The organism is Pseudomonas helleri (assembly GCF_045830615.1).
Classification (GTDB): Bacteria; Pseudomonadota; Gammaproteobacteria; order Pseudomonadales; family Pseudomonadaceae; genus Aquipseudomonas; species Aquipseudomonas helleri.
The window spans coordinates 4,922,756-5,038,098 of record NZ_CP174501.1; the positions used below are offsets into that span (position 1 = coordinate 4,922,756).

94 protein-coding genes, 2 tRNA genes and 2 pseudogenes (2 of these 98 running past the window's edge) are annotated in these 115,343 nt (G+C 59.6%); 52 read left to right on the top strand and 46 right to left on the bottom strand.

Features of this window, described 5'->3' with window-relative positions:
* Positions 1 to 4,990: the 5' portion of a dermonecrotic toxin domain-containing protein gene (locus tag ACJJU9_RS22205; RefSeq protein WP_407729548.1), read on the bottom strand. It extends 266 nt beyond the left edge of the window; only the first 4,990 of its 5,256 coding nucleotides appear in the window; it begins with the start codon at positions 4,988 to 4,990; the stop codon falls past the left edge of the window.
* A gap of 168 nt (positions 4,991 to 5,158) precedes the next feature.
* On the opposite strand from ACJJU9_RS22205, the gene cbiE reads away from it, so the two are divergent.
* The 13 genes from cbiE (at position 5,159) to ACJJU9_RS22270 (ending at position 18,913) form a co-directional block, all read left to right on the top strand.
* Positions 5,159 to 6,370: a precorrin-6y C5,15-methyltransferase (decarboxylating) subunit CbiE gene (gene cbiE, locus ACJJU9_RS22210; RefSeq protein ID WP_407729549.1), complete on the top strand. Its 1,212-nt coding sequence runs from the start codon at positions 5,159 to 5,161 to the stop codon at positions 6,368 to 6,370.
* Positions 6,363 to 7,460, top strand: a complete 1,098-nt coding sequence (locus ACJJU9_RS22215; protein WP_048366525.1) for a cobalt-precorrin-5B (C(1))-methyltransferase — start codon at positions 6,363 to 6,365, stop codon at positions 7,458 to 7,460. Before cbiE ends, ACJJU9_RS22215 begins: the two co-directional genes overlap by 8 nt.
* On the top strand, positions 7,457 to 8,176 hold the full coding sequence (locus ACJJU9_RS22220; RefSeq protein ID WP_407729550.1) for a cobalt-precorrin-6A reductase: 720 nt from the start codon (positions 7,457 to 7,459) through the stop codon (positions 8,174 to 8,176). The genes ACJJU9_RS22215 and ACJJU9_RS22220 overlap by 4 nt, the downstream gene beginning before the upstream one ends.
* 139 nt (positions 8,177 to 8,315) lie before the next feature.
* A complete protein-coding gene (locus tag ACJJU9_RS22225; protein ID WP_153331949.1) occupies positions 8,316 to 8,639 on the top strand; it encodes a DNA-binding protein in 324 nt (107 codons plus the stop codon).
* A gap of 95 nt (positions 8,640 to 8,734) precedes the next feature.
* Entirely contained in the window at positions 8,735 to 9,133 is a 399-nt protein-coding gene (locus tag ACJJU9_RS22230) for a DUF2946 domain-containing protein (RefSeq protein WP_153375847.1), read from the top strand.
* A 47-nt stretch (positions 9,134 to 9,180) separates the two neighbouring features.
* Entirely contained in the window at positions 9,181 to 9,675 is a 495-nt protein-coding gene (locus ACJJU9_RS22235) for a copper chaperone PCu(A)C (RefSeq protein ID WP_407729551.1), read from the top strand.
* 48 nt (positions 9,676 to 9,723) lie between these two features.
* The gene (locus tag ACJJU9_RS22240; protein ID WP_048366529.1) at positions 9,724 to 10,104 is read left to right on the top strand and encodes a DUF2946 domain-containing protein; all 381 of its coding nucleotides are present in this window, start codon (positions 9,724 to 9,726) and stop codon (positions 10,102 to 10,104) included.
* A 100-nt stretch (positions 10,105 to 10,204) separates the two neighbouring features.
* Positions 10,205 to 12,295: a TonB-dependent copper receptor gene (locus ACJJU9_RS22245; protein WP_407729552.1), complete on the top strand. Its 2,091-nt coding sequence runs from the start codon at positions 10,205 to 10,207 to the stop codon at positions 12,293 to 12,295.
* Between the two features lie 110 nt (positions 12,296 to 12,405).
* Positions 12,406 to 13,782, top strand: a complete 1,377-nt coding sequence (locus ACJJU9_RS22250) for a PepSY domain-containing protein (RefSeq protein ID WP_048366531.1) — start codon at positions 12,406 to 12,408, stop codon at positions 13,780 to 13,782.
* A 165-nt stretch (positions 13,783 to 13,947) separates the two neighbouring features.
* Complete coding sequence (locus ACJJU9_RS22255) at positions 13,948 to 16,074, top strand: TonB-dependent receptor (RefSeq protein ID WP_407729553.1); 2,127 nt, start codon at positions 13,948 to 13,950, stop codon at positions 16,072 to 16,074.
* 96 nt (positions 16,075 to 16,170) lie between these two features.
* Positions 16,171 to 16,959, top strand: a complete 789-nt coding sequence (locus tag ACJJU9_RS22260) for an ABC transporter ATP-binding protein (protein ID WP_048366533.1) — start codon at positions 16,171 to 16,173, stop codon at positions 16,957 to 16,959.
* A complete protein-coding gene (locus tag ACJJU9_RS22265) occupies positions 16,956 to 17,906 on the top strand; it encodes an ABC transporter substrate-binding protein (protein ID WP_353231101.1) in 951 nt (316 codons plus the stop codon). The genes ACJJU9_RS22260 and ACJJU9_RS22265 overlap by 4 nt, the downstream gene beginning before the upstream one ends.
* Complete coding sequence (locus ACJJU9_RS22270) at positions 17,903 to 18,913, top strand: iron ABC transporter permease (protein ID WP_123751196.1); 1,011 nt, start codon at positions 17,903 to 17,905, stop codon at positions 18,911 to 18,913. Before ACJJU9_RS22265 ends, ACJJU9_RS22270 begins: the two co-directional genes overlap by 4 nt.
* On the opposite strand, the gene ACJJU9_RS22275 is transcribed toward ACJJU9_RS22270, so the two are convergent.
* The gene (locus ACJJU9_RS22275; protein ID WP_407729554.1) at positions 18,910 to 22,416 is read right to left on the bottom strand and encodes a DUF4329 domain-containing protein; all 3,507 of its coding nucleotides are present in this window, start codon (positions 22,414 to 22,416) and stop codon (positions 18,910 to 18,912) included. The two genes, ACJJU9_RS22270 and ACJJU9_RS22275, sit on opposite strands and share 4 nt — an antisense overlap.
* 292 nt (positions 22,417 to 22,708) lie before the next feature.
* Between ACJJU9_RS22275 and urtA the strand changes: the two genes are divergently transcribed.
* The 12 genes from urtA to ACJJU9_RS22335 all read left to right on the top strand — a co-directional run bounded on the left by urtA (position 22,709) and on the right by ACJJU9_RS22335 (position 34,088).
* Positions 22,709 to 23,974 (top strand): urea ABC transporter substrate-binding protein, encoded by a 1,266-nt coding sequence (gene urtA / locus ACJJU9_RS22280; RefSeq protein ID WP_123751193.1) that lies wholly within the window; start codon positions 22,709 to 22,711, stop codon positions 23,972 to 23,974.
* 103 nt (positions 23,975 to 24,077) lie between these two features.
* Positions 24,078 to 25,580: an urea ABC transporter permease subunit UrtB gene (gene urtB, locus ACJJU9_RS22285; protein ID WP_407729555.1), complete on the top strand. Its 1,503-nt coding sequence runs from the start codon at positions 24,078 to 24,080 to the stop codon at positions 25,578 to 25,580.
* Positions 25,580 to 26,659 carry an urea ABC transporter permease subunit UrtC gene (gene urtC / locus ACJJU9_RS22290; RefSeq protein WP_048366538.1) on the top strand — a complete coding sequence of 360 codons (1,080 nt, stop codon included), beginning with the start codon at positions 25,580 to 25,582 and terminating at the stop codon, positions 26,657 to 26,659. Before urtB ends, urtC begins: the two co-directional genes overlap by 1 nt.
* Positions 26,656 to 27,501 carry an urea ABC transporter ATP-binding protein UrtD gene (urtD, locus tag ACJJU9_RS22295; protein ID WP_185059657.1) on the top strand — a complete coding sequence of 282 codons (846 nt, stop codon included), beginning with the start codon at positions 26,656 to 26,658 and terminating at the stop codon, positions 27,499 to 27,501. The genes urtC and urtD overlap by 4 nt, the downstream gene beginning before the upstream one ends.
* A 101-nt stretch (positions 27,502 to 27,602) precedes the next feature.
* On the top strand, positions 27,603 to 28,301 hold the full coding sequence (gene urtE / locus ACJJU9_RS22300) for an urea ABC transporter ATP-binding subunit UrtE (RefSeq protein ID WP_407729556.1): 699 nt from the start codon (positions 27,603 to 27,605) through the stop codon (positions 28,299 to 28,301).
* A gap of 33 nt (positions 28,302 to 28,334) precedes the next feature.
* On the top strand, positions 28,335 to 29,174 hold the full coding sequence (locus ACJJU9_RS22305; protein ID WP_153331959.1) for an urease accessory protein UreD: 840 nt from the start codon (positions 28,335 to 28,337) through the stop codon (positions 29,172 to 29,174).
* A gap of 112 nt (positions 29,175 to 29,286) precedes the next feature.
* Positions 29,287 to 29,589, top strand: a complete 303-nt coding sequence (ureA, locus tag ACJJU9_RS22310; protein ID WP_048366542.1) for an urease subunit gamma — start codon at positions 29,287 to 29,289, stop codon at positions 29,587 to 29,589.
* Positions 29,590 to 29,597: 8 nt separating this feature from the next.
* Positions 29,598 to 30,131, top strand: coding sequence for an N-acetyltransferase family protein (locus ACJJU9_RS22315; protein ID WP_407729557.1), 534 nt, complete (start codon positions 29,598 to 29,600; stop codon positions 30,129 to 30,131).
* The gene (locus ACJJU9_RS22320) at positions 30,128 to 30,661 is read left to right on the top strand and encodes an N-acetyltransferase (RefSeq protein WP_153331961.1); all 534 of its coding nucleotides are present in this window, start codon (positions 30,128 to 30,130) and stop codon (positions 30,659 to 30,661) included. The genes ACJJU9_RS22315 and ACJJU9_RS22320 overlap by 4 nt, the downstream gene beginning before the upstream one ends.
* Positions 30,658 to 30,966, top strand: coding sequence for an urease subunit beta (locus ACJJU9_RS22325; RefSeq protein WP_048366545.1), 309 nt, complete (start codon positions 30,658 to 30,660; stop codon positions 30,964 to 30,966). The genes ACJJU9_RS22320 and ACJJU9_RS22325 overlap by 4 nt, the downstream gene beginning before the upstream one ends.
* Before the next feature lie 112 nt (positions 30,967 to 31,078).
* A complete protein-coding gene (gene ureC, locus ACJJU9_RS22330) occupies positions 31,079 to 32,779 on the top strand; it encodes an urease subunit alpha (protein ID WP_407729558.1) in 1,701 nt (566 codons plus the stop codon).
* A gap of 178 nt (positions 32,780 to 32,957) precedes the next feature.
* Entirely contained in the window at positions 32,958 to 34,088 is a 1,131-nt protein-coding gene (locus tag ACJJU9_RS22335) for an ATP-binding protein (RefSeq protein WP_407729559.1), read from the top strand.
* Between the two features lie 20 nt (positions 34,089 to 34,108).
* Here the strand turns inward: ACJJU9_RS22335 and ACJJU9_RS22340 are convergent, their stop codons facing one another.
* The 4 genes from ACJJU9_RS22340 to cbpA all read right to left on the bottom strand — a co-directional run bounded on the left by ACJJU9_RS22340 (position 34,109) and on the right by cbpA (position 45,710).
* Positions 34,109 to 39,409, bottom strand: coding sequence for a dermonecrotic toxin domain-containing protein (locus tag ACJJU9_RS22340; RefSeq protein ID WP_407729560.1), 5,301 nt, complete (start codon positions 39,407 to 39,409; stop codon positions 34,109 to 34,111).
* A gap of 143 nt (positions 39,410 to 39,552) precedes the next feature.
* Positions 39,553 to 44,385, bottom strand: coding sequence for a dermonecrotic toxin domain-containing protein (locus ACJJU9_RS22345; protein ID WP_407729561.1), 4,833 nt, complete (start codon positions 44,383 to 44,385; stop codon positions 39,553 to 39,555).
* Positions 44,386 to 44,490: 105 nt separating this feature from the next.
* Entirely contained in the window at positions 44,491 to 44,796 is a 306-nt protein-coding gene (locus ACJJU9_RS22350) for a chaperone modulator CbpM (protein WP_048366550.1), read from the bottom strand.
* Positions 44,797 to 44,798: 2 nt separating this feature from the next.
* On the bottom strand, positions 44,799 to 45,710 hold the full coding sequence (cbpA, locus tag ACJJU9_RS22355) for a curved DNA-binding protein (RefSeq protein ID WP_048385322.1): 912 nt from the start codon (positions 45,708 to 45,710) through the stop codon (positions 44,799 to 44,801).
* A 279-nt stretch (positions 45,711 to 45,989) separates the two neighbouring features.
* Here cbpA and ACJJU9_RS22360 point away from each other — a divergent pair, with 279 nt between their 5' ends.
* Positions 45,990 to 47,255, top strand: a complete 1,266-nt coding sequence (locus tag ACJJU9_RS22360; protein ID WP_262123820.1) for an Hsp70 family protein — start codon at positions 45,990 to 45,992, stop codon at positions 47,253 to 47,255.
* Between the two features lie 88 nt (positions 47,256 to 47,343).
* Here ACJJU9_RS22360 and ACJJU9_RS22365 read toward each other — a convergent pair whose 3' ends face one another.
* The 3 genes from ACJJU9_RS22365 to ACJJU9_RS22375 all read right to left on the bottom strand — a co-directional run bounded on the left by ACJJU9_RS22365 (position 47,344) and on the right by ACJJU9_RS22375 (position 49,690).
* A complete protein-coding gene (locus tag ACJJU9_RS22365; RefSeq protein WP_048366553.1) occupies positions 47,344 to 48,354 on the bottom strand; it encodes an AI-2E family transporter in 1,011 nt (336 codons plus the stop codon).
* Positions 48,355 to 48,531: 177 nt separating this feature from the next.
* The gene (locus ACJJU9_RS22370; protein ID WP_048366554.1) at positions 48,532 to 48,819 is read right to left on the bottom strand and encodes a PsiF family protein; all 288 of its coding nucleotides are present in this window, start codon (positions 48,817 to 48,819) and stop codon (positions 48,532 to 48,534) included.
* Positions 48,820 to 48,904: 85 nt separating this feature from the next.
* Positions 48,905 to 49,690, bottom strand: a complete 786-nt coding sequence (locus ACJJU9_RS22375) for a helix-turn-helix domain-containing protein (RefSeq protein WP_048385320.1) — start codon at positions 49,688 to 49,690, stop codon at positions 48,905 to 48,907.
* Between the two features lie 97 nt (positions 49,691 to 49,787).
* Here ACJJU9_RS22375 and ACJJU9_RS22380 point away from each other — a divergent pair, with 97 nt between their 5' ends.
* Together ACJJU9_RS22380 and ACJJU9_RS22385 are read left to right on the top strand one after the other, a co-directional pair.
* A complete protein-coding gene (locus tag ACJJU9_RS22380; RefSeq protein WP_048366556.1) occupies positions 49,788 to 50,681 on the top strand; it encodes a DMT family transporter in 894 nt (297 codons plus the stop codon).
* Between the two features lie 86 nt (positions 50,682 to 50,767).
* On the top strand, positions 50,768 to 51,298 hold the full coding sequence (locus ACJJU9_RS22385) for a bacterioferritin (protein WP_048366557.1): 531 nt from the start codon (positions 50,768 to 50,770) through the stop codon (positions 51,296 to 51,298).
* 283 nt (positions 51,299 to 51,581) lie between these two features.
* On the opposite strand, the gene ACJJU9_RS22390 is transcribed toward ACJJU9_RS22385, so the two are convergent.
* Positions 51,582 to 53,648, bottom strand: coding sequence for an AsmA family protein (locus tag ACJJU9_RS22390; RefSeq protein WP_153374310.1), 2,067 nt, complete (start codon positions 53,646 to 53,648; stop codon positions 51,582 to 51,584).
* A gap of 293 nt (positions 53,649 to 53,941) precedes the next feature.
* Here ACJJU9_RS22390 and ACJJU9_RS22395 point away from each other — a divergent pair, with 293 nt between their 5' ends.
* The 6 genes from ACJJU9_RS22395 (at position 53,942) to ACJJU9_RS22420 (ending at position 58,248) form a co-directional block, all read left to right on the top strand.
* Positions 53,942 to 54,214 (top strand): hypothetical protein, encoded by a 273-nt coding sequence (locus tag ACJJU9_RS22395; protein ID WP_048385314.1) that lies wholly within the window; start codon positions 53,942 to 53,944, stop codon positions 54,212 to 54,214.
* Positions 54,215 to 54,392: 178 nt separating this feature from the next.
* Positions 54,393 to 55,025, top strand: coding sequence for a TetR family transcriptional regulator (locus tag ACJJU9_RS22400; RefSeq protein ID WP_048366560.1), 633 nt, complete (start codon positions 54,393 to 54,395; stop codon positions 55,023 to 55,025).
* 159 nt (positions 55,026 to 55,184) lie between these two features.
* On the top strand, positions 55,185 to 55,685 hold the full coding sequence (gene ureE, locus ACJJU9_RS22405; protein WP_048366561.1) for an urease accessory protein UreE: 501 nt from the start codon (positions 55,185 to 55,187) through the stop codon (positions 55,683 to 55,685).
* Positions 55,682 to 56,356: an urease accessory protein UreF gene (locus tag ACJJU9_RS22410; RefSeq protein ID WP_407729562.1), complete on the top strand. Its 675-nt coding sequence runs from the start codon at positions 55,682 to 55,684 to the stop codon at positions 56,354 to 56,356. Before ureE ends, ACJJU9_RS22410 begins: the two co-directional genes overlap by 4 nt.
* Before the next feature lie 9 nt (positions 56,357 to 56,365).
* Positions 56,366 to 56,977: an urease accessory protein UreG gene (gene ureG, locus ACJJU9_RS22415; protein WP_153328463.1), complete on the top strand. Its 612-nt coding sequence runs from the start codon at positions 56,366 to 56,368 to the stop codon at positions 56,975 to 56,977.
* Positions 56,978 to 57,111: 134 nt separating this feature from the next.
* A complete protein-coding gene (locus ACJJU9_RS22420) occupies positions 57,112 to 58,248 on the top strand; it encodes an AGE family epimerase/isomerase (protein WP_407729563.1) in 1,137 nt (378 codons plus the stop codon).
* Positions 58,249 to 58,334: 86 nt separating this feature from the next.
* Here ACJJU9_RS22420 and ACJJU9_RS22425 read toward each other — a convergent pair whose 3' ends face one another.
* The 9 genes from ACJJU9_RS22425 to ACJJU9_RS22465 form a co-directional block, all read right to left on the bottom strand.
* Positions 58,335 to 59,240, bottom strand: a complete 906-nt coding sequence (locus ACJJU9_RS22425) for a cation diffusion facilitator family transporter (RefSeq protein WP_048366565.1) — start codon at positions 59,238 to 59,240, stop codon at positions 58,335 to 58,337.
* A gap of 68 nt (positions 59,241 to 59,308) precedes the next feature.
* A complete protein-coding gene (locus ACJJU9_RS22430; protein ID WP_153331846.1) occupies positions 59,309 to 60,076 on the bottom strand; it encodes an SDR family oxidoreductase in 768 nt (255 codons plus the stop codon).
* 742 nt (positions 60,077 to 60,818) lie between these two features.
* Positions 60,819 to 61,535, bottom strand: coding sequence for an ABC transporter ATP-binding protein (locus ACJJU9_RS22435; RefSeq protein ID WP_048366567.1), 717 nt, complete (start codon positions 61,533 to 61,535; stop codon positions 60,819 to 60,821).
* Positions 61,532 to 62,407 carry an ATP-binding cassette domain-containing protein gene (locus tag ACJJU9_RS22440; RefSeq protein ID WP_048385402.1) on the bottom strand — a complete coding sequence of 292 codons (876 nt, stop codon included), beginning with the start codon at positions 62,405 to 62,407 and terminating at the stop codon, positions 61,532 to 61,534. Before ACJJU9_RS22440 ends, ACJJU9_RS22435 begins: the two co-directional genes overlap by 4 nt.
* Before the next feature lie 11 nt (positions 62,408 to 62,418).
* Positions 62,419 to 63,702, bottom strand: a complete 1,284-nt coding sequence (gene livM, locus ACJJU9_RS22445) for a high-affinity branched-chain amino acid ABC transporter permease LivM (RefSeq protein ID WP_048366568.1) — start codon at positions 63,700 to 63,702, stop codon at positions 62,419 to 62,421.
* Between the two features lie 2 nt (positions 63,703 to 63,704).
* Complete coding sequence (locus ACJJU9_RS22450) at positions 63,705 to 64,619, bottom strand: ABC transporter permease subunit (RefSeq protein ID WP_048366569.1); 915 nt, start codon at positions 64,617 to 64,619, stop codon at positions 63,705 to 63,707.
* Between the two features lie 218 nt (positions 64,620 to 64,837).
* The gene (locus tag ACJJU9_RS22455; RefSeq protein WP_048366570.1) at positions 64,838 to 65,974 is read right to left on the bottom strand and encodes a branched-chain amino acid ABC transporter substrate-binding protein; all 1,137 of its coding nucleotides are present in this window, start codon (positions 65,972 to 65,974) and stop codon (positions 64,838 to 64,840) included.
* Between the two features lie 362 nt (positions 65,975 to 66,336).
* Positions 66,337 to 67,620: an NAD(P)/FAD-dependent oxidoreductase gene (locus ACJJU9_RS22460; RefSeq protein ID WP_407729564.1), complete on the bottom strand. Its 1,284-nt coding sequence runs from the start codon at positions 67,618 to 67,620 to the stop codon at positions 66,337 to 66,339.
* A gap of 149 nt (positions 67,621 to 67,769) precedes the next feature.
* Positions 67,770 to 69,260, bottom strand: a complete 1,491-nt coding sequence (locus ACJJU9_RS22465; RefSeq protein WP_407729565.1) for an aldehyde dehydrogenase family protein — start codon at positions 69,258 to 69,260, stop codon at positions 67,770 to 67,772.
* A 152-nt stretch (positions 69,261 to 69,412) separates the two neighbouring features.
* Between ACJJU9_RS22465 and ACJJU9_RS22470 the strand changes: the two genes are divergently transcribed.
* From ACJJU9_RS22470 to ACJJU9_RS22485, 4 genes are all read left to right on the top strand, one after another.
* Entirely contained in the window at positions 69,413 to 70,309 is an 897-nt protein-coding gene (locus ACJJU9_RS22470) for a LysR family transcriptional regulator (protein WP_123751172.1), read from the top strand.
* Between the two features lie 177 nt (positions 70,310 to 70,486).
* Positions 70,487 to 71,701 carry a nicotinate phosphoribosyltransferase gene (pncB, locus tag ACJJU9_RS22475; RefSeq protein WP_153331859.1) on the top strand — a complete coding sequence of 405 codons (1,215 nt, stop codon included), beginning with the start codon at positions 70,487 to 70,489 and terminating at the stop codon, positions 71,699 to 71,701.
* A 3-nt stretch (positions 71,702 to 71,704) separates the two neighbouring features.
* A complete protein-coding gene (nadE, locus tag ACJJU9_RS22480) occupies positions 71,705 to 72,532 on the top strand; it encodes an ammonia-dependent NAD(+) synthetase (protein ID WP_048385297.1) in 828 nt (275 codons plus the stop codon).
* Between the two features lie 140 nt (positions 72,533 to 72,672).
* Positions 72,673 to 73,110 (top strand): DUF4440 domain-containing protein, encoded by a 438-nt coding sequence (locus ACJJU9_RS22485; RefSeq protein WP_048366576.1) that lies wholly within the window; start codon positions 72,673 to 72,675, stop codon positions 73,108 to 73,110.
* A gap of 12 nt (positions 73,111 to 73,122) precedes the next feature.
* On the opposite strand, the gene ACJJU9_RS22490 is transcribed toward ACJJU9_RS22485, so the two are convergent.
* Positions 73,123 to 74,322, bottom strand: a complete 1,200-nt coding sequence (locus ACJJU9_RS22490) for an N-acetylmuramoyl-L-alanine amidase (protein WP_407729566.1) — start codon at positions 74,320 to 74,322, stop codon at positions 73,123 to 73,125.
* A 223-nt stretch (positions 74,323 to 74,545) separates the two neighbouring features.
* Between ACJJU9_RS22490 and ACJJU9_RS22495 the strand changes: the two genes are divergently transcribed.
* Positions 74,546 to 75,568: a DUF1338 domain-containing protein gene (locus ACJJU9_RS22495; protein ID WP_407729567.1), complete on the top strand. Its 1,023-nt coding sequence runs from the start codon at positions 74,546 to 74,548 to the stop codon at positions 75,566 to 75,568.
* 61 nt (positions 75,569 to 75,629) lie between these two features.
* Here the strand turns inward: ACJJU9_RS22495 and azu are convergent, their stop codons facing one another.
* A complete protein-coding gene (gene azu, locus ACJJU9_RS22500; RefSeq protein ID WP_048366579.1) occupies positions 75,630 to 76,076 on the bottom strand; it encodes an azurin in 447 nt (148 codons plus the stop codon).
* A gap of 308 nt (positions 76,077 to 76,384) precedes the next feature.
* Between azu and ACJJU9_RS22505 the strand changes: the two genes are divergently transcribed.
* Complete coding sequence (locus ACJJU9_RS22505) at positions 76,385 to 76,579, top strand: hypothetical protein (RefSeq protein WP_407729568.1); 195 nt, start codon at positions 76,385 to 76,387, stop codon at positions 76,577 to 76,579.
* Positions 76,580 to 76,718: 139 nt separating this feature from the next.
* Here ACJJU9_RS22505 and ACJJU9_RS22510 read toward each other — a convergent pair whose 3' ends face one another.
* The 8 genes from ACJJU9_RS22510 to rnr form a co-directional block, all read right to left on the bottom strand.
* Positions 76,719 to 79,025, bottom strand: coding sequence for a YgiQ family radical SAM protein (locus ACJJU9_RS22510; protein WP_123751166.1), 2,307 nt, complete (start codon positions 79,023 to 79,025; stop codon positions 76,719 to 76,721).
* Positions 79,026 to 79,198: 173 nt separating this feature from the next.
* Positions 79,199 to 80,593, bottom strand: coding sequence for a replicative DNA helicase (gene dnaB, locus ACJJU9_RS22515; RefSeq protein WP_048366583.1), 1,395 nt, complete (start codon positions 80,591 to 80,593; stop codon positions 79,199 to 79,201).
* A gap of 122 nt (positions 80,594 to 80,715) precedes the next feature.
* Entirely contained in the window at positions 80,716 to 81,162 is a 447-nt protein-coding gene (gene rplI / locus ACJJU9_RS22520) for a 50S ribosomal protein L9 (protein ID WP_048366584.1), read from the bottom strand.
* A gap of 19 nt (positions 81,163 to 81,181) precedes the next feature.
* Positions 81,182 to 82,078: a hypothetical protein gene (locus ACJJU9_RS22525; RefSeq protein WP_048366585.1), complete on the bottom strand. Its 897-nt coding sequence runs from the start codon at positions 82,076 to 82,078 to the stop codon at positions 81,182 to 81,184.
* A gap of 36 nt (positions 82,079 to 82,114) precedes the next feature.
* On the bottom strand, positions 82,115 to 82,345 hold the full coding sequence (rpsR, locus tag ACJJU9_RS22530) for a 30S ribosomal protein S18 (RefSeq protein ID WP_003171373.1): 231 nt from the start codon (positions 82,343 to 82,345) through the stop codon (positions 82,115 to 82,117).
* Positions 82,346 to 82,373: 28 nt separating this feature from the next.
* The gene (rpsF, locus tag ACJJU9_RS22535) at positions 82,374 to 82,799 is read right to left on the bottom strand and encodes a 30S ribosomal protein S6 (RefSeq protein WP_003439045.1); all 426 of its coding nucleotides are present in this window, start codon (positions 82,797 to 82,799) and stop codon (positions 82,374 to 82,376) included.
* A gap of 277 nt (positions 82,800 to 83,076) precedes the next feature.
* Positions 83,077 to 83,844 (bottom strand): 23S rRNA (guanosine(2251)-2'-O)-methyltransferase RlmB, encoded by a 768-nt coding sequence (gene rlmB, locus ACJJU9_RS22540; protein ID WP_048366586.1) that lies wholly within the window; start codon positions 83,842 to 83,844, stop codon positions 83,077 to 83,079.
* Positions 83,841 to 86,504 (bottom strand): ribonuclease R, encoded by a 2,664-nt coding sequence (gene rnr, locus ACJJU9_RS22545; RefSeq protein ID WP_048385283.1) that lies wholly within the window; start codon positions 86,502 to 86,504, stop codon positions 83,841 to 83,843. The genes rlmB and rnr overlap by 4 nt, the downstream gene beginning before the upstream one ends.
* Positions 86,505 to 86,727: 223 nt before the next feature.
* Between rnr and ACJJU9_RS22550 the strand changes: the two genes are divergently transcribed.
* The 7 genes from ACJJU9_RS22550 to ACJJU9_RS22580 all read left to right on the top strand — a co-directional run bounded on the left by ACJJU9_RS22550 (position 86,728) and on the right by ACJJU9_RS22580 (position 92,163).
* A tRNA-Leu gene (locus ACJJU9_RS22550) sits at positions 86,728 to 86,814 on the top strand.
* Between the two features lie 175 nt (positions 86,815 to 86,989).
* Positions 86,990 to 87,076, top strand: a tRNA-Leu gene (locus tag ACJJU9_RS22555).
* A gap of 229 nt (positions 87,077 to 87,305) precedes the next feature.
* On the top strand, positions 87,306 to 87,971 hold the full coding sequence (locus tag ACJJU9_RS22560) for an outer membrane protein (RefSeq protein WP_153392762.1): 666 nt from the start codon (positions 87,306 to 87,308) through the stop codon (positions 87,969 to 87,971).
* A gap of 144 nt (positions 87,972 to 88,115) precedes the next feature.
* On the top strand, positions 88,116 to 89,138 hold the full coding sequence (locus tag ACJJU9_RS22565; protein WP_153333279.1) for an iron ABC transporter substrate-binding protein: 1,023 nt from the start codon (positions 88,116 to 88,118) through the stop codon (positions 89,136 to 89,138).
* A complete protein-coding gene (locus ACJJU9_RS22570) occupies positions 89,138 to 90,691 on the top strand; it encodes an iron ABC transporter permease (protein ID WP_048366592.1) in 1,554 nt (517 codons plus the stop codon). Before ACJJU9_RS22565 ends, ACJJU9_RS22570 begins: the two co-directional genes overlap by 1 nt.
* 461 nt (positions 90,692 to 91,152) lie before the next feature.
* Positions 91,153 to 91,410 (top strand): DUF3077 domain-containing protein, encoded by a 258-nt coding sequence (locus ACJJU9_RS22575; protein ID WP_407729569.1) that lies wholly within the window; start codon positions 91,153 to 91,155, stop codon positions 91,408 to 91,410.
* Between the two features lie 495 nt (positions 91,411 to 91,905).
* Positions 91,906 to 92,163 (top strand): DUF3077 domain-containing protein, encoded by a 258-nt coding sequence (locus tag ACJJU9_RS22580; protein ID WP_282363767.1) that lies wholly within the window; start codon positions 91,906 to 91,908, stop codon positions 92,161 to 92,163.
* A 186-nt stretch (positions 92,164 to 92,349) separates the two neighbouring features.
* Here ACJJU9_RS22580 and ACJJU9_RS22585 read toward each other — a convergent pair.
* The 13 genes and pseudogenes from ACJJU9_RS22585 to ACJJU9_RS22645 form a co-directional block, all read right to left on the bottom strand.
* Positions 92,350 to 92,859 (bottom strand): annotated as a pseudogene (locus ACJJU9_RS22585) (methyl-accepting chemotaxis protein); the annotation flags it as partial.
* Positions 92,860 to 93,255: 396 nt separating this feature from the next.
* A pseudogene (locus ACJJU9_RS22590) lies at positions 93,256 to 93,999 on the bottom strand (methyl-accepting chemotaxis protein); the annotation flags it as partial.
* A 417-nt stretch (positions 94,000 to 94,416) separates the two neighbouring features.
* On the bottom strand, positions 94,417 to 95,706 hold the full coding sequence (locus tag ACJJU9_RS22595; RefSeq protein ID WP_048366595.1) for an adenylosuccinate synthase: 1,290 nt from the start codon (positions 95,704 to 95,706) through the stop codon (positions 94,417 to 94,419).
* A 54-nt stretch (positions 95,707 to 95,760) separates the two neighbouring features.
* Positions 95,761 to 96,948 carry an ATP phosphoribosyltransferase regulatory subunit gene (locus tag ACJJU9_RS22600; RefSeq protein ID WP_048385271.1) on the bottom strand — a complete coding sequence of 396 codons (1,188 nt, stop codon included), beginning with the start codon at positions 96,946 to 96,948 and terminating at the stop codon, positions 95,761 to 95,763.
* Positions 96,949 to 97,292: 344 nt separating this feature from the next.
* Positions 97,293 to 98,165, bottom strand: a complete 873-nt coding sequence (hflC, locus tag ACJJU9_RS22605) for a protease modulator HflC (protein ID WP_048366597.1) — start codon at positions 98,163 to 98,165, stop codon at positions 97,293 to 97,295.
* Positions 98,165 to 99,349 carry an FtsH protease activity modulator HflK gene (hflK, locus tag ACJJU9_RS22610; RefSeq protein WP_407729570.1) on the bottom strand — a complete coding sequence of 395 codons (1,185 nt, stop codon included), beginning with the start codon at positions 99,347 to 99,349 and terminating at the stop codon, positions 98,165 to 98,167. Before hflK ends, hflC begins: the two co-directional genes overlap by 1 nt.
* A gap of 96 nt (positions 99,350 to 99,445) precedes the next feature.
* Positions 99,446 to 100,747, bottom strand: coding sequence for a ribosome rescue GTPase HflX (gene hflX / locus ACJJU9_RS22615; protein WP_407729571.1), 1,302 nt, complete (start codon positions 100,745 to 100,747; stop codon positions 99,446 to 99,448).
* Positions 100,748 to 100,759: 12 nt separating this feature from the next.
* Positions 100,760 to 101,020, bottom strand: a complete 261-nt coding sequence (gene hfq, locus ACJJU9_RS22620; RefSeq protein WP_048366600.1) for an RNA chaperone Hfq — start codon at positions 101,018 to 101,020, stop codon at positions 100,760 to 100,762.
* A gap of 90 nt (positions 101,021 to 101,110) precedes the next feature.
* A complete protein-coding gene (miaA, locus tag ACJJU9_RS22625; RefSeq protein ID WP_048366601.1) occupies positions 101,111 to 102,091 on the bottom strand; it encodes a tRNA (adenosine(37)-N6)-dimethylallyltransferase MiaA in 981 nt (326 codons plus the stop codon).
* A complete protein-coding gene (gene mutL, locus ACJJU9_RS22630; protein ID WP_407729572.1) occupies positions 102,091 to 104,001 on the bottom strand; it encodes a DNA mismatch repair endonuclease MutL in 1,911 nt (636 codons plus the stop codon). Before mutL ends, miaA begins: the two co-directional genes overlap by 1 nt.
* On the bottom strand, positions 103,998 to 105,440 hold the full coding sequence (locus ACJJU9_RS22635; RefSeq protein WP_206540839.1) for an N-acetylmuramoyl-L-alanine amidase: 1,443 nt from the start codon (positions 105,438 to 105,440) through the stop codon (positions 103,998 to 104,000). Before ACJJU9_RS22635 ends, mutL begins: the two co-directional genes overlap by 4 nt.
* 2 nt (positions 105,441 to 105,442) lie before the next feature.
* Entirely contained in the window at positions 105,443 to 105,913 is a 471-nt protein-coding gene (gene tsaE / locus ACJJU9_RS22640) for a tRNA (adenosine(37)-N6)-threonylcarbamoyltransferase complex ATPase subunit type 1 TsaE (RefSeq protein ID WP_407729573.1), read from the bottom strand.
* The gene (locus tag ACJJU9_RS22645; protein ID WP_407729574.1) at positions 105,901 to 106,761 is read right to left on the bottom strand and encodes an NAD(P)H-hydrate dehydratase; all 861 of its coding nucleotides are present in this window, start codon (positions 106,759 to 106,761) and stop codon (positions 105,901 to 105,903) included. The genes tsaE and ACJJU9_RS22645 overlap by 13 nt, the downstream gene beginning before the upstream one ends.
* Before the next feature lie 62 nt (positions 106,762 to 106,823).
* On the opposite strand from ACJJU9_RS22645, the gene queG reads away from it, so the two are divergent.
* Positions 106,824 to 107,897 (top strand): tRNA epoxyqueuosine(34) reductase QueG, encoded by a 1,074-nt coding sequence (gene queG / locus ACJJU9_RS22650; RefSeq protein ID WP_048385263.1) that lies wholly within the window; start codon positions 106,824 to 106,826, stop codon positions 107,895 to 107,897.
* Between the two features lie 148 nt (positions 107,898 to 108,045).
* Here the strand turns inward: queG and ACJJU9_RS22655 are convergent, their stop codons facing one another.
* Together ACJJU9_RS22655 and orn are read right to left on the bottom strand one after the other, a co-directional pair.
* Positions 108,046 to 108,657, bottom strand: coding sequence for a trimeric intracellular cation channel family protein (locus ACJJU9_RS22655; protein WP_407729575.1), 612 nt, complete (start codon positions 108,655 to 108,657; stop codon positions 108,046 to 108,048).
* Between the two features lie 131 nt (positions 108,658 to 108,788).
* Positions 108,789 to 109,331 (bottom strand): oligoribonuclease, encoded by a 543-nt coding sequence (orn, locus tag ACJJU9_RS22660; protein ID WP_048385261.1) that lies wholly within the window; start codon positions 109,329 to 109,331, stop codon positions 108,789 to 108,791.
* A gap of 104 nt (positions 109,332 to 109,435) precedes the next feature.
* Here orn and rsgA point away from each other — a divergent pair, with 104 nt between their 5' ends.
* Positions 109,436 to 110,467 carry a small ribosomal subunit biogenesis GTPase RsgA gene (gene rsgA / locus ACJJU9_RS22665; RefSeq protein WP_123751152.1) on the top strand — a complete coding sequence of 344 codons (1,032 nt, stop codon included), beginning with the start codon at positions 109,436 to 109,438 and terminating at the stop codon, positions 110,465 to 110,467.
* 60 nt (positions 110,468 to 110,527) lie between these two features.
* Here rsgA and motB read toward each other — a convergent pair whose 3' ends face one another.
* Both motB and motA read right to left on the bottom strand, forming a co-directional pair.
* Positions 110,528 to 111,517 carry a flagellar motor protein MotB gene (gene motB / locus ACJJU9_RS22670; protein WP_407729576.1) on the bottom strand — a complete coding sequence of 330 codons (990 nt, stop codon included), beginning with the start codon at positions 111,515 to 111,517 and terminating at the stop codon, positions 110,528 to 110,530.
* A gap of 3 nt (positions 111,518 to 111,520) precedes the next feature.
* Positions 111,521 to 112,372 (bottom strand): flagellar motor stator protein MotA, encoded by an 852-nt coding sequence (motA, locus tag ACJJU9_RS22675; RefSeq protein ID WP_048366610.1) that lies wholly within the window; start codon positions 112,370 to 112,372, stop codon positions 111,521 to 111,523.
* A 166-nt stretch (positions 112,373 to 112,538) separates the two neighbouring features.
* On the opposite strand from motA, the gene ACJJU9_RS22680 reads away from it, so the two are divergent.
* The 3 genes in view from ACJJU9_RS22680 to asd are tightly spaced (at most 42 nt apart) and all read left to right on the top strand, a layout consistent with a single transcriptional unit that may run on beyond the window.
* Positions 112,539 to 114,077 carry an HDOD domain-containing protein gene (locus ACJJU9_RS22680; RefSeq protein WP_407729577.1) on the top strand — a complete coding sequence of 513 codons (1,539 nt, stop codon included), beginning with the start codon at positions 112,539 to 112,541 and terminating at the stop codon, positions 114,075 to 114,077.
* Positions 114,078 to 114,119: 42 nt separating this feature from the next.
* A complete protein-coding gene (locus ACJJU9_RS22685; protein WP_407729578.1) occupies positions 114,120 to 114,947 on the top strand; it encodes a rhodanese-like domain-containing protein in 828 nt (275 codons plus the stop codon).
* 9 nt (positions 114,948 to 114,956) lie between these two features.
* Positions 114,957 to 115,343: the 5' portion of an archaetidylserine decarboxylase gene (asd, locus tag ACJJU9_RS22690; RefSeq protein ID WP_048385252.1), read on the top strand. Its footprint extends 465 nt past the window's final position; only the first 387 of its 852 coding nucleotides appear in the window; it begins with the start codon at positions 114,957 to 114,959; its stop codon lies off the right edge, out of view.

Genomic DNA, 115,343 nt, shown 5'->3' on the forward strand with positions numbered 1-115,343 from the left:
GGCACTCCTGAATAATTTGGTTAAACGCTTTGAGCTGATTGCCAAACTCGGTGGTGTCGTCCAACAGATCGTCGTAAGGAAAACCGGGGTTCAGGTAGTTGATGTCTTCGGTGTTTAACACCCCATGACTGACTTCGTGCAGCAGAAAAGACGCGCGGTAATGCGCATTGACGGCAAACGGCGGGTCGGTGGGTTTGAGGTACGGATGGCTCAAGGCTTGAGGCGTGTCGAACAGCGTGGTGAAAAAACGCTCACTCAGGAACACGCGTTTGTCGGTGTCCCAGCGATGAATCCAGGCCACCGCCTTGTCGTTGAAACGCGAGCGGCACACCACATAGTGGCGGGAAGTCAGTGGCGACAAGTCAGGGTGCAGAAACCGCGTCAACATCGGTTCTATGGTGAGATTCAGCCGATCCAGCAGGTGCGGTTCAAGGCTGGGCACATCAAAAAACTCTTTGATCAACTCGCGATGCGCGGCATTGCCGGCACCGGGTTCGTTCAATGTGTGCAGGGCATTCTGGCAACGCTCCAGGTAGGTGATGGCTTGCGCATGGGCGTCGCGGATGGCCAGGGCTTTATCCGGGAACTGACGCTGGATACTGCCCATGCCCGTTGCCTGGATCTCATGGGTGATGCGGTCGGCCAACGCCGCCGTGGTCGACATGACCGGCCCGCCACCGAGCAGCGGCTCATTGGGATCCAGCTCCCAGAGCTTGCGCGCATTGAGCTTAATCAGCGGGCCATCACGCCCCGCTCCAACATCTATGCGCCAGCGATCGCGCCAGGCCTGTACCCGGAACAGGCAGCCATCCAGATGCACATAGTGCAACTTCGTCTGTGGGTGGCTGAACAATTGCGTCTGCGGCTCTGTGCGCAAATCCAGCAACGTCACATCATGCACCTGAAAGGGTTCCAGCCCGGCGCGTTGCTGTGCTGTCAGGCGAACCGGTTCGACGACTGGTTCAACTGGCGCATGGCTGGCCGATGACGGGCGTGACACGCCATAACCACTGGCACACAGCGAGAGCATGGTTGCGAACTCGGCCACGGATTCGCCCCAATCCCCTTTTTTTGCGGCTTCGACTCCTTGCGACAACCAGCCCAGTGACTGCCAGACCACCAACGGAATATTGAGCCTGGCGGGCAGGAACATCAGTGCGCTGGTGATAACAAGCGACATCAAATACTTGAACGCCTCCCAGTCTGCCTGCGCAGTGGTTTCAGTTTGCGCCGCAGCCATTGTTAGCAACGCTTCGTAGTTGTCTTTGTACATCACCCTGAAGAGATTGCCGGCAATCGGGGTTTTGGCCAGAGTCGGCGGCAAGGCCTTGAGCAACAGCCAGTTCAGCGAGGAATCCCCATAACGCGCCAGATGCGGCTCGACAAAGCCGCCATGGTCATAAACTTTGCGGGTATAGGGCGCGATGCGTTGCAGTATGTCGGCCTGAAGCTCTGTATTGACGCCCAGATCCGCGAGCAAAGCCGCGTCATCAGCGTAGGCCTTGAAGGTAAAGCGCTCGCTGTAGGTGATCCAGAGAACTTGCGGGCCTGACTGCGGTTCTACCGGGCCGATGATATAGACGCCCCTGACTCGATCCGGGTCGGCGCCGGGCTCTTCGATCAATTCAAAGGGCCGCACGGTGATGTACACCTGGTCCAGAGCCTCACGCGCCGCGCCGTCAGGCATGCTGATGACATGGCAAATGTAGCGGTAGGCGGTTTCAAACTCCGGGTCCTGCAGTTTTTGTCGCATGGCCTGCTCCAGCATCTGCACGGCCAGTTGCTCGGCAAACTGCTGCTGACGCAGGGCAACGCCCTCCCGGCCAGGCGCCAGCATGGTTTCTATAAGGTCCTGATAATGTGTGCCAAGGTCCAGTTCCCGCACCAAGCGGCGTACATAGAGCGCATTCAAAGCGACGGGCAGCGCGCCGCCCTCCCGCAACCGCACAAACATCACACCCTGGTTAATGCGATGCAGGCCGTTCAAGGCGAACTGAGTGAGTGACTGCACACTGTGCGTGGTCGCAGCAGGTAGAAATGATGGCGTGCTGCCGACCGGCACGGGGCCCGCGAGGTACGTGTCGATAGCAATTTCAATAGCCTCGGGGTTGAGGTTGGCGCCCGGAAAATCCAGATCCAGACGCGCCGTCAGCAATGCATTGGAATACACCGACAGTTGCGGGATGTAGTGCAGATAACTTTGCACGGCCTCTGTGCTGTGCTGATAACGTTGCAAAACGTCGGCATAGGCCTTCTGATCAGCGGCGCTGGCAGACTTCAACCACTCAGGCAGCGAAGCCTTGAACCATTGCAGGCGCGCCATTTCACTGACACGCGCCACTTGCACGCCTGCCCTGCCAGCCATCAGCAGGCTCTTGAAACTGTTTTCAAAGCCCTGCGCCGAAAGGGGTGTTTTCAGGGCAAGGCTGCACACATGTCGGGTATCGGCCAGCAACTGGTTGATCACCGTGTTCTGGCTCTGACGAGCGAAGTCCTCCTCAAAGCGCTCGAAGTAAAACCAGCCATTTTGCCCGGCCGGTTGCCATTGTGGCGTGCCCTCCAGATAACTGATAACCCGCGCCTGATCTGAGGCATTCACATGCGTCAGTAGCCCCCAACGCAAGCCCTTGTCCATCAGGCGGGCTTCGAGCATGGCCTTGCACGCATCCACTGAGGCAAAACCTTCAAAGCCCAAAGTCGGGCTCCAGAACACGGCACGCCCTGCAGCGTCTGACTCCAGGCCGCCACGCTGGGTAAACAGCAAGCAGTTGGTGATGTCCAGCGCGCTTGCAACCCCTTCGAACGACGCGGTCAGCGCAAACACATCCGGCACAAATTGATCCAGCGCCGGGCGCTGATCACTGATCGGGTAAGCCAATACCACGCCAAGCACAGCCCTATCAGTGGCTTGAAGATGGTTTTCCAGACTCAGCAGGCGCAACTCTGCCCGCAACATGACCATTCTTAAGGTGCTGAGCCTGTCTACCAGCGCATCCGGACTCTGCGCTGGATGCGGGGCGTGAAAAAACGCCCACTGGCGCTGCACCATGAGTTGCACAAATGACGGCGACGCTTGTTCCAGCAGCGTCAGCAGCTTGGTTGCGGCCAATCGCCGGGTCGGTTTGAGCTCCCCGTTAGCTAACGGCTGCATGAAGACTTGAATCAGATCCGGGTTCTGCGGCAACGGCTGATAACCTGTCACCCGCTCCAGCAGCGCCTCGACCAGCGACAGTGAGCGAACGGGTACAACGCCCGGCTGCGGCGCTTGATCAAACACTTGAACCACAAGCCGGTGCACATCCGAGGGAGCATGCCCATGGGAAACCAGCAGCGTTTGCAGGCGAGCCTTTGCAGTCGTCTTCGCAGTGGGCCAATCGCGTAACAGCTCATCCACCTGGGCTTCTAGTCTGGGCAGCTTCACACTCAACAGATCAGCCTGGCCACTCTTGCTGCGCGGGGTGAGGGTCAACTCATGAGCATGAGGCATGAAGCGGCTGCTCCAGCGCTCCGGTGGGCTCAGTGCCAAGAGCCCCCGATCAATCAGATCGCGTACATCCAGCGCATGATCGACCCCCGCCAGGGCAATACGCCGGGCTTTGAACTCCTTCAACAAGAAGTCGACATCGCTGGCCTGCTTCTTGTGAATGGCCTGCACACAAAAGCCGAATACATCCGCGTCAATGTTTTCGACACTCAGGCGCAGCTCCTGCATACCAGCGAGCAACGCTTGCTGGTCCAGCGCGGCATAACGGGCAATGGAGTCATACAAGGCGGGGGCTCTCAACGGCGACAATATCGCGTCTTTAAGCCGGGCACGTGTTTCAAACTGCTGGAGGCCTTCAGCCCCGCCAAATAAAAAAACGGGTGAATTCAGCCCTGGAAAAAAGATGCAGAACACACCGGACAAGCCGACCTCGCCCTTGTCGGGGTCAAACACAGCCAACCGCGCAACCTGTGCCTGCACGTCCTTATAGGTGCCTGAAAGCACGTGCTGCAACTGAGCAAATTGCGCTACCGTCACCTTCTGCTCATGCAGGGCTTGCACCGTCTGGAGATAAAACATATCGGCCTGGCGGGCAACACAATAGTCATACAGCGCACGTCGCGGCAGCGACGCTGGCTGCCATGTACGGTTTAACGAACGCTGCATGCTGCCTGCCAAATCATCGGTGGCCTGCTTCAGTGCACGCTCAAAGCCTTGCTCTATTTCGCTGTGACTGAGTGATGCTATCGCCGCTGGCAGGCCCAGGTATTCACGACGGTGGTGGGCGGCAAAGCCTCCTTGCAGGAAGTAATCCAGCGCTATCGTACTCAGGCTCGCGGTAGTTACATCGCCCTCAATCAACGCACTGCTCCCCAACCGAGTGCTGCGTACCTGAAGCTTCAAGACTTCAAAATGAGGTCCGCGAAATTGGTTATTCACCGCGTAAGACACGTTGCCATCAAGCACCGAACGAAGTGTCGGCAGCCCCACAAGCGCTTGCAGCGTTTGCTCCTGACAACCGCGCAAAAAGCTCTCTATGGCCTGGCTGACACCGGCCATGACAGATCCCGACACTTGCCGTGTGACCAGCGACAAATAGCCTGCTTGGGTTAAATAGGGACGTACTTCAACAGGACAAAATCGCAGCAGCTCGTCGCTTTTTTGGGGGCTGTCCAACTGCAGCTGCAATGCCGTGCGCAACGCGCTTTTGGTGGCGAAGCGCTCAAACCTGCCGAGCGCGGTGAATAAAAACACAGCCGACGCCGGCGCCATGTCCAGCCTGAGGATCAGCCCGGCAACCCAGTGCACCGGGCGGTAATGATCGCGGGACACAATCGGGTAAAACGCATAAACCGCTCTGGCGCCAGTTTCGTCTTGAAGCAGCGAGCCCAGCCGCTCCTTTTCGTCGGCATTGATGATGCCCTTGGTCTGGGCGAGGTCGAGGCTTTTGAGGTACGTGTCGTGCAGCGCTTGCGGCGCATAAAAAGGCAAAGAAGGGGTGCTCATGGTTCAGCTCGCAATAGGGATAGGCATATCCCTGAACGCTACGCCGCACACAGCGTTGCAAGGCACTACTTAGTTAGGGGGCCAAGGCGCGCTATCATGCGGCCTGTATCCGCAGGCCTTTTGCCCTGATCCCGGATGAACGAACCGGTGTTTGAAATGAGGATTGGCATGTCGCCCTGGCTAACAGTTGTGGGAATCGGTGAAGACGGCTTCAGCGGTCTGGGCAAAAATGCGCGCCGGGCCTTGCTAAATGCTGCTCAAGTGTTTGGCGGCCAGCGTCAGCTCGATCTGCTACCCGCGTGCATCCGCGCTGAGCGCCTGACGTGGCCGAGCCCGTTTTCGCTGGCGCCGGTGCTGGCATTGCGCGGCCAGCCAGTGTGTGTGCTGGCCAGTGGTGACCCGATGCTGTTCGGCGTAGGCGCTAGCCTGGCACGCGTGGTTGAAAACGCCGAGATGCACGTGCTGCCCTCGCCCTCCTCTTTCTCATTGGCGGCCGCACGTTTGGGCTGGGCCTTACAAGACGTGACCACGCTGTCAGTGGTCGCCCGTCCGGTGGCTGCGCTCAATGCTCACTTGCACAGCGGCGCACGCCTGCTGGTGCTGAGCAATGACGGCAGCAGCCCGGCCACCGTTGCGGCGCTGTTGCGCGAACGCGGTTTTGGCCCGAGTCGCATCAGTGTTCTGGAGCACCTGGGTGGCCCGGCCGAACGCCGCGTTGAAGCCAGCGTTGACGAATGGAACGACCCGCCCGTCGCGGCCCTGAACCTGATTGCCATTGAATGCATCGCCTCGCCCAATGCGCAGCTGTTGTCCCGCGTCGGCGGCTTGCCGGACAGCGCCTTCCAGCACGACGGCCAACTGACCAAACGCGATGTGCGCGCCATCACCCTCGCCCGCCTCGCGCCCTTGCCGGGGCAACTGTTGTGGGACGTGGGCGCAGGCAGCGGCTCGATTGGTATTGAATGGATGCGCACCTACCCGAGCTGCCGGGCCCTGGCCATCGAGGCAGACAGCGGCCGTCAGCAACTGATCGAACACAACCGTGACGCGCTGGGCGTGCCGGGCCTGCAGCTAATTCGAGGCAAGGCTCCGCAGGCACTGGAAAGCCTGGAGCGTCCGGACGCGATTTTTATCGGCGGCGGCGTCACCCGCGAGGGTGTGCTCGACACCTGCTGGCAACAGCTCAAGCCCGGCGGGCGACTGGTGGCCAATGCCGTCACCCTGCAAAGCGAAACATTGCTGATGAGCTGGCGCGAACGCCATGGCGGCGAGCTGACGCGGGTTCACGTCGCCCAGGTCCAACCGCTGGGCGACTTTGATACGTGGCGCCAAGCGCTGCCAATAACCTTGCTAGAGATGACCAAACCCTTTGATGCGTGACGAAACCGCCGAACAACCCGCGCCCCTGCGCAGCGGCCTGACCACCGGCAGTTGCGCCACGGCCACCAGCCTGGCCGCCGCTCGGCTTTTGCTCAGCGGCGTCAGCCATGACGCCGTGGAAATCACCCTGCCCAAAGGCAAAGTGGTGACCATGCGTTTGGAGTTCTGCCGCACGCAGGCCGATGGCGCCGAAGCCGGCACCCTCAAGGATGCAGGCGACGACCCGGACGTGACCCACGGCGCGCTGCTGTACTCACGCGTTCGCCTGCTGCCTGATGCCGGCATCGTATTCGTCGCAGGCCAGGGCGTTGGCACGGTCACCCGCCCCGGTCTGGTGCTGCCCGTGGGCGAACCGGCGATCAACCCGGTGCCGCGCAAAATGATCACCGATCACCTGCAGCAACTGGCCGCCGAACACCACTATCACGGTGGCTTTGAAGTGACCGTCAACGTCCAGGACGGCGAATCGCTGGCCCTCAAGACCATGAACCCACGCTTGGGGATTCTCGGCGGCCTGTCGATTCTGGGCACCAGCGGCATCGTCCGGCCGTTTTCCTGTGCCGCGTACATCGCCTCGATCCACCAGGGTATCGACGTCGCCAAGACCAACGGCTACCTGCACATCGCCGCCTGCACCGGCAATGCCAGCGAAGACACCATGCGCCGCGTGTATAACCTGCCGGAGATTGCGCTGATCGAAATGGGCGACTTCGTGGGCGCGGTCCTCAAGCACCTGCGCAAAGTCCCTGTGGATAAGTTAAGCCTCTGCGGCGGCTTCGGAAAAATCAGCAAACTGGCCGCAGGCCATATGGATTTGCACAGCCGTCATTCCAGCATCGACTTGCCGCAACTGGCCGAATGGGCGGCTGCCATTGGCGCTGACCCCACGCTGCAAGAGGCCATCCGCCAGGCCAACACCAGCCAGCAAGCCCTGGCCATGTGCAGCGCGCAAGGCATCGCCCTGGGTGATGCGGTGTGCCAGCACGCGCTGGACTTCGCCCGCAGCGTGGTGCCGGCGTCGGTGCAGGTAGAAGTGTTTGCCATTGACCGCCAAGGCGCCGTTGTCGGCCATGCCGGAGGGTTTGCATGAAACGTATTTTATTGCTCGGCGGCGTGACCGAAGCACTGGCCATTGCCCGCACCCTGGGCCCGCAACACGTTTACAGCCTGGCCGGTGTCGGCCGCGTGCCCACCGATTTGCGCTGCGAAGTGCGGGTGGGCGGCTACGGCGGCGCTGAGGGGTTGGCCCACTACATGGGCGAACAGGGCATCGACCTGCTGCTGGACGCCACCCACCCTTACGCCGCGCAAATCAGCCAGAACGCCGCCCGCGCAGCCGCCCTCAGCGGCGTCCCGTGCTGGGCGCTGCGTCGCCCGGCGTGGGCGCCTCAAGCAGGCGATGACTGGCGCGAAGTGGCGAATTGGGCCGAACTGGTCCAGGCCCTCAAACCCTTCCAGCGCCCGCTGTTCACACTGGGCCGCGAGCCACTGGAACATCTGGACGAAATCCCGCAACAGCAGTACTGGACCTTGCGCGCCCTCGATGTGTACCCCGGCAATGAGCGCTGTGACGTCATCGGCGCCCGCGGCCCCTTCCGGATCGAAGAAGAACGCACACTGTTTGAGCAACGCCGCATCGACGTCCTGATCAGCAAAAACAGCGGCAGCAGCGCCACCGAACCCAAGCTCGAAGTCGCCCGCGAACGCGGAGTGCCGGTGTTGATTCTCAAGCGGCCAGTGTTGCCGCAAGTAGATAGGCAGTTTGAGACCGTCGATACGTTATTGCAGGCTTTACAACGAGTGTAGGAGCTGCCGCAGGCTGCGATCTTTTGATCTGCAACCGCCAAAAGATCGCAGCCTGCGGCAGCTCCTACAGGTTTCTGGCAGTTTTTCATCATTGCCACAAAAGCCGTAAACAAGCGACACAAGACACGAGGTAATTCCAATGGCTCTCACAAAAAGCTTCAAACAAACGATTGCTGAGCGAGCCGAACGCGAACCTGCTTTTGCTCAAGCACTGCTCGATGAGGCCGCAACGCTTTTTTTGAATGGCGAACCTGAAATGGCCCGAGTCATTCTTCGCGACCTGGTGAATGCTACGGTCGGATTTGAAAGCCTGGCCAAAGAAACAGCCAAACCAAGCAAAAGCTTGCATCGCATGCTTTCAGTCAGCGGCAACCCTAGCATGGATAATCTGGCCGCTATATTTTCGGTCATGCGCAGTAACCTTGGCGTTGAAATAGAAGTGCACGCAGTACCAGCACATTGATTAACGCGACATTTCGCCACACACACGGCCTTTTTACTTACGCAGGCCATTCAGGCTAAATAGCCGCCTTGATCTCTTCACTCATGGAATGTGTCATGTCCCGACAACGGTTTGCATTTGCCTGGATCGCCTGCTTCGCAGTGCTGTTCAACATGCTCGCCATGTCGATGGGCGGGGCCATGGCGTCCACTGGCAGCGAGCCGGCCGAGCAGGTGATGTGGAGCAGTTTCTGCACCTCCACGGGCACCCAGATGGTGGCCGTGTCGCTGGGCAAGTTCGACACCGCCGACAGCCACAAAGACGATCACTCAAACATGCAGCATTGCTGGTGCTGCTCTGGCTCGGCGCCGCTGGTGGCGCTGCCCGCGCATATCCCCACGCTGTATTTCGCTGCGATTGAACGGGGCCACAGTCAGCTCCCCGATCACCTCAAACGGCCCACCCCGCGCCAGCAATGGCCGAGCCTTAACCCCCGCGCTTCCCCTCTGGTCTGATTCGTCCTCGCAACCTTTTTGCGCCTGAATCATTTCGGAGAATGACCATGTTGAACCTGTCACTGTTCAAGCACGCCGTTATTGCGGCGGCTTTGTTGTTGCCTGCCTGTTTTGCCAACGCCCACGAATACAAAAGCGGTGATCTGCAAATCACTCATCCGTGGTCGCAAGAGCTGCCACCCAACGCGCCCACCGTGGCCGCGTACTTTGTGATCCATAACACCGGCAGCACCGCCGACCGCCTGCTCAGCACCGACACCCCGATTGCCGGGGGCGCCGAGCTGCACCAGCACGTGATGCAAGGCGACATGATGCGCATGCAGCCAGTGACCGACGTCGTCGTTGCCCCCGGTGGCACGGTGACCTTCGGGCCGATGGCGTACCACGTGATGCTGGTCGACATTAAAGATCGCAGCCTGCTGCAAGACGGCAAACGCTTCCCGCTGACCCTGCACTTCGAGAAAGCCGGTGACATACCGGTTGAAGTCTCGGTGCAAAAACAGCCCCCTGAAGACAACATGGAACACATGCACGCTCACTAACGACCCCGGTTTTTGAGCCCCATGCGCGCCCCTCGCGCCAGGCACTCCATGTCGCAGATTCGCGGCAGTTGGCTGAGCCTGTTTGCCATGCTGATGATTTTTATCGGCCCGCTGATTTCCCAAGCGGTGCCGATGAATCATCACGGCTCCATGTCGATGCCAATGTCCATGGAGATGGGCATGGACATGTCGGCGCACGGCGAACACGCCGGGCATCACGCGCCGTCTGCCGAGCACCATGCACTGTGGGAAAAATGCGGTTACTGCACGCTGTTGTTCAGTTGCCCGGCGCTGCCGCACACCGCTGACATCACCCTGTTCGACTCGCTGCGCCCCAAAAGTTATCTGGCACAGCCCACACGGCTGGGGCATGCGCAACAACCGATCTTCCCCGGCGCCCGCGCGCGGGCGCCTCCGGCATTCGTTTAAGCACGTTCACAACATCCTCTACCTGGCCGACCTGCAGGCGCTGCTTTAGACAGCCGCAGGGCGTCGGCCGTGTTGTTTTCGCTTGAATACTGGAATGCCTATGTCCCGCTTTACTGCTGCCTCCCGTTTGCCTCACGCCCACACGGTGTTGCCCTTTGCCCTGAGCACACTGTGCTGCGCGTTGCTGGCACCCGCCGCCCTGGCCGCCGAGACACTTGACGAGCACGCCACACACGCCAATGAAATCAGCCCGCTGGTGATTACCGCCATCGCCCCCAGTTCGCCGCTGACCATCGTTACCAACCCCAAAGACCCGCGCCAGCCAGTGCCCGCCAGCGATGGCGGGGATTATTTAAAGACCATCCCGGGCTTTGCCCTGATCCGCAATGGCGGCACCAACGGCGAGCCGATCTTGCGCGGCATGTTCGGTTCGCGGCTCAACATCCTCACCAACGGCGGCCAGATGATCGGCGCCTGCCCCGGCCGCATGGACACGCCAACCTCCTACATCGCCCCCGAAACCTACGACAAACTCACCGTCATCAAAGGCCCGCAAAGCGTGCAGTGGGGGCCGGGTTCATCAGCAGGCACGGTGCTGTTTGAACGCGAGCCCGAGCATTTTGGCGAGCTGGGGTCGCGCATTAACGCCAGCGTTCTGGCAGGCTCCAACGGGCGTTTCGACAAAACCCTCGATGCCGCCGTCGGGGGCACGCAGGGCTACCTGCGGGTCGTCGGCAACACCGCCCACTCCGACGACTACAAAGACGGTGACGGCCACACCGTGCCGTCGCGCTACGACAAATGGAACGGCGACGTCGCCCTCGGCTGGACCCCGGACGCCGACACCCTGCTCGAACTCACCGCTGGCAAGGGCGATGGCGAAGCCCGCTCGGCCGGACGTGGCATGGACGGCAGCCAGTACAAGCGCGAAAGCCTCGGCCTGCGCTTTGAAAAGTCCAACATCGGCGACGTGCTCGACAAGCTCGAAGCGCAGGTCTACTACAACTACGCCGACCACGTGATGGACAACTACACCCTGCGCACCCCGTCCGGCACCGGCATGATGGCCGGGCCCATGGGCGTTAACGTTGACCGGCGCACCCTCGGCGCACGCATCAAGGCCACCTGGCGCTGGGCCGATGTGCAGTTGATCAGCGGCATCGACGCGCAAACCAACGAACACCGCACCCGCTCCGGCATGGGCATCGACACCTACAAAGCGCAGAACTGGACCAAGGACGCCGATTTCCACAACTACGGCGCTTTTGCCGAGTTGACCTGGTACGCCGCCGAGCGCGATCGCGTGATCACCGGCGCCCGTCTGGACCGCGCCTCGGCCAAGGATTTCCGGGCCCGGCTAGGCTCGGGGATGATGAGCAAGCCCAACCCGACCCGGGACAACACCCGCGCCGACACCCTGCCCAGCGGCTTTGTACGTTATGAACATGACATGGCCAACAGCCCGACCACGGTGTACGCAGGCTTGGGCCATGTGCAGCGCTTCCCGGACTACTGGGAACTGTTTTCGCCCAACTCCGGCCCGGCCGGTTCGGTGAACGCCTTCGACGCCATCAAACCTGAGAAAACCACCCAGCTCGACGTCGGCCTGCAATACAAAACACAGGACCTCGAAGCCTGGGTGTCGGCCTATGCCGGGGTGATTCACGACTACATCCTGTTCGACTACACGCAAACCAGCTCCCAGGCGCAAAACATCAACGCCCGCATCATGGGCGGCGAATTGGGCGCCGCGTATCAACTGACCGAACACTGGAAGGCCGACGCGACCCTGGCCTACGCCTGGGGCAAAAACACCACGGACGGTAAAGCTCTACCGCAAATGCCGCCGCTGGACACCCGCCTCGGCCTGACCTACAGCGAAGACGACTGGAGCGCTGGCGCCCTGTGGCGTGTGGTTGCACGCCAAGACCGCATCGACCGCAACGCGGGCAACGTGGTCGGCAAGGACTACGGCAAGAGCGCCGGCTTTGGCGTGTTCTCGTTGAACGGCGCGTACCGCATCAACAAAAACCTCAAGGTCAGCGCCGGGGTCGACAACCTGCTGGATAAAACCTACAGCGAGCACCTGAACATGGCGGGCAACGCCGGGTTTGGCTACCCGTCAAACGACCCGACCGCGATCAACGAACCAGGCCGCACGCTCTGGACCAAGGTTGATGTGAGTTTCTAACAGCACCTTCCCCTGTAGGAGCGAGCTCGTCTCGCGATCTTTTAAAAATCCAAAGATCGCGAGGCAAGCTCGCTCCTACACCTGATGAATTCTTTGCGGAGCCGCTCCTGATGAGCCAACCCACACCGTCGTTCTACAACCTGGCCTGGCGCTGGCATTTCTATGCCGGGCTGTTTGTCGCGCCGTTCATGATTCTGCTGGCCCTGACCGGGATTATTTACCTGTTCAAACCCCAGCTCGACCCTTTGCTCTACGACCACCTGATCAACGTCAGCCCCGGCCATCACCGCCTCAGTGCCGACGATCAGCTTCAGCGCGTGCAGGCCACTTATCCACAGGGCCATATCAGCCAGTACCTGCCGCCGATCAACCCTGAGCGCAGCGCGCAATTTGTGCTCAGCAACGCCGGGCGCCAGCTCAATGTGTTTATCAACCCGTACAGCGGCGAAGTGCTGGGCGAGCAGGATGCCAAGCTCAACCTGCAAGCTGTGGCCCGCGCCCTGCACGGCGAGTTGATGATCGGCACCCTCGGCGACCGGCTGGTGGAACTCGCCGCTGGCTGGGGCGTGGTGCTGGTGGTGTCCGGCCTGTACCTGTGGTGGCCGCGCGGGCAATCTGCGGCGGGAATCTTGTGGCCGCGCTTGAGCCGTCGCGGCCGGGTCTTGTGGCGCGACCTGCATGCCGTTACCGGGTTCTGGGGCGCAGCCTTGCTGTTGTTCATGCTGATCAGCGGTATGACCTGGACCGGTTTTTGGGGCAAGCAATACGCCGACCTCTGGAACCAGTTCCCCGCCGCCATGTGGAACAACGTGCCTCAATCAGACGTTGAAGCCCGCACCCTGAACAGCGCCGCCCGCCAGACCGTGCCCTGGGCCATGGAAAACACACCGATGCCGGTGTCTGGCGCGCACGCCGAGCACATGGCCCACGGCGCTCACACGTCTGGCCCGGCGGCGCCCGGCATCACCTTGCAACAGGTGGTCGACACCGCCAGCACGCGCAAGGTCGAACCCGGCTACAGCATCACCCTGCCCACCACGGCACAAGGCGTGTTTACCATTGCGGTGTTCGCTGACGACCCGCGCAACGACGCCACCCTGCATGTCGATCAATACACCGGTGAAGTACTGGCCGATGTGCGTTGGCAGCATTACAGCAACGTCGCCCGCGCCACGGAAATGGGCGTGATGCTGCACGAAGGTAAGCTGTTCGGCTCGCTGAACCAGATCGCGATTCTGCTGATCTGCCTGATGATCCTGCTAAGTTCGACCAGCGGCCTGGTGATCTGGTGGAAACGCCGCCCCAAAGGCGGGCTGGGCGTACCGCCGCTGCGCCATGACCTGCCGACCTGGAAAACCGGGGTGGTGATCATCCTCGCCCTGGCGGTGGCGTTCCCCTTGGTCGGCGCCTCGTTGATTGGCGTCTGGCTGCTGGACCGTTTACTGCTGCTCGTGCGCTCAAAGCCTCAACATGAGCGCGCTTCATAGTGAGGATGAAACATCCGAGATGCGCGATCCAGAGATATGTGGATACTGGCACGCCAGTATCACGCGAGAAATTGTTGTTACTGTGTAACAAAACAATTTAAGCTCGATCACCCGCCGCCAGGAGGCAGCGGGCACACCTCCAGAAAAAAGCGACTCACTGCCCTAATGAACAAGTACCTGCTTTCCAGCCTTTGCCTGCTGGTGGTTAACAGCGCCCACGCGGATGACACCGCGCCGTCCCTGATGCTGCCTGCCGCCACTATCACCGCCCCTGAAATCGATGCCGAAAGCATCGACCTCAAGACCGCCACCACCGCCGGTTCGCGCCTGAACCTCAGCAGCCTCGAAACCCCGGCCAGCGTCGAAAGCCTGACCGGCGCGCAGATCCGCGCCCGTGGCGACAGCAGCGTGCAGGACGCCGTAACCCGCACCACCGGCATCAGTTTCACCGGCTCGCCGGGCAACGGCGGTTCGGCGTACTCGGCGCGCGGTTTTGTCGGTGAAGGCTCGGTCATGCAGCTGTACGACGGCACGCGCATGTACAGCGGCGCGGGCACCGTGACCTTCCCGGTGGACGACTGGTCGGTTGAGCGCATCGACGTGCTGCGCGGCCCGGCGTCGGTGTTGTATGGCGAAGGCGCGACCGGGGCGGTGATCAACGTGATCCCGAAAAAACCGTTCAGCGGCGAGATCGAAAACCACATCCGCGTCGGCTACGGCTCCTACGATCGCCAACAGCAGGCACTGGACAGCGGCGGCTCGCTGACCGACACCCTGAGCTACCGGTTGAACATCAACCACACCCAGAGCAATGGCTGGATCGACCACGGCGACTCTGAAAACACCTTTATCAGCGCGGCCCTGCGCTGGCAGGCCACGGATGATCTGGCGTTCACCCTGAGCCACGACTACGGCGACCAGGAGCCGCAAAACGACTTTGGCGTGCCGTTGATCAATGGCCGTTATCACAAGGGCCTGCGCGACAAGAACTACAACGTCAGTGACGCCAAGCTGCACTACAACGATCAGTGGACGCGCCTGAACAGCGAATGGCGGATCAACGACAACCTGACCGCCACCAACGAACTGTATTACCTCAAGGCCCAGCGCCGTTGGCAGAACGCCGAAAACCACGCCTGGGACGAAGCCAGCCAAACCCTGCTGCGCGGCGGCTATTTCAGCATCAAGCATGAGCAGGAACAGGTCGGCGACCGCCAGACCTTCGCGCTCAGCCATGACCTGTTCGGTCTCAAGAGCAAAACCCTGGTGGGCATGGACTACAACCGTATCCACTTCAATTTGCACAGCAACTCGCCGTACCACGACGTGGACGCAGACGGCCAGCCGATCGACCTGTACCACCCGGACCGCGGCCAATGGCAAAGTGCTTCGCCTTACCGCGACCAGTTCACCACCACCACGCAGCAGTTTTCGCTGTTCGCCGAAAACCGCACCGAGCTGACCGATCAGTTGTCGCTGGTGACCGGCGTGCGCCGCGACATGGTGCACCTGGACCGCGATGACTTCTCGGTGGACAACCTCACCACTCGCTCGGACCGCAGCCTGTCGGCCAACAGCTGGAAAGTCGGCCTGGTGTACGAACTGACCCCGGACACCTCGGTTTACGCGCAACAAGCCACCAGCGTCGATGGCGTCGGCGGTTTGATCAGCCTGAGCCAGAACCAGCAAAACTTTGGCCTGGCCCATGCGCGCCAGACCGAAGTCGGCTTCAAGCAACTGTTCTGGGACCAGCGCGGCGAGTGGACACTGGCGGCGTATCACATCGTCAAAAAGGATTTGCTGACCACTGACCCGGACAACTTCACCCGCAAGTTGCAAGTGGGCGAACAGTCCTCCAAAGGCCTGGAAGCCAGCCTTGATCTGCAACTGCCATACCGCTGGCAGCTTCAGGCCAACGCCGCCATTGTCCGTGCGCAATACGACAAATTCGATCAGGGCGGCGTGTCGCTCAAAGGCAACCGCCCCGCCGAAGTACCGCGCCGTACCGCCAACCTGTGGTTGAGCAAAGCCGTAACCGACGACGTGAACGCGGGCGCCGGTGTGCGCTATGTCGACGCGCGTTACGCAGACCTGGCTAACACCGCCGTGCTGCCGAGCTACACCGTGGTGGATGCCACCGTGAGCTGGAAAGCCCTGCCAAAAACCACCCTGGGGCTGCGCGTAAACAATTTGTTCAACCGCCAATACGCCTTAAGCCAATACAATGACGGCCAACAATGGATCATGGGTGAACCGCGTTCGGTCTTCGTTACGGCGGATTACACCTTCTAAGCACATCTAACCCCCTGTAGGAGCGAGCTTGCCTCGCGATCTTTTGATCTTTTAAAAGATCAAAAGATCGCTCCTACAGGATTGACCGGTAAATGCATGACTCAGCTCACCCTCACCAAACTCGCCTGGACGCCCTTGGGCCACGGCCATTGTCATCACCAGTTCAAGCTGCGTGATGCCAACCTGCACGTCGCGGCCGGTGAGTTTGTGGGGCTGATCGGGCCCAACGGCAGCGGTAAAACCAGCCTGTTGCGCTGTGCTTATCGCTTCAGCAAGCCCGAAGCGGGCGAGGTTCATCTCGGCCCGCACAACCTGTGGCAACAGTCGCCACGCTGGTGCGCCCAGCGCATCGCCGTGGTGCTGCAAGAATTCCCGGACGCCTTTGGCCTGACCGTTGATGAAGTGGTCGCCATGGGCCGTACCCCGCACAAAGGCCTGTTTGACGGCGACACCCAGGCCGACCGCGAACTGGCCAGAGACGCCCTCGAATCCGTCGGCCTGCAAGGCTTTGAAGACCACGCCTTCGCCACCCTCTCGGGCGGCGAAAAACAGCGTGTGATCCTGGCCCGCGCCCTGACCCAGCAACCCGACCTGCTGATCCTCGACGAGCCGACCAACCACCTCGACCCGCGCTATCAGCTGGAGCTGCTGCAACGGGTCAAGCGCCTGAACATCGGCACCCTGGCCAGCATCCACGACCTGAATCTGGCGGCGGCTTTTTGTGATCGGTTGTACGTGATCAACCACGGCAAGATCATCGCCAGCGGCACGCCGCGCGAGGTGTTGACCGTTGAATTATTACGCAACGTTTTCGGCGTGGACGCGCTGGTCGACGACCATCCACTGTCCGGCTACCCCCGCATTACCTGGATAACCCAACCATGAAGCTGATCCGTCTCGCCCTGTGCCTGGCTGCTGTATTCGGCGCACAACTGGCCCAGGCCGACGCCACGACCTACCCGCTGACGATTAAAAGCTGCAACCGTGACGTGACCTTCACGCAAGCGCCCAAACACGCAGTCAGCCACGACATCAACATGACCCAAATGATGCTCGCCCTGGGCCTCAAGCCGCGCATGGCCGGGTACAGCGGCATCAGTGGCTGGAAGTCGGTCACGCCCGAGATGAAGGCCATTCTCGATGGCCTGCCCGAGCTGGCCAGCAAGTACCCGTCGGTTGAAACCCTGCTCAATGCCAATGTTGATTTCTTCTTCGCCGGGTGGGATTACGGCATGCGCGTGGGTGGTGACCTCACGCCGCACACCCTCACCCCGCTGGGCATCAACGTGTATGAGCTGACCGAGTCGTGCGCGTTTGTGATGAAGCGCCCTCCAGCCAGCATGGAAGACACCTACAACGACTTGCGCAACCTCGGCAAAATCTTCGACGTGCAAGACCGTGCCAACGCATTGATCGCGCAGATGCAGGCCAAAATCGCCGACGTGCAAAAGTCTCTTCCGGCGTCAAAACCCCGGGTGTTTCTGTATGACAGCGGCGAAGACCGCGCCATGACCTCCGGCAAGCTGGGCATCCCCCACGCCTTGATTGAAGCCGCGGGTGGCGATGACATCCTCAGCGACATCGACGCCAGCTGGACCCGCGTTAACTGGGAAACCGTGGTCGAGCGCAACCCAGAGGTCATCGTGATCGTCGACTACAGCGAAGTCACCGCCGAGCAAAAACAGCGCTTTCTCGAAACCAACCCGGCCCTGCAATCGGTGGACGCCATCAAGCACAAACGCTTTATCGTCATCCCCTACGTGCAAGCCACGCCGGGCATCGACAACGTGCTGGCCATCGAAACCCTGGCCAAAGGGTTTCACCCACAATGATGTCTAACCGCTACGCCCTGTTACTGATCAGCCTTGGCGCACTGCTGCTGGTGTCATGCGTGGTGTCGCTGGGCTTTGGCCCGGCGCGGGTGCCGGTCGACGTGGTGTGGCACATTGTATTGAACAAAGTGTTTGGCCTCGGCGAGGTGAGCTGGAGTGCTGGCCAGGAGCACATCGTGTGGCTGATCCGCGTGCCGCGCATGCTGCTCGGCGCCTTGGTAGGGGCGGGCCTGGCGTTGATCGGGGCGGTGTTGCAAGCCGTGACCCGCAACCCGCTGGCTGATCCGCACTTGCTCGGCGTCACCAGCGGCGCGACCTTGGGCGCTGTGATTGTGGTGCTGCACGTGGGCGAAATCGTCGGCCTGCTGACCTTGCCCATTGCCGCCTTTATCGGCGCCCTGCTGAGCATGTTGTTGGTACTGGCCATCGCCAGCCGTCAGGGGCGCCTGGATAGCGACCGCCTGCTGCTGTGCGGCGTGGCCGTGTCGTTCGTGATGATGGCGGTGGCCAACACCTTGCTGTTTTTGGGCGACCATCGCGCCAGTTCTGCTGTGCTGTTCTGGATGCTCGGGGGCCTCGGGCTGGCCCGCTGGGAACTGCTGGCCGTGCCCAGCGCCGTGGTGGTGCTGGGGCTGTTTTTGCTGCTGGGCATGGCCCGCCCGCTGAACGCCCTGATGGCTGGCGAGCAAACCGCCGTCACCCTCGGCCTGAATGCGCGCAATGTACGGCTCAAGGTGTTCTTGATCGCCTCGCTGATGACCGGCGTACTGGTGGCCATCAGTGGTTCCATCGGCTTTGTCGGCCTGATGATCCCGCATATAGCCCGCCGTCTGGTGGGCGCTGAACACCGGCGTTTACTGCCGGTGTCGGCGCTGCTGGGCAGCGTGTTTCTGGTCTGGGTCGACGTCGCCGCCCGCACCCTGATCGCCCCCGAAGACCTGCCCATCGGCGTGGCCACAGCGGCCATCGGCGGGTTGTTCTTTATTGGCTTGATGCGCAAGCGTTAAAGCTCATCACGCAGCACCCCCGGCTTGGGCGTCACGGTGGGTTGCAGGGGGCTGGGCGTCGTCCACTCAAAGCCGCCTTCGGGTTCAAGTTCAAAGTACGGGTCGCGGTATAGACCGAGAGCAGGCCATGTCGGGCTGGTGACCAGCACACGCAGTTGCCCGGCCTTGGCCATTTCAGTGAGCATTTGCCGGGAGGTTTTGGGCAACGATGTCGGCTGGGCGTTCTCGACAAAATAGCCCGCCTCGGTGCGTTCAAACGCTTTTTTCGGCCCGCACATCTGGACTTCCCGGGCTTCATCCCCCGCCGAGTACAACAGCAGGGCAGCGTCATTAGTCGACACGTACACATGGACCTCGTAGCGCTCGTCACCGGCGCGATTGGCCAATTGCTCTATGGCCACCGACGCATAGCAAAGGTCCACGGGCCAAGGCATGTTCTGCACACGCTTTTTATCCGCCTCACTCAGCGCAGTGACGTGCCTGACATCACGCGCAACCTGCAGGCGCCGTACCGAATAACCGGCGGGTAAAATCGGTCGCAACGGATCTTCACTGGTCTTGTGCCGATGGCTGATTACGATCAGCTCGGCGGCATTGGCCTGCAGGCCGTTGCTCACCTCTGGCTGCAGCGCCACCCAACTGTCGCTACTCGGGTTGTGCAACGTCGCCCCCATGGTATTGAGGGTGTGAGGGCGTTTAAGTTGCCGATGCACAGCCCGCGCGGCGTCATCGGGGTGTGCATACACAGGGCCCAACGCCACAACCCGCGGATGATTTTGCTCCGCCAGCAGCTCTCTGACACTGGGCTTCCACGTCGCCAACACCGGACCAAGGTTGACCCACACGCCACAGGTTTTGATCACGGTCAATTCGCCACTCTGCGCCACCTCGCGGGCGTAGGTCACAGCGGTCTGCGCCAGGGTGGTCAGTTGCTCCATCATCCAGTTACCGGAATCGCGGAAAATTCCGGCCGTAATCAAACTTGAAATAGTGCCCGGCAAGTAGCGCAACAACGCCCCTGTTGCTGGCGCGAGGTACAGCGCCGGGTTCAGCTTCTGGGGATAGGCTTGATCGTCAAGGGTCGAGAGCGTGACCAGCGCAGTGGCTATGTCACGTGGCGAGATGAGCGCTTGATAAACAGCATCAGCCAGCAGGACAGCTGGCACTTGCGGGCCCGCAAGGTACATCGCGCAGACGCTAAAGCCTTCGGGCCACTGGTAACGCTGGGTCATGGCGTCGTAAGGAAAGACTTTGCTCAGACTCAAATACGTATCGGTATGCGGTTGCGTCGCAACATAGGCTTCACCTTGAGTGCTTTTCAATACAAAGCCGTACTGCACCTCTTTGCGTGCTCCTAGCTGAGCGCGGGCATATCGAACGGCATCCTGCTCTTGGGTAAAAATCGGGCTGCACGCAGGTATTCGCACAGCCTCATTTAAGCTATCGCCTGCCAGTGGCAACATCGACCGGGTAGCCACCACCCCCGGCGCGCCCCAACAGGCGCTGCCCTTGAGTACTTCCAGTGCGCCGGTGGCGGCTATACCGGAAATAAACTGGCTGGGTTTGAGCTTGTTAGCCCTCAAGCGTTGCTGAATCGAATTCTTGCGTACGTTCCACAGGTCTGCCGGAAGGGGCGTTAGCTGACTGAGCATGCGCAGCTCATCCTTCGATCCGCTGGGGGAATATTTGAGCAATGCGCCGTCTTGCGTCGAAAAAAAGCGAGTCTTGATCGAGCCTCGGTCGGTAATGGCTGCGCCGACCTCATGAGGCTCCAGCATATTTCGGTATAACTGTTCTTCTTGCGCTGAACGCCACAGTTGCAAAGGCCAGACGTGATGGGTGTGATACATCGCCACCGGGGTGCAGCCAGGCGGGGCAAATGACTGAACTTCAGGGGGTATCACGGTGTTGATATCAAAGGTTTCAGTGCTGACCGCCAAAGGCTCGCTGGCGACAAAGCGTTGGTCGGCGCGTTGATAGATAACACCGCCGAAGACTTTTTTGTCCCGCCCCGCTATGCGGGCATGGACATACAACGCGGCATCATCGGCACTGATAAAACACGGGCTCAAAATCCGCCGCGCAAAGTGCTTATAGGGCTGCCATTGCTGAGTGACACGCCCCGTACGGCTCCATAAATCGCTGGTGTACAACACACTCAACTCACCGGCAGCAGCCATGTCCGTGACATAGACCCATGATTTATAAAACCCCAGGCGCAGGTCGCCAGCGATCCTGATCCAGCCCCGATTATTTGTGGGGCTCAGAAACTGCTGTTCCGCCACCGAAAACGTAGACACGTACTCCAGAACGGCGCCATCTCGGACCAAAATGTATAAAGGTATCGCCCTGGTACTCTCAGTATCCTTGAGCTGGCTCACAGAACGTGCCGCCGTGATACCTGTCGCCATGAACATTGGGTCAATAAAGTGTTTGAAGACTGTGGATTCGTCTGCCGGCAAGCTGCTCTGCGGCCGATGTTGATTCTCGCCACAATAAACACCGACGATTTCAAACCCTTGCGGCAACACAACGTCACCTTGCGCGGTCGTAGAAAACACCAATGCCCTGGAAAAGACTGAAGTCGAGAGCGAAGGATCGGCTGATGCTTGCAACCCTATAGTCTCAGCGGTCAGAGGCTTGGGCTCAGTGGCGATAAACATCCCTGAAACCTTATTTTCAAGCACAAATCCATAATGGCTTTCGACCACGCGCTCAGTGCGATTGCGCACATAGTTGAGCAACGCTTTCAACGAGGAGGCGACAGGGCTGAAAGCCGGTCGCAGCATCGCACTGGGGATAACATCAAGGGTATTACCCGGTTTGTAGAGCTTGAAAGTGCTGTCTATCCTGCCCACTTTCCAGCCCCACACTTCAGAAGACTGGATCACACTTAATGTGCCCGCCTTGGCGGTTGCCTGAACCTCCCCTTCAACCGAATCGAAGGTCAGCCTTTGCGCTTGCGCATCCTTAAAAAAACGAGTCGCCAACGCCGCTTCAAACGCTGACCCGCTGGCCTCGTACTTCAGAAGCACACCGTTGACTGAAGACAAATAGTGCACGGGACTAAAGTAGGCGTTGAAATGGTTCAAACCAATATCAACCGTCGAAAAAAACTGCACCGCCGTATTGATTTCAGCGTAGCTCCAACCAGGCAGCCCACTTTTAAAGATCTCGTAATTATTGGGGTGCGAATGATAGAGGGCGTAGCAGGTATACCCCGGCGGATGAATAAACATGCCTTCAGCATTACTTGAAACCACAAGACCTGGGTCGAAGTTGTTAGTTTTCCCCCTCACAGGCCGGGTTGCAAAATATCGCCCTTGGGCGTCCTTTAAAATCATGCCGCCATATTCACCGGCGCGCTGATCGCCAATCAATTCATGGGCAAAGCGCGCTGCGTCGTCCGGCTCTATAAAAGCAGGGCTTAGTTCAGGCAGTTCGACATAGTTATTTCGCAGCTGCCGTTTGTAGCGGCCCGCAGGGTTTTCCAAATCAGTCATGGCATTCATCCTTGATTAAAGTGATCGGGTAAATTCGCAATCACTCCAATCATTCGCCTGAAGGCCTGTTATGGGGTGGTAATTAATTATTGGTCGACCCGTGTCGGCACCAAAGCCGGGCATCGCCGTGCACGCAGCCCATCAACAGGCCCCGTCATGGTGCGCAGATCTTTGCACCCATGCCCCAAAACCCTGCACTAGACGCCCTGCACCACTTCGGCACAGACCTTGCAAAAACCCTCCCAGTGTTCGTATCGACCCTTAAAACAACGAGACATCTGGAGATCGGCCCATGAAGCGTCGTAGCTTGATCAAAGCGTTCACCCTCTCGGCATCCATTGCCGCCATGGGTCTGACCTGGACGGTGCAAGCCGCCGAAACCATCAAGGTGGGGATTCTGCATTCGCTGTCCGGGACCATGGCGATCTCTGAAACCTCGCTCAAAGACATGGCCTTGATGACCATCGACGAGATCAACGCCAAGGGCGGGGTGAACGGCAAGATGCTCGAACCGGTGGTGGTCGACCCGGCTTCCAACTGGCCGCTGTTTGCCGAAAAGGGTCGCCAGTTGCTGACTCAGGACAAAGTTGCGGTGGTGTTCGGTTGCTGGACCTCGGTGTCCCGTAAATCGGTACTGCCGGTGTTTGAAGAACTCAACGGCCTGCTGTTCTACCCGGTGCAATACGAAGGCGAAGAAATGTCGCCCAACGTGTTCTACACCGGTGCAGCGCCTAACCAGCAAGCCATCCCGGCGGTTGAGTATTTGATGAGCGAAGACGGCGGCAGCGCCAAGCGCTTCGTGCTGCTGGGCACCGACTACGTGTACCCGCGCACCACCAACAAAATCCTGCGTGCGTTCCTGCATTCCAAAGGCGTAGCCGACAAGGACATCCAGGAGGTCTACACGCCATTTGGTCACAGCGATTACCAGACCATCGTGTCCAACATCAAAAAGTTCTCGGCAGGTGGCAAGACCGCGGTGATCTCCACCGTGAACGGCGACTCCAACGTGCCGTTCTATAAAGAGCTGGCCAACCAGGGGCTGAAAGCCACTGACGTGCCGGTGATTGCGTTCTCGGTGGGCGAAGAAGAACTGCGTGGCATCGACACCAAGCCGCTGGTGGGCAACCTCGCCGCCTGGAACTACTTCGAGTCGGTGGATAACCCGGTCAACAAGAAGTTTGTCGACGACTGGAAAGCCTACGCCAAAGCCCACAACTTGCCGGGCGCTGACAAAGCCGTGACCAACGATCCGATGGAAGCCACCTACGTGGGCATTCATATGTGGGCGCAGGCGGCTGAAAAAGCCAAGTCCACCGATGTCGACAAAGTCCGCGAGGCCATGGCCGGCCAGACCTTCGCCGCGCCGTCGGGTTACACCCTGACCATGGACAAGACCAACCACCACCTGCACAAGCCGGTGATGATCGGTGAGATCCAGGATGACGGCCAGTTCAACGTGGTATGGCAAACCCCAGAACCCATCCGCGCCCAGCCATGGAGCCCGTTCATTCCTGGCAACGACAAAAAACCGGACGCCCCGGTGAAAAGTAACTAACCCCCGTAATTCCCTGTAGGAGCGAGCTTGCCTCGCGATCTTTTGATCTGCCTGAAAGATCGCGAGACAAGCTCGCTCCTACAGATTGCGCAAGGCTAAAACTATGCCCACTGCCCTTTTTCGTTTTATCTGCGCACTCTTGGTGTTACTGCCACTGGGCGCTTACGCCGATGACGCCAGCGACTTCGCGGCGGCCAATAATTCAGTGCAGGCCCAACTCCTCGAAAGCTGGGCGGCGCAGCCCACCCCCGCCCGTGTTGAACTGATCAACAGCCTGCAACAGGGGCAAGTCACCGTCGACGGCCAGGTCAAAACCTTGCGCCTGAACAACCGTCTGCGCGGGCTGGTTGAGACCGCTCTGGCCAGCCACCAACTGCTGGCCGCCGACCCGAAACTGCGGCTGAGCGCCGCCCAGCAACTGCAAAAATCCGCCAAACCGGCGCAGCTTAAATTCCTCGACCAGCAACTGGCAGAAGAAACCGACCACGATGTGCACACGGCCTTGAGCCTGGCGCTGGCCAATCTGCAACTGGTCGATCCGGACCCCGCCGTACGCTTGAGCGCCGTGCGTTTGCTCGGTGAAACCGGCGAACCGCTGGCCCGCACCCGCCTTGAAAACCTGCTGCAACCGGACGTCGAAACCAACGCCTCGGTGCGCACCGCCGCCGAAACCAGCCTGGCCCAGGTCAAACGCAAACTGCTGATCGGCGACCTGCTCGGCCAAGCCTTTAGCGGCTTGTCGCTGGGCTCAATTCTGCTGCTCGCGGCCCTCGGCCTGGCCATCACCTTCGGCTTGCTGGGGGTGATCAACATGGCCCACGGCGAAATGCTGATGCTCGGCGCCTACTCGACCTACTGCGTGCAACTGCTGTTTCAACGCTTCGCCCCCGGCGCCATCGAGTTCTACCCGTTGCTGGCCCTGCCGGTGGCGTTTTTCGTCACCGCCGCCATCGGCATGGTGCTGGAGCGCACCATCATTCGCCACCTTTATGGCCGCCCGCTGGAAACCCTGCTGGCGACGTGGGGCATCAGCCTGATCCTGATCCAGCTGGTGCGCGTGCTGTTCGGCGCACAAAACGTCGAAGTGGCCAACCCGGCCTGGCTTTCGGGCGGGATTCAAGTGCTGCCCAACCTGGTGCTGCCGTACAACCGTCTGGTGATTATCGTCTTCGCCCTGGCTGTGGTCTTCCTGACCTGGCTGCTGCTGAACAAAACCCGCCTGGGCCTCAACGTGCGCGCTGTCACCCAGAACCGCAACATGGCCGCCTGCTGCGGCGTACCGACCGGGCGCGTGGACATGCTCGCCTTCGGCCTGGGCTCGGGCATTGCCGGGCTCGGTGGCGTGGCCCTGAGCCAGATCGGCAACGTCGGCCCGGACCTGGGCCAGGGCTACATCATCGACTCGTTTCTGGTGGTGGTGCTGGGCGGCGTCGGCCAACTGGCGGGCACCGTGTACGCGGCCTTCGGGCTGGGCATCGCGAACAAGATTCTTGAACCACAGATCGGCGCCGTGCTCGGCAAAATCCTGATCCTGGGGCTGATCATTCTGTTTATCCAGAAGCGCCCGCAAGGTCTCTTCGCGCTTAAAGGACGGGTGATCGACTGATGAATCAGCCTCTGATGCTTACCGCCACACAAAAAGCCGGGCCCACCGTGACCGCACTGGTCGGCGGCCTGATCCTGCTGGTGCTGCTGGCCATGCCGCTGCTCTCGCTATTGCCCGCCGACAGCCCGTTCCAGGTCTCGGCCTACACCCTGACACTGGTGGGCAAGATCCTCTGCTACGCCATCGTTGCCCTGGCGCTGGATCTTGTCTGGGGTTATGCCGGGCTGCTGTCGCTGGGTCATGGCTTGTTCTTTGCCCTGGGCGGCTATGCCATGGGCATGTACCTGATGCGCCAGGCCTCGGGTGACGCGTTGCCAGACTTCATGACCTTTTTGTCGTGGACTGAATTGCCGTGGTACTGGGTCGGCACCGAGCACTTCTGGTGGGCGATGTGCCTGGTGGTGCTGGCGCCCGGTTTATTGGCTCTGGTGTTTGGTTTTTTCGCCTTCCGCTCGCGGATCAAAGGCGTGTACTTCTCGATCATGACCCAAGCGTTGACCTTTGCCGGGATGCTGTTGTTTTTCCGCAACGAAACCGGCTTTGGCGGCAACAACGGCTTCACCAATTTCCGCAGCATCCTGGGCTTTGGCATCACTGAGCCCGGCACCCGAGCGGTGCTGTTTCTGGCCACGGTGCTGTTGCTGGTAGCCAGCCTGTTTGTCGGCTGGCGCCTGGCCCGCAGCAAATTTGGCCGGGTACTGACTGCGCTGCGCGACGCCGAAAACCGCCTGATGTTCTGCGGCTACGACCCACGGGGTTTCAAGCTGTTCGTCTGGGTACTGAGCGCGGTGCTGTGCGGCCTGGCCGGGGCGTTGTATGTGCCGCAAGTGGGCATCATCAACCCCGGTGAAATGTCGCCGACCAACTCCATCGAAGCCGCCGTGTGGGTCGCCCTGGGCGGGCGCGGCACCCTGATCGGGCCGCTGCTCGGCGCGGGCGTGGTCAACGGCATGAAGAGCTGGTTCACCGTGGCCTTCCCCGAATACTGGCTGTTCTTCCTCGGCGCGCTGTTTATCGTCGTCACGCTGTACCTGCCCAAGGGCATCATCGGCCTGTTGAAGAAACGGGGTGAACAATGAGGAACGTCATGCTCGAACCTGTACTCGACCCCAACAAGGACTCAGGCAGCGGCCGCGACGCCATCGGCTTGGGCCACACTGCTGGCAAGGGCCTGAACACCCGCCACGGCACCATCCTGACGCTCGAAGACATCAGCGTCAGCTTCGATGGCTTCAAGGCCCTGAACAACCTCAACCTGTACATCGGCGTGGGTGAACTGCGCTGCATCATCGGCCCCAACGGTGCCGGTAAAACCACGATGATGGACGTCATCACCGGCAAGACCCGGCCCACCGAAGGCCAGGCCTGGTTTGGGGAAACCCTGGACCTGCGGCAAATGAGCGAAGTGCAGATTGCCCAGGCCGGGATTGGCCGCAAGTTCCAAAAGCCCACGGTGTTTGAAGCATTGAGCGTGTTCGAAAACCTCGAACTGGCGCAGAAAACCGACAAATCAGTGTGGGCCAGCCTGCGCGCCACCCTCAGCGGCGAGCAGAAAGACCGCATTGCCGAGGTGCTCGAAACCATTCGCTTGAGCAGCTCGGCGCAGCGTCAGGCCGGGTTGCTGTCCCACGGCCAGAAGCAGTTCCTGGAGATCGGCATGCTGCTGATGCAAGACCCGCAGTTGTTGCTGCTGGACGAGCCGGTGGCAGGCATGACTGACGCCGAAACCGAGTTCACCGCCGAACTGTTCAAAAGCCTCGCAGGCAAACACTCGCTGATGGTGGTAGAGCACGACATGGGCTTTGTCGGCGCCATCGCCGACCACGTCACCGTCTTGCACCAGGGCAGCGTACTGGCCGAAGGCTCGCTGGAGCAGGTGCAGGCGGATGAACGGGTGATTGAGGTGTATCTGGGTCGTTAGATCAAATCCCCCTGTAGGAGCGAGCTTGTCTCGCGATCTTTTAGAAGATCAAAAGATCGCGAGACAAGCTCGCTCCTACAAAGGAATGAAGGAATCTGAACATGCTTCAAGTCGAAAAGCTGCACCAGTACTACGGCGGCAGCCACATCCTGCGCGGCCTGTCGTTTGAGGTCAAAGTGGGCGAAGTCACCTGCCTGCTGGGACGCAATGGTGTGGGCAAAACTACACTGCTCAAGTGCCTGATGGGCTTGCTGCCGGTCAAACAAGGCAGCGTGCAGTGGGAAGGCAAGACCATCACCACGCTCAAACCCCACCAGCGTGTGCACGCCGGTATTGCCTACGTGCCCCAGGGTCGCGAGATTTTCGGGCGCCTCACCGTTGAAGAAAACCTGCTGATGGGCCTGTCGCGCTTTCCCGGCTCCGAAGCCCGTGAAGTGCCTGCGTTTATCTACGAGCTGTTCCCGGTGTTGCTGCAAATGAAGCATCGGCGTGGCGGCGACCTCTCCGGTGGCCAGCAGCAACAACTGGCGATTGGCCGGGCGTTGGCCAGCCGCCCACGGCTGCTGATTCTCGACGAGCCCACCGAAGGCATTCAGCCCTCGGTGATCAAAGAGATCGGCGCAGTAATCAAAATGCTCGCGGCACGCGGCGACATGGCGATTTTGCTGGTGGAGCAGTTCTACGACTTTGCCGAAGAACTGGCCGACCAGTACCTGGTGATGTCGCGGGGCGAAATCGTTCAGCAAGGCCGAGGTGAAAATATGCAAACAGAAGGTGTGCGCGGGCTGGTGACGATTTAATCTGTCACTCTTTCCGGGTAAAAAGTCCTACATATGAACGTGCCTGCCAACACCGCGCTGTTCACCCCCAGCTGGCACGCCGAGCTGGCGCTGGGCTATGGGCGTTTTGGCGACAGTACGCGCCCGACCCTGCGCCGCCACCTCGGCCCGCTGCGGGTGCAAAAGCACCTGTACGCCGAAGGCCCCGAAGTGTGCCAGCACATCATCGTCCACCCGCCCGGCGGGATTGCAGGCGGTGACCGGCTGGACATCAGCGCCAGCGTCGGGCCCGATGCCTGGGCGCAACTCACCAGCCCCGGCGCAGCCAAGTGGTACCGCGCCGCGGGCCCGGCCTTCCAGAGCGTCGAACTCAACGTGGCCGCAGGCGCGACCCTCGAATGGCTGCCACAAGAAACCATCGTGTTCAGCGCGGCCCAGGCCGACATCAGCACGCGCATTGAGCTTGAGGGCGATGCCCGGCTGTTTTACTGGGACATGGTGGCGCTGGGCCGTATGGCCAGTGGCGAGCGGTTTGAGCGCGGGCATTTTCAGTCGCACCTGGATATTCGACGCGACGGTCAATTGCTCTGGCATGAGCGCCAGCGCATCGTCGGTGATGACGGGCTGCTGGACTCCCCCATCGGCCTGGACGGCAACCCGGTGTTTGCCACGTTATTGGTGACCGGTGAGATCAGCGCTGAACTGCTGGAAACCTGTCGCAGCCTGCCGAACCCGGTGCGCGGGGATTTGACCCAGTTACCGGGTTTGCTGGTGGCCCGCTGCCTGGCCACCGAAGCCTTGCAGGCGCGGGGCTGGCTAATTGAATTATGGCGCTTGCTGCGCCCGGCACTGCTGGGCCGCGAGGCGCTTGCACCACGAATTTGGAGCACTTGATGCACTCTCTGTAGGAGCGAGCTTGCCTCGCGATCTTTTGAGCGTTTAAAAGATCGCGAGGCAAGCTCGCTCCTACAGTCCCTATTTTTCTGATTTAAACACGGACTCCACCATGGACCTGACCCCACGCGAAAAAGACAAGATGCTGATCTTCACCGCCGGCCTGTTGGCTGAGCGTCGACTGGCCCGGGGGGTGAAACTCAATTACCCGGAAACCATCGCCTATATCTCTGCCGCCCTGCTCGAAGGCGCCCGCGATGGCCGCACCGTAGCCGAACTGATGCACTACGGCACCACCCTGCTGTCGCGTGAACAGGTGATGGAAGGCATCCCGGAAATGATCCCGGACATTCAGGTTGAAGCCACCTTCCCTGACGGCACCAAGCTGGTCACCGTCCACCAACCCATCGCCTGAGGCTGCCCATGTCTTACGTTATTCGTGATGCCGTCCCGGCCGACCTGCCGGCGATTCGCGAGATTTACAACGATGCGGTGCTCAACACCCTGGCGATCTGGAACGAGCAAACCGTCGACCTCGACAACCGCCAGCAGTGGTTCAACGCCCGCCAGGCCCAGGGGTATCCGATTTTGGTGATCGTCGACGATGCCGATATTGCCTTGGGCTATGCCTCGTTTGGTGACTGGCGGCCCTTTGAAGGCTTTCGCCACACCGTCGAGCATTCGGTGTACGTGCACCCCGACCAGCGCGGCAAAAAACTGGGGCCCAAGCTGCTCGCCGCACTGATTGAACGCGCCCGAGGCTGCGGCAAGCACGTGATGGTGGCGGCCATCGAAGGCGGTAATGCGGCCTCGATTCATGTGCATAAACAACTGGGTTTCGTCACCAGCGGGCGCATGCCGCAAGTCGGGATCAAATTCGGCAACTGGCTCGACCTGACCTTTATGCAACTGATGCTCAACCCCGGCGCACTACCACCACAGGAGCGTGGGCAATGATCACCGAACAACCGATTCAAGTCACCGCGGCCACGTTCGCGCAGTACCGCGAAGGCTTGATCGAGCTGCTGGTCGACGCCGTAAAGCACGGGGCTTCGGTCGGCTTTATGGGCGACTTTGACCTGGCCCAGGCCAATCGTTACTTCGACGATGTGCACACCCAACTGGCACAGGGCAACCTGCTGCTATGGGTGCTGGTCGAGGATCAGCGCGTGCTGGCCAGCGTGCAATTGGCGCTGTGCCAACGGGCCAACGGCCTCAACCGCGCCGAAGTGCAAAAGCTGCTAGTGCTCAACGAAGCGCGCCGCCGTGGTCTGGGCCAAGTGCTGATCCATGCGCTGGAGCAAGGCGCACGCGAGCAAAAACGCGGCCTGCTGCACCTGGATACCGAGGCCGGTTCACCCGCCGAAAACTTCTACAGCGCGCTGGGCTACACCCGTGTCGGCGAACTGCCCAACTATTGTCAAAACCCTAACGGCACCTACGCGCCGACAGCCATCTACTACAAAACCTTGAGTGAACCGCAATGATTCCAGGCGAATACCGGATTGAAGCGGGCGAGATCGAACTCAACGTCGGTCGCCGCACCCACACCCTCAGCGTGTCCAACCGTGGCGACCGGCCGATTCAGGTGGGCTCGCACTATCACTTTTTCGAGACCAACGACGCGCTGATGTTTGATCGCGGCGACAGCCGTGGCATGCGCCTCAATATTCCGGCGGGCACAGCGGTGCGCTTTGAGCCCGGGCAAACCCGCGAAGTGGAACTGGTGGAACTGGCCGGGCTGCGTCGCGTGTTCGGCTTTGCCGGGCGTGTGATGGGCAATCTGGATTAACCGCTCTTCCCCTGCGTAGGAGCGAGCTTGCCTCGCGATCTTTTGATCTTCCAAAAGATCGCGAGGCAAGCTCGCTCCTACAGGTTCGGTCTAACTGTCTTAGGAACGTGCAATGAAAATATCCCGCCAGGCTTATGCCGATATGTTCGGTCCTACTGTGGGTGACAAGGTTCGCTTGGCCGACACCGAGTTGTGGATCGAGGTCGAGCAGGATTTCACCACCTACGGTGAAGAAGTAAAGTTCGGCGGCGGCAAGGTGATTCGTGACGGCATGGGCCAGAGCCAGTTGCTCGCCGCCGAGGTGGTCGACACGCTGATCACCAACGCGCTGATCATCGATCACTGGGGCATCGTCAAAGCCGATGTGGGCCTTAAAGACGGCCGTATCCACAGCATCGGCAAAGCCGGTAACCCGGACATCCAGCCCAACGTGACCATCGCCATCGGCGCCAGCACCGAGGTCATTGCCGGTGAGGGCATGATCCTCACCGCAGGCGGCATCGACACGCACATCCACTTCATCTGCCCCCAGCAAATCGATGAAGCGCTCAACAGCGGCGTGACCACCATGATCGGCGGCGGCACCGGTCCCGCTACCGGTTCCAACGCCACCACCTGCACCTCCGGGCCGTGGCACATGGCGCGCATGCTGCAAGCCGCCGACGCGTTCCCGATCAATATGGGTTTTACCGGCAAGGGCAACGCCAGCCTGCCGCAGCCGTTGATCGAGCAGGTCGAGGCCGGCGCCATCGGCCTCAAGCTGCACGAAGACTGGGGCACCACGCCCGCCTCCATCGACAACTGCCTGAGCGTGGCCGACCTGTACGACGTGCAGGTGGCGATTCACAGCGACACGCTGAACGAGTCCGGCTTTGTTGAAACCACTCTGGCCGCGTTCAAGGGCCGCACCATTCACACCTACCACACCGAAGGTGCAGGCGGCGGGCATGCTCCCGACATCATCAAGGCCTGCGGTTTCACCAACGTGCTGCCCAGTTCGACCAACCCGACCCGGCCGTTTACCCGCAACACCATCGACGAACACCTCGACATGCTCATGGTCTGCCATCACCTGGACCCGAGCATTGCCGAAGACGTGGCCTTCGCTGAAAGCCGTATCCGCCGTGAAACCATCGCCGCCGAAGACATTCTTCACGACCTGGGCGCGTTCTCGATGATCAGCTCTGACAGCCAGGCCATGGGCCGGGTGGGCGAGGTGATTACGCGCACCTGGCAAACCGCCGACAAGATGAAGAAACAACGCGGCCCGTTGCCGGAAGACACGCCCGGCAACGACAACTTCCGCGCCAAACGCTACATCGCCAAGTACACCATCAACCCGGCCATCACCCACGGCATCAGCCATGAAGTGGGCTCGATTGAAGTGGGTAAATGGGCCGATCTGGTGCTGTGGCGCCCGGCGTTTTTCGGGGTCAAACCCACGTTGATTCTTAAAGGTGGGGCCATTGCCTCAAGCCTGATGGGCGACGCCAACGGCTCGATCCCAACCCCGCAGCCGGTTCATTACCGCCCCATGTTCGCCAGCTACGGCGGCTCGCGGCATGCCACCAGCCTGACCTTTATCAGTCAGGCCGCGGCCGACGCCGGGGTCCCGGAAAAACTCGGACTGAAAAAGCAGATTGGCGTGGTCAAAGGCTGTCGCGATGTGCAAAAAACCGACCTGATCCACAACGGCTACCTGCCCCACATCGATGTTGACCCGCAGACCTATCAGGTCAAGGCTGACGGCGTGTTGTTGTGGTGCGAGCCCGCCGACGTGCTACCGATGGCGCAGCGGTACTTTTTGTTCTGACAACCGGCTGCACTGAACAAAGCTGCACGCGATCGGACCCTCGCGTGCAGCCCTCAGTGATGCCGTCGGGGGCTTGATTTTTTGCCGCTCGGGACCAAGTTGGATGAAGGACGTTGTATGAAGGCGTACTATGCGTCACCTTTTTATGACTACCGCTCTCGCAGCAAGGTGTACGGCCATGCGCCTATCCCAGTTCATCGTGGAAAATGTTGATCGTATCGTCGATGAATGGGAGCAGTTCGCCGCCACCATTACCCCAGCCGCCGAAACGATGGACAGCGCAGCCCTGCGTGACCACGCCAAAGCCATTTTGCTGGCGGCTTCACGCGACATGGTCACGGCACAAACCGCCAGCGAACAACAAGCCAAGGCTGAGGGCGAAGGCCCGGCAAAAACCCCAAGCCTGGACCACGCTTCTGCCAGCCACGGTGAATTGCGCCACGCCGTAGGGTTTGACCTGGTGCAGATGACCTCAGAGTTTCGCCACCTGCGTGCTTGTGTCATTCGTCTGTGGGTAAAAAACGTCGAAAGCCCGGATCAGAACCACCTTCACGACATGATTCGCTTTAACGAGGCGATTGATGAAGCGCTGGCTGAATCCACGGCGGCCTATGCCGAGCAGGTCAATCGCTCGCGGGACATCTTCCTGGCCATTTTGGGCCACGATCTGCGCGCGCCCTTACAGGCAGTCAGCTTTTCCACCGAAATGCTCCAACGCAAAGCCAAACTGGATGACCAGGCGCTGACATACGTGGCCGCGATCAAAAATGGCACCCACTACATGGGGACGATGATCAGTGACTTGTTGCAGTTTGTGCGCAGCCGGCTGGGCAGCGGAATGCCCATAGAAAGGCGCTTGATGAATTTGGCTGACGCTTGCCAGAGAGCCCTTGAAGAAGCCAGCGCAGGTCAGCCCATTTGCACACCGACCCTGCACGTAGAGGGCGACGTTGAAGGTTTGTGGGACCCGAGCCGCATCGGGCAACTGTTACAAAATCTGATTGGTAACGCCCTGCAACATGGTGCCAGGCAGGGCGAAATCAACTTGAGTGTCGTGGGGAGCAGTGACGCCGTCAGGCTGTGCGTACACAACCTGGGCATTCCGATTGCTAAAGATGCACTGGGCTCTTTATTTGACCCGCTGGTGCGCAGCCCAAGCGAAGACGCCACATTACCCGGCGCGACCACCAGCTTGGGGCTGGGTTTGTTTATCGTTAAAGAAGTGGTCGACGCGCACCACGGCGAAATTACCGTGACCTCGACGCTAGACCAGGGCACGACATTTACCGTGGTGCTACCGAAGGCCTGAACGCCCCCCGGCTGCAAGGCTCAGGTGGCTTTACGGCCTGCGACCTTATCGGTCAGTGACTTCATTAAGGCGTCTTTCTCGTCCAGGAATGACTGGGTCATGGCGTCGTATTCAAGGTCGGTCATGGCACGACCATAGACAACATCCGCGGGTGCAATGCCCAAATGACGGGCCGCGGCATCGATGGATTTTCGCAACGCACGTTGTGCCAGCGCCGGCAATGGATCCGTGAGCCCCAAGGTCTTTTGATCACTCTGGTATTCAAATAGAGCCAAAGCCTTTTCATCCAGCGCCGCGAATCGGGCGCTGTTGGTACGCTCGATAAACTCGCGCCAGAACGGGATTTTAATCATCTGGTTACGCAATCCCTCCCCCTCTTCCAGCGCCAGCACTTGGCTGTACGCAGCGTCAAGCATGGCGGGGGTCACGTCGGGCTCGGCGAAGAACATTTCCAACTGCCAAGGCAGGTCCAGACGCTTGGCCAGCAAGGTGGTGTAGGCGAGATGGATCTCCACCTCGTCGATCGTTTTCAACCGATTGCCTTGAGCATCAAACTGGGGAATAACAAGGTCCTGCGCATCGTATTTTGGAAATGGGCGACCTTGCGCCCCTAACTCACGCACTCTCGCCCGGGCAATCCGGCTCAGTTGATCCAGACGAGCCCGACCACGCGCCAGATTAAACAATTCGAGCTTGCTCAGGGCCAGATCGATGGGTTCCAGGCGCAATGCCTCATACAGCAACACTTCGACCCCCATGGCGTTAAACACCTGCAGCCCGGCGTCCGTACAGGTAATAGGCGCATTGGCCATGGTGAACAGCTTTTCGCGCACGGCCACACTTTCATCCATGACTTCGAGCATCTGCCAGACCCGGGTTTCCATGTTGCGCTTAAAGTCATCAGGCCTGTTGCGCAGGTCATCCCCTTGCCGGGCCAGCTCATTGAAAAACGGTTCCGAGCCGTGCGCCTGTTCTAAACGGTCCCAAAGCGCCTGCTTCTCAGCCTTGTCTTTGACACCCGGCCCGCGGGTCCATTGGCGTCGCCCCTGCACGCCTGAAGGTGGGTTGATGCGTTCGGGGTCTATGCCGACAGAGGTTTTGTAGGCGTTGTATTTCTCCAGCACGGCATCTGAAACTCGATGGCGGCTCAACCGGGTTCTGGCCAATGTTCTGGCCTGATCAGAACCCGGCTCAACATCGGGAATGCTGGTCAGTTCATTGGCGGTAAGGTTCAAGCTGAATGTCTCGGGCCTTGGCTGATCAAACAACCCGGTCGGCCAGTTGCGCTGCTCGCATTGAGAAAGCTCGAGAACCTCCAGGGCAGACATGCGGCTGATGTCCGGAGCTAACCCTAACGGATTAAGCGAAAGCCCCAAACGTTCCAGCAGGGTCAATTCCCTCAAGGCGGCGATGCCGCTCTCTGTCAGTTGTACAGTGCCTTCAGTCAGGACCAGAAACGCCAGGTTGCGCATGGAGCCCAACGCCTCAGGCAGACGCGTCAGTCGATTTTTATCAGCTTGCAACGAGCGTATGCGCTCAAAATTTGACAGAAAACCATCGATCGAATCAGTCACACCGGTCCCATTGAGATTGATATCCCGGACATGATCAAAGTTGGCCTCCAGCGGTGGCAGCGTGCCGAGTACCTCACCCAGCCCTGGCACGTCTTCAAAATTGATGCTGAACCCCAACTCGCGGCCCGCTTCACGTACCGCCAGATGACTGGCCTTCTGCCAGACAGCGGTGAGTGTCTTGCGGATGTGCTGACGGAGACGAATCACCTGACCCTGTTCCCGTGTCAACCGTGGGGGCAGCGGCTGATCGTTGATCGGCGAACGGATCCATTGATTCAGGCTGGCATCCATCTGCCGGAACTCCTGCTCAAGCAGGCTGATTTTCTCTTCGGTGACCTCCCGGTGCACACGCTGGAACTCCAGGAAGTCGGTGTAAATGTCAGGGCTGGCCGGGTCCCAGCGGTGCTGCACGGTCTTCTCCGGGTACAGCGCCCTGAAGCGCTCTTTAAGCGCCTGAAGCTTGAGGTGGGCCGCTGCCTCGCCAACACCCCGACCACTCAACGGGTAGCCTGAACGCTTGGGCGACAGCCGAACTGGCGACTTGAAAAACGGTAATTCGTCGGGCGGTATTTTCAGCAATTGACGCAAGCGTGATCGTGTAATGGCATGCTCGCGTATCAATACTTTTAGCGCCTCTCCCTGACCGGTATGCGGCAAACCAATTGAGGTGCGGTGCGCATCCGGCAACGCGTACTGCAAGCTGGCAATAAAATCATCCTGCCCGTGCAAAGACTGCCCCTGTGAGTCGAATGTCTCGTAACGGCCATCGGCATCCCTGACCAACACTTTTCGCTGGCTGGCGTTTTCGGCGCCGTACTGGCTTCGCAGCGTGCCGTCGCGGTTGCCATCACGTACTTCAAGGCGCAAGTCATGCTTCCAGCCAGGCAGTGCCTCCAAAGAGTTCATCACCAACATCTCAGTATCGGCAGTGACCATCTCATCCAGGTAAAGCCCCAGATACGCCTGTTCAATGCGCATCGCGCGCTGGACGTGCAAGGCGTTGAGTCCGAGCTTCATCGGGATTTTGCCTTGCTGTAACACCGCTTTCTCAGCCAGTGACGCGTCAGCCAGCAAGCCGCGAATGCGCGTCGTGGTTAACCGCGGATAAGCCCGCTGAATCAACCTCAGCGCTGCGGCATCGGGGTCATTCTCAGGGATGACATCATTGAAGATGCTCTCAAACAAACGCCCGGCGTTATCTGAGGCGTGCGTGGCCAGTTTTTCCCTGAGCATCTGAACACGCTCCTGCTCCTCAAAAGGCACCGATTCGCCCAGCAACTGCTCAAGTTCGGAGCGCGAGAAGCGGTCGACCACCCGCTCGGGCAACTTTCCACTCATCAGCTCAACGTCGCTTATTTTTATGACGTCTGCTCCGGTGGCCTGAGCATTGCCAAACCGTTTGGCGGTCGTGAGCGGGCTCGCGGCCTCATACACCTCAAACGCGACGTTCTGTGGCCAGCGTGGTAATTCGAGGGTAAAGGTCACGGCAAAGGTGCACGTCTCGCGCGGCATTCGCCCGGCCAGGATGTGCGGGCCGACACCGCGAGCCTTGGAGTTGGCGGCATAGCGTTTGAGCGTGTCTTTGAGCGCGGCGGGAATGGGCTCGTTGTCAACGTACATACGCCGCAGATCATCAAAGGACACATCGCTAATGCGCAGCGCCTGCCTGAATTCAGCGTCGCTGAACCCCTCTGTCACAGTGCCCAGGCGCTGCCTGAGGGTCTCGTCACTCCAGGTCAGGGGCTGCTCGGTTTCATTCACCCAGACACCCTCGCCGTTGTGCCGGAACACCGGTTGATACGCGTCGCTGCGCGTGGGGTGCTGAGTCCGGTACTCACCGGTGACGGGGTCCGTGTTGAGTTCATAGTGTTTGCCTTCGTGGGGCAGGACCTCTTGCTCCCCGACCACGTGCAGACCTGCTTCATTGGCCCGCGAACTCGGCGGGACACCTTGTGAGCGCTCATAGGGTGCAAGCTCGGGTTTCCACAAGCGCGTCTTGCCGCCGAACAGCGTGATGGTTTTGAGTTTTTGAATGACCGGGCTCACCGTGTAATGGGCAACCACAGCTCCCGCAGCAGCAATAGCGAGATTTTCAATGACATCCGAGAAATGCGCCCAGGCGGACCGTACATCCCCCGCAGACCAATCAACGATGCCCTCTATGGTTTCGTGCAACAGTTGAACGGCCATGACCGACAGCATGACCAGCCCCAGCTCCGGCACGACGAATGACACCGTATTGAGCACCAGCGTAAACAAGTTGAAGTAGTGCGACGTGCGCCGGATCAGGTAGGCGGTATCGGCATCTTCAGTAGAAATAGCCAGGCATCGCCCATCCGCGAGGCTTTTCTTGATCATGACCTCCAATAAGTGTTGCCACAGATCCGGCTGGTACCACTCATCGCGAGGGTTCAGCGGTACCACGCCGACGTAAACCGGGGGCACAGCCAACAGTACCCGTGCCGTGTAGTCAGGCAGGTCCACTGGCGACTTGTCCCTGATACTCGACCCCGTCCCCGCTCCGCCTGGCGGCATGTGCGACGTGTATGTATGCAGGTCCACTGGCGAGTTAGCCCAATGGGGCCAGCGACCGTCCTCCGTCACCCTGCCGCCAGGCAGCGCCAAGGGCTGCACGGGTGCGTGGGTCAACGGCCCGGTCAGGCGGTTGTAATACTCCGGATGCTTGTTCTGGTCGATGAACTGGCTCAGAAACCGCTGATAAGCTGTGAGTTCAGAGCTTCTGGGTACTGTCAGGCGTTCGGGCGTCAGTTTTTTCGTCAAGTCGGCCTGAAAGGCATCATGTGAGGAGTAGTACTTGAGCGGATGATACGGGTCACCAGGGATCCAGACGATGATCCACGACGCGGGAAAGTATTTGATCCGCGGCTCAAACACCACACAGCCCCTGAGGGTCATATCCCACAAACGGACAGATCGGTACCAGACCTGCTTCCCTTCGATTCTCGCCGGCTGAGGTCCCGATATGACCACCAACAGCATCTTGAAATGCTCAACGGTGATATCACCCTTGAGCATGGCCACATAGGCATCGGCCATAAGCGCCGATTTATGGTGATCCATAAAGTGTGATTGCAGCAGGGACTGATAAATCTCGCTTTTTGAATCAAGAAAAGTCTTCAAGTAGGTCTGGTACAACGTGCCCAGGTCCAGAGATCGGCACAGCTGGACAAACGCCTGAATCGAGAGGAGCGTGACATACGGTTTGAAATGCCCTTGCTCATCGGGGCGCGAGATGAAGCCGGAGTCATCGGTGAAATGCCCCTCGCCGGTTTCGACCTCTTCAAAGTTGTGCAGCGCGGCCTGCAGCAATGACAGTGTGCGAACGCTAAAGGCCTCGGAAACGCCAAAATCGTCATTCTCAACAGTGCTGTAAAGCCGTAGATACACCTCGTTAACGTCCATCGTATGACCGATGTCTTTCAACGCGACCTCAAGCAGCGGCCTGGCAAAATCTGTGAGGGGCAGGATCTTGCCCATGGTTTTGTCGAGCTTGCCCTGCGCCTTGATCCGGGCCACGACCAGTTTTTGCAGCTCGACTCGCTGTTCGGCAGTCACCTTGGAGTACCACTGCACCGCCTCGGGATTGGCACCATTGAGCGCCTTGCGTCGAGCGGGTGAGAGGGTAATCAGGTGGTCTGGAATAGATTTTTTGATGAATTCATCGTGCTTGCCTTTGACAGCGACAGGCGGATTATCAGAAGGCTGGGGTGTTGGAGAATCGGGCATCGGGATTAACTGGATGACTGGAATGAGTCATCAGGTTATCCAGTGGCAGCGGCGCTCAAGGGCTATCTATATATGGACTGGCGAGTAAAAAAACCAAAAGCGCGGGTCAGTGCGCGCCTTGGGTTCGAGACACGTGTTACGCGTTAAAACGGGTGGTCTGCCATTTCCTGGCGGGTCAGTTCTTTGAGCAACTCTCTTTGTGCCGCGTTATGGGCTGACCTGATCACTTCCTGGCTGCTTTGGAAGAGCTCATCGGAGAGTGCGCGCTCGCCAAATTCCAATTGATCGCACTGGCTGATGTACGTATTGCGCACTTGGGTAAAGCGGTCGCGGTATTTGCTTTTCAAGAATGTCACCCAGAAGTCCCGACTGGCGATGAAGTCCAGTAATTCGCTACCCGAGGCTTCGTCGCGCAACACTGCCCGGCGAATGCTCTCAAGCCCCGATGCCGGAACAGAAGGCAAGCTCTCAAACGCCTCGGCACTGGGTTGCGCCGGTAATTGCAGGAGCTTGGCCAGCGCGATGCGCAATACCAGACGCAGGTCTTGCAATTGCACGACGTCCTGAGCACCCATGCCGTCCAAAAAGCGGTAAGCCAACCGTTCATTTTGCAAATGCTGGGCCCAGCCTTCCACCTGATCCAGGCGAAATACACTGCGCGCCAAGCGCAACAGCGCATGCTCATTGCCCGACTGATCGGCCGCAGCCTTCGCCTGCGCAACCGACGTCAATAGCTCAAAGTCACTGAAGGTCAACGCACTCGACTCCGCACTGGTTGACCCTATGCGGATACGCGCGATCAGCGTCTCTCGCAATTCGTTGCTCTCCCCCAGTGCTTGCAAGACAGCACAGGCGCGTTTGGCAAATGCCGCGCGCGTACGCTCATTGACGTATTCGGGACTGTCGCGCAGCCCGCCCAAAAATCCGCGCAAGTCTTCAGCGAAGGGGTCCTGTTCAAGATTTTTCCAGATCGCTGTACGCCTGGCAGCGCTGTCATCAATACCGCTTAATAACCAGGCATGACGGGGTTGGTCGGTCACGCTATGGGGGACGCGCGCCGAGGTGTCGCCCATGCTGATACCGGTGCGTCTGACATACAGATCCAGTCGCTCTTGCGATGCGGGGACCAGCGGATTGCCATGCAGGTAGGTCACCTCGCCCAGGTGTGACGGGCTGCTGAGCGCCGCATCGGGGATCACGCCGATGGCGTTATCGCGTAAATCCAGGCTCCTGAGGGTGAGTTCTGTCTCAACCCCCACCGGCCACTCTGTCGCGTGTGTACGGCGCAGGTTGAGGTATCGCAACTGCTCCAGGCCACTGACATCCAACGGCAAGCCCAGCGGGTTGTCGGACAGGTCCAGCTCCTTGATGTTCACCCGTTCAGCCAATGTCTTGACCCCCTCGGCGGTCAACTCGATGGCGTTATGGCTCAGGTCGAGCTTTTGCAGGCGTTTCATTTCAGTGAGCGCCAACGGCACGCTTTTAAGCTGGTTGTGTTGCATCGACAGCCAGCGCACCTGAGGGAAGCTCTGCAAAAATTGCTCAGGCACGCTGGTCAAGGCCATGTCATCCATGACCAGCACCGAGATATGGCTGAAGTCACCGACAAGCTTGGGCAGGTCATCGGCAGGCATGCCGCTCAGGTCAAGCATGTAGCCGCGCATGTCAGGTAAGTCTGCAGGCGACAGTCGCCCGGCCTCAAGGTAGCCCGGCATGGCGCCCGAACCTTCCTCCACGTGGCTTTCCCGGCTCCAGGCACGCTGGATAGCACGGCTGACGGCGCGCTTGATGGTGCCCGGCAAGACATCCCGGCGCGCGGCAACAGAATGCTCGGGCAGCGGCACGCTACACCATGTGCGCAAAGCATCATCCAGGGCTTCCTGCTCCAGTTGGAGCCGCGCCAGTTCGGCCTCTGGCCACACCTTGCGGGTTTCCAGGGCGCTGACCAGTTCCAGGCATTGCTCACGGGTGTAGGTCGGATAAAGGTCTTGTACGCGACGAACCAGTAGCCCCGTGCGCGCGGCTCCACGCTCCCCGCTCAACGGGTAACCTAACCGCCCATTGGCAAGGCGCATGGGTGACTTGAACCAGGGTTTGATCGGCTGTAAGCCCAGCGCGGTACGCGTCTGCTCGGGGTGACTGTATACATGTTGCACGAAATCATTGCGCAAGCCCCGGTCCCCCTTCATCAAGCCCAAGGCATGCTGTGCCTGCAACGGGGTCAGGGTCGGGTCGGTTTTGCGCCGGTACAGCACCGGGTCCTTGTCCAGATAGTGTCTGCCCCGCTCCGTCTGCGCAAAAAAAGCTGTGATCAGCTTCAGACTGAGTGTCGGGTCTACTACGTCCAGAAAACAGCCTTCCAGCGCCCGGACTGTTTTCAGCTCATGGGTATACAAACGCAGTTCTTCGGCCAGGCGCAGGGGCACTTTGCGCTGAGCGTCAAAGCCCTTTATTTCACTAACGCTGGCCCGCTCAATCACTTCACTCACCACACTGGTGGGCAAACTCGGGTATTGCTGGTGAATAGTGGTCATCAGGCCTTCAGAAAAACGTTCGCTGCGCGCATAACGCAGGTTGAACAAGGCTTGTTTTTGCGTTTTCGCGAACGATGCAACGCGCTCGGTCAACGCGGTGGTGCGCTGTTCGGGCGTGACCGCCGCAGGCCCGAGCAACGCCGTGGCATCGGCCTGGGGGATCAGGGAGGCGATGGTTTTGAACAGGCCGTCACGCGCAAGGTCTGCGCTGACGATGCGCAAGTCCTGGGCACTACGCCCGTTCAGCGATACATAGGACAAAACCTTGCCCTCGGCGTCCAGCAGTTGAACGCCGCGCCCTGCTGGCCAGCCGGGCAGTTTAAGCATCAGGTGCAGAATGTCCGGGCTGTCTTCCCCGCGCACTGTTTGCGGGGCTTGCAGCCGGGCAATCAATTGCTCGACTTCCTCTGCCATCTTGAACCGCTTGAGGGTATCGAGTACCAGACCCGGCGGGCGTTCCTGCTGGACGTGGCTCCAGCGAAGCGCATGCTCATGGGGGCTGACAATGCGGCCGATCTGCTCGATCTTTTCTTCACTTAATGGGTATTTATAAGACCATAGCCTGTGCAGCGCCTGGGCCGTGTTCCACTCAGCCGGTCGCTCCAGCGCCAACTGCCAGGCACCGTGGCCGTTATGTTCGATAGCCGGGGTGTAAGCATCGGCGCGAAAGGGGTGCTGCACCTGCCAGCGCTGCTTGGCGGCGTCGAAACGAACTTCATGCGCATGCCCCTGGATGTATACGTATTGATGATCATCAACGCGGTAAATGCCTTGGGCGTCAGGCGCCAGGTGCGAGTCGATCATGACCTTGCTGCGGTACGGTGCGAGGTCGACTTTGAACAGCTTTTTATCACCGTCCGTATCGATAACAGGCGCCATCTTGTCCAACAACGCGGGGTGGTTCAATGGCGGCTTGAGCGAAGCCCATGCCGAACTGGCGCGCGCCCCAACGCCCATCACCAACAGGTTTTGCGCCACAGAACCAAAGTGCGCAATCGCCTCGTTGATCTCACCATGGCTCCAGTCCTCCACCCCGGTATAGAGCTCGGACAGTAATTGCACCGCCGTGGCCAGCATCAGCATTTCACCCAGCCCCGGCACAAAAAAAGCCGCCAGGTTGAACACGGGTTGACCGCTTTCAAACAAGGAGGCGATGCGCTGGGCAAAGGATTGTGCAGCTTCATGGTCGGTGGGCACAACCAGGGCGCGGGCGTTGTTCAGGGTCAAGGTCGAGTACTGGCGGTACAAGGCAAACCAGGGCGGCTCACCGGCATCGCGCAGGACAATGTCCAAACGCGAATCGGTGCGCCACTCAATCACTGGCACGCCGGATGTCGTGAGCCCTTTAAAACGCAATGCTCGCTGCAACTGCGTCATTAAACTCGACTGATAGCGCAACTCCACCGTCTTTTTTAGCGCCATGCGCGGGCCTGTTTCACGCAGGCGAAGGGCCAACTGCTTATTGAATTCCTCCAGCGAAGGGTATTCGAACAGTGGCCGCTCTTTGTCGTGGGGCATGTACACCATGCAGGGCGACGCGGTTTCGCCCGCCTTGGCCTTGCCGATAAACAGCAAGGCACCGTACAACGGGCACGGGCCGTAGCTGCCACTGTCGAGTTTGATCGAAAGCAGACTGAGGCTGCACACCCGCACTTCCCGAACGCCCCAACGCAATTGGGCCTCGCCCCCCAGCCACTGCTGCAACAGGGTGTGACCCGCCCGACTGATAGCGTTATTCAAATATGCCTTGTAGCTCAGCCATGCGAGGCGGCTTTTTTCATGGGCAATAAACTCGGGGGCAATACTGCTGGGCAGCAAATCAACCCCCGTGGTTTCCACAGCAGGGAACACGGTTTTCAGATAACGCTGGTACTGCTCGCCCAGGTTCAGGGACCGACACAGGTTGGCAAATTGCAACGGGTCCAATGGCGAGCGCGCCTGGCTGTCGCTGCGCTCCAGAATATAAGCCTCACCGCCCAGCTCATCACTCAGTTCGGCACTCGACACGTTCTGCAACGCCGCTTCAAGCAACGTCATGTGCGTTGTGTTGACGATCGGAATCAATGACCTGGGCAACAAGAACTGCACAGGGTCTTTAATCGCATCGCCCAAAGGGTTAAGCGACAGGCGCTTGATGCGCACCAAAACGTTGCGATCGACATCAAACCCGGTAAGCCGCAAGTCTGTGAGGGCCTTGATCAGCAGAGGCCGGGCAAACGCCACAGGGGACGTGATGGCCTTGATCCGCGTGGCCAGCGCTGCTTCATCACGGTGATGATTGAGCAGGGCTTGAATGACCTTGGGCTTGAGTTCGTTGTCGGCTGACAACAACCAGCCCGGCATACGCTCTTTGGCCAGCGCCGAAAACTCATCAACAGCCGTCAGGGCCTGATCGTGGTCGGGCAGCGTGCCGCTAGCAGGCGGCGTGGAGGGAACTATCATCGTGACGACCTGAAAGAGGGGGACAGATCATCACGTTAACGAGCCGCTTGCCGGTGCTAGCGGTACTTATGTATTCCCGGCGACAGAGCGTGGAACCCGGTGCGATCAATCCACCGCAAAACGCGCCAGTCGATGCTTGAGCCGCTGGTTCTCGACGCGCAACTGCTGCACTTCATCAATGAGTTCCAACGCCAGCGCCACCCCTTCCCACTCAATCTCCAGGTCCTGGTGCAGCTTGGCCGCACGCCTTGCAATAGACAGCTCATAGTCGGCAAAACGCCACACGTCCGGCGTGCGGCCCTGAGGTTCGATAATTCCGTGTTCGACAATCTCTATCACGTAAGTGGCCGGGATATTGGCCTCTTCGCAGAACCTTTCCATGTCCAGCTGAACGATCAGGGTGCTGCTCATGATCAATTACTCCATTGGGCTCTCGGGTCGAATGCTGCTTTTTCAGCGAGTTCTTGCCACAGGGCTTTGGCCGCCTCATCACTTTCTTTAGGCATGACCACTTTCAATTGGGCGTACAAATCGCCGCGCTGGCCTTTTTTGTCTGCCAGGCCGTGGCCCTTGATGCGCAAACGTTGACCGCACTGGCTGTCCGGACGAACGGTCAGGTTCAGCTTGCTGGTCAAGGTCGGCACTTGCACCTTGGTGCCCAACGCGGCTTCCCACGGTGCCACCGGCACGGTGATGACCAGGTCGTGGCCTTCTACGTCGAACTTGGGATGCGGCGCAAAACGAATGATCAGGTATAGATCACCATTGGCCCCGCCGCCCACACCCGGGCCGCCCTGGCCTTTAAGGCGAATGCGCTCGCCGTCGGTCACACCGGCCGGGATTTTAACGTTGAGGGTCTTGCTCACGCCGCCGATCTGGAAGCTGATAGGCTTTGATTCGCCGGACAGGGTTTCTTCAAGGAAAATCGGCAATTCCATTTCAACATCCTGCCCACGACGGCCCGCACTGCGGCCAGATTGCCCACCAAAGCCGCCGCCGCGCGATCCGAAGATCGAGCTGAAGAAGTCTGAAAAATCGCCTTGATCCTCGAAGCCACCGCCCGCGTGGCCTTGCCAGCCCGGCGGCCCCTGGAAGGGCTGACCATGCTGGCCGTATTTACGCATTTCATCGTATTCGGCGCGTTTATCGGCGCTTTTCAGCGCTTCATACGCCTCATTGACGTCCTTGAATTTCTCCTCGGCGTCTTTTTCCTTGCTCACATCCGGGTGATATTTGCGCGCCAGCTTGCGATAGGCGGTCTTGATCGCCTTGTCGTCAGCCGTGGGCTCGACACCCAGGATCTTGTAATAGTCTTTGAAGTCCATGTAAGGCTCACCATCCGTTATCAAAATCGCGCCGCACAATGCCCCAGAATGCTCTGGTCGACCGGCCTGTCTATTGACCGGTCTCAATCTTGTGACTGGACAGCGCAGCAAAAGTTTATCGGCAGCCCAATGGCTACCACGCCAATGTCTGAGAGTTTGGGGGTGAAGGATAGTCTTTCAAGTGGATTAAAACCTGCGAATTAACGATTCGTCGCGCTTCGATTCTTTGAGCGACTGGCATACACTGCGCGGCCGTTTTTTAACCGGAACTTGAAAGACATGAAAAGCGCCTCTCCAGCCCGTGCCTGCGGCATCGACTTCGGCACCTCCAACTCCACTGTCGGCTGGCTGCGCCCCGGCGTGGAAACCCTCATTGCGCTGGAGGACGACAAGATCACCCTGCCCTCAGTGGTGTTCTTCAATATTGAAGAACGCCGCCCGGTGTATGGCCGTCTGGCGCTGCATGAGTACCTGGAAGGCTACGAAGGCCGCTTGATGCGCTCGCTCAAAAGCCTGCTGGGTTCCAAGCTGATCAAGCACGACACCAGCGTGTTGGGCACGGCCATGCCGTTCAAGGACCTGCTGGGGCTGTTTATTGGCCAGCTTAAAAAACGCGCCGAAACTGCCGCCGGTCGGGAGTTTGAAGAGGTGGTGCTGGGTCGCCCGGTGTACTTCGTCGATGAAGACCCGCTGGCCGACCAGGAAGCCGAAAACACCCTGGCCGACGTCGCCCGCGCCATCGGTTTCAAGGAAGTCTCGTTCCAGTACGAACCGATTGCGGCCGCTTTCGACTATGAGTCGACCATCGAGCGCGAAGAGCTGGTGCTCATCGTCGACATCGGCGGCGGTACTTCTGACTTCTCGCTGGTGCGTTTGTCCCCCGAGCGTCGCGGCCTGGACAACCGCCAGGACGACATCCTGGCCACCGGCGGTGTGCACGTGGGCGGTACCGACTTTGATAAACAGCTGAGCCTGCAAGGCGTGATGCCGCTGTTCGGCTACGGCAGCCGTATGAAAAGCGGCGCCTACATGCCCACCAGCCACCACATGAACCTGGCGACCTGGCACACCATCAACTCGGTGTACTCGCAAAAATCCCAGCTAGCGCTGGGCAGCATGCGTTACGACATCGAAGACACCGGCGGCATCGACCGCCTGTTCAAGTTGATCGAGCAGCGCGCGGGCCACTGGTTGGCGATGGAAATCGAAGAAACCAAAATCGAACTGACCCACAGCGACAGCCGCCATGTGCCGCTGGACCGAGTTGAAGCCGGTCTGAGCGTAGACCTGAGCCGGGCGCTGTTCGAAGCCGCTATCGACAACCAGCTCGAACGCATCCGCAACAGCGTGACGCAATTGCTGAGCAATGCCGGTGTGGGTGTTGAGCAAGTGAACACCGTGTTCTTCACCGGTGGTTCGAGCGGCATTCCGGCCTTGCGCCAGAGCGTCTCGGCCATGCTGCCCAATGCACGCCATGTAGAAGGCAACATCTTCGGCAGCATCGGCAGCGGTTTGGCGATTGAGGCTAAAAAGCGGTATGGCTAATTGAGCCTTCAAAACTGTAGGAGCGAGCTTGCCTCGCGATCTGTTCTAAGATCAAAAGATCGCGAGACAAGCTCGCTCCTACACAGATTCAGACAAGCTCCATCTGCTTGAGCTCGCTCTTCAGGTACGCGTAGTAGATCGGCCCGGCCACCACGCCGGGCAGGCCGAAGGCGGCTTCAAACACCAGCATCGCCAGCAACAGCTCCCACGATTTGGCACTGATCTGCCCACCGACGATTTTGGCGTTCAAAAAGTATTCCAGCTTGTGGATAACTATCAGGTACGCCAACGCGCCCACCGCCACCCAGATCGACAGCGACAAGCCAACGATGGTGATCAGGGTGTTGGAGATCAGGTTGCCGATCACAGGCAACAAGCCCAGCAAAAAGGTCAGCACGATCAAGGTTTTGGTCAGCGGCAGGTGGACGCCAAACATCGGCAATACCAGCGCCAGAAAAATCCCGGTAAACACCGTGTTGAGCAGGGCGATTTTGATCTGTGCAAAAACGATGTTGCGAAACGCTTGCACCAGCAGGTGCAGACGGTCGAACAGTGCGGCGGCCAGCGGCTTGCGGCGGCTGACGTCAGGGATGCGCTGCAAGGCCATGATCGCCCCCAGCACCATGCCGATCAGCAAGGTCACAAACATGTGCGCCGCGTCTTTGCCCACCAGTTGCAGTTCGCTCAGGTGTTTGTTCATCCAGTCGCCAATGGCGACCCGAAACTCAGCCGCGCTGGCAGGCAGATAACCGTCCAGAAACGGCGGCAATTGCCCGCGTGCCCGGTCGACCACCACCATGAATTTGTTCAGCGAGGCGCCGGGGTTTTCCGCTTCATGCAGCAAAAAGCTGATGGCACCGGCAAAGATCAACGCCAAAAAGCTGACCACCAGCGTGCCCAGCAAGGCCACCGCCAGCCAGCGCGCACGGCGCCCGGCGATCAACCGTTGCAGTTGCGGGGTAAGCATGTTGACCAGTTCGAACACCAGCAAGCCCGCGAGCAGGCTGGGCAACAGGCGCAACGGAAAGACCAGTAACAGACTGCCAGCGATGATGATGTAACTGGCGAACAAAATGTGACGCTGAGAAAACGATGGCATACAGCCTCAAAACAAGCAGCGCAAAAAGGATGGGCAGTCTGCCAGCCTTCAGCGGGGATCACTACAAAATGTGACTGACGGAAACTTGCCAGGGTTCCCCTGCAGGAGCTGCCGCAAGCCGCGATCTTTTGAGTGTTAAAAAATCGCAGCCTGCGGCAACTCCTACAGAATCGGGGTCTATTTCTTCTTCAGGCAGTCACTCATAAAGGCTTTGCGCGCATCGCCCTTGAGGGCTTGGGTGGTGGCGGTGGCGTTGCAGTTTTTCATGCGCTCTTGCGGGGTCGTGGCCGCCGGAGTGGCCTTGAGGCAGTTGCTCATAAACGCTTTGCGCTCATCGCCCTTGAGGGCTTTGGCGCTGGCGTCAGCGTTGCAGGTGGTCATTTTGTTTTGTTGAGCGGTGTCAGCAAAACTGTGCGAACACAGCAGTAAACCCATCAGCAGCAGAGGAACACGCAGCATCTTCATGGAGTTTTCTCCTTATGGCCGCACCGGGTGGCAGCGACGTTCATCACAGTGTAGACAAACTCTGTTACAGCTACCGATGACGTGTTTAACGCGGTCGTAACTGCCGTCGATACTGCTCTGGCGAGCACCCGGCCTGGCGCTGAAACATCGCGATAAACGCAGAGGACGTGCTGTAACCCAGGTCAAATCCGACGTCTTGCACGCTGCGTGTGGATTCCAGCGCCTCAATCGCGGCCAGAAAACGCAGGCGCTGGCGCCACTCCCCAAAGCTCATGGCCAGTTCACGCACAAACAGGCGCGCCAGGGTGCGCTCGCTGACATGCGCCTGCTCTGCCCATTCGCCCAGCGGCCGGTTATCGCCGGGCTGGGCCTGCAACGCTTCGAGCACCCGTTGTAACCCTGGATGACTGGCATAGGGCAAATAACACTGGTGCACCGGGGCTTGTTGCAGTTGGTCGACCAACACCTGGGCCAGACGGATATCCGCTTCGGTCTGCGGGATGTGAATGTCGCGGCGGGCAAAGTCGCTGAGGATGCTTTTGAGGATATCGCTGATGACCAGCGTCACCGGCTCACGGGGCAATTGCTCACACAGCACGGCATCCAGATACACCGAGCGGTAAACAATCGCATGGGAGTTGTAGGAACTATGCTCGGTATTCGGCGGCACCCACAGCGCGTACTGCGGCGGCGACATAAAGCGCCGCCCGCCGACCTCATAGCGCATGACGCCGTTGGACACATAACCCAGCGACCCCCAACTGTGCAGGTGGGGCGTTGAATGGCTGTCGGCATCAAACTCGGCATACCGAAAGTACACCGGCGCAGGCAGTTGCTCGAACTCGGGAACACAAATCAATTTTTTGCGCATGCTGTCTGGATTCAAGCGGAGGTTGGCTGGATCGCAGTATAGGCGTGCAGACAGACAAGCGGATAATTGCCGCTTACTCACCTTGTGGTTGTTTCTGATGCAATACGCTTTCCCGCTGCTGGCCATTTTGATCTGGGCCGGCAATACCGTCGTTAACAAACTGGCCGTCGGGGCGATCTTCCCGTCCGAGATTGGCTTTTACCGCTGGTTGCTGGCCGGGCTGCTGTTTACCCCGTTCATGCTCAAGCCGGTGATCGCCAACTGGTCGGTGATCCGCCCCAACCTGGGCAAGATTTTCATCCTCGGCGTGCTCGGCATGGCGGTTTACCAGAGCCTGGCGTACTTCGCCGCTGCGCTCACTTCGGCCACCAACATGGGCATCATCCTCTCGTTAATGCCGCTGATGGTGCTGACCATGTCGATCATCAGCCTGGGCCAGCGCCTGACCCGTGGCGCGCTGGTGGGCGCCGTCCTGTCGTTTGTCGGGGTGTTGGTGGTGGTGTCGAGCGGCAGTTTGAGCGTGCTGCTTGCCCACGGCCTGAACCTGGGCGACGCGATGATGCTGGTCGCCACTTTGGCGTATGCGATTTACAGCACCCTGCTGAAAAAGTGGCAGTTGCGCCTGCCGCCGTTGCAGATGCTCTACCTGCAAGTGCTGGTGGCCATTGTGGTGTTGTTTCCGATGTACCTGCTGTCGCCCAAAATGGGCCCCAGCGTGCACAACATCGGCCTGGTGATGTACGCCTGCATCCTCGCCTCGATGCTCGCGCCGCTGGCCTGGATGAAGGCCGTGGCTACCCTCGGCCCGAGCCGCACGTCGCTGTTTTTCAACTTGCTGCCTCTGATTACGGCGCTGATTGCGGCGGTCGTGCTCAAGGAGCAACTGCATATCTTCCACCTGATCGGCGGCGCGTTGACCCTGGGGGGGGTGATTTTGTCTGAGCGCTGGACGACACCGCTGGGTAAATCCAGACCGGTTGAAAATAGATAAAACTTTCTCGGCGCGCTGAACTCACAACTAACGAACCGACCTCGCCAACAGAGCGAAGCGGCCACCGGATTAGTGAGGAGATAGAAATGACCGAGATCCATCTGACCGATAAAAACACCCTGCGCGACCGCGCTCGCAAAAATGTCGAAGACGGTGCCGTCACCGAGGGCTACCACGCCAACCGCGAAGAAATCCTGCGGCTGCTCAACGAATCCCTGGCCACTGAACTGGTGTGCGTGCTGCGTTACAAACGCCACTACTTCATGGCCAACGGGTTGAAGGCCAGCGTGGCTGCCGACGAGTTTCTGGAGCACGCCAACCAGGAAATGGAACACGCCGACAAACTGGCCGAGCGCATTGTGCAACTGGGCGGCGAGCCGGAGTTCAACCCGGACCTGCTGTCCAAAAACGCACATGCGCAGTACGTGGCGGGCAAGACCCTGAAAGAAATGGTCTACGAGGACTTGGTCGCTGAACGGATTGCGGTCGACAGCTACCGCGAAATCATCCAGTACATCGGCGACAAAGACCCGACCACACGCCGGATCTTTGAAGACATCCTGGCGCAAGAGGAAGAACACGCCGACGACATGGCGGATATTCTGCAAGACCTGTAAGTCTAAGCGGCCCGCAAAAGCTCCCCTCTCCCTAGCCCTCTCCCGGAGGGAGAGGGAACCGACCGAGTTGTTCTTCAAAGGTTGGTCGTCCTGAACAATTGAATCGACTATGGATTCACTACAGCACGTTCAGGCAACAACATCTCACAAACCTCCCCCAATCAGTTCCCCCTCCCGGAGGGAGAGAGAACTGATTGGGGCAATCTGAAGTTCTTGTGCTGAATCTGAAAACACCTCGGTAAAGCCCCCTCTCCCTCCGGGAGAGGGTTGGGGTGAGGGCTTTTTACTTCACTGTTTTCGGCACTTTGCCCTGCTGCATTTGTTGCAGCAGCGGTGCGCATTGGTTAGGGACGTCACCGCTCGGGGCGACCAGCGCCAGCAGCCCCGCCGCCGGGCCGGCAATCACGCCCAGCGCCACCATCCCCGCACCGCGCAACAGCAAAGGCACAGCCTCTACCCCCGCATCCGGATGCGCAAAGGTGCCGCGCACGTACAACGGTGAACGCAACGAGAACACACGGAAGCCCTTGGATTCCGGGGTGATCTTGAGGTCCAGCCGTTCGGTGGCGAAGTTGGCCGTGCCGTCGATGTAGATGATTGCGTTCTGGGTGTCGAACACAAACAACCGGGACGTGGCCAAGCCATCCTTGATCCCGAAATCAGCCGCCGCGCAGTTGATCTTCACGTCCTTGTCGCCAAAGATTTTGCCCACCACGTAATTGCCGACGTTCAACCCGGCAATCTCCATGAGGCTGCGACTGATCGCGCCGTCATTGATCAGCATTTTCAAATTGCCATTGGCCGTGCCCAGCAAGCGAGCGACGGAGTTGCCGGTGCCGGAAATCGTGGCATCGCCGTTCAGTTCACCAAAACTGGTTTTCATCGGTTCAAAGGTCGGGAACAGCTGTTTGAGCTTGAAGTTGCGCGCCGTCAGCTTGGCCCGGCCTTGCAACGGGGTGTCGCGGCCGTTGAGGTTGATTTGCGCATCCAGCTTGCCGCCGGCCACGCCGAAGCGCAGCGGTTCCAGCTTCAGCACACCGTCAGTGAGCACCACGTGGGTGTACAGGTCGGTGAACGGCAGGTCGGCACTCTGGACAATCCGCTTGCCGGTGAATTCGACATCGGCGTCCATGTCGCGCCAGCGCTCGGTGCGGAACTCTTCGACGGGCAGCACTTTGTCCGCAGGCTGCTTGCTGCTGCCGCCCCGGGCCTTTTGTTTATCGTTGGAGTCCGCGCCAATCAGCGGCGCCAGGTCGACCATCAGCAGTTGGTTGGACACCAGTTTGCCGGTGAGTTTGGGCCGTGGCTTGCTCGCCACAAAGCTCAGGTCACCATGAATGTCGCTGCTGCCGATCTTGCCGTTGAAGTTGTCGTACGCGAACGTCGCGCCATTGGCCTCACGCAGCTTGGCGGTGAGATGGCCGTCGGTGGAGTACGGCGGCGAATCGGGCAAGGTCACGCCGGTAAGCGGGTACAAGTTGCTCAGGCTGCTGCCTGCCAGCTTCAGGCGCAGGTCCAGTGCCCCCAGGTCCAGCGGGTCGGTCAGGGTGCCGGCCAGGGCAACTTTGGTGTCGGCAATGCTCACTTGCGCTTGAAGCGGGAACGGCTGGTTGGTGTCACGCAACGCCAACAGGCCACCGATTTTGCCGGTGCCGTGGAGTTTCTGGCCGTGGTACTCGCCGTTGACCTTCAGGGCAAAGGCGTAGTCTTGCGGCACAGCGCCCTTGTCTTGGCTCTTTTTCGCTTCTTTTTCGCCGACGATCTCGCTAAAAGGGATCGGTTTGCCCAGCGAGTCGATCAGCACGTCGAGACGGGTTTTCAGGGTTTGGTCGTTCAGCGACACCTGGCCTTTATCAAAGCCGATTGCGCCAATGTCCACTTTCCAGTTGGAGGGCTCGGCGTCAGGGTCGGCGGCGTCGAACGTGAAGGTCCAGTTTGCCCGCCCATCGGCCAGGCGTTCGAGTTTGGCTTTGGGCTCCTTCAGGTCAATACGCGGGATGGCCACGGTCTGGCTCAACAGTGCCAGCGGTGAAAGGCGCAGTTCAACCTGCTTGAGGCTGGCCATTTCGGGGGTTTTTGACCAGTCGGGGTTGCCCAGGGTCAGATCTTCGGCAATCACATGCGGCCACGGCACCCAGGCACGCCAGCCGCCCTGGCCGTCTTCGCGCAGCCAGCGCACGGCCAGGTTGCCGTTAATGGCAAACGGGCGATGCAACACCTCGGACACTTTGGCGTTAATGGTCGGCTTGAGGCGGTTCCAGTCGAAGGTAGAAATGATCACCACCAATACGACCACCAGCAGGACAACAATACCGCCTATCCAGGCAAGGGTTTTACGGGTGCGCGTCATGGTGCGGCTCCTTTATGACGACTCAACGTCCTGGTGACTATGAAGGTACGACTGGCAAAGACGGCCCAAGGTTTAATCCAAGGGGTATTTTCGCGGAAAAAAACCCCGGCATTGCCTGCACAGGCAGTGTGAGCGTGCATCTGTGTGCCCTCAACTGCGCAGGCTAGAGGCCTTTGCGCGGGAATATCAATTGTGTCGATTATCACCATTGGCCGTATGAACTTTGATATCGAGCCTGCAAGCGTAGCATTGCCTCCATCAACCCTGAGTTGCACTGCTACGGAGCACACACCATGAAACGCCCTGTCTTGTTTAGCCTTTCTCTTTCACTGCTGGCCTTTAACGCGTTCGCCATGCCCGCTGACGAAGAGCCAACCCCAATGGCCCAACCGGCCTCCAGCAGCGTCAGCCAGCCGCTCAATCAGCTCGCTGAAGACGGCGCACAACGCACCCTGGACCAACACAAACGCGTGGCCGAAGATGGCTACGATCGCACCAAAGGCAGCACCTTTGTCGCTGAAGGCGGCGCGGACCGTCTGGCCGAGCGCAATCAGCGTGCAAGCTGAGCATGACCGTGTGGGAGCGGGCTTGCTCGCGATAGCGTCAACGTCGATGCCCCGATAAACCGCAACGCCGCCATCGCGAGCAAGCCCGCTCCCACTGGGTTTGTGCATGTCATCACTACTGCCTTCAAAGCCGATTTGCTAGAGTGCCCGGCTGTACTTGTCTGGAACATCCGCCCCAATGCTGCCTCGCGCCGAACAGAAGCAACAAACCCGCCTCGCGCTGATGGATGCTGCCCGCCACTTGATGGAATCGGGTCGCGGCTTTGGTAGCTTGAGCCTGCGCGAAGTCGCTAAAACCGCGGGCATCGTGCCTACCGGCTTTTATCGCCACTTCAGCGACATGGACCAGTTGGGCCTGGCGCTGGTCAGTGAAGTGGGCCAGACCTTTCGCGAAACCATTCGCCTGGTGCGTCATAACGAGCTGTTTATGGGCGGCGTGATCAACGCTTCGGTGCGCATCTTTCTGGATGTCGTAGAGGCCAACCGCTCACAGTTTTTGTTTCTGGCCCGCGAGCAGTACGGCGGCTCACAGCCGGTTCGCCAGGCCATTGGCGCGCTGCGTGAAGACATCACGTCGGACCTGGCGACCGACCTCGGTTCCAAGCCCAAGCTGCAGCACTTGAACCACGCGGCGCTGACGGTGATTGCCGATCTGGTGGTGAAAAGCGTGTTCGCCGCCTTGCCAGATATCATCGACCCTCCGGCCGAGGCGCTGCCCGACTACTTGCAGCCGCAAGCCAAAATCAGCCAGCAACTGCGCTTTATCTTTATCGGGCTCAAGCATTGGCAAGGGCTGGGCAGCACAGAATAACCGAGCGCACTCAATTGGTGCGCACCGCCTGCTTGTCCGCACTTTTTTAGAACATCTTCATCTTTCTGCACTGTGTTTGGGCCTACAGTTTGCCGCCTGCCCCAGGTTGGCAAGCACCTTGCTGTGCCTGTTCTATTGTTAATTGCAGGAAGCCTTCCAATGTTGGTGATTCATCGCAAAGTCGAAACCCACCCCGTGTGGAGCGCCGAGCTTCATTTGAATTTTGAAGCCCGCAGCAAAAGTCGCCTGCGCTGCTTTAGCCATGAAGGCGAAGACGTTGGCCTGTTCCTTGAGCGCGGCCAGCCGCCGCTGCGTGACGGTGACTTTCTGCAAGCGCAGGACGGGCGCATCGTGCGCGTGTGCGCCAGCCCCGAAAAACTGCTGCACGTCACCTGCCCCAACGCCTTTGAACTGACCCGCGCCGCCTATCACCTGGGCAACCGCCACGTGGCGTTGCAAGTCGGTGATGGCTGGCTGCGCCTGCTCGACGATTACGTCCTCAAGGCCATGCTCGATCAACTGGGCGCGACCACCGAATCCATTGAAGCGCCGTTCCAGCCAGAACATGGCGCCTACGGCGGCGGGCATCACCATTCACGGGCGGGCGAAGAAGACTTCAACTACGCGCCGCGCCTGCATCAGTTTGGTGTGCGTTTGTGAATCCGGCATGGGCGCTGTTGCGCCTGGCCAGCCCGCAGTTGCCGATTGGCGGCTACAGCTATTCCCAAGGGCTGGAAATGGCCGTGGACGAGGGCCGCGTCAACGACCCGATCACGGCGGCACGGTGGATCCGCGACCAGTTGCTGCTCAACCTTGCGCGCTTTGAAGCGCCGCTGTTGCTGGCCCACTGTCAGGCCGCTGCCGACCAGGACTGGAACGCCTTGCAGCGTTTTTGCGACGAACACCGCGCCAGCCGTGAAACCCGCGAGCTGCACCAGGAAAGCCGGCAAATGGGCTACTCGTTGCAGCAATTGCTCAACGGCCTGCCCGAGCTGGACGACCCTGCCCGGCTGTTTCTCGCACAACAACACGAGCCGCATCTGGCCCTCGGCTGGGCATTGGCCGCGCGCGCCTGGGGTATCAGCCCACAAGACGCCCTCGCCGCCTGGCTGTGGAGCTGGCTGGAAAACCAATTGGCGGTGCTGATGAAAACCTTGCCGCTGGGCCAACAAGCGGCTCAGCGCATGACCAGCGAGCTGTCGCCGACATTGCAGCAAGCACAACAGCACGCCAGCTCTCTCGATTTATCCCACTTGGGCAGCGCCGCTTTCGGCCTGTCTTTGGCAAGCATGGCCCACGAGCGCCAGTACAGCCGCCTGTTTCGTTCCTAGGAGAATGTAATGAACACACACCCTTTGCGTGTCGGCATCGGTGGCCCGGTGGGCTCCGGCAAAACGGCGCTAACCCTGGCCCTGTGCCTGGCGCTGCGCGACAAATACAACCTGGCAGTGGTCACCAACGACATTTACACCCGCGAAGACGCCGATTTTCTGGTGCGCAACGAGGCGTTGGCGCCTGAGCGCATCATTGGTGTCGAAACCGGCGGTTGCCCGCACACGGCCATCCGCGAAGACGCCTCGATCAACCTCGAAGCGGTGGACCAGTTGAACCGGCGTTTTCCGGGGCTGGATCTGATTCTGGTGGAATCGGGTGGGGATAACTTGTCGGCCACCTTCAGCCCGGAGCTGTCGGACCTGACCATCTACGTGATCGACGTGTCGGCCGGGGACAAGTTACCGCGCAAGGGCGGGCCGGGGATCTGCAAGTCTGACTTGCTGGTGATCAACAAAATCGACCTCGCGCCGTTGGTGGGTGCGTCGCTGGAACTGATGAACAGCGACACCACGCGCATGCGCAACGGCAAGCCGTTTGTGTTCAGCAACCAGAAGACCGGGCACGGCCTGGACACCATCGTGGCGTTTATCGAGAAACAGGGCCTGCTGGTGTCTTAAACCCTGTGTAGGAGCGAGCTTGCCTCGCGATCTTTTGATCGTAGAAAAGATCGCGAGGCAAGCTCGCTCCTACAGAGTTCAGGCTCACGGTGTATCATGTCGCGCAAACGCCCCAGCCGTGACGACGTCCGCCGATGCCTGATGTAGCCAACTCCGCCTTTTCGCCAGAACTGACCGCAACCTTTGCGGCCGTGCAAGCACATTTCCGTCAGGTCATCGTGCCGCTGTGGCAAGGCCCCGGCTGGAACGCCGAACTGGCACTGCCTTACGAGGCCCTCAGCCCCGCCCATCAACCGCTGCCGCCCCAGCGCTATCGCGCCATGGCCTGTGCACGCCAGTTGTATGTGTTTGCCAGCCTGATCGACGACCCGGCGTTCCCGGCCGCCGCCGAGCGCGCGGCGGCGCTGTTCCGTTCGTTGCAGAGCCACTTTCACGATGCCGAACACGGCGGCTGGTTCTACAGCATCGACCCCCACGGCGCACCACTGGATCAACGCAAAGACCTGTATACCCACGCCTTCATCATCTTCGCCTGCGCCCATTACTGGGCCAAAGTGCGCGAGCCGCTGGTGGAGTCGGTGCTCAATGCCGCCTTGCGAGTGGTACTGGAGCAATTCAGCACGGGCAACGGTTTGTACGAAGCCAGCCTTGATCAGGACTGGTCGTCACTGGGCAGCGGGCCGTTGCAGAACCCGTTGATGCACCTGGCCGAAGCCTTTTTGGCGACGCTGTCGGTGCGTGAAGACCCTACGGTACAGAGCGCCCTGCTGGCACTGACCGACGCCATGCAACAGCACTTTATCGAGCCTGTGCATAACGTGATGCTGGAGAAGCCACGCGGTGCTGTGGATAACTGGTTTGAGCCAGGGCATCAGTTTGAATGGCTGTTCTTGCTGGCCTCGTCGCCGCTGCTGCGCGGCACCGCCCTGCATGGCTCGCTGGACCGTGCGTTTGGCTTTGCCGAGCAGGTCGGCGTAGACCCGCAGACCGGCGCGGTGTGCGGCATGCTGGCACCGGACGGAACCCTGCGTGATGGCACCCAGCGTATCTGGGCTCAGGCCGAGTACTTGCGCGCCCTGACCTTGCGCCCAGAGGGCGCCGAGCGTGTGCAGCGCCAATTGCTGGCATTGCAGCAGCGCTTTTTATACACAGGCGGCTGGTACGAGTGCCGCGACGGCCAAGGCAACGTCAGCCGCGAAGACATGCCGTCGACCACGCCGTATCACCTGGCCACCTGCTACAGCGGGTTGGCGCAGTATTTCGAACGCTAAAAACCTCTGTAGGAGCGAGCTTGTCTCGCGATCTTTTGATTGCTTAAAAGATCGCGAGAGAAGCTCGCGCCTATAGAAGATTCAGGTTACGCAATCCACTTGCGATCCCCGGTAAAGCTGATGGTCAGCCAGCGTGCACTGTCAGCCGTGCCCAGCATCCCCGAGATTTCTTCACGCAGCGCATCCAGGGTCTGCACACCGGCCAGTGGATAACCCGCCGGCAACACAATGTGGATCTCGATAAAACGCGCCCGCCCGTGCTTTTGCACATAGGTTTTGTAGCCTTCAAAACCATGCCGCGCCGAGACGGCTTCAAGCACATCACGTACTTTGTCATCCAGCGCGTCCGGGGCGATGCCCAGTACGTCGCGCAAGGCAGGCCGGAGGATTTTGAACGCCGGTGCAAGCATGCTGAGCGCCAGCAAGATCAAGATCGCCGGGTCTACGTACGCCGCCCACTGTGCATAACCTTGCTGCTTGAGCACCAAAGCGGTGACGAAACTTATCAACAGCCCCGCCGACAACATGGCGTCGACCAGCCAACTGATGTTGTCGAACTGGATCAAGGTTGATTTGAGGGTGCGGTTTTTGTGGCGGATCCAGAAGTAGTAGCCGAATTCGACGACAGTAAATACCGCCGCGTAGACGATCACCAGCCCCAGCTCGATATCGCGCCCGCCATTGATGATGCCGAACACGCCGTTGAGAAAGGCGTAGATCGCGATCAACAGCAAAAAGCTGCCTTCGATCAGCAACACCATGGGTTCAAGGTGCCAGAAGCCGAACTGGAAACGCTGGTTACTTTCTTTGGCGATCAGCTGTGCGGTTATCAGCATCAGCACTTTGATGAAGGTCGCAATCAGCGAGAAAAAGCCATCGAACAAGATGGATTGCGACCCCGAAACGAAGCCGGTCACGATGCCAGCAATGGCCACCGCGAACATTAGTACGGTTGATTGTTTGAGCAGTTGCTGCTCACCACGGTTACTCACACAAACTCCTTTCAGCCCGTTGAATGCGACCTCTTTGGGAGGTCGCGGGTAGGCTGGCAGGCGCCAGTTTACTCCTTGGCGCGGCGCTCGATGGCAAAACCGCTCCACGACTGGGTGACCGGCATCAGTTCCAGACGGTTGATATTGATGTGCGCCGGGGTGTTGAGAACCCAGAAAATCGTCTCGGCAATGTCTTGCGGCTGGATCGGTTCGGCCCCTTGGTAGGTGGCGTCGTAACGCGCCTGGTCACCGGCAAAACGCACCAGCGAGAACTCGCTTTCACACAGACCTGGCTCAACGTTGCTGACGCGAACGCCGGTGCCCTGCAAATCGCAGCGCAGGTTCAGCGAGAACTGTTTCACGAACGCTTTGGTGCCGCCGTAAACGTGGCTGCCCGGGTACGGGTAGCTGCCCGCCACGGAACCCAGGTTGACGATACCGGCACCCCGGCCGTAGGCGATCAGGCGCGGCAGCAGCAGGCGGGTGGTGTAGATCAGGCCCTTGATGTTGGTGTCGACCATGGTTTCCCAATCGTCGAGGTCGCACTTGGGCGCCGGGTCTGTGCCCAGGGCCAGACCGGCGTTGTTGATAAGTCCGCGCAGCTTGCTGAACGAAGGCGGCAGGTTGGCAATGGCGTGCTCCATGGCGGCACGATCACGCACGTCCACCACCAGGCCATGCACTTCGGTGTGCTGGGACAGTTCTTCGCACAACGCGTTTAGACGCTCTTCGCGGCGGCCAGTCAGGACCAGCTTCCAGCCGGCCTGGGCAAATTTGCGCGCACACGCCTCACCAAATCCGGAGGTAGCGCCGGTAATAAACAACGTGGAAGTCATCGTGTTCTCCTTGGCTGGCGGGCTTGGGCCGCCGTTGAAATAAGATCCACAGCAGAATGCCCGGCTCAAGAGTCAGCAGCAAGACCGAGAATTTGTACAAAAAACAACCAAACCTTTGCAGGCCACGGTCTGTATGGGCTGGAGCTGTTTACACTCATCTTATCCACAGGCCCGCCCACAGTCTTTGGGGGCAACTCGAATGGCGCAAAAGCCTTTGTGCACAAGGCCTGTAGCGCAGCTTGAAGTGTTTTTAACTTGACCTGCACACACCCGGCATGCAAACGCCCCAAAAGAGTGCAGAACCGTTACAGCACAACGATAGCCACAAGCCAGTCATTACGCCGTCTGCCGCGTTCTTTCCAGAGTTTAATCACAGACTTATCCACAGGTTGGTGACAGCATTTTAAAACACCGCATATGCCAATAAACCTGTTGACAAATCACGCAGCACATCCAGCAAAAACCGCTGATCAAAAAACAACCACAGCGCTGAAAGCCTTGTATAACGTGGGCTTCAGCCAACTACTCCCACGTTACCCACAGCCGCCTCCACAGCAAACGGGGACAAGTCAAAATGATGACAAAACAGGGATTTATCGCGTCTATATGTCGCGCTTTAGTAGGGTTGCAATATTGTTTTCCACAATTTGCAGCAACCCTGTAGGAGCGAGCTTGTCTCGCGATCTTTTAAAAGATCAAAAGATCGCGAGACAAGCTCGCTCCTACAGTGAGGTAGGGTTGCTTAATGCCCGCCCAAGTAGGCGTTGCGCACTTCTTCGTTGCTCAGCAGGTCTTTGCCGGTGCCGGTCAGGCGAATTTCGCCGTTGACCATCACGTAGGCGCGGTCGGATAAACGCAGGGCGTGGTTGGCGTTTTGCTCCACCAGAAAGATGGTCATGCCGGTCTTGGCCAGTTCACGCAGGGTGGCAAAGATCTGTTTCACCACAATCGGCGCCAGCCCCAGGCTCGGTTCATCCAGCAACAGCAACTTGGGCCGGCTCATCAACGCCCGGGCGATGGCGAGCATTTGCTGCTCGCCGCCCGACATGGTCATGGCCCGCTGGGTGCGCCGCTCCTTGAGCCGCGGGAACAGCTCGAACATTCGCTGCATGTCTTCGCTGGCGTGCTTGTCACCAATGGGGATGGTGCCCATCAGCAGGTTTTCTTCCACGGTCATGTCCGGAAACACGCGACGCCCTTCCGGCGATTGAGCAATGCCGTTGGAGGCGATGTAGTGCGAGGACTTCTGGGTGATGTCCACGCCCCGGTACAGAATCTGCCCGCCGCTGGCGCGGGGTTGACCAAAGATCGACATCAGCAGCGTCGACTTGCCCGCGCCGTTGGAGCCGATCAGGCTTACGGTTTCGCCCTCTTCAATGTGCAGCGAGACTTTTTTCAGGGCCTGAATCGGCCCGTAATGCACATCCAGTTCCTTGAGTTCGAGGATCGTGCTCGTCATATCAGCTCCTCTTCGTCAGCACCCAGATAGGCTGCAATCACTTTGGGGTCGTTGCGGATCGCTTCCGGCCCGCCCTCGGCGATCACGTTGCCGTGATCGAGCACCACGATGTGATCGGAAATGCTCATGACCATGCCCATGTCGTGCTCAATCAGGACCACCGTCAGGTCGTGTTCATCGCGCAGCAGGCGAATCATCGCGCTCAAGGCTTCGGTTTCCTGGGGATTGAGCCCGGCAGCAGGCTCGTCGAGGCAAATGATTTGCGGCCGCGTGCACATGGCCCGGGCGATTTCCAGGCGCCGCTGCTGGCCGTACGACAGTTCACCGGCCAGCCGGTTGGCGCAGTCGACCAGATCAACCACTTCCAGCCAGTAAAACGCATGGTCGAGGGCATCGCTTTCAGATTTACGATAACCCTTGGTGTTGAGGATGCCCGCCAGCAGGTTGCGGTTGACCCACATGTGCTGCGCCACCAGCAGGTTTTCCAGCACGGACATTTCCTTGAACAGGCGAATGTTCTGGAAGGTACGGGCCAGCCCTGCGCGGTTAACCAAATGGGTGCCGCCGAACATTTTGTAGAACAGGCGGCTGGCAAAGGTCTTGGGTGAAACAAAGTCGCTGAGCTTGAACGGCTCGCCCAACAGCTTGATCACGTTGGTGTGGGCGCCACGGGCGGTGATTTCGATCTTGCCGCCGGTGGCTTTGTAAAACCCGGTCAGGCAGTTGAATACCGTGGTTTTGCCCGCGCCGTTCGGGCCGATCAAGGCAAAGATCGAGTTACGTTTGACCTTGAGGCTGACGTCACTCAAGGCTTTGATACCACCAAAGTGCATCATCAGTTTGTCGACCGAGAGCACCACGTCTTTGTCCATCAAAGGCTTGCTCATGGCGCCACTCCTTTACGCGGTGTTACCCCGACACGGCTGATACGGATCAGGCCACGCGGGCGCCAGATCATCATCAGCACCATCAACACGCCGAACAGCAACACGCGGTATTCGGCAAAGCTGCGTAGCAGTTCCGGGGCCACGGTCAGGACGAACGCGGCAATCACCACGCCCACCGTCGAGCCCATACCGCCGAGCACCACAATCGCGAGGATCAGCGCCGACTCGAAAAAGGTGAATGAGGACGGGTTGACGAAGCCTTGGTAACTGGCGAAAAACACCCCGGCCAAGCCTGCGGTCGATGCCCCCAGGGTGAACGCAGAGAGCTTGACCAGCACGTGGTTCAGGCCCATGGCGCGGCAGGCGATTTCGTCTTCGCGCAGTGCTTCCCACGCCCGGCCAATCGGCATGCGGGTCAGGCGGTGCTTGATGTAGAGCACCAGCAGCACCACCAAAAACAGCACGATGTAGATAAACAGGAATTTGACGTTGGGGTTGTAGTCCAGCCCGAAGAACTGGTGAAACGGTATCCCGCCCTCTTTGGCCACCCGACCAAATTCCAGGCCCATAAAGGTCGGCGATGGCACCGGCATGCCGTTGGGCCCGCCGGTAAACGACAGCCAGTTGTTGAGCACCAGGCGAATGATTTCACCAAAGCCCAGGGTCACGATGGCCAGGTAGTCGCCGTGCATGCGCAGCACCGGAAACCCGAGAATGCACCCCGCCAGCGCCGCCGCAATCGCCGCCAGCGGCAGCACCGACCAAAAACCCAGCCCCAGGTACTGATAACCCAGCGCCAGGCCGTAGGCACCAATGGCGTAGAACGCCACGTAACCGAGGTCGAGCAACCCCGCCAGGCCCACCACGATGTTCAGCCCAAGGCCGAGCAACACGTAGATCAGCCCCAGAATTACCACAGTCAAAATGTATTTATTGGCGAAGAACGGGAACACGATGGCAATCACGATGAGCAGCGGGATGATCCAGCGCAGCCGCGATTTGTAGTCTGGCGGCAACACGTGAACGCCTGAACCAGTGGATTCAAACCCGTGAAGAATCTTCAGGCCACGGGAGGTTTGCAGGAACAGGCTCAGGGCAAAGCGCCCGACCATCACAATTGCCACCAGCCAGCCAACGCGCGCCGGTTGCAGGTTAAAGCTGTAGCCGTCGAGCACGACCCCCACGATCGGCCCAAACACAATCAGTGAGATCAACCCCGCGAGGATCGAATCGACGACGCTCTTTTTGATATCAATCGGTTTATTAATGGCTGCAGACATACTTACACCTTCGCCACGAGAGGACGACCCAGCAGGCCTTGGGGACGGAAAATCAGAATCACCACCAGCAGTGAGAAGCTGAACACGTCCTTGTAGTCCGAGTTAATCAACCCGGCAAAAAGTGACTCGGATACCCCCAGGATGATCCCCCCGAGCATGGCGCCGGGCAGTGATCCGATCCCGCCGAGTACCGCAGCGGTAAACGCTTTGATGCCAATGATGAAGCCGGCATAAAAGTCGAACGTGCCGTAGTTCATGGTGATCAGTACACCGGCCAGCGCGGCCATGGCGGCGCCGATGACGAACACGTAGGAAATGACCCGGTCGGTGTTGATCCCCAGAATCGAGGCCATTTTGCGGTCTTGTTGCGTGGCCCGGCACATGCGGCCCAGCTTGGTGTACTTGATGATGTAGGTCAGCAAACCCATGCCGACAAACGCGGCGATCAGGATGAAGACTTTGGTGTAGGTGAGTTGCACAAAGCCGGTGCCGATATCGACGCGCCAGGCGCCGCTCAGCAGTGTCGGTACGCCCTGTTGGCGCGAGCCTTGGGCGATTTGCACATAGTTTTGCAGGATCAGCGAAATGCCGATGGCGCTGATCAGCGGCGCCAGCCGGGTCGAGTTGCGCAGCGGTTTGTAGGCCACGCGTTCGATCACCCAGCCATACACGCCGGTGACCACCACGGTGAAGATCAGGGTGCCCAACATCAGTAATGGGAAGGATTCGATACCGAAGTACGCCAGCAGAGCCAGACTGATTGCCGCGAGGTAAGCGGAAATCATGTACACCTCGCCGTGGGCGAAGTTGATCATGCCGATGATGCCGTAGACCATTGTGTAGCCGATGGCGATCAGGCCGTAGACAGACCCGAGGGTCAGGCCGTTCAGCAGTTGCTGCAGGAAAATACCGTCCATAACGCAATCTCACGCAGTTGAGCGATTGCGCACGCGCTGCCGCGCCGTCAAACAACACCCCGGCAGGCTCGCTGTACGCCGCTCCTGGAAAAGAAGACAGGTGATGCCATTGCCTGCTGTTTCGAGCCTGTAGGGGCTGGCATTGGCTGCGATCATTCAAAAGATCGCAGCCAGCGCCAGTGTCTACGGAGTCAAAGGGTCAGCTGGCGTGATTCATCTCACTTCTGCTGTTCCAGCTGGTGGTACTTGCCGTCTTTGTCCCACTGGTAAACCACGTAGTCAGAGACTTTGAGGTCGCCTTTGGCATCCCACTCTTTCTTGCCCATGACGGTGGCAACAGGGTTGGCCTTAAGCCACTTGGCGGCGTCTTCACCTTTGTTGGACTTGGCGCCATTGAAGGCATCCGCCAGGGCCTGGAGGGAAGCGTAGGCGTACAGGGTGTAGCCTTCTGGCTCTTTGCCGGCTTTACGGAACTCTTCGACCACGGCCTTGCTGTCCGGCAGCAGGCGCGGGTCAGCGCCGAAGGTCATGTACACGCCGTCAACGTACTGTTTGCCGCCTGCGGTGGACACCAGTTCGTCGGTGACCACGCCATCGTCAGACATGAACTTCACGTCCTTGAGGCCCGCCTCACGCAGTTGACGCACCAGCGGGCCAGCTTCCGGGTGCAGACCGCCGAAATACACGACGTCGGCGCCGGACGCGCGGATTTTGGTGACCAGGGCGCTGAAGTCTTTCTCGCCACGGGTCAGGCCTTCTTCGAGCACCGGCTTGACGCCGCGCTTGGTCAACTGCGCGCTGGTGGCGTCAGCCAGGCCTTTGCCGTAGGTGTCCTTGTCGTTGATGACCGCGACTTTCTTGCCCTTGAGCACATCGACAATGTAGTCCCCGGCCACAATGCCTTGCTGGTCATCACGCCCGCACATGCGGAACACCGCGTCCAGGCCACGCTCAGTCACCTGCGGGTTGGTAGAACCCGGCGTGATCATGATCACGCCCGCGTCGGCGTACACCTCAGACGCCGGAATGGTGTTGGAGGAGCAGAAATGGCCGATCACCCCGGCGACCTTGTCCTGATCGACCAAGCGGTTGGCCACCGCCACGGCCTGTTTAGGCTCGCAAGCATCGTCACCGGCCACCAGGACGATTTTCTCGCCGTTGATCCCGCCCTTGGCGTTTATAACCTCAGCCGCCGCCTTCGCCCCGGTCATGTATTGCTCGCCAAATGCCGCGTTGGCGCCGGTCATCGGCCCCGCTACACCGATTTTCACATCGGCCTGAACAAACGAAGAAACGCCCAACGCGGCCGCTACCGCGAGAGCCAGAAAACCTTTCTTGTAGAACGTCTGCGACATGAGGTGGTGCTCCTGAGTTTTTTTAGTTGGCACTGCGACTTCACATAAAGCGCTGAGCAAGGCGCGTGCCATTGGTTTTTTATTCTGGGAAAAGCCGTTGTTTTATTGTTATGTCGACTGTTTCGGGCCCTTTTTCATTGGGCGTGCAACCGTCTAAACCGAGGAAGGTAAAACCGTTTATGTGTTTAAAGCGCCACCAGGATCAACACACGTTGCAACCGGGTTGCGCCAGCCTTGGCATTCTCCTTGTAACCCATCGCGTCACCGATCTGCACACTCGCGGTGCATCACTGCTACATGGCGCACCACCTGAGGCTAGTCGCTGTTCGCGCAAACGTCGTGCTGGCGATTAAATATCACGCTTAGATAACAATTCTCAGGCATTGGCCAGCGTGATAAAGCGAAAATCCCGCCTCATACAAACAGCTGCGCAAGCCCGCATGTGGCACTGATTGCATGGCCGAAAAAGGAATCGGCAGCGCGTTGGCATCGCCGTGACACAGGTAGTCTGCGAACGCTTTACCCACCACGGTGCCGGTGGTCACGCCGCGACCGTTATAGCCTGTGACCGCCACTAAACCGGGTGCGGGCTCGAATAAACGCATCAAGTGATCAGGGGTGAAGGCGATGCAGCCGGTCCAGGTGCACTCCCACTCCACGCCTTTCAACGACGGGAAGTAGTGCTGTTGCACGCGGTCAGCCCAGGCCTTCAAAAACCAGGCGGGCTTTTGATTGCCGTTGCCCAGGCTGCCGAGCAATAAACGGCCTTCGGCGTCTCGGCGAATGCTACTGAGCACCTGGCGCGTGTCCCACGAGCCTTGGCCGCCGGGCAAGATGCTTTTGGCACTGTCATCGGTCAGGGGTTTAGAAGCCACCTGGTAGTAATAACCGGGAAAAAAGTTACGCCGCAGATCAGTCCATTCGCCTTCGGTGTAGGCGTTGGAGGCCAGCACCACCTGTTCAGCGCTGACCGCCCCGCGTGCCGTTTGCACCGACCAGCGCGCACCCTGGCGCTCCAGCCCGGTAACGGGCGAATGATCAAACAGGCGCCCGCCCAGATCACTGGCGGCTTTCGCCAGCCCCGAGGTGTACGCCATGGGGTTGAGCGTACCGGCGCGTCGGTCGAGCAAGGCGGCGGCAATTTTTTGGGTGCCGGTGGCGGCTGCACAGGCAGAGCCGGTGAGCAGCTCGACCGGCGCGCCACGGCGTTTCCATTGTTGCTCGCGGCTGCGCAAGTCGGCTTCGCCGCGGGCGTTGTGGGCCATGTGCAACGTGCCTTCGCGGCGTAACTGGCAGTCGATGCGGTATTTGTCGACAAGGCTGAACACCAGCGACGGTGCGGCGCCGAGCATGCGATTGAGCTGGCTGCCGACGGCCTCACCGAAACCGGCCTCGATGTCGTCCGGCGGGATCCACATCCCCGCGTTGACCAGCCCGACGTTGCGCCCGGACCCGCCGTGCCCGGTGCGGTGGGCCTCGAGCACGCACACGCTTTTACCTTGTTCGAGCAAATGGATGGCGGCGGACAAACCGGTGATCCCGGCGCCAATGACGCACACATCGACATTCAATTCGCCCTTAAACGCGGGCGCTTGCGGACGTTGAGGCGTCAGGGTTTCCCATAAGCATTGTTCTTGTAGTGGCATGGGGGGCTCCAGCAATGAAACCTAACCAGGACCAAAACCCTCACCCTAGCCCTCTCCCGGAGGGAGAGGGGACTGACCGCACGCGGTTTGATAAACACCGACAATTAGCCCCCTCTCCCTCCGGGAGAGGGTTGGGGTGAGGGCAAGCTTCAATCGAACGTAATACCCTGCGCCAACGGCAGTTCCAGCGAGTAGTTCACGGTGTTGGTCTGGCGGCGCATGTAGCCGCGCCAGGCGTCGGAGCCGGATTCTCGGCCGCCGCCGGTTTCTTTTTCGCCACCAAAGGCTCCGCCGATCTCTGCACCGCTCGGGCCAATGTTGACGTTGGCGATGCCGCAGTCGCTGCCGGTGGCCGACATAAATTGCTCGGCCTCGCGCACGTCGGTGGTGAACACGCACGATGACAAGCCTTGCGGCACGGCGTTGTTCAGGCGCAGGGCCTCGGCAAAGTCGCTGTAGCCGATCACGTACAGGATCGGTGCAAAGGTTTCGCTGCACACCACTTCGCTTTGTTCCGGCATCTCAACAATGGCCGGGGCCACGTAGTACGCATCCGGGTATTGGCTGGCCAGTTGGCGCTCGCCGCCAAACACCCGCCCGCCTTCGCTCAGGGCTTGTTCCAGGGCGTTTTGCATGTTTTCAAAGCTGTGTTGGTCGATCAGCGGGCCGACCAGGTTGCCCTCCAGCGGGTGGCCGATACGCACTTTGGAATACGCCGCTTTGAGCCGGGTGACGATGTCTGCTTTGACCGATTCGTGTGCGATCAACCGGCGCAGGCTGGTGCAACGCTGCCCGGCGGTGCCGACGGCGCTAAACAGGATGGCGCGCACGGCCATGTCCAGATCGGCGCTGGGGCCGAGGATCATCGCGTTGTTGCCGCCCAGCTCGAGAATGCTGCGGGCAAAACGCGCGGCGATTTTAGGCGCCACTTCGCGGCCCATGCGGGTGCTGCCGGTGGCGCTGATCAGCGCGACACGCGGGTCATCGACCAAGGCCTCACCGGCGTCGCGACCACCGATGACCACTTGGCTCAGGTACTGGGGCGCATCGCTGAAGTTGCTGAGCACGCGATCGAATAGCGCCTGGCAGGCCAGCGCAGTCAGCGGGGTTTTCTCGGACGGCTTCCAGATCACCGCGTTGCCGCACACCAGCGCCAGCGTGGTGTTCCACGCCCACACGGCTACCGGGAAGTTAAAGGCACTGATCACCCCGACCACGCCCAGCGGGTGCCAGGTTTCGCGCATGTGGTGGCCCGGACGTTCCGAGGCGATGGTCAGGCCGTAGAGCTGACGCGACAGGCCGACGGCGAAGTCGCAGATGTCGATCATCTCCTGCACTTCGCCCAGGCCTTCCTGGGTGATCTTGCCCGCTTCCCACGACACCAGTTCGCCCAGGTCCGTCTTGTATTCACGCAACAAGTCACCGAACTGGCGCACCAGCTCACCCCGGCGCGGCGCCGGGACCTTGCGCCAGGCCTCGAACGCATATTCAGCGCGGGTCACGTGCTGTTCAACCTCGGCCGCCCCTTCCCACTGCACGGTGCCAATCTGGCTGCCATCAATCGGCGTGTACACCGGCTGTTTGCCGCGTTGATACAGCGCCGGGTTCACGCCAAGACGATCCAGTAATGCAGCAACCATGGGGCACTCCTTAGATTCAATAATCAGGTTCTTAGGCCTTTAGTTGTAGCTGGCTCATCCGGCGGTAACAAACGACCTTTAAGCGAGATATCATTCCGAAAATTCATGCTGCACGGGTAAAGTCGGCGAACAACCAGCACTGGGGGGTCTTTATGCTGAACAAGCGTTATCTGCCATCGATCACGGCGTTGCAGTGTTTTGAGGCGGTGACCCGGCACCTGAGCTTTACCCGCGCCGCCGAAGAGCTGAACCTGACCCAAAGTGCGGTCAGCAAGCAGGTCGCACAGCTGGAAGAGCTGCTTCAGCACTTGTTGTTCCGGCGGGTGCGGCGCCGCCTGCAACTGACGCCCGCTGGCGACTTGTACCTGGTAGAAGTCCGAAAAATCCTGACCCAAGTCGAGATGTCGACCCACACCCTGCGCTCGTATGGTGGCGAAACCGAGGTGCTGCGCGTGTCGACGCCGTCGACCTTTGGCGCCCGCTGGCTGATGCCGCGTCTCAAGGGCTGGCGGCTGCGCCACCCGCATATTCATCTGGACGTGTGCAACGAACAGCCTGCCGATGACTTGCTGCAAGGGCGCAGTGATCTGGCGTTCTATTTTGGCCAGGGATCGCGGCCCGGTACCGAGTCCGTGAGGTTGTTCGGTGAAGAACTGGTAGCCGTGTGCGCGCCGTCGAGCTTGCCCGAGCGCCCCTTCGACGACCCTACGCAACTCACCGACCTGGTGCTGCTGCAAAACGCCTCACGCCCGCAGGCTTGGCACGAATGGTTTGAAAGCCAGGGTTATCACACCGATCACAGCTATCACGGGCCACGTTTCGACACGTTTTATATGTGCATTCGCGCGGCGCAGGTGGGCTGCGGCGTGGCCCTGCTGCCGAGGTTTCTGGTGGAAGAAGAACTGAGCGAAGGCAAGCTGGTCATTGCCTGGCAGCACCCGATGCCGAGCCGCGATGCGTATTACCTAGCCTACCCCGAACATTCGGCGGGCGTGCCGAAGGTCAAGGCGTTTGTGAACTGGATGATGGAACATCTGGATGACCTGTAGGAGCGAGCTTGCCTCGCGATCTTTTAAACGATCAAAAGATCGCGAGACAAGCTCGCTCCTACAGATGAGAGAAAAAACCGCTGGCAATACGGTCTGCGAATATGCGCCACTATCGCCATTCATTGAAAAAGCTGAACGCCGTGGCTATCAGGCACGGGCAGCATGGAGATTGCCGCTATGAGCGAGAGTGTGTTTGCCGACCGCATCGTGCAGAACTTGCTCGACACCGATTTCTACAAATTGACCATGATGCAGGCGGTGCTGCACAACTACCCCAACGTTGAAGTCGAATGGGAGTTCCGCTGCCGTAACAGCGAGGACCTGCGCCCGTACTTGAGCGAGATTCGCCACCAGATCGAACGCCTCGCCGAACTGAGCATGACCCCGGACCAGCTCGGCTTTCTGGAACGCATCACGTTTATGAAGCCCGACTTCATCCGTTTTCTGGGCCTGTTCCGCTTCAACCTGCGCTACGTGCACACCGGCATTGAAAACGGCGAGCTGTTTATCCGCCTGCGCGGCCCGTGGCTGCATGTGATTCTGTTTGAAGTGCCGCTGCTGGCGATTGTCAGTGAAGTGCGCAACCGCTCACGCTATGCCGGCACGCTGCTGCGAGAGGCTCGCGAGCAGTTGTATCGCAAGTTTGACTGGCTGCAAGCCAACGCCAATGCCGACGAACTGGCTGAGTTGCAAGTCGCCGATTTCGGCACGCGTCGCCGGTTTTCTTACCGGGTGCAGGAAGAAGTCGTCACGGTGCTCAAGCATGACTTCCCCGGGCGCTTTGTCGGCACCAGCAACGTCAACCTGTCCCGCGAGCTGGACATGAAGCCGCTGGGCACCATGGCCCACGAATGGATCATGGCGCACCAACAACTGGGCCCGCGCCTGATCGACAGCCAAAGCGCCGCGCTCGATTGCTGGGTGCGTGAGTACCGGGGCCTGCTGGGCATCGCACTGACCGACTGCATCACCACTGACGCCTTTTTGGCCGACTTTGATTTGTACTTCGCCAAACTGTTCGACGGTTTGCGCCACGACTCGGGTGACCCGGTGGTGTGGGCCGAAAAATGCATCGCGCATTACCATCAGTTGGGCATCGACCCGATGAGCAAGACCCTGGTGTTTTCCGACAGCCTGACGTTACCCCGCGCACTGGAGATTTTCCGGGCGTTGCGTGGCCGTATCAACGTCAGCTTCGGTATCGGGACTAACCTGACCTGCGACATTCCGGGTGTTGAGCCGATGAGCATCGTGCTTAAAATGACTGCCTGTAATGGCTCACCCGTCGCCAAGATTTCGGATGAGCCGGGCAAGACCCATTGCTCTGATCCAAACTTCGCCGCCTACTTGCGCCACGTTTTCAATGTTCCTGAACAATCCTCCAAGGAGTGAATCATGCAGGCCGTACAGCGTCAGATTGCTGAAGATCTCAATGTCCAACCGCCGTTTAAAGACACTGCCGCGCTTGAGTCCGAGATTGCACGGCGCATCACCTTTATTCAGTGCTGCCTGCACAACGCCAGGCTCAAGACCCTGGTGCTGGGCATCAGCGGCGGCGTCGACTCGTTGACCGCAGGCCTGCTGGCTCAGAAGGCCGTGCAGCAGTTGCGCGAGCAGACCGGCGACAAGGCATACCGCTTTATTGCCGTGCGCCTGCCCTACGGCGTGCAGCAAGACGAAGCCGACGCCACCGCGGCGGTCGACTTTATCAAGCCCGATGAGCGCCAGACCGTGAACATCGGCCCGGCGGTCAAAGCCCTGGCCGCTGAGGTCAGCGCGTTTGAAGGCAAGAAGCCAGAAACCGTGGACTTTGTGCTGGGCAACACCAAGGCGCGGATGCGCATGGTGGCGCAATACACCATCGCCGGTGCCACCGGCGGGCTGGTGATCGGCACCGACCACGCCGCCGAAGCCGTGATGGGCTTTTTCACCAAGTTTGGCGATGGCTCGTGCGACCTGGCCCCGCTCAGCGGGCTGGTGAAGAATCAGGTACGGGCCATTGCCCGGCATTTGGGTGCACCGGAGTTTTTGGTCGAGAAAGTCCCTACCGCTGACCTGGAAGACCTCGCGCCGGGCAAACCCGACGAGGTCTCCCATGGCGTGACCTATGCCGAGATTGACGCGTTCCTGCACGGCGAGCCGGTGCGCGAAGAGGCGTTCAACATCATCTGCAGCACCTATGAGAAGACCCACCACAAGCGCGAGATGCCGTTCGCGCCGTGAGGCCTGTCTGCGCAGGCGGCGATGCATTCATCGCCACCTGCGCGTCTCAGAAACAACTTGTAACTTGCACGTTATAAAGTAACAGCAATGCTGTAGCATGGGGGCGTTTCCGCACTTTAGAACCCCATAGGTCAGCCTTGATGAGCCAAGCCCCTTCCTCACCGCCAGCCAACGAACCGTTTGCCGATACCGAACTGGCATGCCTCGTAGGTGCCAAAGCCGCCCTCTTTCGCTGGGCTGCAACCATAGCCACCCGTGACGTCGAACAAATCCTCGCGCTGTATGCCCCCGACGCCATCCTGGTGCCAACTTTGTCCAATCAGGTGCGTGATTGCGACGACAGCCGCCGTAACTATTTCGAGAACTTTTTGGCCAATGAGGGGCTGGTGTGTGACATCCAGGTGTTCAAAAAGCGCGTCAGCCGCAAACTCGGCACCGTGGTCGTGGGCGGCCTCTACACCTTTGCCTACCGGGCAAACAACGAACAGCGCCTGGTACCGGCGCGGTTTCTGTTCACCTTCGAGCGCATCAATGACGTGTGGCTGATTACGGGCCATCACTCCTCTATCGAAGCGTGACCCGTTACGGGCTCAGGCTGACTCGTTTCTGACCTTGGCCGCGATCAGGCTGTCAGCGGGCGGGCGCTGACGGAAGTACTGGTCTACCCCGGCAAAGATCGCCTCGGCGATTTTGCGTTGGTGGCGGGTGTCATGCAGCCGCTGGCAATCGTTGGCGTTGGAAATGAACCCGGTCTCTACCAGAATCGACGGCACCGCCGCCGACTTGAGCACGGCAAACCCGGCCTGCTCAACCCTGGATTGATGCAGCCGCGCAACGCCGCCCAGTTGCGACAGCACCTGATGCCCCAGGTCCAGGCTGGTGGAGATGGTCGCGTTCATCGACATGTCCAGCAGCACGCCCGCCACCATCGGGTCGTCCTTGTGCAGCTTGACGTTTAAGCCGCCGCCTACCGAATCGGCGTCGTTTTCACGATCCGCCATCCAGCGCGCCATCGAAGACGTCGCCCCGTTTTGCGAGAGCGCAAAGACCGACGCGCCCGACGCCGTCAACCTCGGCGCCGCATCGGCATGCACAGAGATAAACAGATCGGCATCGAGCTTTTGCGCCACTTCGGCGCGTTTGCGCAGCGGAATGAAGATGTCATCGGTACGCACTAGCTTGGCCTTGTAGCCTTTTTGCGCGTCGATACGCTTGGCCAGCAGCTTGGCGATTTGCAGCGCAACGATCTTCTCTTTCTCACCCTTGGAACCCACCGCGCCGGGGTCTTTGCCACCGTGGCCAGCATCAATGACCACCAGCAGGTCCCGGTTGCGCTTGGCTACCGGGCGCTCGGGGGCGCTGGGCGTGACGACTGACGAGGCAACCGCTTTCGCCGGCTGGCCCGTCAGTTGTAGCTCCAGGCGGTGGCCATTGGCCGACAAGGGCCGAAGCGCAGCGCGCACACCGGCATCTGCCAGGTCCAGCACGATGCGCAGATCACCCGCCGGGGTTTTGCCGCTGCGGATGGCGGTGACGGGCGTGCCGTTCAGCACCAGCCCTTCCAAGGGTGCTGCCAACACCGCGCGTTTGAGATCAATCACCACGCGGGGCGGCGACTCAAGGGTAAAGCTGTGGGCGATAACCGGCCCGCTGAGGTCAAACAGCAGCGTGGTCGAACCTTGCACCCGACTGACACTCACACGCCGCACTGCTTGTGAGGCATACGCTATAAGTGGCGTCGGCAATGCCAACCCGGCCAAGAGAAATTTCACCACGCTACGTCTGTCCATACACCTTCCACGCACTCGAATACTCCGGTCGCGTCATCTTACTCGTTACGTTATAACGGCTAGATGAAGATTTTGACGGGCAGGTTTTATCATCAAAAGGCCGCGTTGACCTGTCTGCGTCACAGCCAGAAAAAACGGAATGAACCCCGCATTTTTTTTCGCTTGTCCGCACGGGGCTTAGCGGCTTTGATAGACCTCTATTTGGTCGTCAGAGCCCTGCCCCATGTCTTCTTTCGATGGTTTGTTCTCTTTGGTTGAATCGGCACTCGATCAGCCAACCGCTCACTGGTTGCGCGAGCATGTCGAGGTGCCCCCTGCCTTGCAGCGCTTTAACTGGAGCGAACAGTCGCTGCACCGCGTATGGCTCGCGCAAGCGCTGAACCTGTGTTTGTTCCACACCTTGGTCAACGCCGTGCCAGATGGCCGACGGTATGTCGAAGAACAAGCCCGGCAAGGGCGCAAGGTGGTGTTTGATCACGGCGCCATTCGCACGGTGGACTGGCCCATTAACGGTCAGTTGCCACGCGGCCGTCAGGCGTTTGCACGTTTGCTGGAGCCGCTGGGCTTTACCGATGTGCGCACCTACCCGCTGACCAAACTGAACATGACCGGCTGGGGCTATCGCCAAATGGACCTGCCTGAAGACATTGCCCAGTTTTTTGTCTCGGAGCTGCACCCCGGACGCTTCAGCGAGGCCTTTCAGCACGCCGTCAGCCGTGTGGTCGGCTCAAGCCTCGACCCGCTGCAGCCTGAACACCTGAGCCTGCTCAACCGCCTGAGCCTGACCCGCCATTGCAGCCTGAGCGAGGCCCGCACGCTGTTGCCCGCCTTGCACCGCGCCTTTGGCCGCCAACACGGCGTGGTCCACGCAGCGGACTACCAGTGCTTGCTCAACGAAAGCGCAGAAATGGCCTGGATCGCCACCGAGGGCAACAGCTTCAACCACTTGACCGACCGCGTGCAGGACCTGAACGCCTGCGTCGCCCAGCAGCTCGAGTTGCAGCGGCCAATGAAAGACAGCATTGAGGTGTCAGCTTCGGGGCGGGTCATGCAGACGGCCTACCGCGCCTGCACCGTCACCCGCGAGCTGATCGACGCCCAAGGCCAGTGCCGCGAGCATCAAGTGCCGGGCTCGTTTGTCGAGTTTATTCAGCGCAAGGTCGACCCGGACAACGGCCGCATCGACCTGAACTTCGACAGCAGCAACGCCCAGGGCATTTTCAAGATGACCGACTCAAAAGCCTGAGCCTGAATGCAAACAGCCCCGACGGCGCAACGCACGTCAGGGCTGTTTGAGGGACCTGCGCTTATTTCAGCGTGACGGTGCCTTTCATCATCGAGATATGGCCCGGGAACGAGCAGAAGAACCCGTACTTCTCGTCCGCTTTGAGCTTGGAGACATCAAAGGTCACGGAGTCGGTTTCGCCAGCGCCAATCACCTTGGTGTGCGCGATGATGCGCGTATCGCCATCCTTCAGATAGTCTTTGTCGATACCCGCGCTCAGGCCATCAGTGGAGATAGGCTGCATATCGGCTTCTTTACTCAGTACCCAGTTATGGCCCATGACTGCTTTTGGCAAGCTACCGGAGTGTGTCAGCTCTACGGTGAAGGTTTTGCAGGACTTGTCGATCTCGATAGCTTTGGTGTTGAACGACATTTGGTCGGTCGAATCAACGGTGACCTTGCACTCAGCTGCTAACAATTGGCCGCTGGCCAAGGTCAAAAGAGATACCGCAACAACTTTTGCAAACATGGTTTTTCTCCAAGGTAGGGTACAAAAAATCCATTATTTGTATACAGAATGCACGAAAACGGGCGTTGTTCCAATGACCCACGTCACGTCCTGACGTTTTTTGTCATGACCTTCTATCAGGCAAACGAACGTAAGACCAGCATCCTTAAGCCATTTTGGGCTTTTTCGGGGTTTAATCGGCATCTGGGTGTAGAGTCGTGTTTTGCGCGCAAACAGCCTGATGGCAAAAACCCAGCTAACGGCAAGGCACTAATACAGGGCAGAATACGCGCCGCTAAACCTCACCTTCGACCCCAAGAGGATCGCTCATGGCCAAACCCAACTATAACTTCGCCAAACGTCAACGAGACTTGGCTAAAGAGCAGAAGAAAGAGGAAAAGCTCGCGCGCAAAAAAGCCGCAGCAGAAGGCACTCCTGTAGAGAACGATGAAGACGTTGATGCAGAACACGACGTCGCGCAAGAAGACGCAGACGCCACACAAACCCCAGCCCCCCACGCATAACCCCACACCCCAGAATGCACTACGCCAGCCCGAAGGCTGGCGTTGGTGTAGGCCGTGCACTTATCTGTAGGAGCGAGCTTGCCTCGCGATCTTTTAAAGATCAAAAGATCGCGAGACAAGCTCGCTCCTACACAGGCTTTTAGCGCGGGACTACGGGCTTGCGCACAGGCTTCTTGCCTTTACCGCCCTTGGCGGCTTCCTGACGCTCTTTGGCCGCTTGTTTATTACGGGCAAACGCCGCAGCCTTGGCCTCTTCACGCTTGTCCCACGGGTTGCCACCATCGCTGGCACGCGGCGGCAAGCCGGTGTGTTGCGTCAAGATCTTGGTGGTCTTGCCACCGGCAACCTTGTGACTGCCAGCCGGCGTCGAGTTTTTACGGCGCGCGCTCTGGTAGCTGTCGGTCGCTGGCTGATGCAGCGGGATCAGTTGATCCTTGCCCGAGCCGATCAAGTCAGCACGGCCCATGCGGGTCAGCGCTTCACGCAGCATCGGCCAGCCTTTAGGGTCGTGATAACGCAAGAACGCCTTGTGCAGACGACGCTGCTCCTCGCTCTTGACGATGGTCACGCCGTCACTCTTGTAAGTGACCTTGCGCAGCGGGTTCTTGCCCGAGTGGTACATCGCCGTGGCCGTGGCCATGGGCGACGGATAGAACGCCTGCACTTGGTCCGCCCGGAAACCGTTGCCCTTGAGCCACAGCGCCAGGTTCATCATGTCTTCGTCGGTGGTGCCAGGGTGCGCCGCAATGAAGTACGGGATCAGGTACTGCTCTTTGCCTGCTTCCTTGGTGTACTTCTCGAACATGCGCTTGAAGCGGTCATAGGTGCCAATGCCCGGCTTCATCATCTGGTTGAGCGGACCTTCCTCGGTGTGTTCCGGGGCGATCTTCAGGTAACCGCCCACGTGGTGGGTCACCAGCTCTTTAACGTATTCCGGCGACTCGACCGCAAGGTCATAACGCAGGCCGGAAGCAATCAGGATCTTCTTCACACCCGGCAGGGCACGGGCGCTGCGATACAGCTGGATCAGCGACGAGTGGTCGGTGTTCAGGTTCGGGCAGATGCCCGGGAACACGCATGACGGCTTGCGGCACGCGGATTCGATTTCCGGGCTCTTGCAGGCGATGCGGTACATGTTCGCGGTCGGGCCGCCGAGGTCGGAAATGACGCCGGTGAAACCCGGCACCTTGTCGCGGATCTCTTCGATTTCGCGAATGATCGACTCTTCGGAACGGTTCTGAATGATCCGGCCTTCGTGCTCGGTAATCGAGCAGAAGGTGCAGCCACCAAAGCAGCCACGCATGATGTTCACCGAGAAACGGATCATATCGTAGGCCGGGATTTTTTCCTTGCCGTAGGCCGGGTGCGGAATACGTGCGTAAGGCATGCCGAACACGTAGTCCATCTCTTCGGTGGTCATCGGAATCGGAGGCGGGTTGAACCACACGTCCACTTCGCCATGCTTCTGCACCAGCGCACGGGCGTTGCCCGGGTTGGTTTCGAGGTGAAGCACGCGGTTGGCGTGAGCGTACAGCACCGCGTCAGCACGGACCTTTTCAACAGACGGCAAGCGAATCACCGTCTTGTCACGGGTCATGCGCGGGCTGGCCAGGATCTGCACGACCTTGGCTTCGTTCGGGTCTTCAACCGGGCCTTTTTCTTGCTCGATGGCGCAGGCCTGAGTGTCCTGGGTGTTCACGTACGGGTTGATGATCTTGTCGATCTTGCCCGGACGGTCGATACGCGTGGAGTCCACTTCGTACCAGTCTTTAGGCGTGTCACGGCGAATGAATGCAGTACCGCGCACATCGGTGATGTCTTCGATCTTGTGGCCATAGGACAGGCGCTGGGCGACTTCGACAATGGCCCGCTCGGCGTTGCCGTACAGCAGGATGTCGGCGCAGGCGTCGATCAGGATCGAGTTGCGTACGCGGTCTTGCCAGTAGTCGTAATGGGCAATGCGGCGCAGGGAGGCCTCGATGCCACCGAGCACAATCGGGACATTTTTGTAGGCTTCTTTACAGCGCTGGCTGTACACCAGGCTCGCGCGGTCCGGACGTTTGCCAGCCATGCCTCCGGGGGTGTAGGCGTCATCGGAGCGGACTTTTTTGTCAGCGGTGTAGCGGTTGATCATCGAGTCCATGTTGCCGGCCGCGACGCCGAAGAACAGGTTCGGCTCGCCCAGCTTCATGAAATCGTCTTTGGACTGCCAGTTCGGCTGGGCAATGATGCCCACACGAAAACCCTGGGACTCCAGCAAGCGGCCGATGATGGCCATGCCAAACGACGGGTGATCGACATACGCATCACCGGTCACGATGATGATGTCGCATGAATCCCAGCCAAGCTGATCCATCTCCTCCCTGCTCATGGGCAGGAATGGCGCTGGCCCGAAACATTCGGCCCAGTACTTCGGATAGTCAAAAATTGGCTTCGCTGCTTGCATGTCGATGACCGGTGTTGAGTGCAAAAAAAGGGCGCGACATTTACTGAGAAATTCGCGGGCGCGGAATATAGCACAAAAAATGACCAATTCCGACGGCGGCGGTCGGAATTGGCAAGTGTAAGGCCAGCTGTAGCAGGAGCCAATGGCGGGCATTGCTGACAGCGGGCTACTGGTTACTCGTCGTCGAAGTTGTAACTGCCCGGCGCGAGGTTTTCGAAGCGTGTGTATTTGCCGATAAACGCCAATCGCGCCGTGCCGATAGGGCCGTTACGCTGCTTGCCGATGATGATTTCAGCAACGCCCTTGTGCTCGGTTTCGGGGTGATACACCTCGTCCCGGTACACGAACATGATGACGTCGGCGTCCTGCTCGATGGCTCCGGATTCACGCAAGTCGGAGTTGATCGGGCGTTTGTTGGGCCGTTGTTCCAGGGAACGGTTGAGCTGCGACAGGGCAATCACCGGGCAGTTGAATTCCTTGGCCAGCGCTTTCAGGGACCGCGAAATTTCAGAAATCTCGTTGGTCCGGTTATCGCCGCCCGAACCCGGGATCTGCATCAACTGCAGGTAGTCGATCATGATCATGCCAATCTCGCCGTGCTCACGCACCAGGCGCCGGGTACGGGCACGCATCTCGGACGGGCTGATACCCGCCGTGTCATCAATGAACAGCTTGCGATCGTTGAGCAGGTTGACCGCCGAGGTCAGGCGTGGCCAGTCGTCATCTTCGAGGCGACCCGCACGCACCTTGCTCTGATCGATACGCCCAAGCGACGAGAGCATACGCATGATCAGCGATTCACCTGGCATCTCAAGCGAGTAAACCAGTACCGCCTTGTCGCTGCGCAACACGGCGTTCTCAACCAGGTTCATGGCGAAGGTGGTTTTACCCATCGATGGACGGCCCGCAACGATGATCAAGTCGGCTGGCTGCAAGCCGCTGGTCATGTTGTCGAGGTCGGTGTAGCCGGTGGACAAGCCGGTAATGGCTTCGTCGGTATTAAACAGGGTGTCGATACGGTCGATGGCTTTGGTCAACAGGTCGTTGACGCTCACCGGGCCGCCGGTTTTAGGCCGGGCCTCGGCAATCGCAAAGATCTGCCGCTCAGCTTCGTCGAGGATCTCTTCTGCGGTGCGGCCTTCCGGGTTGAAGGCGCTGTCGGCAATTTCAGTGCTGATGCCGATCAGTTGGCGCAACGTCGCACGCTGACGAACGATCTGGGCGTAGGCCTTGATGTTCGCCACCGACGGGGTGTTCTTCGCCAGTTCGCCCAGGTAGCCCAGACCACCGACTTGCGAGGTCTGACCTTCCTTGTCCAATTGCTCGGCAAGGGTCACGACGTCAATGGGTGAGTTCTGGTCGGCCAGTTTGGCGATGGCGCGGAAAATCAGGCGATGGTCATGCCGATAAAAATCGCCGTCCGAGACCTGATCCAACACGCGTTCCCAGGCGTTGTTGTCCAGCATCAGACCACCGAGTACAGCCTGTTCGGCCTCGATGGAGTGCGGCGGCACCTTCAGGGCTGCGGTTTGCAGGTCGTATTGCTCAGGAGCGGAAATATCGTTCATGGCCACGTGTCAGTTTGGGGTGAAAATCAGGATCAGCAGAAAGACAAAGGGCACGACCTGTAAACAGGATCGTGCCCGATGTTAACCGTCCAGCACACAGGGTGCCAGTCAGTTAAGACTGCTTAAGCAGCTACCACAACAACGCGTACGGTTGCTTCAACTTCGGCGTGCAGGTGCACAGCCACGTCGAATTCGCCAACGTTGCGGATAGTGCCGTTCGGCAGACGAACTTCGCTTTTTGCAACTTCAACGCCAGAGGCGGTCAGTGCATCAGCGATGTCGTGAGTACCGATCGAACCGAACAGCTTGCCTTCGTCACCGGCGGTGGCAGTGATAGTCACTTCCAGCTCGCCCAGTTGAGCAGCACGAGTTTCGGCCGAAGCTTTCTTGTCAGCTGCTGCTTTTTCCAGCTCAGCGCGACGCTCTTCAAACGCAGCCAGGTTGGCAGCGGTTGCAGCGGTAGCTTTGCCGTACGGCAGCAGGTAGTTACGACCGTAGCCGGCCTTAACATTTACTTTGTCGCCCAGGTTGCCCAGGTTTGCGACTTTTTCCAGAAGGATCAGTTGCATGTGAAAATCCTCTTAACTTTTAACCTTCACCGTCCGCAGAGCCTTTATCAGCGTCTTTCGGCGCCAGACGTCCGCGAAAATCAATCAGGCTGTCGACAATGGCCAAGACCACGAGCAACGGATAGATCAGCTGCATGAACAGCAGCAGCGTGACGTACAACCCCACCAGCCAAAACTTGGCCAGTCGCTTTTTCGCTACCAGCCCGTGTATCAGGGCCAGGCCGGCGAAGAACAACGCTACGCTGCACAACGGCGTCAACATGGCCATTTGCGGACCGAAGTTCGGCCCTACAAGCATGCACGCCAGCAACAATAGCGCTGGTCCCAGCGGTAGGCGGATGCTGCGAAATTCGCTGGCAAAACCGCCCGGGTTATACAACAGCGCTTGCCAGTAACGCCCAAGAATCAGGCTCAGCACGCTGACGACCTGCATCAAAGCTGCAATCAAACCGGTGAGGACGGGTGCAATCAGTGCTCCTAGGCGCGCTCGCTCTACGTCAGATAACTTGTCGTAGAGACCACTGAGGATCTGCGGCAGAAGTTTTTCCAACTCCTGCGCCATCGCACCAATGGGTTCGCGGAAAACCGTGCCCAGAACCACGCCATACACCACACCCAACGCTACGCTGACCAGCAGCACGCGGTACCAGGGCTGACCGGCGCGCAAGAGCATCGCCAATCCCAGGGTTCCCAACAGCACCATCAAGGTGCGGGGTTCGCCCATAAACCACCAGGCCAAGGCCGGCAGTAAAGCCCATGAGAGGATGCTCAAGGCATCTCTCGGACCGCGCCGCAGGAGCACAAGGCAACCTGCAGCAGCACTCAACCAGAACAAAAACGGCAATGCCGCACATCCGGCCACGATTAACGTGGCCTGCACACGGCCTCGCATGATGAACTCAGCTAGGGCACGCATGCATTCAATCCTTTACTACCTGTCGACTGCCCGGTCTCAGCGGCCGTGGCTGTCGGTGTAGGCCAGCAGGGCCAGGAAGCGGGCGCGCTTGATAGCGGTGGCCAGCTGACGCTGATAACGAGCTTTAGTACCGGTGATGCGGCTTGGAACAATTTTGCCGGTCTCGGATACGTAAGCTTTCAGAGTGTTGAGATCTTTGTAATCGATCTCTTTCACTTCTTCTGCGGTGAAGCGGCAGAATTTACGACGACGGAAGAAACGTGCCATGTAATTGGCTCCTCAAAAGGTCCGTGGATTACTCGTCAGCGTTATCGCTGGCGTCGCTGTTATCGCTGTCATCGCCATCGGCGCTGTCAGAATGCTCAGGACGGTCACGACGCTCACGGCGCTCACTGCGGTTCTCTTCAGCCTTGAGCATCTCGGACTGGCCAGTTACGGCTTCGTCGCGACGGATGACCAGGTTACGGATCACAGCATCGTTGTAACGGAAGTTGTCTTCCAGCTCAGCCAGGGCTTTGCCAGTGCACTCAACGTTCAGCATCACGTAGTGAGCCTTGTGAACATTGTTGATTGCGTAGGCCAGTTGACGACGGCCCCAATCTTCCAGACGGTGGATTTTGCCGCCGTCTTCTTCGATCAGCTTGGTGTAACGCTCTACCATGCCGCCGACTTGTTCGCTTTGATCCGGGTGGACCAAAAAGATGATTTCGTAATGACGCATGAATGCTCCTTACGGGTTGTAGCCTGCCGCTAACTTAAAGCGGTCAGACAAGGAGTGAATGACACTTGTGTGTCTTGCCTAGAGAGGCACATATGCGCCCGCCATGATGGCAAGGGGCGCAATTGTAGAGAAGGGACAAGAGCGACGCAAGGTGATTGGTGATTATTTGAACAATACAAACGCCCCCTATAACCGTAGGAGCGAGCTTGCCTCGCGATCTTTTAATCTTTACAAGATCGCGAGGCAAGCTCGCTCCTACCGTTGAGGGCGGTGTGGGTTATTTCTTTTTGGCAGGAGCCTTGGCTTTGACGCTGCGCTGACGCAGGGCTTCAAACAGGCAAACGCCGGTCGCTACCGAGACGTTCAGGCTGCTGACGCTGCCCGCCATCGGCAGGCGCACCAGGTAGTCGCAATGCTCGCGAGTCAGGCGGCGCATGCCTTTGCCTTCTGCACCCATGATCATGATGGTCGGGCCGGTCAGGTCTTGCTCGTACAGCTCCTGCTCGGCTTCGCCCGCCGTACCGACGATCCACAAGCCACGTTGTTGCAGCTTTTTAAGCGTCGCGGCCAGGTTGGTCACGGCCACCAACGGAATCACTTCCGCCGCGCCGCAGGCTACTTTTCGTACCGTTGGGGTCAGCGTTGCCGACTTGTCTTTGGGCACGATAACCGCCAGTGCACCGGCCGCATCGGCGGTACGCAGGCAAGCACCCAGGTTGTGCGGGTCTGTCACGCCATCCAGTACCAGAATCAGCGGAGCACCTTCGGTGCGATCCAGCAATTCGTTGAGCATGGCCTCGCCCCACACCTGGCTCGGGCTCACATCCGCCACAACGCCCTGGTGCACGCCTTCAACCCAGGCGTCCATTTCACGGCGCTCGGCCTGACCGACGTCGATGCGGTTTTCAGCAGCCAGCGCGACCAGGGTCTGGACGCGAGGATCGTTGCGGCTTTCAGCCAACCAGATGTGCTTGACGCGTTTTGGGTGGTGACGAAGCAACGCTTCTACAGCGTGAATGCCGTAGATTTTTTCCAACTGACTCATGACTTGGCCTTAGGTTTGCGCGACCCGCCGCTTTTGCTGGCAGGCGCAGCGCCCGATTTTGGCGGGCCTTTACGATGTTTGCTGGGTTTGGAAGGCTTGCCCGCGTCTTTAGCGGGTGCTGCCCTCCCCGACTTTCCCGACTCCGATGCTCGACCGCCGCTTTTCGCATCAGCCAACAGCGCCTTTTTCACTTCGCGGCTTTTACGCACTTCGGCGTTATTGGCCGCCGCGTCGCTGGAGCGATAAGCACCGTCAGAAGCTTTCACGGTTTTGGCTGGCGCGCTGCGGCGAGCGGGTTTAGCCGCTTCAACCGGTGGCGGCTCAGTCGGCTTGGTCCCGGATTTACCTGCGTTTTTACGCACAGGCTTTTCGTCGGTGCGATTTTTACGACCAATCGGCGCGCTGAGGGTTTTCTCAGCCATTTCGAAGTCGATTTTGCGCTCGTCCAGATCAACCCGCATGACGCGCACTTCAACCGTGTCACCCAAGCGGAAGCTGCGACCGGTGCGCTCGCCCGCCAGGCGGTGATGCACAGGGTCAAAGTGGTAGTAGTCGCCCGGCAAGGCAGTCACGTGGACCAGACCTTCAACATAAATGTCGGTCAGTTCAACGAACAGGCCAAAACCGGTAACTGCCGTCACCACACCCGGGAACGTCTCGCCTACGCGGTCCTTCATGAACTCGCACTTGAGCCAGTTGGTCACGTCACGCGTGGCTTCATCGGCACGGCGCTCGCTCATCGAGCATTGCTCGCCGAGCTGCTCCAGAATCGCTTCGTCGTACGGGTAAATGCGCGCTTTCGGGATGGTCATCGCGCCAGCACGCAGAACGTGCGGGGTATCCTGCTTGGAATGGATAACGCTGCGAATCGCCCGATGCGTGAGCAAGTCCGGGTAACGACGGATCGGCGAAGTGAAGTGGGTATAGGCTTCGTAGTTCAGGCCGAAGTGGCCCTGGTTATCAGCGCTGTACACCGCCTGGCTCAACGAGCGCAGCATCACGGTCTGGATCAGGTGGTAATCGGGGCGGTCCTTGATGTGCTCAAGCAACGCCTGATAGTCCTTCGGCGAAGGGCCATCCTTACCTTTGTGCAGGCTCAGACCCAACTCACCGAGGAACGCGCGGAGTTTTTCCAGACGCTCAGGTGGCGGGCCGTCGTGCACACGGTACAGGGCCGGAATTTCGTGCTTCTTGAGGAACTCAGCGGTGGCAACGTTGGCCGCCAGCATGCATTCTTCGATCAGCTTGTGCGCGTCGTTACGCGTGGTTGGGCGAATTTCAGCGATTTTGCGCTCGGAACCGAAGATGATCCGGGTTTCCTGCGTTTCAAAGTCAATCGCGCCACGGGTATGACGAGCGCCCAGCAGCACTTTGTACAGTGCGTACAGTTGCTTGAGGTGCGGCACCACATCAGCGTATTCGCTGCGCAGTTGCTTGGCGTCGTTGGTTTTCGGGTGCTCAAGGATGGTGCTGACCTTGTTGTAGGTCAGACGCGCCTGTGAGTGAATCACCGCCTCGTAGAACTGATAGTCGGTCATTTCGCCGGTTTTGGAGATGGTCATCTCGCACACCATGGCCAAACGGTCGACTTTCGGGTTCAGGGAGCACAGGCCGTTGGACAACTCCTCGGGCAGCATGGGAATCACGCGCTCCGGGAAGTACACCGAGTTGCCACGCACTTGGGCTTCAGCGTCCAGCGCCGAACCAATTTTCACGTAGCTGGATACGTCGGCAATGGCCACGTAGAGCTTCCAGCCGCCGCCGAACAAGCGCAGCTTGCCGGACTTGGCTTCGCAATACACGGCGTCATCGAAGTCGCGGGCATCTTCGCCGTCAATGGTGACGAACGGCAGATGACGCAGGTCGATGCGCTTCTCTTTGTCTTTCTCTTCAACTTCTGGCTTGAGCTTGGCGGCTTCTTTAAGCACAGCCTCCGGCCAGACGTGAGGAATGTCGTAGGTGCGCAGCGCGATGTCGATTTCCATGCCGGGCGCCATGTAGTTGCCCACCACTTCAAGCACATCACCCTGCGGCTGGAAGCGCGGGGTCGGCCAATGAGTGATCTTCACTTCAACGAACTGCCCGATCTTCGCGCCCGCATTGCGGCCCGGAGTCACCAGCACTTCCTGCTGGATTTTCGGGTTATCGGCCACTACAAAGCCGATGCCGCCTTCTTCGAAGTAACGGCCCACGATGGTTTCGTGAGCACGCGAGACCACTTCAACGATCACGCCTTCACGACGGCCACGGCGGTCCAGACCCGAAACACGGGCCAGCGCACGGTCGCCATCGAACACCAGACGCATTTGCGCCGGGCTCAGGAACAGGTCGTCGCTGCCATCGTCCGGCACCAAAAAGCCGAAGCCATCACGGTGACCGCTGATGCGACCCAGGATCAGGTCGAGTTTGTCTACCGGTGCGTACGTGCCACGGCGGGTGTAAATCAGTTGCGCATCGCGCTCCATCGCACGCAGGCGGCGACGCAGGGCTTCAATTTGGTCTTCGGTCGTGAGCCCAAACTCTGCGACCAACTGCTCACGAGCAGCAGGCGAACCGCGTTCAGCCAGATGCTGAAGGATCAGTTCGCGACTTGGGATAGGGTTTTCGTATTTTTCCGCTTCACGTGCGGCCTCGGGATCGAGGGTCTGCCAATCGGCCATTAGATAGTTTTCACCTTGTCTATATGCGGTTAGTTTGGCATACGCGTATTGAAACGGGAAATTTCGGACTCTAGCAGTGCCTTATTAGCCGGTTCTGACGCGCCTGGCGGGCTCAAACACACCGCCCGCGAAATATTTTGAATATTTTTAATCACAACGCTTTACAGGTCAAAGGGGCATCCGTATAGTGCGCGCCATCGACAACGGCGACGTTGCAGATACTGCCCAGATGGTGAAATTGGTAGACACGCCAGCTTCAGGTGCTGGTGGCCGCAAGGCCGTGGAAGTTCGAGTCTTCTTCTGGGCACCAATTTAGAGAGTGAGATTAGTACAATCTTGCATCTCACACAAAACCCGCGAAAGCGGGTTTTTTGCATTTGGGGGTTTCATAAAGAATTTTGATTTATAAACCAAAACAGGGGTTTACAGATCAAATAGCTCTCCGTATAGTGCGCCACATCAACAGCGGCAACGTTGCTGATACTGCCCAGATGGTGAAATTGGTAGACACGCCAGCTTCAGGTGCTGGTGGCCGCAAGGCCGTGGAAGTTCGAGTCTTCTTCTGGGCACCAATTCAGGTTTACAGCCTACGGTTGTGAAACCACTCAAAAAGCCCGCGAAAGCGGGCTTTTTAGTTTCCGGCATTCTAAAGCACATCCTCTGCAACTGCGCTCCATCGAATCCTCAAATACTGCCCAAAAAAAACCTGTCTCACAGAACAATCAGATTCGTCTTATCCATTTCGGCAAGACACCTCAATAAGAATGCGACTCTTCTATTCCAATAAGATGAGTCAGCACCATGAACAATACCTGCCTAGCACTAATACTTACGGCATTTTGCATTCCTGCAGCACAAGCTGGGGAGTGGTATGGCTCGGCCAAGCTCAACAGCGCCCATCAAAAACTCTCTGACGCACTGTTAACCAGCCCTCGCGTCACCGACCGCGTGTCCAACCCCGACAGCAATAAACGCATTTCTGGATCATTGGCATTGGGCCATGCGTTTTCGGGCGGCTGGCGCCTTGAAGGTGAATACACCTCGCGCACCCATGCCAACTTTGATTCCCACTGGGCTCCTTTCGAAGCCAACGTGAACCGGCTCAAGATTGATAGCCAACGCCTGATGCTCAATGCTTACAAAGACTTTGCAGTAAATGATTGGCTGTCGTTCTACGGCACGGTCGGCGCCGGTGTAGCTCAGATAGATGCCGAGGGGTATCAGGGCAATAAAAGCCGACGCTTCGAGAACAAACGCCAGAATAACTTTGCCTACAGCGCAGGACTTGGCGCGACCGCCAAGCTGACTGAAACAACGAGCCTGGGCTTAGGCTATCGCTATGTCGATATGGGCAAAGTTGAAACAGGCCGCAACTCCTTTGCCAACCGCATCAACGCCAGAGATGAACAACTAAAAGGCAAGCTCAGCGACCAAAACCTTTTCGTGGAAGCACGGGTCGCGTTCTAAGCCAGCATGAGATGCAGCCCCTGACTGCATTTCCCTTCCTTTGCACTCCTCCTGCCTACCTCTCCTCGCCCGATCCGCACTTGAGAAACAATATCGTTTATTATTGTTACAAGTTTTGTAGTACCAAAGTGAGGAACCCAGCGAATGATGCTCCGAAATACCCGGCTTGCGACATCTCTACTGCGCGGCCTGACGCTCTCCATCCTCGGTCTTGCACTGACCTCCCCCGCCTACGCAGCCGACCCCGTCACCTTGACGCTGTACAACGGCCAGCACAAAGAAGTGGGCGATAACCTGGCCGCCGCCTTTGAAGCCAAAACCGGCATTCACGTCAACGTGCGCAAGGGCAGCAGCAACCAACTGGCCAGCCAGATCATGGAAGAAGGCGACCGCTCCCCGGCTGACGTGTTTTACGCCGAAGAATCGCCGCCCCTGAACAACCTGGGCGAGCAAGGCTTTCTGGCCAAGGCCGACGACAGCACCCTGCAAGCGCTGCCCAAAGAATACGTGGCCGCCAATGGCACCTGGATCGGCGTGACCGCCCGCACCCGCGTCGTGGCGTTCAACCCCAAGTTGATCAAGGAAGAAGAGCTACCCAAATCGGTACTCGATTTCGCCAACCCTGAATGGCAAGGCAAAGTCGGCTTCGTCCCCACCAGCGGCGCCTTCCAGGAACAGGCCGTGGCCATCATTAAACTGCACGGCCGCGACGCCGCAGAAGAATGGCTGACCGGCCTGCGCGCCTTCGGCAAAACCTACACCAACAACATGGTTGCACTTAAAGCGGTGGAAAACGGCGAAGTCGCCACCGTGCTGGTGAACAACTACTACTGGTTCGCCCTGGAAAAAGAGAAAGGCAAACTGGACTCCAAACTGCACTACTTCACCGACGGTGATGCGGGCGGCTTGATCACCGTGTCCAGCGCAGGCGTGATCAAAGCCAGCAAGCACCCCAAAGAAGCCCAGCAATTGCTCGCCTATATGGCCAGCGAAGAGGGCCAGCGGGTGATTACCAACACCACCGCCGAATACCCGATGCGCAAAGGCATGGTGTCGGACCGTGGTCTTAAGCCATTCGAAGAGCTGCAAGCGCCGAAAATCACCCCGGCTGACCTGGGCAACGCCGAAGAAGCGCTGGACCTCGAACGCGAAACCGGCCTGCTCTGATGCTCGCCACTGCCCACCCTGTGCGCCACACCCTGAAGCGCAAAAGGCCGTCGATCTGGCTGCTGCTGCCCGTCCTGCTGCTGGTCGGGCTCAGCCTGCTGCCGCTGCTGTATGTCGCCACCAAAGCCTGGCAAGCCGGCTGGACGCAGGCATTGAGCCTGTTGTGGCGGCCGTATGTATTCGGCCTGATGCGCAACACGCTGCTGCTGATGGTGGGTGTGACCGTGACATGCGCCGTGGTCGGCCTGTCGCTGGCCTGGTTGCTGGAACGCAGCAACTTGCCGGGGCGGCGCCTGTGGGGCGTGATCCTGTGCTTGCCGTTTGCCGTCCCGGCGTTCGTCAGCAGCTTCACCTGGGTATCCCTCAGCGCCAGCTTTGAAGGCCTGGGCGGGGCCATTCTGGTGATGAGCCTGTCCAAATACCCGCTGATCTTTCTGCCGGTCGCTGCGACCCTGCGCAACCTTGACCCGGCCCTGGAAGAATCAGCGCGTACCCTGGGGCAGAACCGTTGGGGAGTGTTTTTCAAGATCACCCTGCCGCTGCTCTGGCCTTCGCTCCTGGCCGGCTCGCTGCTGATTGCCTTGCACATGCTGGTGGAATTTGGCGCGCTGTCGATCATCGGTCTGCAAACCTTCACCACCGCGATCTACCAGCAATTTGAACTGGAATTCAGCAACGCCAATGCGGCGATGCTGTCGGCGGTGCTGCTGGTGATGTGCCTGAGCCTGTTGTGGCTGGAGCTGAAAGTGCGCGGCAAAGGCCGCCACATTCGCATCGGCCAGGGCGCAGCACGGCGCGCCGAGCAGGTGCGGTTGGGCAAGTGGTCGCTGGTGGGGCAAGTGTATTGCCTGCTGCTGGCGGTGATTGGTAGCGGCATCCCGCTGGGTATGCTGGCGTACTGGCTGATCAAGGGCAGCTCGGCGGCCTTCCCGATGGCGGCGATTGGCGAGGCGCTGTTCTCGTCGCTGGCCTTATCGTTGGGCGGTGCAGCCTTGTGTCTGGTGCTGGCGGTGCCGGTGGGGTTGCTGGTGGTGCGTTACAAAGGCCAACTGGCGATCTGGGCCGAACGCCTGCCGTACCTGCTGCACGCCCTGCCGGGCCTGGTCATTGCCCTGGCGCTGGTGTACTTCTCGCTGCATTACGTGCCGGTGCTGTATCAGACCTCGGCGTTGCTGCTGGTGGCGTATGCGCTGCTGTTTTTGCCCTTGGCGCAAGCACCGATCCGCACCGCGCTGAACAAGGCCGCCCCGCAACTGGAAGAAGCCGCCCGCACCTTGGGCGCTTCGTCGTTCTCGGCGTTTTGCCGGGTGACCTTGCCGATTATCTTCCCGGCGCTGGGCGCGGCGTTTGCACTGGTGTTTCTCGACGCCATGAAAGAACTGACCGCCACCTTGCTGCTGAGCCCGACAGGGCTTAACACTTTGGCCACCCAAGTGTGGGCGCACACCTCAAATGTCGAGTTTGCGGCCGCGGCGCCTTATGCCGCGCTGTTGATCGTGGTGTCGGGCTTGCCGGTGTATTTGCTGACCACGCGGATGTATTTGAGCCGCTGAAGCCGCCCTCACCCCAACCCTCTCCCGGAGGGAGAGGGAGCTTTACCGAGGTGGTTTCGGATTCAACGCCATTGCTTGCAGACCGCAAATGATCTTCAAGATCCCCCAATCAGTCCCCTCTCCCTCTGGGAGAGGGCTAGGGTGAGGGGCTTTTTCCCACACAATTCGCAACGCCTGCACCGGCTTCGTCCCTTTCATTCGCAGGACCTTTCCTAGAGAATCCTCACCGCCTTGTGGCGCTGGAACTGCGCGGATAGTCTCGACGGGTCACTGATTTCAGTGGCCGGTTTTGACAGACCGACTGATCTCGCATGACCACTACTGTGTTATGGCGGCCATGTGCGGGGCATCTTCGGGTGCGCCGAGTTCGCGAGACTCCTCGGTCTGTCAACCCGCACATAGCTGCCACCCTTGCGATTGACAGCGGATTGACGACAGCTCCAACGTTTGGAGTTTCTCGTATGGATAAAATCGTCCCAGACCCACCCCTCGACACCTTCCACACCAGCACCCATCGCGGCACGCTGCTGTTCGCCACCCACCCCGGTATTCCCGCACGAGACGCGCTTGAACACGTTTCGCTGCTGCTTAAAGGCGCAGAGTTAAACGCCGATGACATCAGCGCCCACCTTTCAGGCCTTGAAGCCGAGCAGCTGTGGAATGTTATCCACAGCATGGAGATGGCCCGTGCGCTGGTGGACTCGCTGCTGACTGATTAATGCTCGCCATGAATGCGCTTGTGCGTAACCCGCCAGCCCTCACCCCAACCCTCTCCCGGAGGGAGAAGGAGCTTTACCGAGGTGGTTTCGGATTCAACGCCATTGCTTGCAGACCGCACACCATCACCAAGATCCCCCAATCAGTCCCCTCTCCCTCCGGGAGAGGGCTAGGGTGAGGGTCTTTTCCCACACAATTCGCAACGCCTGCACCGGCTTCGTCCCTTTCATTCGCAGGACCTTTCCTAGAGAATCCTCACCGCCTTGTGGCGCTGGAACTGCGCGGATAGTCTCGACGGGTCACTGATTTCAGTGGCCGGTTTTGACAGACTGCGAACAAGGTAATGCCAGCACGCGTTATGGCGGCTGTGTGCGGGGCACTTTCGAGTGCACCGGGCTTGCATACCTTCCCGGTCTGTCACCCGCATGCAGTTGCCACCCTTTCCGTATGACAGCGGGCAGTGGCAGCCTCTTTCAGACTGCTCAAGGTATGCGCACATGAATAAAATCGTCCCAGACCCACCCCTCGATGCCTTCCACACCAGCGCCCATCGCGGCACGCTGCTGTTCGCCACTCACCCTGGCATTCCCGCACGAGACGCGCTTGAACACGTTTCGCTGCTGCTTAAAGGCGCAGAGTTAAACGCCGACGACGTCAGCGCCCACCTTTCAGGCCTTGAAGCCGAGCAGCTGTGGAATGTTATCCACAGCATGGAGATGGCCCGTGCGCTGGTGGACTCGCTACTTACTGATTAATGCTCGCCATGAATGCGCTTGTGCGTAACCCGCCAGCCCTCACCCCAACCCTCTCCCGGGGGAGAGGGAGCTTTACCGAGGTGGTTTCGGATTCAACGCCATTGCTTGCAGAGCGCACACCATCACCAAGATCCCCCAATCAGTCCCCTCTCCCTCCGGGAGAGGCGTGGAGAGGGGCTTTTGATTTTAAGCCCTGAACTGCCCCAAACTGGCCTTCAACTGCTCTGCCAGGCTGTCCAGCACTTTGCCGCTGGCCGTGGTCTGCGTGACGGCCTCGGCCGCGCGTTCGGCCTGGGCATGGATCACTTCGACCCGCCCACGCACTGCATGGGCGCCCTGAGCCTGATGCGCTGCGGCTTTGGTCGCATCGTCTATGGCTGTGTGCACTTGCTCAACCGAGGCCTGCACGGTCTTCTGCAATTTCACACTGCCGCGCAGCACCGCCAGGCCTTCGTCCGCCTGACGCCCGGCCTGCGCAATCGCCGCGACCGCTTCTTTGGCGCCCTGCTGCAAGGCCACGATGTGCGCCTGAATATCGCCGGTAGAGCTTTGTGTTTTGCTCGCCAACGCACGGACTTCATCGGCCACTACCGCAAAGCCGCGCCCCGTCTCGCCTGCCCGCGCTGCTTCAATGGCGGCGTTCAACGCCAGCAGGTTGGTCTGCTCGGCAATGCCATGGATCACCGTCAGCACCACTTCGATCTGCTCGCTTTGCTGCGCCAGCCGCTCAATCACCTTGGCGCCCTCGCCCACTTGCCCGGCGAGCGCTTCAATCAAGCCGCCCACTTGCGCCGAGGTGCGGGTGTTTTCGTCAGTCGCCTGACGAATGTCCACCACTTGGCGCAGCGCCGCCTGCATCGCCTGGCTTTCAGACTGCGCCGCATCGGCCATGGTCGACAGCGCCTCAAGGCTTTGCGCCACTTCATCGCGCTGCAACTGCGCCGCCGCATCCGCCCCGGCATTGCGCATCGTCATCACGCCAATCTCGACCCCTGTGCGCTGGGCCACATCCCCCGCTTCACGCACGATGGGCTGCAACTTGTCGACAAAACGGTCAACCGCTGCCGCCATGTCGCCAATCTCGTCTTTGCTGTTCAGGCCCACGCGCTTGGTCAGGTCACCCTCGCCTGCCGCCAGGTCATTCAAGGCGGCGTTAAGCAGCAGTAACTTGCTCACCACGCGCCGCCCCAACACCACCGCCAGTACCAGCAACACGCCAAGCCCCACCAGCGCCAGGCTCAAGCCGATGCGCCAGCGCAGCGCTTCTGCCGCCTCGCGTACGGTGTGCGCGGTATTGACCTGCATTTGTGCGGCCGCCGCCTGCGCCGACTGCAAACGCGCGCCCAGGGCCTTGGAGCTTTCGCTGGCCGCGCCTTGCAGGCTGTCGTCGACCAACTGATCACTGCTTACGATCAACGACGCAAAACGCTGATCCAGCGCCGCCAGAGACTGTTCGATCGACGCAGTAGAAACGCCCATCAACACTTTGCCGATCACAACGCCGTTGGGGCTGATGGGCGCTTCGAGGTAATACACCGCCGGATCGTTGCGCGCAGCATCGAGGACTTTATCCAGCGCGCGCTCGCCCTTGCCCTTTTCCAGCAGGGCTTTGTTGATCGGGTTATCACGGTTGAGGTAGCGCGTCAGATGCTGCCCCGAGGCATCGTCATACACCACGAACAGCACATTGGGATTGCGCTGGGCACGCCGAGCGAAGTCCGACAGGGTTGGCACATCGTTGTCCCAAATGGCCCGGGACGAAACGGCCGCCAGCAACTGCGCCATGTCGTTCGCGGAGTCTTTAAGGCTCTGCTCAAGCATTTCCCAGAGCTGCATCTGTTCGTCTTTAAGGCGCGGCTCCAGGCCTGCGGTCAGGCGCTGGCGGGTGCTGACCGACAACCCGTCCAGGTTGCTCTTGACCTCACGCCCGGCCAACTCCAGTTCGGCGGCCAAGTGCTTGCTGTCTGCACTCAGCCCCGCATCCAGATCGGACTCCAGGGCCGTGACCGTGCTCCGCGTCAGTGCGACAGCCACCAGCACTTGCACCAAAAGAGCGATACCGAGGGTAACGAATACCGGCCGCAACAAACGGCTTTGTAACAATGAGAGTACGGCAGACACAGAAAACCCCTCCACAACGGTGCCATTATTTTGATGGCACGCTTATGAGGTTTTTGAAGCAAGGGTCATGCCGTGGATCTGGCTAAAACAACAAAGGGCCCCGAAGGGCCCTTTGTTTTGCATCGCGACGTGTTACGCGAACGGGTGACGCAGAACGATGGTTTCGTTGCGGTCCGGACCTGTCGAGACGATGTCGATCGGCGCGCCGATCAGTGCTTCTACGCGCTTGATGTAAGCACGGGCGTTTTCTGGCAGCTCTTCTAGGGTTTTGGCACCCACGGTCGATTCAGTCCAGCCCGGTACTTCTTCGTACACAGGCTGCAGGCCTACGTAGCTGTCAGCGTCGGTTGGCGCCACTTCGTTGCCGTCTGCATCTTTGTAGCCAACGCAGATGTTGATGGTTTCCAGACCGTCGAGTACGTCCAGCTTGGTCAGGCAGATGCCCGAGATGCTGTTCACATCGATAGCGCGACGCAGGATAACGGCGTCGAACCAGCCGCAACGACGGGCACGGCCGGTGGTTGCACCGAACTCGTGACCTTGTTTGGCCAGGTGCGCGCCGACGTCGTCGAACAGCTCAGTCGGGAACGGGCCCGAACCCACGCGAGTGGTGTAAGCCTTGGTGATGCCCAGGATGTAGTCCAGGAACATCGGGCCAACGCCCGAACCGGTCGCAACGCCACCGGCGGTGGTGTTGGAGCTGGTCACGTACGGGTAGGTACCGTGGTCGATGTCCAGCAGCGAACCTTGAGCGCCTTCGAACATGATGTCTTTGCCAGCGCGACGCAGGTCGTGCAGCTCAGCGGTCACGTCCAGCATCAGCGGCTTGAGCAGCTCAGCGTATTCTTTGCACTCGGCCAGGGTCTTGTCGAAGTCGATGGCGGTGTCTTTGTAGTAACCCACCAGCATGAAGTTGTGGTAATCCACCAGTTCACGCAGTTTGGCTTCAAAACGCGGCATGTTCAGCAGATCGCCAACACGCAGACCGCGACGTGCAACCTTGTCTTCGTATGCCGGGCCAATGCCGCGACCGGTTGTACCGATCTTCAGCTCGCCACGGGCTTTTTCACGGGCCTGGTCCAGTGCAACGTGGAACGACAGGATCAGCGGGCAGGACGGGCTGATACGCAGGCGCTCACGCACCGGTACGCCTTTCTCTTCCAGCTTGATGATTTCACGCAACAGAGCGTCTGGAGCAACCACCACACCGTTGCCGATCAGGCACTGCACGCCTTCGCGCAATACGCCCGACGGAATCAGGTGCAGAACGGTTTTTTCGCCGTCGATCACCAAGGTGTGGCCAGCGTTGTGGCCACCTTGGTAGCGCACTACAGCGGCAGCATGTTCGGTCAGCAGATCAACGATCTTGCCTTTGCCCTCATCACCCCACTGGGTGCCCAGGACTACGACATTCTTACCCATAACACTTGTCCTCATTCGCGCAAACTTGGTGCCGGCAACCGCCGGCAGGAAAACTCAAGAAGCCAGCGGCACGACGTGCCACAAGCCGTTCTGCTGAATCAATTGGCGGTCGCAGTCCGCATCACGGGCGGCGGTCTGTGGCTGGCCAGGCAATGCCTGAACCACACGCTGACCTTCACTGCGAAGCTGGCAAACCTGCTGCCAGAGTGCCGCATCTGTGCTGTCAGGCATCCAGATACCGCCAGACGGTAGCTGAACCTCAGCACGCCCCAGGGTTACCAGGGTTTTCAAATCGGTCGAAAAACCGGTCGCCGGACGGGCACGCCCAAACACAGCACCGATATCGTCATAACGACCGCCCTGGGCGATGGAATCCCCAACGCCCGGAACAAACACCGCAAACACCACACCTGTGTGGTAGTGATACCCACGCAACTCACCCAGGTCAAAATACAGCGGCAACTGCGGGAAACGCACCGACAACCGCTCGGCAATTGCCTGCAAGTCGTCCAGAGCAGCCATCACCTCGGCCGGAGCCTTGGCCAGACGCTCACGCGCAGCAACCAGCACTTCACGGCCGCCACACAAACCCACCAATGCCTGAAGCATGTCGGCCAGATCGGCCGGCAAACCTTCGGTCAAGGCTGTTACTTCGTCGATCGCCTTGCGTTGCAGGGCGTCGAACAATTGTTGTTCCACTTCAACCGACAGGTTGGCCGCACGGGCCAGCCCACGGTAAATGCCGACATGCCCCAGGTCCATGTGCACATCCGGCACATCGGCCAGTTGCAGCATGGCCAGCATCAAGCTGATGACTTCTACGTCGCTGCTCGGGCTGGCATCGCCATACAACTCGGCGCCCAACTGGATCGGGCTGCGCGAGGACGACAATGCACGCGGTTGAGCATGCAGGACGCTGCCGGCGTAGCACAGACGGCTCGGGCCTTCATGACGCAAGGTATGCGCATCAATGCGCGCCACTTGCGGCGTGATGTCGGCACGAAAACCCATCTGGCGACCCGTCTTGGGGTCAATAACCTTAAAGGTCCGCAGATCGAGATCCTGGCCAGCCCCTGTCAGCAGGGATTCCAGGTATTCAATATGCGGGGTGACGACGAACTCATAGCCCCAGCTCTGGAACAGATCCAACACCTGACGCCGCGCGACTTCAATGCGCGCAGCCTCTGGTGGAAGTACTTCTTCGATGCCATCTGGCAGAAGCCAGCGGTCTACCGTTGCCATTACGCCATTCCCCTATGATCCGGGTGGCCAGCCAGCAGGCAAGCCTTGAGTAAAGCAGAACGTGGCTGCGTCTTTAGCGCGCACAGCAAAAAAGCCTGAATGACAGGCTCAGCACATTCCTCGAAAAATCTACCGATGCTGTCACAGCCATCCGGTCAATCAAACATGCAGACGCAAAAAAGCCGGGAATTTCCCGGCTGCCGCATCATACACACGTTTTCTAAAAGGATCACCCCGCGAGGCAATTTGCCCGCCCGGCGGAGTGCGTGTACAGGATGCTTTTTTGCTGCAGGAGCGAGCTTTTGGAGATCAAAAGATCGCGAGGCAAGCTCGCTCCTACAGGTTTACTGCGGCTTGGACTTGTCCAGGTAGCGGAAGAACTCGCTGCTTGGGTCCAGAACCAATACGTCGCTCTTGTTCGCAAAGCTTTCGCGATAAGCGCGCAGGCTGCGATAGAACTTGTAGAACTCCTGGTCCTGACCGTAAGCCTTGGAGTAAATCGCAGCAGCCTGAGCATCGCCATCACCGCGTGCTTCTTCGGACTGGCGATAAGCCTCGGCCAGCAGAACACGACGTTGACGGTCGGCGTCAGCACGAATGCCTTCTGCCAGCTCGTTACCCTTGGCCCGATGCTCACGTGCTTCACGCTCACGCTCGGTGCTCATACGTTCGAAAACGCTGCGGTTTACTTCTTTGGGCAGGTCAATGGCCTTGACGCGAACGTCGACCACTTCAATACCCAGCTCTTTCTCAGCCATTTTGTTCAGCGATGCAGTGATGTCAGCCATCAATGCATCACGCTCACCCGACACCACTTCGTGCAGGGTGCGCTTACCGAACTGGTCACGCAGGCCCGATTCCAGACGACGCGACAGGCGCTCGTCAGCAATCTGCTTCATGCCCGAGGTCGCGGTGTAGAAGCGCTCGGCATCTTTCACACGCCACTTGGCGAAAGCATCGACCATGACCGCTTTCTTTTCCAGCGTCAGGAAACGCTGCGTCGGTGCATCCAGCGTCATCAGGCGGGCGTCAAACTTGCGCACCTGGTTAACGTAAGGGATCTTCACGTGCAGGCCTGGCTGAACATCGGCCTGAACCACACGGCCGAAGCGCAACAGCACGGCACGTTCGGTTTGCGAGACGATGTAGAAGCTGTTCCAGGCAACGATCGCCACAACAACGGCAACAATAAGGGCGACCAGCGATTTATTGCTCATCAGCGACTCTCCCTGGTACGCGGTGGTGTCGGCAGATCCGTGTTGATGTGCGTGCCAGCATCAGAACTGCTCGCCGCAGCTGCCGAACCCGTTACCGAGTTGCTGCCGCCAGTACGGCCTTCAATCATTTTGTCCAACGGCAAGTACAGCAGGTTGCTCTGGCCGTTTTTGTTGCCGGTCACGAGTACTTTGCTGGTGTTGCTGAAGACATCCTGCATGGTGTCCAGGTACAGACGGTCACGGGTCACGTCAGGATTTTTGCGGTACTCGGCCACCAGCTTGGTAAAGCGGTCAGCTTCACCCTTGGCGCGAGACACCACTTCATCGCGGTAACCGTTGGCATCTTCGATGATGCGCTGTGCCTGACCACGGGCTTCCGGAACCACGCCATTGGCGTAGCTTTCGGCCTGGTTGCGGGCACGCTGCTCGTCTTCACGGGCACGGATCACGTCGTCAAAGGCTTCTTGTACTTCACGCGGTGCAGCAGCGTTTTGTACGTTGACCTGAGTCACCGTAATACCGGTTTTGTAGGTATCGAGGAAACGCTGCAGGCGGTCCTTGATCTCTACGGCCATTTGTTCACGGCCATCGGTCAACACCTGGTCCATCGACGTGGAACCCACGACGTGACGCAAGGCACTGTCTGTGGCTTGCTGCAGGCTGACTTCCGGTTGATCAACGTTCAGCACGTAGTCGCGCAGGTTGCTGATCTTGTACTGCACGGTCAGCGGCACTTCGACGATGTTTTCGTCTTCAGTGAGCATCTGGCCCTGCTTGGTGTACGCACGCTCACGCGTTACGTTTTCCATGTACTTTTTATCGAACGGCGGCAAGTAGATGTTCAGACCCGGACCTACCGTGTCGTAGTACTTGCCCAGGCGCAGCACGACGGCTTGCTCCTGCTCGTCGACCACATAAACCGCGCTGTACAGCCAGACGGCTGCCATAACGACCAGTACCAGGCCGAGCACACCGAAGCCGGCGCTCTTACCGCCTGAGCCACCTTCGTTGCCACCGCCACCGGTACGTTTTTTTCCACCACCGAACAACCCATTCAGGCTTTCCTGCAGCTTTCGGAAGGCCTCGTCGAGATCCGGTGGTCCCTTGCGGTCGCCATTTTTAGGGCGTTTGCTACCCCAGGGATCTTGATTGTTCGAGTTGCCACCCGGCTCATTCCAAGCCATAGCGCTCTCCATCTGATAAAGCAAAGACGCGCCCACGGCGCGCCGACCAATGCTACAGAATGCCTACCACAGCGGCACGGCCGCTTTAGGAGGCTTTTATTGCAAAGTGTGTTCTTCGATGAATTCCAGCGGTTGCATCCCTTCACGGCTGACCAAGCGATTGAGCTCGGAACGCGGCAGGCGTACGTCCAACAAACTGGAGCCCTCATCGTCATGCGCTTCTTTTTGCACAACCCCCAGTTCGAAGAACTGTGCACGCAGTCGAGCAAAACGTTGCGGCAAGCGCAAGGTGCCAACGAACAAATCACTGCCCAACAACTCGGCAATGGCCTGTTCAAGCAGCTCCAGACCTTGGTTTTCACGGGCCGACAACCAGACCCGCTGCGGTTTGCCATCGGCATCACGCTGGATCTGCGGCTCTACACCTTCAAGCAAATCGATTTTGTTGTAGACCTCAAGGATCGGCAAGTCCTGCGCGCCAATCTCGTTGAGGACGATCATCACCTGTTCGATCTGCTGCATGCGCTCAGGCTCATGCGCGTCGATCACGTGCAGCAGCAAATCCGAATTGCTCGACTCTTCGAGCGTAGACCGGAATGCTTCAACAAGCTTGTGCGGCAAGTGACGAATAAAGCCCACGGTATCGGCCAGTACGATCGGCCCCAGGTCGTCCAGGTCAACGCGGCGCAAGGTCGGGTCGAGCGTGGCGAACAATTGGTCTGCGGCAAATACGTCTGACTGCGTGACCGCATTGAACAACGTGGACTTACCGGCGTTGGTATACCCCACCAGCGACACCGTAGGAATATCGGCGCGTTGGCGCCCTCTACGGGACTGTTCACGTTGGCTGCGGACTTTTTTCAGACGCGACTTGATCTGGCTGATGCGGATACGCAACAGACGGCGGTCGGTTTCGAGCTGGGTTTCACCCGGCCCGCGCATACCAATGCCGCCACCTTGACGCTCAAGGTGGGTCCAGCCGCGCACAAGACGCGTGCTCATGTGATCAAGCTGGGCCAGTTCGACCTGCAGCTTGCCTTCATGGGTACGGGCGCGTTGAGCGAAGATGTCGAGAATCAGCCCGGTGCGGTCAAGCACGCGACACTCGAACACGCGTTCGAGGTTACGCTCCTGACTGGGCGTGAGGACGTGATTGAAAATCACAATGTCGACCTTCTCGGCCTTGACCAGGTCGCGCAACTCCTCGACCTTGCCACTGCCAATCAGGTGCTTGGCCGAAGGCCGATGACGCGGCACGTTGAAAAACGCGACGGTCTCGGCGCCAGCCGATACTGCTAACTCCTGGAACTCCTGCGGATCTTCGTGCGCCTCAGGGTCCTGAACTTCCAAGTGAACGAGGATCGCCCGCTCACCACCACCGTGGCGCTCAAAGAACAAAGGAGACTCCTATCAAGCGTTACCTGGCTCAGCGTCTGCCAGATCAGATTCGCTCGCGCTAGGCAGACGGATCGGACGTACTGGGACGACTGTCGAGATAGCGTGTTTGTAAACCATTTGGCTCACGGTGTTTTTCAGCAGGATCACGAACTGGTCGAACGACTCGATAGTCCCCTGCAGCTTGATACCGTTGACCAGGTAGATGGAAACGCCAACCTTCTCTTTACGCAATGTATTCAAGTAAGGGTCTTGTAGCGAATGCCCTTTTGACATGTGCCGCACTCCTGTAAGGATAAAAAAATAGATACAAAAATTAGATGGCGATGTCGCCATACCCATAGGATAGACGGCAATTTCCGGGACTCAGCTCAATATGGAGACCGATCCCAAGTATTTCAAGGCGCGCGGCAGATTGTCGCAGTCCAGGCTGTCCAGCCAATGTAGATCATCCCAACCGCGCAACCAGGTGAACTGACGTTTGGCCAATTGGCGCGTAGCAATGATGCCGCGCTCCTGCATCTCGGTCGCTGTCAGCTTGCCGTCCAGATAATCCCAGACTTGGCGGTAGCCCACTGCACGTATAGACGGCAACCCGGCGTGCAGGTCACTTCTATCTCGCAGGGCTAAGACCTCGTCGATGAATCCCTGTTCCAGCATTTGCATGAATCTTTGCGCGATTCTTTCATGCAGCACCTGCCGGTTCGCCGGAGCGATGGCCAGTTGGGCGACAGTATAGGGCAATTGGCCGCCGCCAGAAGCTGCTGCTTTGGTAGATTCTTCAGATTGTTTGTGCCGGTGGGCCGTCATGCTCAGGCCGCTCACCCGATACACCTCTAACGCCCGGGTCAGACGCTGCGGGTCATTGGGGTGAATGCGCGCCGCCGACTCCGGGTCGACCGCTGCCAACTGATCATGCAGCGCCTGCCAGCCAAGGCGTTGGGCTTCTTCTTCAAGTTGTGCACGCACCTGCGGGTCGGCGGCCGGCATGTCGGCCAGGCCTTCAAGCAACGCTTTGTAATACAACATTGTGCCGCCCACCAGCAGCGGGATATTGCCCCGTGCGGTGATCTCGGCCATGGATTGCAACGCATCGCGGCGAAAATCAGCCGCCGAATAGCTCTCGGCCGGGTCAATGATGTCGATCAACCGGTGCGGGTGCGCCGCCAGAATCTCTTTGGACGGCTTGGCCGTGCCGATGTCCATGCCGCGATACACCAGCGCCGAATCCACGCTGACCAGCTCACAGGGCAGCACCTTGCTCAGCTCGATCGCCAGATCCGTTTTGCCTGCGGCGGTGGGGCCCATCAAAAAGATGGCCGGGGGTAAAGCTTTGGAACCTGTCATCAGCGACCGCGCAAAAAGAGTTTGTCCAAGTCGTCCAGGCCCATTTGGGTCCAGGTGGGACGACCATGATTGCACTGACCGCTGCGCTCGGTGTTTTCCATGTCACGCAACAAGCCGTTCATTTCCGGGATGGCCAAGCGCCGATTGGCGCGGATCGCGCCGTGGCACGCCATGGTGCCGAGCAATTCGTTGAGGTGCGCCTGGATCCGGTCACTGGTGCCGTATTCCATCAAGTCGGCCAGCACGTCATGCACCAGGCGCTGCGCCTCGGCCTGCTTGAGCAAGGCCGGGATCTGGCGAATGGCCAGAGTCTCCGGGCCCAAGCGCTGCAACTCGAAGCCCAGGCGGCGGAACCACTCGCCGTGCTCTTCGGCGCAATCGGCTTCACGCTGGCTCACTGCAATGGACTCAGGCACCAGCAGCGGCTGACCGCTCAGGCCTTCGCTGGCCATGGCGATTTTGAGGCGCTCGTACATGATCCGCTCGTGGGCCGCGTGCATGTCCACCAGCACCAGGCCGTGGGCGTTTTCCGCGAGGATATAGATACCCTTGAGCTGCGCCAGGGCAAAGCCCAATGGCGGAATATCACCCTGCCCCTCGGGCATCGGCGCCGCCGTGGCCTCGGGCAATGGCGCGAAAAACTCGCGGTAGGCATTTTTGGCTTCGGCGGTCGCCATGGACGGCCCGGAAGTCGGCGGCCGGTAGTAAGACTGATAACCCGCCCCCGCGCCGGAGCTCGGCACATGCGCGGCCGGTGCCGCCTGAGGCTGCTCCAGCAGGTGCGCGGCCAGGCGCATCTCGCCTTGCGGGCCGAACTCACCGGCGTCGATCCCGGTCGGGCGTTCAGCCCCCGGCACCGGCGCAGGCGCGGCCAGTTGGTCTTCGGGGCGTACGTCGCCCAGCGCGCGGTGCAGCGTGCCGTACAAAAAGTCGTGCACCATGCGCCCGTCACGGAAACGCACTTCGTGTTTGGTCGGGTGCACGTTGACGTCGACCACCGACGGGTCGACTTCAAAAAACAGCACAAAGGTCGGGTGCCGACCATTGAACAGCACATCGCGGTACGCCTGACGCACCGCGTGCGCCACCAGCTTGTCGCGCACCGCACGGCCATTCACATAGAAGTACTGCAAGTCGGCCTGGCTGCGAGAAAACGTCGGCAAGCCCACCCAGCCCCACAAATGCAGGCCGTTACGCTCGACCTCGATGGGCAGCGCCTGCTCCAGGAACGCCGGGCCACACACCGCCGCCACCCGCCGGGCGCGGGCCGTGGCATCGCGGGCTTCGTGCAGATTGAGGATGCTTTTGCCGTTGTGGCGCAAGTTGAACGCCACATCAAAACGCGCCAAAGCCAGACGTTTGATCACTTCTTGCAGGTGATCGAATTCGGTTTTTTCGGTCTTGAGGAATTTACGCCGCGCCGGGGTGTTGAAAAACAGGTCGCGCACTTCAACCGACGTGCCCACCGGGTGCGCCGCTGGCTGAACCCGCGGAGCCATGTCGCGGCCTTCGGTTTCGACCTGCCACGCCTGCTCGGCGCCACGGGTGCGCGAGGTCAGGGTCAGGCGGGCCACCGAACTGATCGATGCCAGCGCCTCGCCCCGAAAGCCCAGGCTCATCACCCGCTCAAGGTCTTCAAGGTCGCGGATCTTGCTGGTGGCGTGTCGCGCCAGCGCCAGCGGCAAGTCGTCACTGGAAATACCGCTGCCGTCGTCACGCACCCGCAGCAGCTTAATCCCGGCCTGCTCGACGTCAACATCTATGCGCTTGGCACCCGAGTCGAGGCTGTTTTCCAGCAACTCTTTAATCACCGAGGCCGGGCGTTCAACCACTTCACCCGCCGCAATCTGGTTAGCCAGCCGCGGGCTAAGCAGTTCAATGCGGGCGCTGTTCATCACCTCATCACTCATTGCTTGGTCACCAGCTCGGTGGCCGGAATGCTCAAGTTTTGACCGATTTTCAGTTCATCGCTTTTCAAGCCGTTGGTGGAGCGCAGCGTCGCCACGCCCACTTGGTAACGCACCGCAATCATCGCCAGGGTTTCGCCTGGGCGAACCGTGTGTTCACGGGCCCCTTGGGCGATTTTGCCGGTATCACGCAGCCAGGCGATGTACGTGCCCGGCGGCGGGTTTTGCTGGAAGAACTGGCGCACGCCACTGCTGATCGAACGCGCCAGCGCTTGCTGATGGCTGGTCGAGGACAGTTTCGAGGCTTCGTTGGCGTTCGAGATAAACCCGGTTTCCACGAGGATCGACGGGATATCCGGCGACTTGAGCACCATAAACCCGGCTTGCTCCACGCGCTGCTTGTGCAACGGCGTGACCCGGCCGATGTTGCTCAGAACCTTCTGGCCGACGTTAAGGCTGGAGGTCAGCGAGGCGGTCATCGACAGGTCGAGCAGTACGCCTGCGAGCATTTTGTCTTTGTCGTCGAGGCTCACGTTGCCCGCGCCGCCGATCAAGTCAGAACGGTTTTCGCTGTCAGCCAGCCAGCGCGCCGTCTCGGACGTGGCGCCGCGTTCAGACAAGGCAAACACCGATGCACCAAACGCCGCCTTGGACGGCGCAGCGTCAGCGTGAATCGATACAAACAGGTCGGCACCCTTTTTACGGGCGATTTCGGTACGGCCACGCAACGGGATGAAATAGTCGCCGGTACGGGTCAGCTCAGCCCGGAAGCCGCGCATGCCGTTGATCTGGCGCTGCAACTCTTTGGCAATCGCCAGCACCACGTTCTTTTCGTGTTGGCCCGCAGAACCGGAAGCACCCGGGTCTTCACCGCCGTGGCCGGGGTCGATCACCACAACAATTTCGCGCTTGCCGCTCGGCACCGGCGGCAGCTTGATATCAGGCTGGGCAGGCGTGACCGGAACAGGGACCGGTACCGGCACCACAGGCACCTTGGCCACTGTCGTCGCGGGCAGGCTTGGGGTCAGGTCTGCGCCCTGATCGAACAAATCGACCACCAGGCGGTTGCCGTACTGGGCGTTAGGGGCCAGCACAAAGCTTTTGGGGGTGACCGGTTTTTTCAGGTCGATGACCACCCGCAGGTCGGTCGGCGTGCGCTGCGCCGAGCGCATGCTGGTGATCGGCGTATTGGCCGTGGCCACATTCAACGGTCCGGCCAGGGTGGCACCGTTGATATCAATCACCAGACGGTCTGGCGCCGTCAGCGTAAACACGCTGTGCTGCACCGGACCGGTCAGGTCAAACACCAGCCGCGTGTTGTCCGGGGCACGCCACAAACGCACGCTTTTCACTTGTGTCGCTGCTATGGCATTAACCGCCATGACACTCAGCAACAGACCCACGACACTCACTAACGCGCGAAAGCGCATACCAAACCCCATCATTATTTGTGTTCCAGCGCCACTGCGGCACACCAAGCCTCGCCACGCGAGCCTTGGGGCGACAGCGTCAGCGCCCGCCCGGTGTTATGCGGCCTAATGGTAATGGTCAGGTCAGGCTTTGGCAAAAAGCCTGCACCTTGTTGGGGCCACTCAATCAAGCATAGGGCGTCTTCGTCGAAATAGTCGCGAATCCCCATATATTCCAGCTCTTCCGGGTCAACCAGGCGATACAGGTCGAAGTGAAAAGCGCGGATGTCGCCAATTTCGTAGGGTTCAACCAGGGTAAACGTCGGGCTTTTAACCGCGCCGGTGTGGCCCAGGCCGCGAATAATGCCGCGTGACAGGGTGGTTTTACCCGCCCCCAAGTCCCCTTCCAGAAAAATCAGCCCATGCCCCTGGGTGATGCGGGCCAACTGCTCGCCAAAGGCGACCATGGCCTCTTCATCCGCCAGATGCAGTGTTAATTCAGACACGGTGTTTGCTCCTCCAACAACTGACGAATGGCTGGTATCAAATCACTGGCCGCCAGCCCACGGCCCATTTGTCCTTGTTGTTCACCGGCACGGGCATGCAGCCACACCGCGAGGCACGCGGCATCAAAGGCGCTCATGCCCTGCGCCAGCAACGCACCGACCACACCGGCCAACACGTCGCCCAAACCCGCCGTGGCCATGGCCGGATGCCCATGCGTGCACAGCGCCAATTGACCTTCCAGCCCGGCAATCAACGTGCCCGCCCCCTTAAGGACGCACACTGCTGAGTATTTTTTAACCAGCGCACGGGCCGCCGCCGGGCGATCCGCCTGCACCTGCTCGGTGCTCAAGCCCAGCAAACGCGCGGCTTCGCCGGGGTGCGGGGTGAGCACGCAGCCTGCTGGCAGCGCACAGTCAGCGTTGGACAACAGATTGAGCGCATCGGCATCCCAGACTTGTGGCTTTTTTGCCTGAGCCGCCGCCGACAGCAAGCTGCGCCCCCACGCGGCCTGCCCCAACCCCGGCCCCACCACAACCACGCGGGCTTGCGCCAACACGCCCATTAACTGGTTGGCCGACGACACGCCGAGGGTCATCACCTCGGGCAAGCGGGTCAAGGCCGCGGGCACATGCTCCGGGCGGGTGGCCAGTGACACCAGCCCGGCACCACAGCGCAAGGCGCTCTGGGCGCTGAGGGTAATGGAGCCGCCAAAACCCCGGTCACCGCCAATCAGCAGCACATGGCCGAACTGGCCTTTGTGGGCGTCGGGCGCACGTGCAGGCAGCCGTGGCAGGGTGTCTGCCAGCAGCGGTTGGGGGTCAGCAAAGAGGTGTTTGGTCTGCGGCATGCGTGTCGGGCTCCGATGTCTGGCAGAATTATACGCATCTCAGCTCTGGTTTCTCTTGCCTCATGCCTGCTATTACTGCCGACCTCCCCGCTCTCGCCCAGTCCATCAAGGAATGGGGCCGTGAGTTGGGCTTTCAACAAGTCGCCATTGCCGGCCTTGATCTGGGGGAACACGAGCAACACCTTGAACGCTGGCTGGCCGCTGGCTACCACGGCGACATGGAATACATGGGCGCCCACGGCAGCAAACGTTCGCACCCCGAAGAGCTGGTGCCCGGCACCTTGCGCGTGGTGTCGTTGCGCATGGACTACCTGCCCGGCGACACGCACATGGCGCAATTGCTGGCCCAACCCGAAAAAGCCTACGTGTCGCGCTACGCCCTGGGCCGCGACTACCACAAGCTGATCCGCAAACGCGTGCAACAGTTGGCCGATCGCATTCAGGCCGAAATAGGCCCGTTCGGCTTTCGCGCCTTCGTTGACAGCGCCCCGGTGCTGGAAAAAGCCATCGCGCAAAAAGCCGGGCTGGGCTGGATCGGCAAAAACACCCTGGTGCTCAACCGCAAGGCGGGCAGTTACTTCTTTTTAAGTGAACTGTTTGTCGACATACCGCTGCCCGAGGACGAACCCCACACCACCGAGCACTGCGGGCGCTGCAGCGCATGCCTGGACATTTGCCCGACCAAGGCGTTTGTGGGGCCGTATGTGCTGGATGCGCGGCGGTGCATTTCGTACCTGACCATCGAGCTTAAAACCGCGATCCCGGAAGAACTGCGCTCAATGATGGGCAACCGGGTGTTTGGCTGCGACGACTGCCAGATCGTCTGCCCCTGGAACCGCTTCGCCCGCAGCACCCTTGAGGGCGACTTCAAGCCCCGGCACAACCTGGACAACGCCGAACTGGCCGAATTGTTCATGTGGGACGAAGACAAATTTTTGAGCAGCACCGAAGGTTCGCCCCTGCGCCGGGCCGGTTACGAGCGCTGGCTGCGCAACTTGGCGGTGGGGCTGGGCAACGCGCCATCGACCATTCCGGTGCTGGAAGCGCTGAAAGCGCGGCGTGAGTACCCGTCGCAGCTGGTGCAAGAGCATGTGGAATGGGCGCTAAAGCAGCATGCTGAGCGGGTTTCTGTGTAAATCGCTGGCCCTCACCCCAACCCTCTCCCGGAGGGAGAGGGAGCTTTACCGAGGTGCTCTCAGGTTCGGCGCAGTCCTTCAGCATCCCCCAATCAGTCCCCTCTCCCTCCGGGAGAGGGCTAGGGTGAGGGGGCGTTTTCCCACCCGATTAATGCTCGTCGTTGTACACGAACTTGGGCATTTCCCAGTTAAAGCGAATCGCCAACAAGCGCAGCAAGAGCCCGCCGAACAAGGTGACGAAGATCGCCTGTTCGTTGGGCATGTTCAGGTAGATGCACAGCAAAAAGCACCACGCGGCCGCGAAGGACACGCTGGCGTAGAGTTCGCGACGGAAGATCAACGGGATGTCGTTGCAGAAGATGTCACGCAGAATGCCGCCAAACACGCCGGTAATCACCCCGCTCACCGACGCCACCAGCATGCCCTGGCCCATTTCCAGGGCGGTCATGCAGCCGATCAGGGTAAACGCCACCAGCCCCAGCGCATCGAGCACTAAAAACAGTGAACGCAAATGGCGCATCAGCGGTGCGATAAAAATCGTCACCAACGCGGCAAAGGTGGTGAGCACCAGGTATTCCGGGTGTTTGACCCACGTCAGCGGGTAATGCCCCAACAGCACATCACGGACCGAACCACCGCCCAGCGCGGTGACGCAGGCAATCAGCACCACACCAAACCAGTCCATGCCCCGACGCCCGGCAGACAGCGCGCCGGTCATGGCTTCAGCAGTAATGGCGACTAAATAGAGCATCAGCAACATGGCGGCGATCCTTGCAATGAGGCGCGCAGTCTACTCAGTTGCTGAGAGCACCAAAAGGGGGCAAAAAACACACCCCCTGCAGGAGCGAGCTTGCCTCGCGATCTTTTGATCTTTAAAGCAAACAGGCGTCTTTAGAACTTGATGAAGTGCTTGCGGTAATGCTGCAGCTCGGCAATCGACTCGCGGATGTCGTCCAGCGCCAGGTGCGTGCCTTTTTTCACCAGGGTATCGCGCACTTCCGGCGCCCAACGGGCGACCAGTTCCTTGAGGGTCGAGACGTCCAGGTTGCGGTAATGGAAGTAGCTTTCGAGGGCCTTCATGTGGGTGTACAGAAAACGTCGGTCCTGGCAGATGCTGTTGCCGCAGATCGGCGATTTGCCTTTAGGCACCCACTGTTCAAGGAAGGCCAGGGTCTGCGCTTCGGCTTCGGCCATGCTCACGGTGCTGTCCTTGACCCGCTGGGTCAGGCCGCTGGCGCCGTGGGTGCGGGTGTTCCATTCGTCCATGCGGGCGAGCACTTCGTCGCTGTGGTGGATGGCAATCACCGGGCCTTCAGCCAAGGTGTTGAGGTTGCTGTCGGTGACGATGGTGGCCATTTCGATAATGACGTCGTTGTCCGGATCAAGGCCGGTCATTTCCAGGTCGATCCAGATCAGGTTCTGCGCGTTGTTCATAAAGGCCTCCAGTGCTTAGTCGCGCAGTTTAGCTTAGGCGCCTGGCCCACGTGCTAAACTCGCCAGCGTTTTACCCTTCTTATCGTTATCAACACGGAACACCCATGGCCAAACGCCAGCTCAATCGTCGCCAAAACTGGCGCATCGAAAAGATCCAGGGCGAGCGCGCTGCCCGCGCCGCCAAACGCGAATCCAGCGCCCTTGAAGCGCTTGAGGGCGGCGACTTAGGCCCCGAGCAACTCGGCCTGGTGATCGCGCACTTCGGTGTGCAGGTCGAGGTCGAGGCTCAAGAAGGCGAGCTGAAAGGCCAGACGTTCCGTTGCCACTTGCGCGCCAACCTGCCCGCATTGGTCACCGGTGACACCGTGGTGTGGCGCGCAGGCAATCAGGGCATCGGCGTGATCGTTGCCCAGTTGCCGCGCAAAACCGAATTGTGCCGCCCCGACAACCGTGGCCAGCTCAAGCCGGTCGCGGCCAACGTCGACATGATCGTGATCGTCTTCGCGCCAATGCCCGAGCCTCACGCCAACCTGATCGACCGTTACTTGGTAGCCGCCGAGCACGCCGGGATCCGCCCGTTCCTGCTGCTGAACAAGGCAGATTTGATCGACGATCAAAACGCACCCGCTCTGAACGCACTGCTGGGGGTTTATCGCCAGTTGGGCTACCCGGTGCTGGAAGTGTCTGCGCACCACGGTGACGGCATGCAGCAGTTGCAAGAGCAACTCAACGGCCGTATCAGCGTGTTTGTGGGGCAATCGGGCGTGGGTAAATCTTCGCTGGTCAACAGCTTGCTGCCGGAGGTCAACCTGCGGGTCGGGCCGCTGTCGGAGCTGTCCGGTCAGGGCACGCACACCACCACCACCGCGCGGTTGTTCCACTTCCCGGGCGGCGGTCAGTTGATCGACTCACCGGGTATTCGTGAATTTGGCCTGGGCCACGTCAGCCGTGCCGATGTCGAGGCGGGCTTTATCGAGTTCCACGACTTGATCGGCCGCTGCCGCTTCCGCGACTGCAAGCACGACCGCGAGCCGGGCTGCGCGTTGTTGATGGCCCTGGAAGACGGCCGTGTGCAGCAACAGCGCATGAACAGCTATCGCTCGATTATTGCGAGCTTGCCGGAAAGCAGTTACTGAGGCCGGGCTTGTCTCACGATCGTTTAAAAGATCGCGAGGCAAGCTCGCTCCTACACAGGTTTAGGGGTTTGCCGGGGGCTTGTCATCAAACAAGTTCAGCTTCTGGCGCTCTTCATGCATCGGCTTTGGCTGCTGGTCGGGCGGTAAGGTGATCGGGTCATCCAGGGCTTTGGGCAACTGCTCAGCCTTGACTGGGTCCGGCCCTTGTTCACCCTCAATCGCTTGTTGGGCCTTTTTGGTCAGCACCACGATGTCGATCCGGCGGTTGACCGGGTTGTTCGGGTGGGCCTTGTCGAACAGCACTGACGAGGCGTACCCCACCACCCGCGCCACCTGACTGTCGGGGTAGCTTCCCGCCACCAGTGTGCGCCGCGCCGCGTTAGCGCGGTTGGCAGACAACTCCCAGTTGCCGTAATCGCCCGTGCCCGCATAGGGCATGGCGTCGGTGTGACCGCTGATGCTGATCTTGTTCGGCACCGCCGCGATGGTGTCGGCCATGGCCAGCAAAATGTCTTCGAAATACGACTTGAGACGCGCACTGCCCACGTCAAACATCGGGCGGTTTTCAGCGTCCATCACCTGGATACGCAAGCCGTCCGGGGTGATTTCGAACAACAGCTGGTCTTTGAATTTCTTCAGTTGCGGGTTTTCTTCGACCTTGTTTTGCAACTCCTGAAGCAGCAACTCAAGGCGCTCCTTCTCAACCTGCTCGGCCATGCCCTGGATCTGGTCTGCATCGATTTTGATCTTGTCCGGCACCGGCTCCTTTTTCTCTTCCGGGTTGAGAGTGTTTTCCGGCGCCAGTGCGGGGGTGCCGCCCAGGTCGATGGTGTACGGCGTGCCGCTTTCAGAGAAACCGATCGGGTCTTTAAAGTAGCCACCAATGGCGATTTTCTGCTCTGGCGTGGCGGCGGTCATGAGCCACAGCACCAGAAAGAACGCCATCATCGCGGTGGCAAAGTCCGCAAAGGCGATCTTCCAGGCGCCGCCGTGGTGGCCTGCGCCATAGCGCTTGACGCGCTTGATGATAATCGGCTGATTGTTTTCCATAACTCAGCGACCGCGAACCACTTGTTCCAGCTCGGAAAAGCTCGGCCGGTGCTTGGGGTACAGCACTTTGCGGCCAAATTCGACGGCCAGCGAAGGCGGCATGCCCGAGGCCGAGGCCACCAGCGAGGCTTTGATCGACTCGTAAACATTGATCTCTTCTTTGGCGTCATGGGCCAGCGACGTCGCCAGCGGGCCAAAGAAGCCATAGGCCGCGAGGATACCGAAGAACGTCCCCACCAACGCCGCACCCACGTGCATGCCGATGGCCGCCTGATCGCCCTCACCCAACGATGCCATTGTCACAACAATGCCAAGTACTGCGGCCACAATGCCGAAGCCCGGCATCCCGTCGGCGATGCCGGTGATGGCGTGGGACGGGTGCTCGAGCTCTTCCTTAAGGTTGAACAGTTCCATGTCGAACAGCCCTTCCAGCTCGTGGGGCGCCATGTTGCCCGACGACATGATGCGCAGGTAATCGCAGATAAACGCGGTCATGCGCTCGTCTTTCAATACGGTCGGGTACTTGGCAAAAATCGGGCTGGCCGCAGGGTCTTCAACATCAGCCTCAATGGCCATCATGCCTTCGCGGCGGCTTTTATTGAGGATCTCGTACACCAGGCCCAGCACTTCCAAATAGAAGGTGTGGGTAAAGCGTGTGCCGAACATGCTGAGTGATTTTTTGATCACGTGCATGGTCATGTAGCCGGGGTTGGCCTGCAGGAATGCACCAAAGGCAGCCCCGCCGATGATCATGACTTCGAAAGGCTGAATCAGCGCTCCGATCTTGCCGTGAGAGAGTACGTAGCCGCCGAGCACGCTCGCAAACACGACGATGATGCCGATAATTTTAGCCATAGGTCATTAAGGTACTTTTTGAGTCCGGTTCAAGGTCATATTCCAGCGTCGCTAAAACTCTTCTTATCCTTATCGGCTAATCTGCGCCAGACTATAGTCGTTCAAGCCGAAAAGCCATTTGGCCCTATAGGGCCTTTAAACAATAGATGATGACCGCGCGACCATCATGGCGAATGAAACCGTTCCATCGACAGTCATACCTGCTTCTCTGGACGCGTGGGTCAGCCACCTCGACGCGGTGCGTTTGCCGATCCCGCAGCGCAGCCATGTGTTAGTCGGCAAGACCCTCAGCGACAGTCGGCGCTCATTGCGCGAGATCGCCGAAGTCATGCAAGACAGCCCGGCGCTGGCGCTGAGCCTGATCCGCGAAGCCAATCAACATGCGCAAAGCAGCCTGACCGAGCCCGCCGAAAGCCTTGAAGTGGCGCTCAATCGGCTGGGGCTAAAACGCACACAAGAGTTGCTCGAAAGCATGCCGGTGCTGCCAGCCGAAGACATCCCCGTTGCCCTGCGCCAAGTGCTGCTCATCAGCCAGCACGCGGCCCAGCAAGGGATCGGTCTGTTCGGCAACCGCCTGGCCAGATTGTGGCAAGAAGTGTACTGGGGCAGTTTGCTGTTCTTCTCGCCGTTGTGGGCCATGGCGATGACGCACCCCAAACAGCTGGAAGAATGGGAAGCGCGGGTGATTCAAAAAGGCGAATGTGCCGACAAGGTTGAACGGGCACTGTTCGGCGTGCGCCTGTTCGAGATCTGCCGGGCATTGGCCCAACTGTGGCGGCTGCCCGAATGGATCATGCAGGGCTACGCGGTGATCACCGACGATAAACGCACGTTGATCCGCGTGCTGCATATTGCCCGCGACACCCATCGCCCGCTGCACCAGCAGCAACAACTGGATGCCGACCCGGCCCTGCGCCGCTGGCTGAGCCATCCCGCCAACAGCCTGTTGCTGGCCAACGGTTTGGCGCTGTCCGCGCAACAGGGCTGGGACTCGCCACACAACCTGCGCTGGCAGTACCTGACCAGCCTGTACTTGCAACTGCCGCTGCATGAAGTGCAGCAGCAAGTGCACCAGAACGCCGCGAGCAGCGCCCGCTATCACTCAACCCCGGACCTCTGGCACCCGGCGCTGGCCTTGCTCATGCCGTGGGAGGCGCGCCGCGTAAACACCCACGGGCAACCGGCCCCGCCACCGTCCGCGCAAGCCTTGCAGGCCTGGCGCAAATACTGCGGGCAACTGCTGGAAGAACCGACGGCCTTCGCCAACCCGATGCACCTGACCTTGTGCGCGCGTGAAGCCCTGCAAGCGTGCGGCATGCGCCGGATCATCCTGCTGATGGCCGATAAAACCTCGAGCCTGTTGCGCGCGTTTCAAGTGCTCGGGCTGCCCAAAACTGCGTTCGACATGACCTTGAATGTCAACGACAGCCCTGCCCTGCAACGCTTGATGGCGCAACCGGCGCAAGTGCGCCTCACGCCCGAAAACAACGCGGTGATTTCGGCAGCCATGCCCGCTAACCTGCGCAGTCTGTTCCCCGGCGAGCATCTGCTGTTACGCTCGCTCAGCAATAACGGGCGCGTGGTCATGCTGATACTGGCCGACCAGGACGGCGGGCCGTTTTCGGAAACCAGCGTGCAAGCGTTTGGTAAAACCGCGCAATGTATCGAGAAAGCGCTGCACACCTTTACTGCTCGCGGGCGCTAACGCTTGCGCTACAATTCACCCCTTTTTTGCTCTGGAGAACACATGCCTGACTTCTCTGGCTTGCCGTTAGTCATTGAACCCCGCGACCTCAAAGCCCGGCTCGATGCGCCCCATGTGATCGTGGTCGATCTGAGCAGCGCTGCACGCTACGAAGCCGGGCATATCCCGGGCGCCCGCTTTGTCGAGCCCAAACGCACGCAACTGGGTTTGCCACCGGCACCGGGCCTGCTGCCGACCCAGGCCGCGCTCGAAGCGCTGTTTGGAGAACTGGGGCACGCCCCAGACGCGGTGTACGTGGTCTATGACGACGAAGGCGGCGGCTGGGCCGGGCGTTTTATTTGGTTACTGGATGTTATCGGGCACCGGGCTTATCACTATCTGGACGGTGGCATCCACGCCTGGATTGCTGAAGGCTACGACGTTGCCCAAGACGTACCGCCAGCGGTCGGCGGCCCGGTTGCCTTGACCTTGCACGACGAACCCACTGCCACCCGCGAGTACCTGCAAAGCCGCCTGGGCGCTGCAGACCTGGCCATTTGGGACGCCCGCAGCGCCGCCGAATACCGTGGTGAGAAAGTGCTGGCAGCCAAGGGCGGGCACATCCCGGGCGCCGCGAATTTTGAATGGACCGCAGGCATGGACAAAGAACGCAGCCTGCGTATCCGCACCGACATGCCCGAGATTCTCAAGGACCTCGGGATCACGCCGGACAAAGAAGTGATTACCCACTGCCAGACCCACCACCGCTCTGGCTTTACTTATCTGGTCGCCAAAGCGCTCGGTTATCCGCGCGTCAAAGCCTATGCCGGTTCTTGGGGCGAATGGGGCAACCACCCTGACACGCCCGTCGAGCCGCCTGTAAAACACTAAGGATTTTGCATGAAAAAGCGTTTGTTCCTTCTGAGTCAGTACCTGTTGCCGCACCATCTGTTGTCGCGCCTGGCGGGCTGTATTGCCGAATGCCGTGTGCGCTGGTTTAAAAATGCGTTCACCACCTGGTTCGCCAAGCGCTACCAAGTGGACATGTCCCAGGCGTTGATTGAAGACGTCACCGCCTACGAGCACTTCAACGCCTTCTTCACCCGTGCCCTGAAAGACGGCGCCCGCCCGCTGGACCCAACGCCCGGCGCCATCCTCAGCCCGGCAGACGGCGCAATCAGCCAGCTCGGCCCGATTGAACACGGTCGCGTGTTCCAGGCCAAAGGCCACAGCTACAGCGTGCAAGAACTGGTGGGCGGCGATGCTGCTGTGGCAGCACAGTTTATG

Bases quoted from the DNA above. Each gene is read 5' to 3' on its own strand.
- ACJJU9_RS22450 (WP_048366569.1), bottom strand. From the start codon at position 64,619: ATGGACGGTATTTTCCTGCAGCAACTGCTGAACGGCCTGACCCTCGGG.
- ACJJU9_RS22465 (WP_407729565.1), bottom strand. From the start codon at position 69,260: ATGGTTGCTGCATTACTGGATCGTCTTGGCGTGAACCCGGCGCTGTAT.
- livM (WP_048366568.1), bottom strand. From the start codon at position 63,702: ATGTCTGCAGCCATTAATAAACCGATTGATATCAAAAAGAGCGTCGTC.
- ACJJU9_RS22240 (WP_048366529.1), top strand. From the start codon at position 9,724: ATGTCGCAGATTCGCGGCAGTTGGCTGAGCCTGTTTGCCATGCTGATG.
- ACJJU9_RS22600 (WP_048385271.1), bottom strand. From the start codon at position 96,948: ATGGCAACGGTAGACCGCTGGCTTCTGCCAGATGGCATCGAAGAAGTA.
- azu (WP_048366579.1), bottom strand. From the start codon at position 76,076: ATGTTTGCAAAAGTTGTTGCGGTATCTCTTTTGACCTTGGCCAGCGGC.
- ACJJU9_RS22325 (WP_048366545.1), top strand. From the start codon at position 30,658: ATGATTCCAGGCGAATACCGGATTGAAGCGGGCGAGATCGAACTCAAC.
- ACJJU9_RS22385 (WP_048366557.1), top strand. From the start codon at position 50,768: ATGACCGAGATCCATCTGACCGATAAAAACACCCTGCGCGACCGCGCT.
- motA (WP_048366610.1), bottom strand. From the start codon at position 112,372: ATGGCTAAAATTATCGGCATCATCGTCGTGTTTGCGAGCGTGCTCGGC.
- rlmB (WP_048366586.1), bottom strand. From the start codon at position 83,844: ATGAGTCAGTTGGAAAAAATCTACGGCATTCACGCTGTAGAAGCGTTG.
- ACJJU9_RS22250 (WP_048366531.1), top strand. From the start codon at position 12,406: ATGAGCCAACCCACACCGTCGTTCTACAACCTGGCCTGGCGCTGGCAT.
- ACJJU9_RS22575 (WP_407729569.1), top strand. From the start codon at position 91,153: ATGGATAAAATCGTCCCAGACCCACCCCTCGACACCTTCCACACCAGC.
- ACJJU9_RS22560 (WP_153392762.1), top strand. From the start codon at position 87,306: ATGAACAATACCTGCCTAGCACTAATACTTACGGCATTTTGCATTCCT.
- ureG (WP_153328463.1), top strand. From the start codon at position 56,366: ATGAACACACACCCTTTGCGTGTCGGCATCGGTGGCCCGGTGGGCTCC.
- urtD (WP_185059657.1), top strand. From the start codon at position 26,656: ATGAGGAACGTCATGCTCGAACCTGTACTCGACCCCAACAAGGACTCA.
- ACJJU9_RS22485 (WP_048366576.1), top strand. From the start codon at position 72,673: ATGAGCCAAGCCCCTTCCTCACCGCCAGCCAACGAACCGTTTGCCGAT.
- urtE (WP_407729556.1), top strand. From the start codon at position 27,603: ATGCTTCAAGTCGAAAAGCTGCACCAGTACTACGGCGGCAGCCACATC.
- rpsR (WP_003171373.1), bottom strand. From the start codon at position 82,345: ATGGCACGTTTCTTCCGTCGTCGTAAATTCTGCCGCTTCACCGCAGAA.
- ACJJU9_RS22580 (WP_282363767.1), top strand. From the start codon at position 91,906: ATGAATAAAATCGTCCCAGACCCACCCCTCGATGCCTTCCACACCAGC.
- ACJJU9_RS22400 (WP_048366560.1), top strand. From the start codon at position 54,393: ATGCTGCCTCGCGCCGAACAGAAGCAACAAACCCGCCTCGCGCTGATG.
- ACJJU9_RS22245 (WP_407729552.1), top strand. From the start codon at position 10,205: ATGTCCCGCTTTACTGCTGCCTCCCGTTTGCCTCACGCCCACACGGTG.
- cbpA (WP_048385322.1), bottom strand. From the start codon at position 45,710: ATGGACTTCAAAGACTATTACAAGATCCTGGGTGTCGAGCCCACGGCT.
- ACJJU9_RS22350 (WP_048366550.1), bottom strand. From the start codon at position 44,796: ATGAGCAGCACCCTGATCGTTCAGCTGGACATGGAAAGGTTCTGCGAA.
- hfq (WP_048366600.1), bottom strand. From the start codon at position 101,020: ATGTCAAAAGGGCATTCGCTACAAGACCCTTACTTGAATACATTGCGT.
- ACJJU9_RS22460 (WP_407729564.1), bottom strand. From the start codon at position 67,620: ATGCCACTACAAGAACAATGCTTATGGGAAACCCTGACGCCTCAACGT.
- rnr (WP_048385283.1), bottom strand. From the start codon at position 86,504: ATGGCCGATTGGCAGACCCTCGATCCCGAGGCCGCACGTGAAGCGGAA.
- miaA (WP_048366601.1), bottom strand. From the start codon at position 102,091: ATGACAGGTTCCAAAGCTTTACCCCCGGCCATCTTTTTGATGGGCCCC.
- hflC (WP_048366597.1), bottom strand. From the start codon at position 98,165: ATGAGCAATAAATCGCTGGTCGCCCTTATTGTTGCCGTTGTTGTGGCG.
- ACJJU9_RS22635 (WP_206540839.1), bottom strand. From the start codon at position 105,440: ATGGGGTTTGGTATGCGCTTTCGCGCGTTAGTGAGTGTCGTGGGTCTG.
- urtB (WP_407729555.1), top strand. From the start codon at position 24,078: ATGCCCACTGCCCTTTTTCGTTTTATCTGCGCACTCTTGGTGTTACTG.
- ACJJU9_RS22680 (WP_407729577.1), top strand. From the start codon at position 112,539: ATGGCGAATGAAACCGTTCCATCGACAGTCATACCTGCTTCTCTGGAC.
- ACJJU9_RS22595 (WP_048366595.1), bottom strand. From the start codon at position 95,706: ATGGGTAAGAATGTCGTAGTCCTGGGCACCCAGTGGGGTGATGAGGGC.
- ACJJU9_RS22215 (WP_048366525.1), top strand. From the start codon at position 6,363: ATGCGTGACGAAACCGCCGAACAACCCGCGCCCCTGCGCAGCGGCCTG.
- hflK (WP_407729570.1), bottom strand. From the start codon at position 99,349: ATGGCTTGGAATGAGCCGGGTGGCAACTCGAACAATCAAGATCCCTGG.
- mutL (WP_407729572.1), bottom strand. From the start codon at position 104,001: ATGAGTGATGAGGTGATGAACAGCGCCCGCATTGAACTGCTTAGCCCG.
- ACJJU9_RS22340 (WP_407729560.1), bottom strand. From the start codon at position 39,409: ATGCCCGATTCTCCAACACCCCAGCCTTCTGATAATCCGCCTGTCGCT.
- ACJJU9_RS22305 (WP_153331959.1), top strand. From the start codon at position 28,335: ATGAACGTGCCTGCCAACACCGCGCTGTTCACCCCCAGCTGGCACGCC.
- ACJJU9_RS22235 (WP_407729551.1), top strand. From the start codon at position 9,181: ATGTTGAACCTGTCACTGTTCAAGCACGCCGTTATTGCGGCGGCTTTG.
- ACJJU9_RS22370 (WP_048366554.1), bottom strand. From the start codon at position 48,819: ATGAAGATGCTGCGTGTTCCTCTGCTGCTGATGGGTTTACTGCTGTGT.
- ACJJU9_RS22645 (WP_407729574.1), bottom strand. From the start codon at position 106,761: ATGCCGCAGACCAAACACCTCTTTGCTGACCCCCAACCGCTGCTGGCA.
- urtC (WP_048366538.1), top strand. From the start codon at position 25,580: ATGAATCAGCCTCTGATGCTTACCGCCACACAAAAAGCCGGGCCCACC.
- ACJJU9_RS22395 (WP_048385314.1), top strand. From the start codon at position 53,942: ATGAAACGCCCTGTCTTGTTTAGCCTTTCTCTTTCACTGCTGGCCTTT.
- ACJJU9_RS22525 (WP_048366585.1), bottom strand. From the start codon at position 82,078: ATGCGTGCCCTAGCTGAGTTCATCATGCGAGGCCGTGTGCAGGCCACG.
- queG (WP_048385263.1), top strand. From the start codon at position 106,824: ATGCCTGCTATTACTGCCGACCTCCCCGCTCTCGCCCAGTCCATCAAG.
- ACJJU9_RS22685 (WP_407729578.1), top strand. From the start codon at position 114,120: ATGCCTGACTTCTCTGGCTTGCCGTTAGTCATTGAACCCCGCGACCTC.
- ACJJU9_RS22335 (WP_407729559.1), top strand. From the start codon at position 32,958: ATGCGCCTATCCCAGTTCATCGTGGAAAATGTTGATCGTATCGTCGAT.
- urtA (WP_123751193.1), top strand. From the start codon at position 22,709: ATGAAGCGTCGTAGCTTGATCAAAGCGTTCACCCTCTCGGCATCCATT.
- nadE (WP_048385297.1), top strand. From the start codon at position 71,705: ATGCAGGCCGTACAGCGTCAGATTGCTGAAGATCTCAATGTCCAACCG.
- ACJJU9_RS22230 (WP_153375847.1), top strand. From the start codon at position 8,735: ATGTCCCGACAACGGTTTGCATTTGCCTGGATCGCCTGCTTCGCAGTG.
- ACJJU9_RS22490 (WP_407729566.1), bottom strand. From the start codon at position 74,322: ATGGACAGACGTAGCGTGGTGAAATTTCTCTTGGCCGGGTTGGCATTG.
- ACJJU9_RS22270 (WP_123751196.1), top strand. From the start codon at position 17,903: ATGATGTCTAACCGCTACGCCCTGTTACTGATCAGCCTTGGCGCACTG.
- ureA (WP_048366542.1), top strand. From the start codon at position 29,287: ATGGACCTGACCCCACGCGAAAAAGACAAGATGCTGATCTTCACCGCC.
- ACJJU9_RS22570 (WP_048366592.1), top strand. From the start codon at position 89,138: ATGCTCGCCACTGCCCACCCTGTGCGCCACACCCTGAAGCGCAAAAGG.
- ACJJU9_RS22470 (WP_123751172.1), top strand. From the start codon at position 69,413: ATGCTGAACAAGCGTTATCTGCCATCGATCACGGCGTTGCAGTGTTTT.
- ACJJU9_RS22365 (WP_048366553.1), bottom strand. From the start codon at position 48,354: ATGCCATCGTTTTCTCAGCGTCACATTTTGTTCGCCAGTTACATCATC.
- ureC (WP_407729558.1), top strand. From the start codon at position 31,079: ATGAAAATATCCCGCCAGGCTTATGCCGATATGTTCGGTCCTACTGTG.
- ACJJU9_RS22345 (WP_407729561.1), bottom strand. From the start codon at position 44,385: ATGATAGTTCCCTCCACGCCGCCTGCTAGCGGCACGCTGCCCGACCAC.
- cbiE (WP_407729549.1), top strand. From the start codon at position 5,159: ATGTCGCCCTGGCTAACAGTTGTGGGAATCGGTGAAGACGGCTTCAGC.
- ACJJU9_RS22315 (WP_407729557.1), top strand. From the start codon at position 29,598: ATGTCTTACGTTATTCGTGATGCCGTCCCGGCCGACCTGCCGGCGATT.
- rplI (WP_048366584.1), bottom strand. From the start codon at position 81,162: ATGCAACTGATCCTTCTGGAAAAAGTCGCAAACCTGGGCAACCTGGGC.
- pncB (WP_153331859.1), top strand. From the start codon at position 70,487: ATGAGCGAGAGTGTGTTTGCCGACCGCATCGTGCAGAACTTGCTCGAC.
- ACJJU9_RS22455 (WP_048366570.1), bottom strand. From the start codon at position 65,974: ATGTCGCAGACGTTCTACAAGAAAGGTTTTCTGGCTCTCGCGGTAGCG.
- ACJJU9_RS22320 (WP_153331961.1), top strand. From the start codon at position 30,128: ATGATCACCGAACAACCGATTCAAGTCACCGCGGCCACGTTCGCGCAG.
- ACJJU9_RS22225 (WP_153331949.1), top strand. From the start codon at position 8,316: ATGGCTCTCACAAAAAGCTTCAAACAAACGATTGCTGAGCGAGCCGAA.
- ACJJU9_RS22505 (WP_407729568.1), top strand. From the start codon at position 76,385: ATGGCCAAACCCAACTATAACTTCGCCAAACGTCAACGAGACTTGGCT.
- ACJJU9_RS22495 (WP_407729567.1), top strand. From the start codon at position 74,546: ATGTCTTCTTTCGATGGTTTGTTCTCTTTGGTTGAATCGGCACTCGAT.
- ACJJU9_RS22440 (WP_048385402.1), bottom strand. From the start codon at position 62,407: ATGGACAAAGACGTGGTGCTCTCGGTCGACAAACTGATGATGCACTTT.
- ACJJU9_RS22375 (WP_048385320.1), bottom strand. From the start codon at position 49,690: ATGCGCAAAAAATTGATTTGTGTTCCCGAGTTCGAGCAACTGCCTGCG.
- ACJJU9_RS22565 (WP_153333279.1), top strand. From the start codon at position 88,116: ATGATGCTCCGAAATACCCGGCTTGCGACATCTCTACTGCGCGGCCTG.
- ACJJU9_RS22265 (WP_353231101.1), top strand. From the start codon at position 16,956: ATGAAGCTGATCCGTCTCGCCCTGTGCCTGGCTGCTGTATTCGGCGCA.
- ACJJU9_RS22435 (WP_048366567.1), bottom strand. From the start codon at position 61,535: ATGACGAGCACGATCCTCGAACTCAAGGAACTGGATGTGCATTACGGG.
- ACJJU9_RS22380 (WP_048366556.1), top strand. From the start codon at position 49,788: ATGCAATACGCTTTCCCGCTGCTGGCCATTTTGATCTGGGCCGGCAAT.
- rsgA (WP_123751152.1), top strand. From the start codon at position 109,436: ATGGCCAAACGCCAGCTCAATCGTCGCCAAAACTGGCGCATCGAAAAG.
- ureE (WP_048366561.1), top strand. From the start codon at position 55,185: ATGTTGGTGATTCATCGCAAAGTCGAAACCCACCCCGTGTGGAGCGCC.
- orn (WP_048385261.1), bottom strand. From the start codon at position 109,331: ATGAACAACGCGCAGAACCTGATCTGGATCGACCTGGAAATGACCGGC.
- motB (WP_407729576.1), bottom strand. From the start codon at position 111,517: ATGGAAAACAATCAGCCGATTATCATCAAGCGCGTCAAGCGCTATGGC.
- ACJJU9_RS22220 (WP_407729550.1), top strand. From the start codon at position 7,457: ATGAAACGTATTTTATTGCTCGGCGGCGTGACCGAAGCACTGGCCATT.
- dnaB (WP_048366583.1), bottom strand. From the start codon at position 80,593: ATGAACGATATTTCCGCTCCTGAGCAATACGACCTGCAAACCGCAGCC.
- ACJJU9_RS22430 (WP_153331846.1), bottom strand. From the start codon at position 60,076: ATGACTTCCACGTTGTTTATTACCGGCGCTACCTCCGGATTTGGTGAG.
- ACJJU9_RS22275 (WP_407729554.1), bottom strand. From the start codon at position 22,416: ATGACTGATTTGGAAAACCCTGCGGGCCGCTACAAACGGCAGCTGCGA.
- rpsF (WP_003439045.1), bottom strand. From the start codon at position 82,799: ATGCGTCATTACGAAATCATCTTTTTGGTCCACCCGGATCAAAGCGAA.
- ACJJU9_RS22360 (WP_262123820.1), top strand. From the start codon at position 45,990: ATGAAAAGCGCCTCTCCAGCCCGTGCCTGCGGCATCGACTTCGGCACC.
- ACJJU9_RS22510 (WP_123751166.1), bottom strand. From the start codon at position 79,025: ATGCAAGCAGCGAAGCCAATTTTTGACTATCCGAAGTACTGGGCCGAA.
- ACJJU9_RS22655 (WP_407729575.1), bottom strand. From the start codon at position 108,657: ATGTTGCTGATGCTCTATTTAGTCGCCATTACTGCTGAAGCCATGACC.
- ACJJU9_RS22260 (WP_048366533.1), top strand. From the start codon at position 16,171: ATGACTCAGCTCACCCTCACCAAACTCGCCTGGACGCCCTTGGGCCAC.
- ACJJU9_RS22390 (WP_153374310.1), bottom strand. From the start codon at position 53,648: ATGACGCGCACCCGTAAAACCCTTGCCTGGATAGGCGGTATTGTTGTC.
- ACJJU9_RS22420 (WP_407729563.1), top strand. From the start codon at position 57,112: ATGCCTGATGTAGCCAACTCCGCCTTTTCGCCAGAACTGACCGCAACC.
- ACJJU9_RS22255 (WP_407729553.1), top strand. From the start codon at position 13,948: ATGAACAAGTACCTGCTTTCCAGCCTTTGCCTGCTGGTGGTTAACAGC.